At 70.1% G+C, this 110,407-nt stretch carries 99 protein-coding genes and 2 pseudogenes; 58 read left to right on the plus strand and 43 right to left on the minus strand.

Annotated features, from left to right (window positions below):
- Window positions 1-1,215: extracellular catalytic domain type 1 short-chain-length polyhydroxyalkanoate depolymerase (locus AP234_RS17080; protein ID WP_055480777.1), on the plus strand; the 1,215-nt coding region annotated here is incomplete at its 5' end.
- Window positions 1,216-1,423: 208 nt separating this feature from the next.
- Entirely contained in the window at window positions 1,424-2,290 is an 867-nt protein-coding gene (locus tag AP234_RS17085) for a GNAT family N-acetyltransferase (protein ID WP_055480643.1), read from the plus strand.
- Window positions 2,291-2,420: 130 nt separating this feature from the next.
- Here AP234_RS17085 and AP234_RS17090 read toward each other — a convergent pair whose 3' ends face one another.
- The 4 genes from AP234_RS17090 to AP234_RS17105 all read right to left on the minus strand — a co-directional run bounded on the left by AP234_RS17090 (window position 2,421) and on the right by AP234_RS17105 (window position 7,115).
- Window positions 2,421-3,176: a succinate dehydrogenase/fumarate reductase iron-sulfur subunit gene (locus AP234_RS17090; protein WP_055480644.1), complete on the minus strand. Its 756-nt coding sequence runs from the start codon at window positions 3,174-3,176 to the stop codon at window positions 2,421-2,423.
- On the minus strand, window positions 3,176-5,068 hold the full coding sequence (locus tag AP234_RS17095) for a fumarate reductase/succinate dehydrogenase flavoprotein subunit (RefSeq protein ID WP_055480645.1): 1,893 nt from the start codon (window positions 5,066-5,068) through the stop codon (window positions 3,176-3,178). The genes AP234_RS17090 and AP234_RS17095 overlap by 1 nt, the downstream gene beginning before the upstream one ends.
- 10 nt (window positions 5,069-5,078) lie before the next feature.
- Window positions 5,079-5,879 carry a hypothetical protein gene (locus AP234_RS17100; protein ID WP_055480646.1) on the minus strand — a complete coding sequence of 267 codons (801 nt, stop codon included), beginning with the start codon at window positions 5,877-5,879 and terminating at the stop codon, window positions 5,079-5,081.
- A 267-nt stretch (window positions 5,880-6,146) separates the two neighbouring features.
- Entirely contained in the window at window positions 6,147-7,115 is a 969-nt protein-coding gene (locus tag AP234_RS17105) for a LysR substrate-binding domain-containing protein (protein WP_055480647.1), read from the minus strand.
- 231 nt (window positions 7,116-7,346) lie between these two features.
- On the opposite strand from AP234_RS17105, the gene AP234_RS17110 reads away from it, so the two are divergent.
- The 5 genes from AP234_RS17110 to AP234_RS17130 all read left to right on the plus strand — a co-directional run bounded on the left by AP234_RS17110 (window position 7,347) and on the right by AP234_RS17130 (window position 13,235).
- Window positions 7,347-8,132, plus strand: a complete 786-nt coding sequence (locus tag AP234_RS17110) for a succinate dehydrogenase cytochrome b subunit (RefSeq protein WP_083502183.1) — start codon at window positions 7,347-7,349, stop codon at window positions 8,130-8,132.
- Complete coding sequence (locus AP234_RS17115; protein ID WP_235558206.1) at window positions 8,129-10,078, plus strand: fumarate reductase/succinate dehydrogenase flavoprotein subunit; 1,950 nt, start codon at window positions 8,129-8,131, stop codon at window positions 10,076-10,078. Before AP234_RS17110 ends, AP234_RS17115 begins: the two co-directional genes overlap by 4 nt.
- An 11-nt stretch (window positions 10,079-10,089) precedes the next feature.
- Window positions 10,090-10,833: a succinate dehydrogenase/fumarate reductase iron-sulfur subunit gene (locus tag AP234_RS17120; RefSeq protein ID WP_055480649.1), complete on the plus strand. Its 744-nt coding sequence runs from the start codon at window positions 10,090-10,092 to the stop codon at window positions 10,831-10,833.
- Between the two features lie 130 nt (window positions 10,834-10,963).
- Entirely contained in the window at window positions 10,964-11,893 is a 930-nt protein-coding gene (locus AP234_RS17125; protein WP_055480650.1) for a hypothetical protein, read from the plus strand.
- Between the two features lie 424 nt (window positions 11,894-12,317).
- Window positions 12,318-13,235 (plus strand): hypothetical protein, encoded by a 918-nt coding sequence (locus AP234_RS17130; RefSeq protein WP_152990457.1) that lies wholly within the window; start codon window positions 12,318-12,320, stop codon window positions 13,233-13,235.
- Window positions 13,236-13,269: 34 nt separating this feature from the next.
- Here the strand turns inward: AP234_RS17130 and AP234_RS17135 are convergent, their stop codons facing one another.
- The 3 genes and pseudogenes from AP234_RS17135 to AP234_RS17140 all read right to left on the minus strand — a co-directional run bounded on the left by AP234_RS17135 (window position 13,270) and on the right by AP234_RS17140 (window position 14,066).
- On the minus strand, window positions 13,270-13,716 hold the full coding sequence (locus AP234_RS17135; protein ID WP_431998753.1) for a Clp protease N-terminal domain-containing protein: 447 nt from the start codon (window positions 13,714-13,716) through the stop codon (window positions 13,270-13,272).
- Window positions 13,710-13,827 (minus strand): annotated as a pseudogene (locus AP234_RS39560) (Clp protease N-terminal domain-containing protein); the annotation flags it as partial. The pseudogene AP234_RS39560 and the gene AP234_RS17135, both read right to left, overlap by 7 nt.
- A gap of 2 nt (window positions 13,828-13,829) precedes the next feature.
- Window positions 13,830-14,066, minus strand: a complete 237-nt coding sequence (locus tag AP234_RS17140) for a hypothetical protein (protein ID WP_055480653.1) — start codon at window positions 14,064-14,066, stop codon at window positions 13,830-13,832.
- Window positions 14,067-14,211: 145 nt separating this feature from the next.
- Here AP234_RS17140 and AP234_RS17145 point away from each other — a divergent pair, with 145 nt between their 5' ends.
- From AP234_RS17145 to AP234_RS36320, 6 genes are all read left to right on the plus strand, one after another.
- Window positions 14,212-15,939, plus strand: coding sequence for an ABC transporter ATP-binding protein (locus AP234_RS17145; RefSeq protein ID WP_055480654.1), 1,728 nt, complete (start codon window positions 14,212-14,214; stop codon window positions 15,937-15,939).
- A gap of 2 nt (window positions 15,940-15,941) precedes the next feature.
- The gene (locus AP234_RS17150) at window positions 15,942-17,690 is read left to right on the plus strand and encodes an ABC transporter ATP-binding protein (RefSeq protein ID WP_200926555.1); all 1,749 of its coding nucleotides are present in this window, start codon (window positions 15,942-15,944) and stop codon (window positions 17,688-17,690) included.
- Between the two features lie 69 nt (window positions 17,691-17,759).
- Entirely contained in the window at window positions 17,760-18,836 is a 1,077-nt protein-coding gene (locus tag AP234_RS17155) for a questin oxidase family protein (RefSeq protein ID WP_200926556.1), read from the plus strand.
- A gap of 189 nt (window positions 18,837-19,025) precedes the next feature.
- Window positions 19,026-20,042 carry a class A beta-lactamase gene (gene bla / locus AP234_RS17160; RefSeq protein ID WP_055480655.1) on the plus strand — a complete coding sequence of 339 codons (1,017 nt, stop codon included), beginning with the start codon at window positions 19,026-19,028 and terminating at the stop codon, window positions 20,040-20,042.
- Between the two features lie 117 nt (window positions 20,043-20,159).
- The gene (locus AP234_RS17165; protein WP_055480656.1) at window positions 20,160-20,642 is read left to right on the plus strand and encodes a hypothetical protein; all 483 of its coding nucleotides are present in this window, start codon (window positions 20,160-20,162) and stop codon (window positions 20,640-20,642) included.
- Window positions 20,623-20,895, plus strand: coding sequence for a hypothetical protein (locus tag AP234_RS36320; RefSeq protein WP_152990458.1), 273 nt, complete (start codon window positions 20,623-20,625; stop codon window positions 20,893-20,895). Before AP234_RS17165 ends, AP234_RS36320 begins: the two co-directional genes overlap by 20 nt.
- Window positions 20,896-21,090: 195 nt before the next feature.
- Here the strand turns inward: AP234_RS36320 and AP234_RS17170 are convergent, their stop codons facing one another.
- Window positions 21,091-23,160: a S9 family peptidase gene (locus tag AP234_RS17170; RefSeq protein WP_055480657.1), complete on the minus strand. Its 2,070-nt coding sequence runs from the start codon at window positions 23,158-23,160 to the stop codon at window positions 21,091-21,093.
- An 82-nt stretch (window positions 23,161-23,242) separates the two neighbouring features.
- Here AP234_RS17170 and mshB point away from each other — a divergent pair, with 82 nt between their 5' ends.
- From mshB to AP234_RS17190, 4 genes are all read left to right on the plus strand, one after another.
- Complete coding sequence (gene mshB, locus AP234_RS17175) at window positions 23,243-24,151, plus strand: N-acetyl-1-D-myo-inositol-2-amino-2-deoxy-alpha-D-glucopyranoside deacetylase (protein WP_055480658.1); 909 nt, start codon at window positions 23,243-23,245, stop codon at window positions 24,149-24,151.
- An 88-nt stretch (window positions 24,152-24,239) separates the two neighbouring features.
- Window positions 24,240-24,647, plus strand: coding sequence for a DUF6113 family protein (locus AP234_RS17180; protein ID WP_055480659.1), 408 nt, complete (start codon window positions 24,240-24,242; stop codon window positions 24,645-24,647).
- 87 nt (window positions 24,648-24,734) lie between these two features.
- Window positions 24,735-25,289, plus strand: a complete 555-nt coding sequence (locus AP234_RS17185; RefSeq protein ID WP_200926557.1) for a hypothetical protein — start codon at window positions 24,735-24,737, stop codon at window positions 25,287-25,289.
- Complete coding sequence (locus AP234_RS17190; RefSeq protein WP_200926558.1) at window positions 25,247-26,296, plus strand: MBL fold metallo-hydrolase; 1,050 nt, start codon at window positions 25,247-25,249, stop codon at window positions 26,294-26,296. The genes AP234_RS17185 and AP234_RS17190 overlap by 43 nt, the downstream gene beginning before the upstream one ends.
- A gap of 168 nt (window positions 26,297-26,464) precedes the next feature.
- Here the strand turns inward: AP234_RS17190 and AP234_RS17195 are convergent, their stop codons facing one another.
- The 7 genes from AP234_RS17195 to AP234_RS17225 form a co-directional block, all read right to left on the minus strand.
- Window positions 26,465-27,220, minus strand: coding sequence for a hypothetical protein (locus AP234_RS17195; RefSeq protein WP_055480660.1), 756 nt, complete (start codon window positions 27,218-27,220; stop codon window positions 26,465-26,467).
- 70 nt (window positions 27,221-27,290) lie between these two features.
- Window positions 27,291-29,186, minus strand: coding sequence for a sigma factor-like helix-turn-helix DNA-binding protein (locus AP234_RS17200; RefSeq protein WP_055480661.1), 1,896 nt, complete (start codon window positions 29,184-29,186; stop codon window positions 27,291-27,293).
- 133 nt (window positions 29,187-29,319) lie between these two features.
- Complete coding sequence (locus AP234_RS17205) at window positions 29,320-31,380, minus strand: UvrD-helicase domain-containing protein (RefSeq protein WP_055480662.1); 2,061 nt, start codon at window positions 31,378-31,380, stop codon at window positions 29,320-29,322.
- 3 nt (window positions 31,381-31,383) lie between these two features.
- A complete protein-coding gene (locus AP234_RS17210) occupies window positions 31,384-33,348 on the minus strand; it encodes a hypothetical protein (RefSeq protein WP_152990459.1) in 1,965 nt (654 codons plus the stop codon).
- A gap of 147 nt (window positions 33,349-33,495) precedes the next feature.
- Window positions 33,496-34,347, minus strand: coding sequence for a class I SAM-dependent methyltransferase (locus AP234_RS17215; RefSeq protein ID WP_235558207.1), 852 nt, complete (start codon window positions 34,345-34,347; stop codon window positions 33,496-33,498).
- Between the two features lie 106 nt (window positions 34,348-34,453).
- Window positions 34,454-35,554, minus strand: coding sequence for an ABC transporter substrate-binding protein (locus tag AP234_RS17220; protein ID WP_055480664.1), 1,101 nt, complete (start codon window positions 35,552-35,554; stop codon window positions 34,454-34,456).
- A gap of 251 nt (window positions 35,555-35,805) precedes the next feature.
- Window positions 35,806-36,027, minus strand: a complete 222-nt coding sequence (locus AP234_RS17225; protein ID WP_055480665.1) for a hypothetical protein — start codon at window positions 36,025-36,027, stop codon at window positions 35,806-35,808.
- 97 nt (window positions 36,028-36,124) lie between these two features.
- Here AP234_RS17225 and fdxA point away from each other — a divergent pair, with 97 nt between their 5' ends.
- The 10 genes from fdxA to AP234_RS17275 all read left to right on the plus strand — a co-directional run bounded on the left by fdxA (window position 36,125) and on the right by AP234_RS17275 (window position 43,856).
- A complete protein-coding gene (gene fdxA, locus AP234_RS17230) occupies window positions 36,125-36,451 on the plus strand; it encodes a ferredoxin (protein ID WP_055480783.1) in 327 nt (108 codons plus the stop codon).
- Window positions 36,452-36,567: 116 nt separating this feature from the next.
- The gene (gene dapC, locus AP234_RS17235; protein WP_055480666.1) at window positions 36,568-37,647 is read left to right on the plus strand and encodes a succinyldiaminopimelate transaminase; all 1,080 of its coding nucleotides are present in this window, start codon (window positions 36,568-36,570) and stop codon (window positions 37,645-37,647) included.
- A gap of 109 nt (window positions 37,648-37,756) precedes the next feature.
- The gene (locus AP234_RS17240) at window positions 37,757-38,317 is read left to right on the plus strand and encodes a DUF4178 domain-containing protein (protein WP_235558208.1); all 561 of its coding nucleotides are present in this window, start codon (window positions 37,757-37,759) and stop codon (window positions 38,315-38,317) included.
- Between the two features lie 22 nt (window positions 38,318-38,339).
- Window positions 38,340-39,152 (plus strand): hypothetical protein, encoded by an 813-nt coding sequence (locus tag AP234_RS17245; protein ID WP_200926559.1) that lies wholly within the window; start codon window positions 38,340-38,342, stop codon window positions 39,150-39,152.
- 25 nt (window positions 39,153-39,177) lie between these two features.
- Complete coding sequence (gene dapE / locus AP234_RS17250; RefSeq protein WP_055480668.1) at window positions 39,178-40,233, plus strand: succinyl-diaminopimelate desuccinylase; 1,056 nt, start codon at window positions 39,178-39,180, stop codon at window positions 40,231-40,233.
- Between the two features lie 165 nt (window positions 40,234-40,398).
- Window positions 40,399-41,145: a TIGR00730 family Rossman fold protein gene (locus AP234_RS17255; RefSeq protein WP_055480669.1), complete on the plus strand. Its 747-nt coding sequence runs from the start codon at window positions 40,399-40,401 to the stop codon at window positions 41,143-41,145.
- Window positions 41,146-41,154: 9 nt separating this feature from the next.
- Window positions 41,155-41,730 (plus strand): TIGR00730 family Rossman fold protein, encoded by a 576-nt coding sequence (locus AP234_RS17260; protein WP_055480670.1) that lies wholly within the window; start codon window positions 41,155-41,157, stop codon window positions 41,728-41,730.
- A gap of 251 nt (window positions 41,731-41,981) precedes the next feature.
- Window positions 41,982-42,521, plus strand: coding sequence for a hypothetical protein (locus AP234_RS37280; protein WP_055480671.1), 540 nt, complete (start codon window positions 41,982-41,984; stop codon window positions 42,519-42,521).
- 340 nt (window positions 42,522-42,861) lie between these two features.
- Window positions 42,862-43,278 (plus strand): hypothetical protein, encoded by a 417-nt coding sequence (locus AP234_RS17270; RefSeq protein ID WP_152990460.1) that lies wholly within the window; start codon window positions 42,862-42,864, stop codon window positions 43,276-43,278.
- Window positions 43,272-43,856 carry a DNA-3-methyladenine glycosylase I gene (locus tag AP234_RS17275; RefSeq protein WP_083502186.1) on the plus strand — a complete coding sequence of 195 codons (585 nt, stop codon included), beginning with the start codon at window positions 43,272-43,274 and terminating at the stop codon, window positions 43,854-43,856. The genes AP234_RS17270 and AP234_RS17275 overlap by 7 nt, the downstream gene beginning before the upstream one ends.
- Here AP234_RS17275 and AP234_RS17280 read toward each other — a convergent pair.
- Window positions 43,846-44,613: a PaaX family transcriptional regulator C-terminal domain-containing protein gene (locus AP234_RS17280; RefSeq protein WP_055480674.1), complete on the minus strand. Its 768-nt coding sequence runs from the start codon at window positions 44,611-44,613 to the stop codon at window positions 43,846-43,848. The genes AP234_RS17275 and AP234_RS17280 overlap by 11 nt on opposite strands.
- Window positions 44,614-44,804: 191 nt before the next feature.
- Here AP234_RS17280 and AP234_RS35065 point away from each other — a divergent pair, with 191 nt between their 5' ends.
- Both AP234_RS35065 and AP234_RS17285 read left to right on the plus strand, forming a co-directional pair.
- The gene (locus AP234_RS35065) at window positions 44,805-44,972 is read left to right on the plus strand and encodes a DUF3117 domain-containing protein (protein ID WP_083502187.1); all 168 of its coding nucleotides are present in this window, start codon (window positions 44,805-44,807) and stop codon (window positions 44,970-44,972) included.
- 91 nt (window positions 44,973-45,063) lie between these two features.
- Window positions 45,064-46,518 (plus strand): leucyl aminopeptidase, encoded by a 1,455-nt coding sequence (locus tag AP234_RS17285; protein ID WP_055480675.1) that lies wholly within the window; start codon window positions 45,064-45,066, stop codon window positions 46,516-46,518.
- On the opposite strand, the gene AP234_RS17290 is transcribed toward AP234_RS17285, so the two are convergent.
- The gene (locus AP234_RS17290) at window positions 46,519-47,148 is read right to left on the minus strand and encodes an O-methyltransferase (protein ID WP_055480676.1); all 630 of its coding nucleotides are present in this window, start codon (window positions 47,146-47,148) and stop codon (window positions 46,519-46,521) included.
- A gap of 185 nt (window positions 47,149-47,333) precedes the next feature.
- Here AP234_RS17290 and sigE point away from each other — a divergent pair, with 185 nt between their 5' ends.
- The 4 genes from sigE to AP234_RS17310 all read left to right on the plus strand — a co-directional run bounded on the left by sigE (window position 47,334) and on the right by AP234_RS17310 (window position 50,664).
- Complete coding sequence (gene sigE, locus AP234_RS17295; protein ID WP_055480677.1) at window positions 47,334-47,942, plus strand: RNA polymerase sigma factor SigE; 609 nt, start codon at window positions 47,334-47,336, stop codon at window positions 47,940-47,942.
- Window positions 47,939-48,499, plus strand: coding sequence for an anti-sigma factor family protein (locus tag AP234_RS17300; RefSeq protein ID WP_055480678.1), 561 nt, complete (start codon window positions 47,939-47,941; stop codon window positions 48,497-48,499). Before sigE ends, AP234_RS17300 begins: the two co-directional genes overlap by 4 nt.
- 80 nt (window positions 48,500-48,579) lie before the next feature.
- Complete coding sequence (locus AP234_RS17305; RefSeq protein ID WP_055480679.1) at window positions 48,580-50,160, plus strand: trypsin-like peptidase domain-containing protein; 1,581 nt, start codon at window positions 48,580-48,582, stop codon at window positions 50,158-50,160.
- Window positions 50,161-50,313: 153 nt separating this feature from the next.
- The gene (locus tag AP234_RS17310) at window positions 50,314-50,664 is read left to right on the plus strand and encodes a sec-independent translocase (protein ID WP_055480680.1); all 351 of its coding nucleotides are present in this window, start codon (window positions 50,314-50,316) and stop codon (window positions 50,662-50,664) included.
- A 28-nt stretch (window positions 50,665-50,692) separates the two neighbouring features.
- Here AP234_RS17310 and AP234_RS17315 read toward each other — a convergent pair whose 3' ends face one another.
- Window positions 50,693-51,634, minus strand: coding sequence for an EamA family transporter (locus AP234_RS17315; RefSeq protein WP_235558209.1), 942 nt, complete (start codon window positions 51,632-51,634; stop codon window positions 50,693-50,695).
- 286 nt (window positions 51,635-51,920) lie between these two features.
- Here AP234_RS17315 and AP234_RS17320 point away from each other — a divergent pair, with 286 nt between their 5' ends.
- The 3 genes from AP234_RS17320 (at window position 51,921) to AP234_RS17330 (ending at window position 54,829) form a co-directional block, all read left to right on the plus strand.
- Complete coding sequence (locus AP234_RS17320; RefSeq protein WP_055480681.1) at window positions 51,921-53,129, plus strand: magnesium transporter MgtE N-terminal domain-containing protein; 1,209 nt, start codon at window positions 51,921-51,923, stop codon at window positions 53,127-53,129.
- On the plus strand, window positions 53,122-53,616 hold the full coding sequence (locus AP234_RS17325) for a DUF1003 domain-containing protein (protein WP_055480682.1): 495 nt from the start codon (window positions 53,122-53,124) through the stop codon (window positions 53,614-53,616). Before AP234_RS17320 ends, AP234_RS17325 begins: the two co-directional genes overlap by 8 nt.
- Before the next feature lie 70 nt (window positions 53,617-53,686).
- Window positions 53,687-54,829 carry an Mrp/NBP35 family ATP-binding protein gene (locus tag AP234_RS17330; protein ID WP_055480683.1) on the plus strand — a complete coding sequence of 381 codons (1,143 nt, stop codon included), beginning with the start codon at window positions 53,687-53,689 and terminating at the stop codon, window positions 54,827-54,829.
- Between the two features lie 90 nt (window positions 54,830-54,919).
- Here AP234_RS17330 and AP234_RS17335 read toward each other — a convergent pair whose 3' ends face one another.
- The gene (locus AP234_RS17335; RefSeq protein ID WP_200926560.1) at window positions 54,920-55,288 is read right to left on the minus strand and encodes a hypothetical protein; all 369 of its coding nucleotides are present in this window, start codon (window positions 55,286-55,288) and stop codon (window positions 54,920-54,922) included.
- Window positions 55,289-55,588: 300 nt separating this feature from the next.
- Window positions 55,589-56,188, minus strand: a complete 600-nt coding sequence (locus AP234_RS17340; RefSeq protein ID WP_055480684.1) for a biotin transporter BioY — start codon at window positions 56,186-56,188, stop codon at window positions 55,589-55,591.
- A 288-nt stretch (window positions 56,189-56,476) separates the two neighbouring features.
- On the opposite strand from AP234_RS17340, the gene AP234_RS17345 reads away from it, so the two are divergent.
- The 3 genes from AP234_RS17345 (at window position 56,477) to AP234_RS17355 (ending at window position 61,904) form a co-directional block, all read left to right on the plus strand.
- Complete coding sequence (locus tag AP234_RS17345) at window positions 56,477-57,421, plus strand: HpcH/HpaI aldolase/citrate lyase family protein (protein ID WP_055480685.1); 945 nt, start codon at window positions 56,477-56,479, stop codon at window positions 57,419-57,421.
- A 58-nt stretch (window positions 57,422-57,479) separates the two neighbouring features.
- Window positions 57,480-58,421, plus strand: coding sequence for a CPBP family intramembrane glutamic endopeptidase (locus AP234_RS17350; protein WP_055480686.1), 942 nt, complete (start codon window positions 57,480-57,482; stop codon window positions 58,419-58,421).
- Window positions 58,422-59,267: 846 nt separating this feature from the next.
- Window positions 59,268-61,904, plus strand: a complete 2,637-nt coding sequence (locus AP234_RS17355) for a hypothetical protein (RefSeq protein WP_160330459.1) — start codon at window positions 59,268-59,270, stop codon at window positions 61,902-61,904.
- Here AP234_RS17355 and AP234_RS17360 read toward each other — a convergent pair.
- Entirely contained in the window at window positions 61,864-62,322 is a 459-nt protein-coding gene (locus AP234_RS17360; RefSeq protein WP_063842965.1) for an NUDIX domain-containing protein, read from the minus strand. The two genes, AP234_RS17355 and AP234_RS17360, sit on opposite strands and share 41 nt — an antisense overlap.
- 73 nt (window positions 62,323-62,395) lie before the next feature.
- Here AP234_RS17360 and AP234_RS17365 point away from each other — a divergent pair, with 73 nt between their 5' ends.
- Genes AP234_RS17365 through AP234_RS17375 form a run of 3 tightly spaced genes read left to right on the plus strand, consistent with a single transcriptional unit; the run spans window position 62,396 to window position 64,724 of the window.
- A complete protein-coding gene (locus tag AP234_RS17365; RefSeq protein WP_055480688.1) occupies window positions 62,396-63,040 on the plus strand; it encodes a DUF6758 family protein in 645 nt (214 codons plus the stop codon).
- A 28-nt stretch (window positions 63,041-63,068) separates the two neighbouring features.
- Window positions 63,069-63,782 (plus strand): MBL fold metallo-hydrolase, encoded by a 714-nt coding sequence (locus AP234_RS17370; protein ID WP_055480689.1) that lies wholly within the window; start codon window positions 63,069-63,071, stop codon window positions 63,780-63,782.
- Window positions 63,783-63,821: 39 nt separating this feature from the next.
- A complete protein-coding gene (locus AP234_RS17375) occupies window positions 63,822-64,724 on the plus strand; it encodes a RecB family exonuclease (RefSeq protein WP_055480690.1) in 903 nt (300 codons plus the stop codon).
- Window positions 64,725-64,755: 31 nt separating this feature from the next.
- On the opposite strand, the gene AP234_RS17380 is transcribed toward AP234_RS17375, so the two are convergent.
- Both AP234_RS17380 and AP234_RS17385 read right to left on the minus strand, forming a co-directional pair.
- On the minus strand, window positions 64,756-65,640 hold the full coding sequence (locus AP234_RS17380) for an alpha/beta fold hydrolase (protein ID WP_055480691.1): 885 nt from the start codon (window positions 65,638-65,640) through the stop codon (window positions 64,756-64,758).
- 219 nt (window positions 65,641-65,859) lie between these two features.
- Entirely contained in the window at window positions 65,860-67,617 is a 1,758-nt protein-coding gene (locus tag AP234_RS17385) for a DEAD/DEAH box helicase (RefSeq protein WP_200926561.1), read from the minus strand.
- A gap of 439 nt (window positions 67,618-68,056) precedes the next feature.
- Here AP234_RS17385 and AP234_RS17390 point away from each other — a divergent pair, with 439 nt between their 5' ends.
- Window positions 68,057-68,725 carry a ferritin-like fold-containing protein gene (locus tag AP234_RS17390; protein ID WP_055480693.1) on the plus strand — a complete coding sequence of 223 codons (669 nt, stop codon included), beginning with the start codon at window positions 68,057-68,059 and terminating at the stop codon, window positions 68,723-68,725.
- 490 nt (window positions 68,726-69,215) lie between these two features.
- Here AP234_RS17390 and AP234_RS17395 read toward each other — a convergent pair whose 3' ends face one another.
- The 4 genes from AP234_RS17395 to ligD form a co-directional block, all read right to left on the minus strand.
- Window positions 69,216-69,446 (minus strand): DUF3107 domain-containing protein, encoded by a 231-nt coding sequence (locus AP234_RS17395; protein ID WP_055480694.1) that lies wholly within the window; start codon window positions 69,444-69,446, stop codon window positions 69,216-69,218.
- Window positions 69,447-69,643: 197 nt separating this feature from the next.
- Complete coding sequence (locus tag AP234_RS17400; RefSeq protein ID WP_083502188.1) at window positions 69,644-70,264, minus strand: TetR/AcrR family transcriptional regulator; 621 nt, start codon at window positions 70,262-70,264, stop codon at window positions 69,644-69,646.
- 74 nt (window positions 70,265-70,338) lie between these two features.
- Window positions 70,339-70,539: a hypothetical protein gene (locus AP234_RS17405; protein WP_055480695.1), complete on the minus strand. Its 201-nt coding sequence runs from the start codon at window positions 70,537-70,539 to the stop codon at window positions 70,339-70,341.
- A gap of 121 nt (window positions 70,540-70,660) precedes the next feature.
- Complete coding sequence (ligD, locus tag AP234_RS17410; RefSeq protein ID WP_055480696.1) at window positions 70,661-71,542, minus strand: non-homologous end-joining DNA ligase; 882 nt, start codon at window positions 71,540-71,542, stop codon at window positions 70,661-70,663.
- A 159-nt stretch (window positions 71,543-71,701) separates the two neighbouring features.
- On the opposite strand from ligD, the gene AP234_RS17415 reads away from it, so the two are divergent.
- On the plus strand, window positions 71,702-72,637 hold the full coding sequence (locus AP234_RS17415; protein WP_055480697.1) for a Ku protein: 936 nt from the start codon (window positions 71,702-71,704) through the stop codon (window positions 72,635-72,637).
- Between the two features lie 337 nt (window positions 72,638-72,974).
- On the opposite strand, the gene AP234_RS17420 is transcribed toward AP234_RS17415, so the two are convergent.
- The 8 genes from AP234_RS17420 to AP234_RS17455 form a co-directional block, all read right to left on the minus strand.
- Window positions 72,975-73,307 carry a hypothetical protein gene (locus AP234_RS17420; RefSeq protein ID WP_055480698.1) on the minus strand — a complete coding sequence of 111 codons (333 nt, stop codon included), beginning with the start codon at window positions 73,305-73,307 and terminating at the stop codon, window positions 72,975-72,977.
- 953 nt (window positions 73,308-74,260) lie between these two features.
- The gene (locus tag AP234_RS17425; RefSeq protein WP_055480699.1) at window positions 74,261-75,406 is read right to left on the minus strand and encodes a beta-propeller fold lactonase family protein; all 1,146 of its coding nucleotides are present in this window, start codon (window positions 75,404-75,406) and stop codon (window positions 74,261-74,263) included.
- A 732-nt stretch (window positions 75,407-76,138) separates the two neighbouring features.
- On the minus strand, window positions 76,139-76,495 hold the full coding sequence (locus AP234_RS17430; RefSeq protein WP_055480700.1) for a hypothetical protein: 357 nt from the start codon (window positions 76,493-76,495) through the stop codon (window positions 76,139-76,141).
- 290 nt (window positions 76,496-76,785) lie between these two features.
- On the minus strand, window positions 76,786-77,130 hold the full coding sequence (locus AP234_RS17435; protein WP_055480701.1) for a hypothetical protein: 345 nt from the start codon (window positions 77,128-77,130) through the stop codon (window positions 76,786-76,788).
- A 526-nt stretch (window positions 77,131-77,656) separates the two neighbouring features.
- On the minus strand, window positions 77,657-78,295 hold the full coding sequence (locus tag AP234_RS37285) for a hypothetical protein (protein ID WP_055480702.1): 639 nt from the start codon (window positions 78,293-78,295) through the stop codon (window positions 77,657-77,659).
- Window positions 78,296-78,869: 574 nt separating this feature from the next.
- Entirely contained in the window at window positions 78,870-79,361 is a 492-nt protein-coding gene (locus tag AP234_RS17445; RefSeq protein WP_055480703.1) for a hypothetical protein, read from the minus strand.
- Window positions 79,362-80,464: 1,103 nt separating this feature from the next.
- Entirely contained in the window at window positions 80,465-81,112 is a 648-nt protein-coding gene (locus tag AP234_RS38040) for a hypothetical protein (protein ID WP_055480704.1), read from the minus strand.
- 323 nt (window positions 81,113-81,435) lie between these two features.
- The gene (locus tag AP234_RS17455) at window positions 81,436-82,080 is read right to left on the minus strand and encodes a hypothetical protein (protein ID WP_055480705.1); all 645 of its coding nucleotides are present in this window, start codon (window positions 82,078-82,080) and stop codon (window positions 81,436-81,438) included.
- 345 nt (window positions 82,081-82,425) lie between these two features.
- On the opposite strand from AP234_RS17455, the gene AP234_RS17460 reads away from it, so the two are divergent.
- On the plus strand, window positions 82,426-83,337 hold the full coding sequence (locus tag AP234_RS17460) for an alpha/beta fold hydrolase (RefSeq protein WP_055480706.1): 912 nt from the start codon (window positions 82,426-82,428) through the stop codon (window positions 83,335-83,337).
- A gap of 99 nt (window positions 83,338-83,436) precedes the next feature.
- Window positions 83,437-84,615 carry an adenylyltransferase/sulfurtransferase MoeZ gene (gene moeZ, locus AP234_RS17465; protein ID WP_055480707.1) on the plus strand — a complete coding sequence of 393 codons (1,179 nt, stop codon included), beginning with the start codon at window positions 83,437-83,439 and terminating at the stop codon, window positions 84,613-84,615.
- Between the two features lie 65 nt (window positions 84,616-84,680).
- On the opposite strand, the gene AP234_RS17470 is transcribed toward moeZ, so the two are convergent.
- Both AP234_RS17470 and AP234_RS17475 read right to left on the minus strand, forming a co-directional pair.
- On the minus strand, window positions 84,681-85,004 hold the full coding sequence (locus AP234_RS17470) for a winged helix-turn-helix domain-containing protein (RefSeq protein ID WP_055480708.1): 324 nt from the start codon (window positions 85,002-85,004) through the stop codon (window positions 84,681-84,683).
- Window positions 85,004-85,471 (minus strand): hypothetical protein, encoded by a 468-nt coding sequence (locus AP234_RS17475; RefSeq protein WP_055480709.1) that lies wholly within the window; start codon window positions 85,469-85,471, stop codon window positions 85,004-85,006. The genes AP234_RS17470 and AP234_RS17475 overlap by 1 nt, the downstream gene beginning before the upstream one ends.
- A 156-nt stretch (window positions 85,472-85,627) precedes the next feature.
- Here AP234_RS17475 and AP234_RS17480 point away from each other — a divergent pair, with 156 nt between their 5' ends.
- The 7 genes from AP234_RS17480 to AP234_RS17510 all read left to right on the plus strand — a co-directional run bounded on the left by AP234_RS17480 (window position 85,628) and on the right by AP234_RS17510 (window position 93,797).
- The gene (locus tag AP234_RS17480) at window positions 85,628-86,347 is read left to right on the plus strand and encodes a hypothetical protein (RefSeq protein ID WP_055480710.1); all 720 of its coding nucleotides are present in this window, start codon (window positions 85,628-85,630) and stop codon (window positions 86,345-86,347) included.
- Window position 86,348: 1 nt separating this feature from the next.
- Window positions 86,349-87,749: a S8 family serine peptidase gene (locus AP234_RS17485; protein ID WP_083502189.1), complete on the plus strand. Its 1,401-nt coding sequence runs from the start codon at window positions 86,349-86,351 to the stop codon at window positions 87,747-87,749.
- Window positions 87,750-87,758: 9 nt separating this feature from the next.
- Entirely contained in the window at window positions 87,759-88,631 is an 873-nt protein-coding gene (locus tag AP234_RS17490) for a hypothetical protein (protein ID WP_055480711.1), read from the plus strand.
- Between the two features lie 272 nt (window positions 88,632-88,903).
- Complete coding sequence (locus tag AP234_RS17495; RefSeq protein WP_152990463.1) at window positions 88,904-90,052, plus strand: S8 family serine peptidase; 1,149 nt, start codon at window positions 88,904-88,906, stop codon at window positions 90,050-90,052.
- 115 nt (window positions 90,053-90,167) lie between these two features.
- Window positions 90,168-90,539 (plus strand): hypothetical protein, encoded by a 372-nt coding sequence (locus AP234_RS17500; protein WP_055480789.1) that lies wholly within the window; start codon window positions 90,168-90,170, stop codon window positions 90,537-90,539.
- Window positions 90,527-90,850 carry an MGMT family protein gene (locus tag AP234_RS17505; RefSeq protein WP_235558210.1) on the plus strand — a complete coding sequence of 108 codons (324 nt, stop codon included), beginning with the start codon at window positions 90,527-90,529 and terminating at the stop codon, window positions 90,848-90,850. The genes AP234_RS17500 and AP234_RS17505 overlap by 13 nt, the downstream gene beginning before the upstream one ends.
- A 64-nt stretch (window positions 90,851-90,914) precedes the next feature.
- The gene (locus AP234_RS17510; protein ID WP_200926562.1) at window positions 90,915-93,797 is read left to right on the plus strand and encodes a CDP-glycerol glycerophosphotransferase family protein; all 2,883 of its coding nucleotides are present in this window, start codon (window positions 90,915-90,917) and stop codon (window positions 93,795-93,797) included.
- A gap of 9 nt (window positions 93,798-93,806) precedes the next feature.
- Here AP234_RS17510 and AP234_RS17515 read toward each other — a convergent pair whose 3' ends face one another.
- Both AP234_RS17515 and AP234_RS17520 read right to left on the minus strand, forming a co-directional pair.
- Window positions 93,807-95,069: an RNA polymerase sigma factor gene (locus AP234_RS17515; RefSeq protein WP_055480714.1), complete on the minus strand. Its 1,263-nt coding sequence runs from the start codon at window positions 95,067-95,069 to the stop codon at window positions 93,807-93,809.
- A gap of 4 nt (window positions 95,070-95,073) precedes the next feature.
- A complete protein-coding gene (locus tag AP234_RS17520; protein WP_235558222.1) occupies window positions 95,074-95,415 on the minus strand; it encodes a YciI family protein in 342 nt (113 codons plus the stop codon).
- Window positions 95,416-95,653: 238 nt separating this feature from the next.
- Between AP234_RS17520 and AP234_RS17525 the strand changes: the two genes are divergently transcribed.
- From AP234_RS17525 to AP234_RS17540, 4 genes are all read left to right on the plus strand, one after another.
- A complete protein-coding gene (locus AP234_RS17525; protein ID WP_235558211.1) occupies window positions 95,654-96,538 on the plus strand; it encodes a hypothetical protein in 885 nt (294 codons plus the stop codon).
- 68 nt (window positions 96,539-96,606) lie between these two features.
- On the plus strand, window positions 96,607-96,906 hold the full coding sequence (locus AP234_RS17530; protein WP_083502190.1) for a hypothetical protein: 300 nt from the start codon (window positions 96,607-96,609) through the stop codon (window positions 96,904-96,906).
- Window positions 96,907-97,199: 293 nt separating this feature from the next.
- Window positions 97,200-100,550, plus strand: coding sequence for an ATP-dependent helicase (locus AP234_RS17535; protein ID WP_055480716.1), 3,351 nt, complete (start codon window positions 97,200-97,202; stop codon window positions 100,548-100,550).
- 59 nt (window positions 100,551-100,609) lie between these two features.
- Window positions 100,610-103,915, plus strand: a complete 3,306-nt coding sequence (locus tag AP234_RS17540; protein WP_055480792.1) for a UvrD-helicase domain-containing protein — start codon at window positions 100,610-100,612, stop codon at window positions 103,913-103,915.
- Window positions 103,916-104,209: 294 nt separating this feature from the next.
- Here the strand turns inward: AP234_RS17540 and AP234_RS17545 are convergent, their stop codons facing one another.
- On the minus strand, window positions 104,210-105,574 hold the full coding sequence (locus AP234_RS17545) for an FAD-binding oxidoreductase (protein ID WP_235558212.1): 1,365 nt from the start codon (window positions 105,572-105,574) through the stop codon (window positions 104,210-104,212).
- Window positions 105,575-105,637: 63 nt separating this feature from the next.
- On the opposite strand from AP234_RS17545, the gene AP234_RS17550 reads away from it, so the two are divergent.
- Entirely contained in the window at window positions 105,638-106,630 is a 993-nt protein-coding gene (locus tag AP234_RS17550) for a helix-turn-helix transcriptional regulator (protein ID WP_235558213.1), read from the plus strand.
- 9 nt (window positions 106,631-106,639) lie between these two features.
- On the opposite strand, the gene AP234_RS17555 is transcribed toward AP234_RS17550, so the two are convergent.
- The 3 genes and pseudogenes from AP234_RS17555 to AP234_RS38685 all read right to left on the minus strand — a co-directional run.
- Entirely contained in the window at window positions 106,640-108,292 is a 1,653-nt protein-coding gene (locus AP234_RS17555; protein WP_055480718.1) for an IucA/IucC family protein, read from the minus strand.
- Window positions 108,289-110,016 carry an IucA/IucC family protein gene (locus AP234_RS17560; protein WP_063842966.1) on the minus strand — a complete coding sequence of 576 codons (1,728 nt, stop codon included), beginning with the start codon at window positions 110,014-110,016 and terminating at the stop codon, window positions 108,289-108,291. Before AP234_RS17560 ends, AP234_RS17555 begins: the two co-directional genes overlap by 4 nt.
- Window positions 110,013-110,407 (minus strand): annotated as a pseudogene (locus tag AP234_RS38685) (hypothetical protein); the annotation flags it as partial. The gene AP234_RS17560 and the pseudogene AP234_RS38685, both read right to left, overlap by 4 nt.

Below are 110,407 nucleotides of genomic sequence, written 5' to 3' on the forward strand. Positions count from 1 at the left end.
CCGCAGGCGTCGGCGGCGGGCCTGACCGAGGTGACCAACTTCGGCACGAACCCCGGCAACATCCGGATGTACCTGTACGTCCCGAACCAGGTCGCGGCCCGTCCGGGCATCCTGGTGGCGATGCACGGCTGCAACGGCACGGCGTCCGGCTTCTACCAGGGCACCGAGTTCGCGTCGCTGGCCGACCAGTACGGCTTCGTCGTCATCTACCCGCAGGCGAACAAGAGCGCCAACGGCCTGTCGAACTGCTTCGACGTCTGGTCGAACGAGGCCCTGCGCCACGGTGGCGGCAGCGACCCGGTCTCGATCGTCTCCATGGTCGACTACGTCAAGCAGCGCTACAACGGTGACCCCGACCGGGTGTTCGCCACCGGTTTCTCCTCGGGCGCGATGGAGACCAACAACCTGCTGGCCACCTACCCGGACGTCTTCAAGGCCGGCGCGCCGTTCTCCGGCGTGCCCTTCGGCTGTCTCGGGCCTGCGGGGTGCGGTGACAAGACGCCCCAGCAGTGGGGTGATCTGGTGCGCAACGCCTACCCCGGCTACACCGGACCCCGGCCGCGCGTGACGGCCTGGCACGGCACCAACGACAACGTGCTGAACTACAGCATGCTGCAGAAGGAAGTCGACCAGTGGACGAACGTGTGGGGAATCAGCCAGACCCCCACCTCCACCAGCAGCCCGCAGTCCGGCTGGACCCGGCGGGTCTTCGGCTCCGGCCAGGTCGAGGCCTACACCATCAACGGAGCCGGCCACGACCTGCCACACCGCGGGATGGCCATCTACGCCATCCGCTTCTTCGGCCTGGACGGCAGCTCACCCTCCCCATCCCCCACTCCCACGCCCACTCCCACTCCCACACCGACTCCCACTCCCACGCCGACTCCCACGCCGAGCCCGACGCCTCCGGGGCAGGGCTGTGCCGCGACATATCGGACGATCAACAGCTGGCCGGGCGGCTTCCAGGCGGAGGTGACGGTCAGTAACAGCGGATCGGCGGCGATCAACGGCTGGACGGTAGGCATGACCCTGCCCTCCGGCCAGAGCATCACGAACCTGTGGAACGGGATCAACAACGGCACCACCGGCACGGTCAGCGTCCGGAACGCCTCCTACAACGGCACGATCCCCGCCAACGGCACCACCACGTTCGGCTACCTCGCCAACGGCGACGCCACCGCCTCTCCCACCGGCATCAGCTGCTCCAGCGGTTGATCTCCCCAGGCCCGCCGCTCGGGGATCTTCAGTTTCGGGTCCCCGTCGGCGGCCCTGCGATCGCTGGTCGCGCTGACCGGGGACGGGCATTCCCACGACGACCTGCGGCGTCGCCGACCCTCTCGTGCCCCCTTCCCGAATCCGCCGGCACGCCGACCGGCCGGAAATCGGATGCGGACCGCCGGCGTGGTGGTGTGTGATCGGAAGTATGACGATCGTGTTGGGTGAGCCGGAAGTCGACGAGCTCGGCGAGGTCGTGGGCGTGCTGCGGGAGTGGCAGCACGACGGGGCGCCGATGCAACTGCATCCCGGGGACCTGGGGTGGTTCTGGCGGTTCGGCGCGGAGGCGACGGCCGCAGCGGTCCGGACGTGGAGCCGGGACGGACGGATTCTCGCCATCGGGCTGCTGGACCAGCCCGAGCTGTTGCGGCTGACGATCGCGCCGGACGCTCAGCGGAACGAGGAGCTGGCACAGCGACTGGTCGAGGACGTGACCGAGCCGGAGCGCGGCGTGCTGATCGAGGGGAAGGTGAACATCGAAGCACCCATGCATGCACTGGTCCAAGATCTGCTGGCCGAGAACGGCTGGAACACCGACGAGCCGTGGACGCCGCTGCGCCGCGATCTCACAGAGCCGGTGAAGGATCCGGGCGTGCGGATCGAGGTGATCGGGCCGGAGCAGGCGCACGTGCGGGCCGCCGTACAGAGGGCATCGTTCGACGGGTCGACGTTCACGGACGAGCGCTGGCACGCGATGGCGGCAGGACCGCCGTACGCCGGCGCCCGGTGCCTGGTCGCATACGACGACCAGGGCGACGCGGTGGCGGCGGTGACGGTGTGGTCGGCCGGTCCGGGTAAGCCCGGGTTGCTCGAGCCGATGGGCGTGCACCGGGAACATCGCGGTCACGGCCACGGCAGGGCGATCACCCTCGCCGCTGCGGCCGCGCTCCGGGAGCTGGGCTCGTCGAGCGCGATCGTCTGCACCCCGAGCTCCAATGTCGGTGCCGTGGCCACCTACGAGTCGGCCGGCTTCCGGCGACTCCCCGAGGTCCGGGACAGATATCGGGACGCCTGACGGCACTCGCAGATGTACGCGGTGCTGGTCCCACAAGACCGAAAGCCGCCATGCAGGTCGACTGCGTGGCGGCTTTCGCGAGATCACAACCTGGTGCCTCTCGAGGACCAGGCGGTCCATGCGGTGTCGATCAGCTCGAACGCTTGAAGATCTTCGAGCCGAGCCACACCAGCGGGTCGTACTTCCGGTCGACGACGCGCTCCTTCACCGGAATGATCGCGTTGTCGGTGATCTTGATGTGCTCGGGACAGACCTCGGTGCAGCACTTGGTGATGTTGCAGAAGCCGAGCCCGTGCTCCTCCTGGGCGGTCTGCGGGCGGCGGTCCTGCACGTCGTACGGATGCATGTCGAGCTCGGCGATCCGGATGAAGTAGCGAGGACCGGCGAAGGCCTTCTTGTTCTCCTCATGGTCGCGGATCACGTGGCAGACGTTCTGGCACAAGAAGCACTCGATGCACTTGCGGAACTCCTGCGACCGCTGCACGTCGACCTGCTGCATGCGGTACTCGCCCGGCTTGACATCGGCGGGCGGCGTGAACGACGGGATCTCGCGTGCCTTCTCGTAGTTGAACGAGACGTCGCAGACCAGGTCCTTGATGACGGGGAACGTCCGCAGCGGCGTGACGGTGATCGTCTCGTCCTCTTCGAACGTGGACATCCGGGTCATGCAGCCCAGCCGCGGCTTGCCGTTGATCTCCATCGAGCACGAGCCGCACTTGCCCGCCTTGCAGTTCCACCGGACCGCGAGGTCGGGAGCCTGGGTGGCCTGCAGCCGGTGGATGATGTCGAGGACGACCTCGCCCTCGTTCACCTCCACCGTGAAGTCCTCCAGCCGTCCTTCACCGGCCTCGCCGCGCCAGACGCGGAACTTCGCCTTGTATCCCATCACGACTCCTTGACCGCGGCGTCGTACTCCGCCAGCTCGTCCTCGGTGAGGTATTTCTCCAGTTCGGAGCGCTCGAACAGGGAGATGAGGTCACCGCGCATCGACGGCTGCGCCTTCTCCTCCACCAGCACGTTCGAGCCGTCCGGGGCGGCAGAGCACACGAGCAGCTTGCGCCGCCACTCCGCCGACATGGTCGGGAAGTCGTCACGGGTGTGCCCGCCACGGCTCTCCTCGCGCAGCAGCGCGGCCCGGGCCACGCACTCGCTCACCAGCAGCATGTTCCGCAGGTCGATCGCGAGGTGCCAGCCGGGGTTGTAGATCCGGCTGCCCGCCGAGGCGGTGTTGTTCGCCCGCTCCTTGAGCTTCTCGATCGCCTGCAGCGCCTCGTTCATCTCCTCCGCCTTGCGGATGATGCCGACGAGGTCGTTCATCGTGCGCTGCAGCTCGTGATGGACCTCGTACGGATTCTCGCCGCCGGTCCGCTCCAGCGGTTCGAGGGCCTCGGCCTTGGCCTCCTCGACGCCCGACGGGACCGGACGCCTGCTCAGACCGTTCACGTACGCGGCGGCGCCGGCACCCGCCCGGCGGCCGAAGACCAGCAGGTCGGACAGGGAGTTGCCGCCGAGGCGGTTGGAACCGTGCATGCCGCCGGACACCTCGCCTGCGGCGAACAGGCCGGGCACCGAGGCGGCCTGGGTGTCCGCGTCGACCTCCACGCCGCCCATCACGTAGTGGCAGGTCGGGCCGACCTGCATGGGCTCGGCGGTGATGTCGACGTCCGCCAGCTCCTTGAACTGGTGGTACATCGACGGCAGCCGCCGGGTGATCTCCTCAGCCGGCAGCCGGGTGGAGACGTCCAGGAACACACCGCCCTGGGGTGACCCACGCCCGGCCTTCACCTCCGAGTTGATCGCCCGGGCCACCTCGTCACGCGGCAGCAGCTCCGGCGGGCGGCGGTTGTTCGCCTGGTCGGTGTACCAGCGGTCCGCCTCCTCCTCGGTCGGGGCGTAGTGGCTCTTGAACACGTCCGGGACGTAGTCGAACATGAACCGGCGGCCCTCGGAGTTGCGCAGCACGCCGCCGTCGCCGCGTACCGACTCGGTGACCAGGATGCCGCGCACCGACGGCGGCCACACCATGCCGGTCGGGTGGAACTGGATGAACTCCATGTTGATGAGCTTCGCGCCCGCCAGCAGGGCCAGCGCGTGCCCGTCGCCGGTGTACTCCCAGGAGTTCGAGGTGACCACGAACGACTTGCCGATGCCGCCGGTCGCCAGCACCACCGCCGGGGCGTCGAACACGATGAAGTCGCCGGTCTCGCGCCGGTAGCCGAAGGCCCCCGCGATCGCGCCGGTCTCCTCGTCCTTGAGCAGCCGCGTGACCGTGCACTCGGCGAACACCTTGATGTACGCCTCAAAGTCGCCGTGCAGCTTCTCGTCCTCCTGCTGGAGGGCGACGACGCGCTGCTGGAGCGTACGGATCATCTCCAGGCCGGTGCGGTCGCCGACGTGGGCCAGACGCGGGTACTCGTGGCCGCCGAAGTTCCGCTGGCTGATCTTGCCGTCCTTCGTGCGGTCGAACAGCGCGCCCCACGCCTCCAGTTCCCAGACCCGGTCGGGCGCCTCCTTGGCGTGCAGCTCGGCCATCCGCCAGTTGTTCAGGAACTTGCCCCCGCGCATCGTGTCGCGGAAGTGGACCATCCAGTTGTCGTTGGGATTGACGTTGCCCATCGCGGCGGCGGCGCCGCCCTCGGCCATGACCGTGTGGGCCTTGCCGAACAGCGACTTACAGACGATGGCCGTCCGCTTGCCCTGCTGCCGTGCCTCGATCGCCGCGCGGAGCCCGGCTCCACCGGCTCCGATGACGACGACGTCGTATTCGTGACGCTCCACCTTGAGATCCTTAAGCGAACGGGAAGTTGATGATGCCCTTGGCGACCAGCCGCACGTAGAGGTCCGCCAGCATGACCGAGAACAGCGACGCCCAGGCGAACTGCTGGTGCTTGGCGTTGAGCTTCGACACGAGGGTCCAGGCCCGGTAGCGCAGCGGGTGCTTGGAGAAGTGGTTCAGCCGGCCGGCCGTGATGTGGCGGCAGGAGTGGCAGCCGAAGGTGTAGCAGAGGATCAGGATCGCGTTGATCACGAGGATGATCGTGCCGAGGCCCACGTGCCCCCAGTTGCCGTCCTTGTCGCGGAACGCGAGCACCGCGTCGTACGTCAGGATCAGCGCGATGACGGCACCGAAGTAGAAGAAGTAGCGGTGGATGTTCTGGAGGATCAGCGGGAAGCGGGTCTCACCGGTGTACTTCTTGTGCGGCTCGGCCACCCCGCAGGCGGGCGGGGACAGCCAGTACGACCGGTAGTACGCCTTGCGGTAGTAGTAGCACGTCAGCCGGAAACCACCGGGCAGGCCCAGGATCAGGATCCCGGGCGGCAGCGTGTACCAGTCGCCGAACGGCGCGAAGCCGAAGAGGCGGGCCCCCTCAGGACACGAGGTCGCCAGGCAGGGCGACGAGAAGGGGGCGATGTACGATCCGGCGAGATGACTGGTGTCGAAGATCGCCCAAAATCCGTAGATCAGGAATACCAGGAGCCCCGCGAACGTCAGCCCCGGGGCCAGCCACCACCTGTCGGTACGAAGAGTGCGCGTCTTCAGCTGCGCGCGTTGTTTCCTGACCGGGCTCTCGGCCGTTGTCTGGGTCATCGGAGACCTTCCACCTAACTGACTCCGCGCACGCCGGAGTTCTCGCGCCGAACTGCTTGTGGCCGTGCGCGCATTGGTGGAGGAAACATTACGACGGGCGGATCACGAACTGTGAGGAGGGTCACGCTTCCTGTGTGTGATTCCCGTCACTTCCCTTGGCAGTTCGGCTCGGCTCACCTGTGTTTCACGTGTACTCGGACTCTGACGAGGCCGCCTGGTGACGAAAATCACGGCCTCATCGACCCACCCTAGTGACTCCGTCTGGATTCACGAACTCGGCCCGTCTGGTATGAGCGCCTCTATACCCTGCGGCAGGGTGCCGTCCCGGTCCGCCTCGGTCAGGAAGTCCAGCAGGGTGGCGCGGAATGCCTGGGCCGCCCGGGTCGGTTCGACGTCCTTGCGGTTGGCCAGCGCCACGGTCCTGCGCAGCCGGGGGACCAGCGGTGTGCCCACCAGGTTGGGCCTGCCGTCCAGCACCATCGAGGGGACGACCGCGATCCCCAGCCCGGCCTCGACGAACCGCAGCACCGCGTCCATCTCGCCGCCCTCCACCGAGAACCGCGGCTCGAACCCCGCCTGACGGCACGCGGCGAGCGTCGCCTCCCGCACGTCGTATCCCCGCCGGAACATCACCATCGGACGTCCGCGCAGGTCCTGGATGCGCACGTGCGGCTTACGCCGTCCGGTGACCGGCGCGGCCGCAGCGGGGGCCGCCGTGGTGGAGGCGGCCACCACGAGGTTCTCCCGGAGGATCTCCTCGGTGACCAGGGCCGGATCCGTGCTCTGCAGCGGCAGGATGATGAGCGCCAGGTCGAGCTGCCCCCTGGCGAGGTCGCGTACGAGATCGCGTGAGCCGCTCTCCTCGACCAGAAGCTCCACACCCGGATAGCTGCGGTGGAAACGGGCCAGCGCGTCGGCGAGCAGCCCGGCGCACAGGGACGGCGTGGCTCCGAGCCGCACCCGGCCTCTGCGCAGCCCCACGAGCTCCGCTATCTCCCGCCGCGCGGTCTCGGCGTCGGCGAGCATGCGGCGCGCCAGCGGGAGCAGCGCCTCCCCGGCCGCCGTGAGCGTCACGTTGCCCCGGGCCCGGCTGAACAGCGGGGCCCCCAGCTCCGTCTCCAGCACCTTGATCTGCTTGCTCAGCGAAGGCTGCGCCACCCGCATCCGCTCGGCCGCCTGGGTGAAGTGCCGGGTTTCGGCCACGGCCAGGAAATACGCGAGTTGCTGGAGCTGCACTTCTCATAGCGTACGGCTATGGCCGGAGCCGATCCGAGGGAGGGTGCGCAAGGGCCGAAGGTCAGGGACGGCGGGGCCGAAAGTAAGCGCGGGGGTGTGATTTAGCTCGCAACGGGCCAGGTCGTGAACCTCGCCGCAACAGCGCGGGACAGAGGACATAGCCCCCGGCTATCGAAACCAGTCCCACCATGACTTGGACGCGTGGAATGTCCGTTCTTAGCGTGGACAGATATGACTGCGACTGTTGACCACGCGATCGAGCGTGGGCAGGCCACCGCGCCTGTCCCCGTGCCGGCCGCGCCCGCTCCTGTGCCAACGCCCAGGAGACGCTCCGGGTTCCCGGTTCGGTTCCTTTCCTCCACGAACGGCAAAAAGGCCGTCATGGCGGTCACCGGTGCCGTCCTGGTGCTCTTCCTGATCGGTCACATGCTCGGGAACCTGAAGATCTTCCTGGGCGCCGACTCGTTCAACGGCTATGCCGAGTGGCTGCGCACGGCCGGTGAGCCCGCGCTGCCGGGCCGTACGATGCTGACGATCACCGAGATCGTGCTCGTGGTCGCCGTGGTGCTGCACATGTGGTCGGCGGTGTCGCTGGCCCGGCGGGCCGCACGCGCCAGGCCGGTGAAGTACGCCGCGCGGCGCAGGTCGCAGGCGTCCGGTTACGCGACGCACGTGATGCGGTACGGCGGGATCGTCATCGCGCTGTTCGTCGTGTGGCATCTGCTCGACATGACCCTCGGCGTGGTCAATCCCGAGGGCCACGCGGCCACGCCGTACGACCGGATGGTGGCGGGCTTCGCGCCCTCGCGCTGGTGGGTGACCGCTTTCTATGTGATCGCCCTCGTCATGGTCGGCCTGCACCTCAGGCACGGGGTGTGGAGCGCCTTCCAGACGCTCGGGCTGGCGCGCGGCCGGAGCCATCGCCCGCTGCGCGCACTGGCGGGCGTGGTGGCTCTGGTGCTGGTCGTGGGCTTCCTGGCGGCACCCGTCGCGGTGATGATCGGAGTGATCAAGTGAGCGGCATCCTCAGGCGGGCCGGCGAATGGCGTGTCGGCGCACCGATCGCGGACACCAAGGCCCCCGCGGGGCCGATCGAGGAGCGCTGGGACACCCGTAGGTTCGAGGCCAAGCTGGTCAACCCGGCCAACAAGCGCAAGCTGAACGTCATCGTGGTCGGCACCGGCCTGGCCGGGGGCTCGGCGGCGGCGACGCTGGGCGAGCTCGGCTACAACGTCAAGTCGTTCTGCTATCAGGACTCGCCGCGCCGGGCGCACAGCATCGCCGCCCAGGGCGGCATCAACGCGGCCAAGAACTACCGCGGCGACGGCGACTCGGTCTTCCGGCTGTTCTACGACACGGTCAAGGGCGGCGACTTCCGCTCGCGCGAGTCGAACGTCTACCGCCTCGCCCAGGTCAGCGTGAACATCATCGACCAGGCCGTGGCGCAGGGCGTGCCGTTCGCCCGGGAGTACGGCGGGCTGCTCGACACCAGGTCGTTCGGCGGCGCCCAGGTCTCCCGTACGTTCTACGCCCGCGGGCAGACGGGACAGCAGCTCCTGCTCGGCGCCTACCAGGCGCTGGAGCGTCAGGTGGCGGCGGGGACCGTCGAGATGCACACCCGCCACGAGATGCTGGAGCTCATCGTCAGCGGCGGCCGGGCGCGCGGCGTCGTGGTCCGCGACATGGTCACCGGTGAGATCGAGACGCACCTGGCGGACGCGGTGGTGCTCGCCACCGGCGGGTACGGCAACGTGTTCTATCTGTCGACCAACGCCAAGGGCTGCAACACGACGGCGATCTGGCGGGCCCACCGGCGGGGCGCCTACTTCGGCAACCCCTGCTACACCCAGATCCACCCGACCTGCATTCCGGTCAGCGGCGACTACCAGTCGAAGCTGACGCTGATGTCGGAGTCGCTGCGCAACGACGGCCGGGTGTGGGTGCCGCTGCGCAAGGGCGACGATCGGCCGCCGGCGCAGATCCCCGAGGACGAGCGCGATTACTACCTCGAGCGGATTTATCCGTCTTTCGGGAACCTGGTGCCCCGGGACATCGCCAGCCGCGCCGCCAAGAACGTCTGCGACGAGGGCCGCGGCGTCGGACCCGGCGGGCTCGGCGTCTACCTCGACTTCGCCGACGCCATCGCCCGGCTCGGCCGCGAAGCCGTCGAGAAGAAGTACGGCAACCTCTTCGAGATGTACGAGCGCATCACCGGGGAGAATCCGTACGAGGTGCCCATGCGCATCTACCCGGCGGTGCACTACACCATGGGCGGCCTGTGGGTCGACTACGACCTGCAGTCCACCATCCCCGGCCTGTTCGTGATCGGTGAGGCCAACTTCTCCGACCACGGCGCCAACCGGCTCGGCGCGTCGGCGCTCATGCAGGGCCTGGCCGACGGCTACTTCGTGCTGCCGACGACGATCGGCGACTACCTGGCCGGCGCCACCGCGTTCGATCAGGTGGACCAGGACGCGGTCGACGAGGCCGTCGACCGGGTCAAGGAGAAGATCAGCAGGCTGCTCGCCGTGAACGGCACCCGCACCGCCGACTCCTTCCACCGCGAGCTGGGTCGCCTCATGTGGGACCACTGCGGCATGGAGCGCACCGAGGAGTCGCTGCGCAAGGCGCTGGAGCGGATCCCCGAGCTGCGCGAGGAGTTCTGGAACAACGTGAAGGTGCCCGGCGACTCCGAGGGCCTCAACCAGGCGCTGGAGCGGGCCGGCCGGGTCGCCGACTTCTTCGAGCTGGCCGAGCTGATGTGCGTCGACGCGCTGCACCGCAGCGAGTCCTGCGGCGGCCACTTCCGGGCCGAGTCGCAGGACGCCGACGGCGAGGCGCTGCGCGACGACGACAACTTCGCCTACGTCGCGGCGTGGGAGTGGACGCCGGACGGCCCGGTCCTGCACAAGGAAGAGCTCGACTACGAGTACGTCAAGATGACCCAGCGGAGCTACAAGTGAGCGGGCGCGGCATGAACCTGACCTTGAAGATCTGGCGCCAGGACGGCCCGGAGGACCGCGGTCGCATGGTGACCTACCAGGTGGAGGACGTGTCGCCGGACATGTCCTTCCTGGAGATGCTCGACGTACTCAACGAGCGGCTGACCCTGGCCGGCGAGGAGCCCGTCGCCTTCGACCACGACTGCCGCGAGGGGATCTGCGGCATGTGCGGCATGGTCATCAACGGCGTCGCGCACGGTGAGCAGCGCGCCACGACCACCTGCCAGCTCCACATGCGGCACTTCAAGGACGGCGACACCGTCACCATCGAGCCGTGGCGGGCCGCGCCGTTCCCGGTGATCAAGGACCTGGTGGTGGACCGGTCGGCCTTCGACCGGATCATCCAGGCCGGCGGTTTCATCTCCGTCCCGGCCGGCTCGGCGCCCGACGCCCACTCGATCCCGGTGCCCAAGAACGCGGCCGACGCGGCGTTCGACGCCGCCACCTGCATCGGCTGCGGCGCGTGCGTGGCCGCCTGCCCGAACGGCTCGGCCTCCCTGTTCACCGCGGCCAAGATCACCCACCTGGGCCTGCTGCCGCAGGGGCAGCCGGAGCGCGCCTCGCGGGCCAAGGCGATGGTCGAGCAGATGGACGCCGAGGGCTTCGGCGGCTGCACCAACACCGGCGAGTGCACGGCGGTCTGCCCCAAGGGCATTCCGCTCGACGCGATCGCTCAGATGAACGCCGACTATCTGAAGGCGTCGCCGACCTCCTGATCCGGCCTTCCGCGCCCGCGTGAGCCGTACGTCTCCCGGGGATGTGCGGCTCACGCCGTATCGGCGGCGGGTCAGGCGACCGAACATTGATCGGTTGACTCGTTGACCTTCGCTATGGGAATTCATTCCCATGAAACGTTCGACAGGTACGAAGCAGACGCCCGGCATCGTGATGCGCAGGCTGGGCACGGGGACGCTCGCGGTCGGCCTGGCGCTGTCCATGACGATGACCCCGGTCCCGGCCTCGGCGGCGGCGGTGGCGGCGCCCGCGGCGGTGACCGCGAGTGCGACGCTCGCACCGATGAGCCTGGCGGCGCTGGGCCGCCCGGCCTACTACACGTATTCCGGATACGGCGCCGCACAGCATCGTAAGAAGGGCAAGCAGCTCGAGAAGAAGGGATATCGCCCGATCTCCCTCAGCGTGACCGGCTCGCGGTTATCGGCCGTTTGGGTCAAGACGGGCGGCCCCGCGTGGTGGTGCCTCGACGGTCTCACCGCGAAGACGTACGAGAAGCAGCTCAAGAGCCTGCGGAAGAAGGGCTACGCGCCCACGATCATCTCGGCCTCCGGGGGCGGGTACGGCGCGGTGTTCGCTGGCGTCTTCGAGAAGCGGAACATCGGCTGGCAGGCCCAGTGGGGCATGACGGCGGCGAAGTTCAAGCAGGTCGACAAGCAGCAGTCGGCCAAGGGCCTCGCCCTGGTCTCGCTCTCCGCGTACGGCACGGCCTCCGACACCAGGTACGCCGCGATCTGGCACCAGTCGTCGGCGGGCTACGGCTGGGTCACCGGCTACACGTCCGCCAAGCTGGAGAAGATCATCAAGAAGAACGACAAGAAGGGCTACTTCCCCAAGCAGATCGTCGTCGCGCCCGACGGCACCTACTCCGCGATCTTCCACCGGGCGGCCGGGCAGTGGTGGACCCGGTACGGCATGAGCCAGTCACAGCTGAAGAAGCAGCACGACTACTACGGCAAGAAGGGCTTCTACCCGGTCAGCGTCGACGGTGAGCACATCTCTGGCCGGGGGAGCTACTACGCCGCGACCTGGTACAGGTACTGACCCGGCCGTAGGACACAGCCGGGGGCGTAGGCGTCACGGGGGAGCCGGCGTGAGCTGAGGCGATGTACGGCTCACGCCTTCTCCTCATCGCGGGCCGCCATCCGAACACGGCATCGGGCGGTAGCCGTACGGAGCGCCGCTGCCGCTGATCGTCGATCCCGAGGCCGAGCCCAAGATGATCGGCGTGCATTCCGACCGTCCGAGGCCGGCTGCCGGACCGTCATCCGGGTGAGGATGGGCGAGAAACCGCACATTCCCGCGCCGGTCGACTTCATCCTCGACACCTCGGTCTTCCTCGACGCCTGACCGGAGGACGCCCGGGGAAACGCGTCCGAGGTTTTCCACAGAACGGCGTTCGGGCCGGTGCGGGGGTACGGCGGCTGCGAATGTGGGCCTTCCGTTCCCGCCACAGGAAGGCATGCCGATGACCCCCCGAATTTCGCTGTCCATCCCCGCTTCGGTGAGCGCCACGCTGGTGGTGGCCGCGCCGGAGCGACCCCTGTCGGTGGCGGAGACGGCCCGGCTGCGAGACGGCCTGCCGGACGGCGTCGACCTCCGGCTGGCGGAGATCGACGCCCGCGATCCGGCTCTCGCCAGGACCATCTCGCGGCTGAGGTGCCCGCACTGCTCACCCGAGGTGGAGCCGCTCGTGGGGGTGCTCCTGGAGCGCACGGACGGCCACCTCGCCGTCACGTGCGCCGCCGCGTCCGGCTGGCCGCCGGTTCACCTCCGGGCCGTCGCCGAGGTGGTCGACCAGATCATGGAGTTGACCGGCGGCGTGCTCCTCGACACCGGGCGGGCCGCCCTCCTGCCGCCGGAATGGCGGCCGAGGACGGCGACGTCGCCGCAGGCCTTTCCGGTTGTGGATTGGGTCGGCGTCGACGTCTGCCTGGATGACGACGGACGCTATGGCCTGGAGACCACCGGAATGTCCCGCTTCGGGCTGCCTGATCTGCAGGTGGCCGGGCTTCGGGAGCATCACGTCCACGGATGGCTTCACCTGATGTACGGCCTCGCGGGCGTCCTGACGCGAGGGATTCTCAAGGGCGCCGGAGCGTGGCGGGACGGCGTCTACCCGGTGCCGGTGGAGATCTCCGTCTCGACGACGGACACCGCGATCGCCATGGCATCGCCGACACGGTCGGCCGGCTCGGCGAAGTCCAGATCGCGGCGGGAGATCCCGCGAGGTCGAGCGACCGTGCGCCTGCGGCACGACACGTCCGCCGGTCGCCTCCTCGTGCGACCCCCGGCGGATCTCTCCGGTGGCGAGGCCCGCTGGCGGGACCGCACGGCGATGGCGATGTGCGAGGGCGACGATGCCCGCAGAGGGGGCGGGCCGTAAATCTTGGGACTTACGGCGATCATGCCCAATGGAGTCAGGTCAGCCGGGCTCTGAGGGCCGCTCGCAGCGCGGTCAGGTCGATGCCGGCGTCGGTCATGACCCGCACGCCCAGGCCCTCGCCCTCCCGGAGCAGGCCGAGCAGGATGTGACCGTCCCGGATGTCCTTGTGCTTCATCGCGAGCGCCTCGCGCAGCGACAGTTCCAGGACCTTCTTGGCCCGGGAGGTGAAGGGGATGTGGCGTCCGCTGAGCAGCGCCCTGCGCCGGTCCCGGCTGGGCGGACGGTCGAGGGCGCCCGGGCCGAAGGCGGCCTCGACCTTCTCCCGTACGGACGACAGGTCGATGCCGATCGCCTCCAGCGCGTCGGCGTCCAGGTCTCCGGCCGGGGTGCCCAGGAGACGCGTGACCGTGGCGATCGCGTGCCCGTGGTCGAGTCCGTGGTCGTTCAGCACCCGCGCCGACAGCATCTCCGGCTGCCGCATCAGGCCGAGCAGCAGGTGCTCGGTGCCGATGTGGGTGTGGCGCAGGCCCCGGGCCTCCTCCTGGGCGCCCTTGACCACCTGCCGGGCATCCTCAGTGAACCGTTCGAACATCGCTACTCCTTCTCCCGCCTCAGCAGTCCTCGTCCGCCCGCGTACTTCTTGTGCACCGCCTGGCGTGAGACGCCGAGCAACAGCGCGATGTCCTGCCAGGACCATCCCGCTTCGCGTGCGTTCTCCACCTGGAGCGCCTCCAGCCGCTCCACCAGCAGCCGCAGTGCCCGTACGGCACGCAGGCCGACCGCCGGATCTCGGCTTCCGGCGTCCGTGGCCAATTTCGCCGTGTCGCTCATGGTGTCAACCTATGTTGACGCCTATCGGTTGTCAACCAACGTTGACGCCAGCCTTGCGGCGAGTCCTGCTCCGGCGAATCCGGCTCAGGGGCGCCGAGAAAACCATTTGCTCCCCCACCTGCGATCTTGCGAGCCTGGAACGGTCATGCACTCCCTGATCGCCGGCGATCCCGGCACCCCGGATGTCCGCGGCCCCATCGGCTATCTCTGGTGGCTGGCGCGCGGCCAAGCGCGTCTCGTCCTCATCGGAATCGGCTTCGCGGTCGTGTGGTGGCTTGGTCAGGCCCTCGTTCCCGCGGCGCTCGGCAAGGCGATCGACGCGCTGATCGCCAAGGACACCGGGTCGCTCATCCGGTGGTCGGCGGCGGTGTTGGGCCTCGGCGTCGTGCAGGCCGTGACCGGTGCGCTGCGGCATCGCATGGCCGTGTACAACTGGCTTTCGGCCGCCTACCGAACCGTGCAGGTCACCACGCGGCAGGCGACCCGACTGGGCGCCACGCTCCCGAAGCGCCTGTCCACCGGCGAGGTGGTCAGCGTCGGCAACTCCGACATCGCGCACCTCGGCAGTTCGATGGACATCCTGCTGCGAGGCAGTGGCGCGGTCGTCGCCATCGCCACGGTCACGGTGATCCTCATCACCACCTCGCCGGCCCTCGGGGTCGTCGTGCTCGTCGGCGTGCCGCTGGTTACGGTGGCGGTCGGTCCGCTGCTGCGCCCGCTGCATCGACGGCAGAACCGACAGCGTGATCTCCAGGGCGAGCTGGCGACCCGCGCGGCGGACATCGTCGGAGGCCTGCGGGTGCTGCGCGGCATCGGCGGCGAGCAGGTGTTCGCCGCACGCTACCGCGAGGAGTCCCAGCGGGTACGGCATGCGGGCGTCCGGGTCGCCTCGGTCGACTCGATGCTGGCGGGAGCCGAGATCCTGCTGCCGGGCCTGCTCATCGCCTGTGTGACCTGGCTGGCCGCGCGTTTCGCGCTGGACGGCCGGGTCAGCGCCGGCCAGCTCGTGGCCTTCTACGGATACGCGGTGTTCCTCATCGCCCCGATCAGGACGCTCACCGAGGCCGCCGACAAGATCACCAAGGGTCATGTGGCCGCGCGCCGTGTGTGCCGCATCCTGTCGATGGAGCCGGAGATCCAGGACGCCCCGGGCCTCACGGAAACGCTCCATGAGGACCCGCCGGCATCGCCCCGGCCGTCCGATGGCGTGCTGGTCGATGAGGAGTCCGGCGTCGCCGTACGGCCCGGACGGCTCACCGCGCTGGCCGCGGCCGTGCCGGAGGACGCGATCACGATCGTCGACCGGCTCGGCCGGTACGCGCCGGGCGAGGTGACGCTCGGCGGGACGCCGCTCACGGAGCTCCCGGTCGCGCTCGTGCGGCGGCACATCCTGGTGGCCGACAACGAGGCGAGGCTGTTCACCGGGCGGCTGCGCGACGAGCTCGACGTCAGAGGGACGGCCACCGACGAGGAGGTGCGGCAGGCGCTGTACGGCGCGTGCGCCGAGGACATCGTCGAGGCCCTGCCCGAGGGGCTGGACGCCGAGGTGGCGGAGGCCGGACGGGAGTTCTCCGGAGGTCAGCGGCAGCGGCTGCGGCTCGTCCGCGCGCTGCTCGCCGATCCGGAGATCCTCATCCTGGTCGAGCCGACCAGCGCCGTCGATGCGCACACGGAGGCGCGCATCGCCGACCGGCTCGGCAAGGCCCGCGCGGGCCGTACGACACTCGTCTGCACCACCAGCCCGCTCGTCCTCGACCGGGCCGACCACGTCCTGTTCGTCGAGGACGGCGAGGTGAGAGCGGAGGGCGCCCATCGGGAACTGCTCGCCACCTCGCCGCGCTACCGATCCAGCGTGACCCGAGAGGAGAACTGAGCGTGGCACGGGAGATCCTGCCGGTCGCCGACCGGGCCCAGGTGCGTGCCTACGCACGGCGGCTCATGCTGCAGCACCCCCGCGAACTCGTGCTGGCCCTGGGTCTGCACGCGCTCGCGGCGGTGACCGGGCTGGTGACACCGCGGCTGCTGGGCGGACTGGTCCAGGACGTGGCCAACGGCACCGGCGACGTCCGCGTGGACGTGGTGGCGCTCGCCATCGCGGGCTTCGTGATAGCGCAGGCCGTGCTGATCAGGTTCGCGGTCTTCGCCTCGTCCAGGCTCGGCGAGAAGGTGCTGGCCGAGCTGCGTGAGGACTTCGTCGACCAGGTGCTCGGCCTGCCGCTCTCGACCGTGGAGGGAGCCGGGTCCGGCGATCTGATCACCAGGACCTCCCGCGACGTCGACGCCCTGTCCCGCACCGTGCGGCATGCGGTGCCCGAGACGCTCATAGCCGTGGTCACCGGCGCGTTCATCGTCGGCGCCGTCGTCCTGGTCGGCCCGGTGATGGCCCTGCCCGCGCTGATCGCCGTGCCGCTGCTGTGGGGGGTCACCAGGTGGTACCTCAACCGCGCGAGGGACGGTTACCTGCGAGAGAACGCCGCGTACGCGGACATGACGGAGGGACTGGCGGAGACCGTCGACGGCGCGCGCACGATCGAGGCGCTGGGGCTCCAGCGGCGCCGGCATGAGCGGGCCGATCGCGACATCGCCAGGTCGCTCGCGGCGGAGCGCTACACCCTGGGCCTGCGCATGGTCTGGTTCCCCGCGGTCGAGGTCGGCTACGTGGTCCCGGTGGTGTCGACCCTGCTGATCGGCGGGCTGTTCTACATCGAAGGCTGGGTCGATCTGGTGCAGGTGACCACCGCCACGCTGTACGTCCAGCAGCTCATCGATCCGCTCGACCGGTTGCTTTCGTGGGTGGACGAGCTCCAGGTGGGCGGCGCCTCGATGGCGCGGCTCCTGGGCGTGGCCAACGTGCCGGAGGACCGGACGCCCGGGGCGGCCCGGCCCGGTGGGAAGGATCTCACGGCCACCGGTGTGCGGTACGCCTACCGCGAGGACCGCGATGTGCTGCACGGCGTCGATCTGGAGGTGCGCCAGGGTGAACGCCTCGCGATGGTGGGTCCCTCCGGGGCGGGCAAGTCCACGCTCGGCCGCCTGCTCGCGGGCATCCACGCCCCGCGGACCGGGGCGGTCGCGGTCGGCGGCGTCCCGCTCGTGGAGCTGCCGATCGACGAACTCCGGGGTGAGGTCGCGCTCGTCACCCAGGAGCATCACGTGTTCCGCGGCACGGTCCGGGAGAACCTGCTGATCGCCAGGCCGGAGGCCGCGGACGCCGACGTCTGGCGTGCCCTCGCGGCCGTGGCCGCCCGGGAATGGGTCGAGGCCCTCGACGAGGGACTCGACACCCTGGTCGGTTCGGGCGGCCAGACGGTCTCCCCGGCGCAGGCCCAGCAGCTCGCGCTCGCCAGGCTGGTGCTGGCCGACCCGCACACGCTGGTCCTCGACGAGGCGACCTCGCTCATCGATCCTCGTGCCGCCCGGCACCTGGAGCGGTCGCTGGCCGCCGTGCTGGCGGGCCGTACGGTGATCGCCATCGCGCACCGGCTGTACACGGCGCACGACGCCGACCGCGTCGCGGTCGTGGAGGACGGCCGCATCACCGAGCTGGGCTCTCACGACGAACTGGTCGCGGCCGGCGGCCCATACGCCGCCCTCTGGGAGAGCTGGCACGGCACGGCAAAGTAGGGGTCGGGGGAGTTGGACAAATCGGCTATGTCCAACGATGAAAGGAAAAATCGGTCTGTGGAGCGAGGCATGGAGGTCCGCGACCGATTAGCGTTCAAGATTATGGACGACACCGGCATGCTGGAAGAAGCCTACGAAAGGCTGCACCGGACGGGCCCCGAGTTCAGAGGCTGGCTGTCCAACCACGGACCGATGGCGGTCGAATCGATGGTGAGGCGCGGGCACACGGGTGAGATCCACCGCTGGCTCGACACCTACATGGACCGACTGGAAGAGCTGCCGAGCGGCACCTGGCCGATCACCGATGACGATTGGCGCGAGGCGCTGGGCGACGCACGTCGTCTCGGCGACTGGCTGAACTTCTTCGAGACCGAGCTGAAGCGGTGGCCATGGCGTGCCGTGCTGGAGACCTGGTGGCCGAGGCTGCTGCCGGGCATCGCGGCGGGGGCCACGCACGGAGTGATCCGGACCGGGCACGCCGTCCGCGAGTTGCTGAGCCGCGAGGACGAGATGCGACTGGCCGAGCTCGGCCAGGCCCTCGGCTACTGGGCGGCGCGCTGGCAGGGAGTCGCCGGCACGGCGGCGCCCTCCGGCACGGCCGGCCCGGCGAGTGCCCTCGACGGGGTTCCGCGGGTGCAGGACCAGAGTCAGGGCATCAACCACCGGCTCGCGCAACTGGCCGACACCCCCGGATGGACGGAGTCGGTGGCCGGGCTTCGACCGGCGGATGGCGCGGAACAGGCACGTGAACGGCTCATCGAGGTGGCGAACGCGGCCACGTTGCGCTATCTGACGCACGCGCACGGCGAGCCCGTCATGCTGATCCATTCCGCCACCGCGCCGACGGCCGTACTGCGTACGCTGCCCGCGCTGCCGACGACGCTCTGGGGTCCGAGCCTCGACGCCGCCTGGGCGGCGAGCGCCGCGGTCGTCGCCGCGTACGGCCCCGCCGAGCCTGCCGCCAGGGAAGAGCTGCCGGCCGCACCCGAGCGGGAAGAGGCGTTCGACCGTGCCGTACGGCATGGCGACGAGCATGCGATCAAATTCGCCGACACGGCCCTCGACGTCTACGACCGCACCGGTGATGCCGACGCCCTCGCCGGCGTGATCCGCGCGGTCGACTTCATCGAGCCCATGCCCATCTGACCTTATGCGCGCGGAATCGCGGCGGAGGCCGCGCCCCCGGTCAGCGTGGACACCCCGTCGGCACCGCTGATACCGGAGAGAACTGCATTCATAAGTGAACTGATATCGTTACTTTTTCGATACGGATATTAGACATGGACTGACCGCTCTGCTTTGCTGCTCCTCATTGATCGAGGAGGGTGAACAGGCATGCGACAGTCCCGTGCTCGCCGCTTCCCGTCGGCGGCACCCGCGGCCGTGTTGGCGATCTTCATGCTGGCGGGCTGTGCGGCCGGCGGGGCGGACGCCGTGTCCGGCACCGTGCCGCACACCGTGTCCGGCACCGTGCCGGTCGTGAGCCCGCAGGCGGCGGGTGAGCAGTCGGCGGTCGACCGTCCGGCCTCGCCGTCGTACGGCGAGGCCGAGGCGCGGCGGAAGCTGCGGGCGCTGGAGGCGGCCTTCAAGGGACGCATCGGTGCGTACGCCGTCGACACGGCCAGCGGAAAGACCGTCGCCTACCGGTCGGGGGAGCGTTTCCCGCTGCTGTCCACCTTCAAAGCGGTGGCCGCCGCCGCGGTGCTGCACAAGGCGCGCACCTCCGATCCGGGGCTGATGGACAGGGTCGTCCGCTGGAGCCGCGACGACCTCAAGCCGCACTCACCGATCACCGAGAAGCATGTGGGGGACGGGATGACCGTTGCCCGGCTGTGCGAAGCGGCGATCAGGTACAGCGACAACACCGCGAGCAACATGCTGCTGAAGCAGATCGGCGGACCGGCGGGCCTGACCCGGTACTTCCGTACGTTGCAGGATCCGATCTCCCGGCTGGACCGCTGGGAGAGCGAGCTCAACGACTGGAACCCCAAGGAGAGGCGGGACACCACCACCCCCGAGTCCATGGCGCGAAGCCTCCACGCGGTCACGATCGGCGACGCGCTCGACGCCAAGGACCGAGACCGGCTGAACGGCTGGCTGACCGCGAACACGACCGGTGATGCCCGCATCCGGGCCGGCCTGCCCAAGGACTGGACAATCGGCGACAAAACCGGCACCGGCGGCTCGTACGGCACCGCGAACGACATCGCCGTCGTCTGGCCCGCCGAGGCCGCCGCGCCGATCGTGATGGCGATCTACACCAACCGCCGGGCGGCCGACGCCCCCGGCGATGACAAGATCGTCGCCGAGACCGCGGCCATCCTCGTGCGCGGTCTCGGCAGGCTCCCATAGGGATCCACCGGCCAGGCAGGCGTTGCCCGGCGGCGGGGGCGAAATCCCCCGTACGGGGGAGAAGGTCGGCTCCGCGGTGGGAGGTGCGGGCCAGGGCGCGGCGGCAGGATCTCGGGCATGAGCTTGATGAAGTCGTCGACGGCCGCCTGGGCCGGAGCCGGCGCCGTGGTCCCCTACACGGTGATGAAGACATATTGGGCGTTCGGCGGGACCGCGGGCAGGCCCGCCGGTGATCTGGCCGCACACCTGAAGGTGAACGGCGCACCCGAGGCGCTGGTGTGGCTGGAACGGCACGGGCTGGACTTCACCGTCGTGGCGGCGCTGGTCGGGGTGTTGTTGCTGGCGGCGCTGGTCCTGCCGTGGGGAGCGAGACTGCCGCGCTGGAGCCTGCTGGTGCCGGGCTGGACGGGCGCGCTCTTGCTCACGCCCTACGGACTTGCCACCATGGTCGCCGCACCGCTGGGGTTCACGGTCGGCGACGCCACCGGCTGGTCCTGGTGGGTCGGAATCGTCGGTGGCCTGGCATTCGCCGGACTGGGCGCGGCGCTCGGCGTATGCAGCCGGTCCTACGGTCGACGACATGATCGAGCGCGACGATAGGCCCAGGAACCTGGACTTCAGCCCTCTTACGGTCGCGACGCGGCACTCCGGGAGGGGTTCGAGGCCGGGTCGGCGCATCATTCCCCGGCACAAGAACGCCTGCGCCACTCTGCTGGAACGCATCGCGGGCGCCACCTTTCCAGCGGATGGCGGAAGGCCGGATTCTCCCGGTGCGGGATTCACCGTCGCCGGCCCGGTACCGGCCATGAGCGATGCCGAGTTCGCCCACTTCATGGGCCCGCCGCAGCGCTGAGGATCGCGTCGCCGGCTCCATGCACCCGATGAGGCCGGCGACGCCCGTCTTATCGACCTTGACGTTGTTGCTGTGAAATCCGCGTTCGGAGAGCAATAACGTCAAGGTCGAATCGGTCGCGGTCCCCGTGATGGCGATGAGCCGAGGGCCTGGACGGATATATCCGGACAAGTCCGGGGGACCACCCGCCAAAGGTCAGATGCCGAGGGACTTCTTGAGGAAGTCGAGCTGGAGGAGCAGCAGGTTCTCGGCGACGACCTCCTGGGGGGTCATGTGGGTGACGCCCGACAGCGGCAGCACGGTGTGCGGCCGACCGGCCGCGAGCAGCGCCGACGACAGCCGCAGTGTGTGCGCGGCCACGACGTTGTCGTCGGCCAGGCCGTGCACGAGCAGCAGCGGGCGGTCCAGCTTCTCCGCGTCGGCGAGCAGCGAGGACGCCTCGTAGTGTCCCTCGTCCGGATGGCCGAGATAGCGCTCGGTGTAGCAGGTGTCGTACAACCGCCAGTCGGTGACCGGCGCCCCCGCCACGGCGGCGTGGAAGATGTCCGGCCGGCGCAGCACCGCGAGCGCGGCCAGATATCCGCCGAACGACCACCCGCGGATGGCGACCCGCGACAGGTCGAGGTCGTCGGCGTGCTGCGCGGCCACCCCCTGGAGGGCGTCCACCTGGTCGTCGAGCGTGAGCGTGAAGTCGTGCCTGACCTCGCGCTCGAAGGCCGGGCCGCGTCCGGGCGTGCCCCGTCCGTCGGCCACGATGACGGCGAAGCCCTGCTCGGCCCACCACTGGGACTCCAGGAACATCCGCCGCGCGGCGAGCACCCGCTGGGCGTGCGGTCCGCCGTACGGATCCATCAGCACGGGCAGCCGTCCCGACCCCGGCACGTGCCAGGAGGGGAACAGGATCGCGGTGGACAGATCCCGCGAGCCCGCCCGGACGAAGGAGACCCGGGGTTCCAGCGGTGGCCGCTCGGCGACCGACCGGATCGAGCCGCCACCGGAGGGCGCGGTGCCGTCGGGACGGATGACCGTGATCGACGTGCCCTCGCTCTCCAGGCTCTGGCTGGTGACGAGGGTGACGCCGCCGGCGCGGCGGCCGCCGTACACCCCGGACTCCATGGCCACCGGGCTGATCGCACCGCCCGCGTAGGTCCACAGGTGGATCTCGGTGGGTTCCCCGCTCGCCTGGAAGAGCACGGTGTCGCCGTCCACGTCCAGCACCGCCCTGACCTGCAGCGACGGCGGGGTCACCGGATCGGAGCCGATGATCAGGCGGCGGCCGCCGTCGGCGTCGGCCACCCAGACGAGCGATCCGTCGGACAGGCGGGCCGGCACGCCGGAGACGATGTCCACCCAGGCCGGGTCGGTGTCCTCCCGGAGCGGCTCGGTCGCGCCGGTCGCGGGATCGACCGAGAGCAGACGCATGCTGCGCTGGTCACGGGAGAGCGTCACGATCGCCGGTCCGTACGCGTCCCAGATCGCGGTGACCAGATATTCCTGGTCGTACGGCACGGCCACGCGGGAGCCGTCGAGCCCGATCACGAACAGCGAGACCTCGGCGTTGGCCGTCCCCGCCGCGGGGTAGCGCTGGGGCACGGCCGGGCGGTCGGGATTGGCCGGGTCGGCGATGTGCCAGAGCGCGACGGGCGAGTCGTCCACGCGGGCGACCAGCAGCCGGTCCCCCGACGGGGACCACCAGTAGCCCCGCATGCGGTCCATCTCCTCGGCGGCGACGAACTCGGCGAGGCCGTAGGCGACCTCGTCGTGCTCGGGCGTGGCCAGGGCCGTGTCCGTCCCCGTGGCGAGGTCCTGCACGCGCAGGGCGCCGCCGGTGACGTAGGCCACCTTCGTGCCGTCCGGGTCGAGCCGGGGGTCGATGACCGGGCCCGGGGTCTCCAGCCGGCGCGTCACCCCGCTTGAGAGATCGACGAGGTGGAGCTCGCCGGACAGGGCGAAGACGGCCATGCGCACCCGCTGGTCGGTCGAATAGCCGACCACGCCGCCCGCCGACTCCCTGGACCGCTCGCGGCGGGCCCGCTCCTCGGGCGGCAGATCCTCGTCGGCCGCGCCGAGCGAGAGCGGGTCGACGACGAGCCGCTCCGTTCCCGTCGCGATGTCGAACTCCCACAGACACGTCACGGGATCGATGCCGGACTTCGTGCGCAGGAAGATCACCCGATCGCCCTGTGGGGAGATCGTGAAGCCGCGCGGCACCCCGAGGGTGAACCGTCGGGTCCTTGCCTGCAGGCGCGGAAAACTGTCTGTCATAACTCCTCATCCTGCCAGTTCCGCCTCTCCTGAGGATGGTGGCGGATATGCCGGGAAAGGGCACGACTTTAAGCTCGAAGGCATGTTGGATCGCCGTTTGCTGCTCGTGCACGCCCACCCGGACGACGAGACGATCGGAACCGGGGCGACCATGGCCAGATACGCGGCCGAGGGAGCCCACGTGACGCTCGTGACCTGCACCCTCGGAGAGGAGGGCGAGATCATCCCGCCCGAGCTCGCGCACTTCGCCGCCGACCGTGACGACACGCTCGGCAAGCATCGCATCGGCGAGCTCGCCGCCGCGTGCGAGGCGCTGGGCGTCGCCGATCACCGTTTCCTGGGCGGTGCGGGCCGCTGGCGTGACTCCGGCATGATGGGCGTCCCCTCCAACGACGTCCCCGGCTGCTTCTGGCGGGCCGATGTGGACGAGGCGGCCGGTGAGCTGGTCAGGGTGATCCGCGAGGTCCGGCCGCAGGTGGTCGTCACCTACGACGAGAACGGTTTCTACGGGCATCCCGACCACATCCAGGCGCATCGCATCGCCTGGCGTGCCTTCGAGCTGGCGGCCGATCCCGCTCACGCGGAGGGCGGCGAGCCGTGGCGGATCGCCAAGTTCTACTTCACCGCCACTCCGAAGTCGGTCATGAAGCGGGCCGCCGAGGAACTGCGGGAGGCCGACATCGGCTTCACGCCCGAGTCGGTCGACGATCTGCCGTACGGCTGCGCGGACGGCGCGGTCACCACGGAGATCGACGCCAGGCCGTACGTTCCGGCCAAACTCGACGCGATGCGGGCGCACGCCACCCAGATCTCCGTACGCGACCCGTGGTTCGCGCTCTCCAACGGCATCGGCCAGCGGGCCTCCGGCGTCGAGCACTTCATCCTGCGGGCCGGGACCCGTGGCCCCGCCGGGGTCGGCGTGCCGAGGGAGGAGGGCGGCCTGGGCGAGCCGTACGACCGCGAGACCGACCTGTTCGCGGGCATCGGCTAATCTCGCGCCTATGAGGGAGGAGACCCCCGGAGCCTCCGGGGTAGAGCCACAGCGCCTCGGAGGGGTTGAGCCGCAGCGCCTCGGACCCGTGTCGAGGCCGGTGGCCGACGACGCCATGGGGCCGATGGTCGCCGGGGCGGCCTACGGCATGCTCTTCCTCCTGGGCATCGTGCTCGGCGTCGTCGGCGGGTTCCAGCACTCCTGGTACGTCGGCGGGGTGCCCGTCGCCGCCCTCGCCTGGCTGGTGGTCCTGTTCGCGGTGCCGTACGGCATGGGCCGGCTGATGGGCGGCAAGGCGGGGGCGCTCGTGCCCGCGCTCGGCTGGTTCGCGTCGTCGTTCCTGCTGGCCGCCAAGCAGCGGGCCGGCGATCTCGTCATCGCGGGCGACACCTCCGGGTTCTGGTACCTCTACGGCGGGGTCGTGGTCCTGGCGGTGGCGGTGATCGTGACCCGGTCCAGCGGATCCTGGCTGCTGAGGTCGTACGGCAGGGCCTGAAACGAGGCAATGCGCTGCGAAACTGTTATACGACTCTCCGTCATTGGACCGCTTTACTCATGAGTGAAGGACGCGCATGCTGATGACATGCGGCGTGCGCACCGGATCAGACAGGTGGTCAACTACGCCAACCTCTCCACTCCGCTGGGGCTGCTGATCGCCCTGATCGGCGGAGCGAGACTCCGCCGCGGCGAGCGAGGGCTCGTCTACGCGTACGGCTACCGCGTCCCGTTCCCCGTCGCCGGGGCGTTCACGGTCGGCAACGTGGTCATGACCAGGCACGCCGAGGGCTACCTCGCCGGCAGACTCCTCGACCACGAGTCGCGGCACGCCACCCAGTACGCCGCCTGCGTCGGACTGCCCATGCTCGTCCTGTACGTGTCGGCGTCGGCGCTCTCACTCGCCGTCTGCGGTCACCCCGCCTCGTGGAACGTGTTCGAACGGCTGGCCGGTCTGGAAGACGGCGGATATCCGCGGCTGACTCCCCGGTGGCGCCGGTCGAGCGCACGAGCCGGTCAAGAGAAAGAATGGAATCCGTCTGCCGTATCAGGAATATTTCCGCCCGTACGGGGATCATGGAATGCGGAAGGGAGGGGTTCATGTCGCAGACGATCCGCCCTGAGAGCCCGGAGACGCCACTAGTCGAGACACCACCGGTCCCACAGGTTCCCCAGACACCCGAGACCCCCGAGAGCTCCGAGGTTTCGCAGAGCCGGAGTGTTGCACGCCGCCGATGGCCGTCGAGCTTCGCCGACCGCCTGACCACGCCGCTGCCGGGCTTTCGCGAGGTCCTGAGCGTGATGTGGCACGGGGGGTTCCGCACCGACGTCGGTGACGCCGACCAGATTCCCGTACGCCGCAGCGGCCTTCCCCGGGCCGCCGCCACCGACGTGATCGTCACCTGGGTCGGCCACGCCACCTTCATCGTCCAGATCGGCGGGCTCACCGTGCTGACCGACCCCGTCTGGTCCCGCAAGATCCCGGGAGTGCGTCAGCGGCTGACCCCTCCGGGCGTGGCCTGGTCGGACCTGCCGAAGATCGACGCGGTCGTCATCAGCCACAACCACTACGACCACCTCGACGCCGCCACCGTGCGCCGGCTGCCGAAGGACACCGCGATCTTCGTCCCCGCCAAGGTCGCGTCCTGGTTCACCCGCCGGGGATTCCGCAATGTCACCGAGCTCGACTGGTGGGAGTCCGCCGAAATCGGCGGTGTGACGTTCGACTTCGTGCCCGCCCACCACTGGAGCCGCCGCACGCTCTGGGACACCTGCCGCACCCTGTGGGGCGGCTGGGTGCTCGGCTGGGGCGACCGCCGCGTCTACTTCGCGGGCGACACGGCCTACGGCGAGCGGTTCGCCCAGATCGGTGAGCGCTACCCGGGCATCGACCTCGCCTTGATGCCGGTCGGGGCCTACGAGCCGCGCTGGTTCATGAAGGTCACCCATGTCGACCCGGCGCAGGCCGTACAGGCATGTGTCGACGTCGGGGCCCGCCGGATGGCGACCATGCACTGGGGGACGTTCGTGCTCTCGGCCGAGCCGCTCCTCGGGCCGGTGCGTGAGGCGCGGGAGGCCTGGGCGGCGCACGGCCTCGACCCCGACGACCTGTGGGACCTCGCCGTCGGCGAGAGCCGCGTGCTGCGCTGACCTGGCCGCGTGCCGCGCTGACCCGCCGTGTGCTGCGCTGACCCGGCCGCGTGCCGCGCTGAACCGGAGACGGTATGCGCCGGGTCTAGAGCATCGGTCACGTAATGTCACCGGTGTTCGGCGGCTTCGGTCCCTCCACCCACAGGCATCGGTTACCTGACCGGCGTTCTAGATCCTGCCGATGTCGGCCGGGAGGTCGAGGCCGAGGATGTGGTCGAAATGGAGGAACGTCTCGAACCGCGACCCCGGTGGCACCGACTCGTCGTCTCCGAGTTCGGCCAGCAGGCGCAGCGCGAGCGGCGTGTCGAGGTCGTCATCGAGTGCCCGCTGGACGGGCGCCGCCCGGTCCGTGTCGATGGGACGGCTGGGCGACTCGGCCCACTCGGCGACCCGCCGCCGCCACCGTCTGAGCGTCTCGTCCGCCTCGCGAAGGACGGCCCAGGTCAGCTCGATCGGCGGCCGATAGCCGTGCGCCAGGAAGGCGTGCCGTACGGCCACCGGATCGAGTCCGGCGGCGGAGACGTCGGACAGGTACGCGGCGTCCGGCTCCTCGGGGAGGCCGACCCGCCCGGTCAGCGCCCAGCGGCCGGGGGAGCCGTTCCGGGGAGCCGGAGACCCGGCCGGGCCGACGTGGAGGTCGATCCGTACGTCCGCGCCCGCCGGCGCGGGGTGCTCCTGTGGGCGGACGTTGAGCGCGAGGATGTCGTCGCGCGGCGGCTCGACGTCGTGGAAGGCGAGCACGCGCAGCCGCCGCCGCTCGCCCATCCTGCGTACCAGGTCGGCGAGCAGAAGCGGGCGCAGCTCGTCCAGTCGCGCGGGCCGGCCGTCGGCCTCACCCCCGTGGACGTGCATCAGCAGGACCCGTGAAGCAGGCGGGACGATCGGCTCGGTCCGTCCGGTCACCATGTCGTACAGGCGCAGCATGCACCCGAGCCTAGGTCGTGGCCGGCGGACGGTGTTCGCCGGACACCCCTGTGCCGTGGGACCTCGGGGTCTAGGCGGGCGGGAGGAACTGCAGGATCTCCCGGTCGCCGCGCTCGCGCAGCCGGTCGAGCACCTCCTCTCGCGAGGCGCCCTCGGGCAGGCCGATGCGGGCGCCGATCAGCCGCAGCCCCTCCGCCTCGGAGGCGATCGGAGCCGTGTAGCCGATGAGGTAGAGGGCCTGGTTGAGCGGCGGCAGCCCGGCCACGGCGGCGGGCAGGAACCGGGTCAGCAGCTCTCCGCCGTCGGAGACCGTGAGGAAGACGTGGTCGCCCTCTGAGGCGTTGTACTCGGCCAGCACATGCCTGATCGACCCGATGGTCGGCTGGTTGTGCCAGCTTATGATCACCTCGCCGCTCGGCGCCGAGGCGGTGAGCTGCCCGCCGGGGGCCATGCCCAGGTGCGCGGCGAAGCCGGTCGGCAGGGGAGAGCCGGAACCGCGCAGGTGCTCGGCGTTGATGTCGACGCGGTGCCACCAGCGGCCGTCACGGCTGCGGAAGCAGCGGCGGGTCATCGACACGTCGCGTCGCGGATGGTACGGCTCGGCGGTCTCCTGCCCGGCCACCCTGATGTGGCCGCGCTGGGTGCGCTCGAATCCGGGCCCTCCGGCGTACGCCCTTATGGAGCTCTCGCTGACGTCGTAGCGCGAGGTGAGGCTGTCCACGATCGTGTTCACGGATGCCTCGCCGCCGGCCCGCTCGATCTCCCGGTTGATCATCTCCCGGATGCCCAGGTATTCGTCGCCGCCCCAGCGCCGCAGGCCGTACTTGTTGCGGTCGAGGCGCAGGAACCGTTCGTCGGAGCCGAGCTGGCCGCGCACACCGGCCACGCTGTGGTCTCCGCCGATCCGTGCCTGGATCTCCTCGGGCGTGAGCGGGGTGCCCGCCACGGACAGCACCGCCTCGGCGCGGTCGCCCAGGGCGCGCGGCCAGGGCACCACGTGGCCGTCCAGGACCCGCAGGTGCGGTATCGAGGCGAGCCAGCGCTCGGCCATGTCCTCGCGGATGCCGAGCCTGCCGATCATGGCCACGGACTCGCCCAGCGGGTGTGGCCCGTCAGCGAAGAGCTGCCGGGTCTTCTCCCGCAGCTCGTCGGCGCCCCCGGCGACCAGCCAGCCGTCCACCTGCTCATATCCGCTGAGCAGGGTACGGACGACCCGCCAGGCGGGGATGGCCAGCGTGACGAGTTCGGCGCGGTGCCAGGGCACGGCCGCCGCGAGATCGTCAGCGGGCACGGCCGCGCCGAGCCGGTTGCGCAGCCAGGACAGGTGGGCGTTCAGCGGAGCGGCCTCCGGACGGGTCAGCCACTCCATGACGTGGTCGCGCAGGTCGCGTTCGATCTGCCGGATCCGCTCCCGGGTGACCGAGAACCGCTGGGCGAGCTCGTCCAGCGTGGCTCGGTGGTGTGCGGCCTGGCCGGGCTGCTGTTCGGCATGGAGGGAGGAATCGAAGTAGAGCCGGTCCCTGGCGATGGCCAGCTGCCGCTCGTCCAGCCCGGCGAAGATCTCGTCGATGACCTCGGGCATCGGGCGTTCCGGCAGGGCCGGGGGGACCGGGACCCCGGCCGGCGCGGCGTCCTCACCGGGATCGGTGGCCAGCAGCTTGTCGATCACCTCGGTGAAGAGCCGGTGGACGCTCTCGCGGGGGCCGGGCGTCTGCTGACTCTCCTGGGGATCGGTGAACCTGAGCAGCGGAAGGATGTCCCCGAGGATCAGGTGCGCCCAGCAGGCGGTGGTGAGGTCGGCCAGCCGGGACGCCACCTGGGCGGTGCCCACCGCAGCACAGGCGCGATCGAGTGGCAGTGCGTGCCACCAGGCGTCGGGAAGGCCGGGGTCGCTCGCGATCGGCTCCACCTGACTGGGCGCGGTCCAGCGCAACGGGGGCACGATGTCGCTAAGGCTCAGGTTCATGCATGTCCAACAAGGGGAAGGTATCCGCGGATCAGACTAGGGGATCCAGGTCGCGTCATGTGGATCTTCGTGCCGTCGCGGCCGTCCGGATGGCGCCTCACCACGATGAAGATCCGTAGAAACTCCCTGGAGATCATGTGGGCAGGAAGGGACTGGCGCGTCCGCAGTAGGACACATAAAGAAGTTCGCTCGCCCGCGTGCACGCCACGTAGAGCAGCCCCCGTTCTCTCTGCAGATCGTGCGCCCGGGCCGTGGGATCCTCGGTGACCGGGGTCAGCGCTTCCGGCGCTGGCACGATTCCGTCTGCCACGCCTATCACGGCCACCCGCCGGAATTCCAGCCCTTTCATGCCGTGCAGCATCGTCACCTTGACCGTGATGCCCGCGTCGCGCAGTGCCGTACGGGCGGCCCTGACCAGGTCCGCCGTGCGTGCGGCGACGCCGATGTCGGCCGTGGACACGCCTTCCTCCAGCCACGCCGAGACGTGGGAGACGAGCCCGTCGAGCTCGGCCTCCTGGCTCACGTACTCCCGGACCGTCGGGCGCGGACCGTGGCCGGCCGGGCGGAAGCCGTAGAGGTCGGCCTGTCCGCTGACCAGGCCGTCGGCCGGACCACCGCCGCGCAGCCGCACGCCCCACGACAGGATCTCCTGCGGCAGCCGGTAGGAGATCCTGAGGTGGAACCGGCGGGCGGGGATGCCGACGTCGGCCAGCGCCACCCGGGTGTCGAACATCCGCTGATGCGGGTCGCCCACGATGAACAGATCGTTCGGCCGTGCGGGCACCGCCGCCCGCAGCAGCCGCCACTGCGCCGGATGAAGGTCCTGCGCCTCGTCCACCACCACATGCCGGTACGGCTCCCGCCCCGGGGCCTCGTCACCCAGCAGGTCGCCCACCGCCCGGCCGAGCAGCCCCGCCGCGTCGGAGGCGAGCTGGATCAGCGTTCGGCGGCCGGTCTCCCGCAGCCGGCCGACGACATGCCGCACGGCCGTCCACACGACGGCCCGCGCCGCGTGGTCCAGCTCGACGCCACGTCCGGGCCGCGCGGCGGCCTGATATTCCTCCAGCGTGCGCAGGTCCTGGGCGAGGATGACCTGCTCCCACTCGCGGTGCAGGAACGCGGGCCCGAACCGGCCGCCCGCCGCCTCCCGCCACAGCTCGGCGAGGTCGTCGGCGCCGACGATCGTGGGCGGATGTCCCTCCGCCTCCGCGACCACGCGCTGGGCGACGCGGTCGACGTTCCCCACCTCGATCCGGCTGCGCGCCACCTTGTCGTCGAGGATCATGTCGAGCTTCGCCGACAGCTCGGTGGCCAGGCCCTGGGAGAAGGTGACCAGCAGGATCCGGCCGGTGCCCGCCCGGGCGAGATGGGCCGCCCGATGCAGGGCGATGATCGTCTTTCCGGTGCCCGCGCCCCCGGTGACCAGCACCGGCCGGTCGTAGTAGAGCCGGTTGGCATAGGTGTGCTGCGGCGGATGCAGGAAGGTGCACCAGTGCGGCAGCGTGAGCACCCGGTCGAGCGTGTGCCGATCGGGTGTGAACACCGCACGGTGCGGGCTGCGCCGCAGCGCCGACGGCAGGTCGTCCGGGTCGATCGCGAATGCCGGCGACGAACGGCACTCGTCCAGCTCCCGCCAGGCCGCCTCCGTCGAGCCGCCGCGCGCGAGCGCGGAAAGCGGGGCGAACTGGCTCTCCGGCAGCAGCGGCTCCACCGCCATGAGGTGAGACTCGGAGACCATCAGCCGCAGCACCGGCAGCAGTTCGTGGTCGATGCCGAGGTCCAGCAGGTCTTTGTCGCAGTACGCGGAGAACAGTCGCCGCTCCGAGCTCAGCGAGGCCCGCCGCAGCGCCGGCTCGATCCGCTCCAGCGCCTCGGCGTCCCAGGTCTCGACGACGCCGATCGCCGGGTTCACCCCGAATCGGTGGCGCTGGGCGAAGGACCACGCCATGGCGTCCGGCAGCACGGTGACGAGCCAGCGCAGGTCGCCGTGCCGTACGGCGACGCCCCGGTGCTGGTCGGCGAGCCGCAGTGTGGTGACGCGCCGGTCCCGGCCGCCCCTGACCCGTTCCGGGTGCGGTGCGGCCGGGGAGCCCAGCAGAAGCCTGCGCAGGGTGACGATCACGTCCCGGCGCACCGGGTGGGTCAGTGCACCGAGTTCCCGGACGAACTCCGGTGCGATCGCGAGCCGGGGCATCGGCTATCCCAGCAGTTCCAGCAGATCGCGGTCTCCGCGTTCGCGTAGTCGCGCGAGGAGTTCTTCTCTGTCGACCTGTCCGGGGGTGAGCCCGATCCGGGTCGCGATCACGCGCTCGGCCTGCTCCCGGTCACGGCCGGGCGCGGTGTAACCCACCAGGCGCAGCGCCCTCCTCGTCGTCTCTCCGTCGTGCGCCGCCGGCAGGTGCCGTACCCGCAGCATCCCCTCCTCGGAGAGGGTGAGGAAGAGGTGGCCGTCCTCCTCGGCCGAGACCTCCGCCAGGAGCCGCTCCATCGAGCGGAGGACGGGGTGGGCGTGCCAGGCCAGCGAGACGTCCCCGGCTGAGCTCCGCACGACCCGGCTCGCGCCCGGGGTGAGCCCGAGATAGGCGGCGAAGCCGGTGGGCAGCGACACCGCGCCCTCGCTCAGGTGCGCCCCGGTCACGTCGACCCGGAGCCACCACCGGCCGTCCGGCTGGCGGAAGCAGCGCCGGGTGAGCGCGACGTCCTTGAGTCCGGCGGGAAGTCCCGCTGAAGGCCCCACGGGAGGCTCGACAGGCGGCCCGGCCGGGGGCCCGGCTAGGGGCTCGGCAGGAGGGCTTCCGGAGACGTCGTCGGGAACGGCACCGGGGATGCCGTCCGGGGTGTCGTCCGGGATGTCGACGGCCTCCCGATGACCGGCCTGGTCCGGAGGCGCGGACGGCCGGGAGCCGCTCTGGATGCGGATCTGGGGCACGGTCTCCAGCCACTGCTTGGCCACATCCGGGCGGATGCCGAGGGAGGCGACCAGTTCCACGGCCCGGGCGACCGTGGGCGGCGGGTCCGCCTCGGCGATCAGGCGGCGGGTCCGCTCGCGCAGCTCGGCCGGGTCCGCCGCCACCAGCCAGTCGCCGGAGACGCGATAACCGGGCAGCGTGGCGAGCACGAACTGCCACGCAGGCACCTCCAGGAAGCGCAGCTCCCGTCCGTGCCAGTCGGCTACGGCCGCCAGGCGTGCCAGGGGAGCCGCCGTGCCCAGTGCCTCCGCCGTACGGGCCAGGTGTTCGCGGTACGGCTCCGCCACGGGAAGCGTGAGCCACTCGGCCAGCCGGGCCCGGAGGGCCGTCTCCAGGGCGGTGATCACGTCGGGGGAGACGGCCAGCAGCCTGGCCAGGTCTTCGACGGACGACGGATCGCCGGTGAACACCCGGTTCTGCGCCACCATCCAGGTCTGGTCGTCCAGGTCGGTGAAGGCCGCGTCGATCAGGGCCGGGAAGTCGATCAGGGCCGGGGAGCCGATCAGGGCCGGGGAGCCGATCAGGGCCGGGGAGCCGATCGAGCCCGAGGGACCGATCGAGTCAGGGAAGCCCGGAGGATCAGGGAAGCCGGGCGACGGCTCCCCCGGCGCCGAAGCTTCGAGGGCCGGCGGCCGGGGGGCCTGGAGTTCGGGGGCGGGGGAACCCGACGCCGGGGGTTCGATGGCGGCGGGTTCGATGGCAGGGGGCTCGGCGGCACGCGATTCGGCGGCAGCGGATTCGAGAGCGGGGGATCCGAAGGCAGGGGATCCGGGGGCGGGGCGTCGGGCGACGGCCGAAGATCCGGCCGGCGAAAGCGCGGTGGACGGCGAGAGCCGCTCGAACACGGTGGTGAACAGGGCGACCAGCATCGGGCGGGCGTTGATGAACGGCTGGTCGGCCAGCTCCCGGGGGGACAGCGCCAGCAGTCCGGGCCAGGAACCCGTACGGTTCAGCGCGATCGTGACCTGGGGGTCGTCGGCCTCATCCGGATCGAGCACGTACAGCGCGGGCAGGAGGTCTCCCACGGCGGCGGCCGGCCAGTGCTCCATGGCCAGATCGGTGAGCAGCTCGCCGAGCGAGGGCGGATCGTGTACGGCGAGCACATGGGAGAGGGGGAGGCTCCGCCACCAGGCGTCGGGCAGCCCGGGCCGGGCCACGAGAAGGTCGATGCGGGTGGCGTCACTCCAGCGCAACGGTGGCACGAGGTCACTCAGGCAGAAGTTCAAGGCTTTCCCCATCACTCAAGGACCAGAACATAGTCTGGCAAATCCCCCTGTCTTGGTGGCCGTTTCCTCCCTCCGGGCCGTCGACGGCACGATGTCGTGACCCGGCCGCCGAGGTCAGTGCCGTACGGCGGCGATCCGCAGGCGGACGTAATCGGCCAGCCAGCCCGACTCGTGTCGCAGCGCGGGGGCGGCGAGCTCGTTGACCCGCCGGAGCAGCGGCTCGACGGTCGCCGGGGGCACCTTTTCGAGCAGCGAGCCGGCGAACATCCGCACCCAGTCGGCCGCGCCGTTCGGGCAGCCGTCGAGTGGCGTGGGGCAGTCGAAGCACTCCACGACCCTGACGGCGAAGCCGCCCTTCTCCAGACGCGCGGCGTATTCGGCGGGACTGGGGAAGTACCACGGCAGCTCGGGCTCGCGCAGACCGTGTTCCCGCCACGCGGTGAGCATCGCCGAGGTCAGCGTGGCGCAGTTGCCCGCCCCGCCGAACTCGGCCACGAAACGGCCGCCGGGCCGCAGCGCCAGCCGTACGCACTCGATCACCGCGTCCGGGTCGCGGCTCATCCAGTGGAGTGCCGCGTTGGAGAAGACCGCGTCGTACGGCTGGGCCACGGTGAAGTCGTTGGCGTCGCCGACCGTGAAGTCGAGGCCGGGATGCTGCGCTATCGCCGCCTCGATCATGGTGTGCGAGCCGTCGATGCCCAGCACGTGCGCGCCACGGGCGGCGATCTCGGCGGTCAGCACGCCGGTGCCGCAGCCGAGGTCGAGCACACGCTCACCCGGCCGGGGGGCGAGCAGCTCGACGAGTGGCGCCCCCTGGGTCGAGACGTAACCGAAGAAGGAGCCGTCGTCGCCGCGCGTGTGCCACGTCGCCCGCGTCGAGGTGTCCCACCCGGTGCCTCCCGAGGTGCCCCACTCCGTGCTGCTTGAGGCGTTCCCCCCCAGGTGACTCGGGGTTTCGTATCTCAAGGTCGGCTCGCATTCCAAGGTTGCTGTGATAACGGCGCAATTTTACGGCTTCGCCCGCCTCAGCGAGATCCATAGCGGAAACCGCAGACCGTCACAGAAACCGCCGTCAGCCGCCCGCGATCTGGGTCCAGTGGGTTTTGAGATAGGTCCTGGCCTTGTCCTGCTGCGGGATCGTGAGGACCACCGGGGTTCCGGAGACCGCGGGAAGCCTGGCCGCCGCGTCCCGGTCCACGGTCCCGCGCATCTCCATGGCCTCCATTCTGGCCGGCCGGGCGTACGCCTTGAGGAAGAGGTTCTGGCCCTCGTCGGACAGCAGGAACTCCATCCACAGGCGTGCGGCGGCCGGGTGCGGCGCCTCGGCGTTGACGGCCTGGAGGTAGTAGGAGGCGAGCACCTCGCCCCGCGGGATCGTGACCTGCCAGGACTTCTGGTCTCGCGCGGCGGCGGCCGAGTTCATGAAGTCCCAGTCCAGCACGGCCGTCGCCTGTGCCGGACGGGCGAGCATCCCGCCCTTCTTGAGCCGGGAGAAGAGGTCGACCCCGCGCGCGGCGTCCGGCTGCCCCTCGCGCAGTGAGGCGGCCATGACGCCGCTGAAGGCCGACGCCATCCGCCGCGGGTCGCCGGGCAGCGCGACCTGGGCGCCGGGCCGGAGCAGGGCGGCGTAGGAGGCCGGGGCCGGAAGCTTGCGCGGGTCGTAGCCGATCGACATGTAGCCGCCGTACGCAGCGAACCACAGACCCTTGGGGTCCTTCAGCGTGTCCGGGATGTCGGTCCAGCCGCTGACCCGGTACGGCGCGAACCGCTTGGCGTTGGCCACGGCCACGCCGAGACCGAGGTCGAACACGTCGGGCGCGTCCTTGGCGCCGCTCAGCCGGGTGGCCGCGTCGATCTGCTGCTGGCTGCTCGCGTCCGGGAGGGTGCTGACGACCTTGATGCCGTACTTGTCCGAGAAGCGGTCGATGATCTCGCCGTAGCCGACCCAGTTGCGGGCCAGCCCGACGACGGTGAGCGTGCCCTCCTTCTTGGCCGCCTCCACCAGCCGCTCCATCGTGCCGAACCCCTCGCGCAGGCTCGTGGCCCGCGGGTTCACCGGCGGAAGCTTCTGGTCTGCTGGCTGCGGCGCCGAGCACGAGGTCGTCACCGAGGCGGTCACGGAGACGGTCATCGAGGCGAGGATCGCCGCTACGGCGCGGGCGCGAATGGTCACGCTCCGAATATCGGCGAATCGGGGGCGACCCGGCGAGGAGGCACGCGCGGGCGGGTGTCGCCGTTTGCGTGCTGATTACCGGCGCATGCAACCGGGGGATCCGCCGAGGGCGGCCCGAGGGACGCGCCGGTGGCTCCGTCAAGAGATCCGGTGGATCCGCCAAGCGATCAGCGCCGGTTCCCCGAACTCGTCGAGACGGTCTCCGAACACATTCGACACGCTCCCCGAGCTCGCCGAGACGGTCTCCCAACTCATCGAGGCGGGACGACCTTGCCCGCCACCAGCGTCTCCTCCGCGATCTCGACCAGCGTGCCGTCTCGCTTGCGTACGGCGAGCACGCCGTCCTGCCAGGATTCCAACACGCCGACGGCGTCCCGGAAGCCGTTTGGCACACGGCGTCGCAGCGTCACCCGTCGTCCCACGTCATCGGGGCTGACCCGGACCACCAGCCGAGCTCCGAGGCGAGGCTCCACGACAACCACCCCCTCCTGGTTCCGGCGACCGTCGGGCACCGCAATACTAGGTAATAGCAACCGCGGTCGAGCCGTGCGAACCCAGAAGGAGCCCGAGGTGACCTACGTCATCGCGCAGCCTTGCGTGGATGTCCTGGACAAGGCGTGCGTGGAGGAATGCCCCGTCGATTGCATCTACGAGGGCGAGCGCATGCTCTACATTCACCCCGACGAGTGCGTGGACTGCGGGGCTTGCGAACCGGTCTGCCCGGTCGAGGCGATTTTCTACGAGGACGACCTTCCCGACCAGTGGAAGGACTTCTACAAGGCCAACGTCGAGTTCTTCGAGGAGCTGGGGTCGCCCGGCGGCGCCTCGAAGGTCGGCAAAATCAATAAGGATCACCCTGTCGTGTCCGCCCTCCCGCCGCAGGCCGAGGGAGACTGACTCAGGACCGGGCCGGGGCGCACCCGCCCTCGGCCCGGCCGGGTGCCCGCATGCCGCGATCACGCGCGGCCGCGTGCGTCCGCATCGATGAGCACCACACTGACGAGGGGATTTCCTTGATCGCGTTGCCGGACTTCCCATGGGATCGGCTGGTGCCGTACCAGAAACTGGCGCGGGCGCATCCCGACGGGATCGTCGACCTGTCGGTCGGCACCCCGGTGGACCCGGTGCCCCCCGTCATCCGTACGGCACTGGCCGAGGCGGCCGACAGCCCCGGTTATCCCCTGACGTACGGAACCCCGCGGCTGCGTCAGGCGGCCGCGGGGTGGCTGCGCCGCCGACACGGGGTGACCGTCGATCCGGCGGACATCCTCCCGACGATCGGCTCCAAGGAGCTGGTGGCCTGGCTGCCGACGCTGCTCGGCGTGCGTCCCGGCGAACGCGTCGTGTTCCCCGAGCTGGCCTATCCCACCTACGACGTCGGGGCCAGGATCGCCGGGGCCGAGCCGTACGCCTCGGATGGGCTGCTGGCGCTGGGACCCGAGCGCGTGCCGCTTGTGTGGGTCAACTCCCCGTCCAATCCGACGGGCAAGGTGCTGCCCGCCGAGCATCTGCGCAAGGTCGTCGCATGGGCGCGCGAGCGCGGCGCGATCGTGGCCTCCGACGAGTGCTACATCGAGCTGGGCTGGGAGGAACAGCCGATCTCGATCCTCCATCCGGACGTGTGCGGCGGATCGCAGGAGGGCCTGCTGGCGGTCCACTCGCTGTCGAAGCGGTCGAACCTCGCCGGATATCGCGCCGGGTTCGTCGCGGGGGACTCCCGGCTCGTCAAGCGCCTGCTCGAGGTGCGCAAGCACGCCGGCATGATGATGCCCGCGCCGGTCCAGGCCGCGATGGCCGCCGCGCTCGACGACGACCGGCACGCGCTGGAGCAGCGGGAGCGGTACGCCCGGCGCCGGGCCGTGCTGCGCCCGGCGCTTGAGCGGGCGGGCTGGCGGATCGAACATTCGGCGGCCGGGCTCTATCTCTGGGCGACCAACGGCGCCGACTGCTGGGACCAGGTGCGCGCGCTCGCCGAGAAGGGCATCCTGGTGGCGCCGGGCGACTTCTACGGGGACGCCGGTCGCTCTCACATCCGGGTCGCGATCACCGCCACGGACGAGCGGGTCGACACCGCCGTAATGCGGCTCGCATGAGGCTCCAGTAGGATCGCGCGGCATGGCGACAGCGGTCGTGCTCGTGTTGAGCTTTGCCACAATTGTTGTGGTTTTGGGTGCTTTAATCGCGAGTTCGCGACGGGACCGCGTGTCGTCCACGGTCCCCGTGCCCTCGTCGCCGGACGAGTCCGAGGGGGGCGCCGGCGGGGTCTCCGTCGACGATCCCGACTACTTCGATCCCAGGACGATCAGGGTGGGCGACACCGTCTACGTACAGGCCGCGCGGCTGCGGGTCCTCGGCGCGCTGCACCTGGGACGGCAGGGCGACCAGTGGACCGAATACCTGCTGGACGACGGCACGCGGCGCTACCAGCGGCTGTCGGTGAAGGAACGGCCGGGCCCGGCGGAGGGCGTGCCCGGCCATCTGGAGGTCATGCTGTGGACCGAGGTGCCCACCCAGGGCATGGTCCCGGCAAAGCACATGCTGATCGTGGAAGGGGTCGAGTTCTACCCCGTCGACCGCGGCACCGCGTCCTTCCGCTCCGAGGGAGTGACGGGGTTCCCCGATCGCGGCCTGCTCGACTTCGCCGACTACCGGGCCGGCGACGGCCGCCATCTGTCCTTCCATCGCTTCCATGGCGGCCAGTGGACCTCGTCCCACGCCCGCCCGCTGCCCCCCGGCTCGATCTCCGTGGAGCGCCTCCCCTGACGCTGGAGGTAAGTTCTGGAACGTGAGCAGACGCACGTCCCGAACCGCTCTGACCATTGTGGTCATCGTCGCCCTGCTGGGAGGCGGCATCTACTATGGCGTCTATCACCTGCTGAAGAAGGCCCGGCCGTTCGCCCAGGGCGAACACTGCATCATCAAGACCCCGGACGGGACGCTCGACCTCGACGTCGAGCAGACGCAGATCGCCGCCACGATCGCGGCCATCGCGATCCGGCGCGGGCTGTCGGAGCGGGCGCTGCAGATCGCCTACGTGACCGCCATCCAGGAGTCGAAGCTGGCGAACCTGCCGTACGGCGACCGCGACTCGGTCGGCGTGTTCCAGCAGCGGCCGTCCATGGGCTGGGGCACGTCCGCCCAGCTCCAGGATCCCGTCTACGCGACCAGGAAGTTCTTCGCCGCGCTGGAGAAGGTCAAGCGCTATCGGACCCTGCCGCTGCACGACGCGGCCCAGGCCGTACAGCGCTCGGCAGACGGCTCGGCGTACGCCCAGCACGAGCCGGCCGCGAAAATCCTGTCCGCCGCGTTCACCGGCCGGGTGCCCCAGGCGGTGCACTGCTGGTATCCGCCGCCGGACGACTCGGTCGCCCCACAGCCCAAGGCCGCGCGGAAGCAGCTCCTGCGGGAGCTCGGCGACGACTCCTCGCCCAAGCGCGGCTGGGTGATCGCCACCTGGTACGTCGCGCACGCGCAGAAGTACGGCCTGCGGAAGGTGCGCTACGGCGGGGTCACCTGGACGGCGGCCACCGGTCACGACGGCTGGCAGAAGGATGGCAAGGAGGGGGGCAAGGCCGTCGGGGCCGTACAGATCGCCTGACCGCGAGACGCTAGGGTCAGGGGGCATGCGGCTTGACCTTGCACAGGATGTGGGCGCGCTGACGGCGCAACTGGTGGACATCGAGTCAGTGAGCGGCGACGAGAAGGCGCTCGCCGACGCGATTGAGGAGGCCCTGCTCCCCCTGGGCCACCTGACCGTTCGCCGGGTCGGCCAGAACATCGTGGCCCGCACCGACCTCGGGCGCGCCGAGCGGATCGTGATCGCCGGGCATATCGACACCGTTCCGGTGGCCGGCAACCTGCCGAGCCGGGTGGCCGACGGGGTTCTCTACGGCTGCGGCTCCTCTGACATGAAGAGCGGCGTCGCCGTTCAGCTCAAGCTCTGCCTGCTGGAGAACCCGAACCGGGATCTGACCTTCGTCTTCTACGAGTGCGAGGAGATCGAGGCGGAGCGCAGCGGCCTGCTGCGGCTGACCCGCGAGCACCCGGACTGGCTGACCGGCGACTTCGCGGTCGTCATGGAGCCGACCGACGGGCTGATCGAGGGAGGCTGCCAGGGCACGCTGCGGGTCGAGGTCGTGGCCCGCGGCGTCCGGGCGCACAGCGCACGATCGTGGGAGGGCGTCAACGCCATCCACGCGATCAAACCGATCATCGACGTGCTGGACCGCTACGAGCCGCGCCGGCCCGTCGTCGACGGCCTGGAGTATCGCGAGGGACTGAACGCGGTGGCCGTACGCGGCGGGGTCGCGGGCAACGTCATCCCGGACGAGTGCGCGGTGACGGTCAACTACCGGTTCGCCCCGGATCGCACCCTCGATGAGGCATTCGATCACGTCCGCGAGGTGTTCGACGGGTTCGAGGTCCGGCTCACCGACGGCGCCCCCGGCGCCCGTCCCGGGCTGACCCACCCCGTGGCCGCCGCCTTCGCCGCGGCGCTCGGCGGCGTGCCGCGGGCCAAGCTGGGCTGGACCGACGTGGCCCGGTTCTCGGCTCTCGGGATGCCGGCGGTCAACTGCGGGCCGGGCGACCCCAATCTCGCGCACACGAGCGGCGAGCACGTCGGTCTGGCGAAGATCGAGGAGTGCGAGCGCCGCATGGTCGACTGGCTGACCACATGAGACCAGGTCGTAGCAAGACGAAAGCGGCTTTCCTCGCCGGCCATTAGACGGGGAAAGCCGCTTTCGGTCCCGAGCAGCACCCTCGTCTCTTAGACGGCGCCACCTCCGCTCCCGGTTCCGTACGGTTTCAAGATTGTTCGCCTCCGTCGACTAGCGTGGAAAAATATGAATCCCCAACAACCCGAACGCCGCCAGGGGCCGTCACTGGTCCGCGGCGACCTCGTTCCCAAATCCACCTACGACCAGCGCCTGCTCGACCGCAAGGGGCCCACGGGGTGGCTGCATGAGGACCCATGGCGGGTCCTGCGCATCCAGGCGGAGTTCGTCGAGGGGTTCGGCACCCTCGCCGATCTGCCCACGGCGGTGACCGTCTTCGGCTCCGCCCGCGTCGCGCCGGACAGCCCCGACTACGAACTCGGCGTACGGCTCGGCACGGCGCTGGCCCGCGCGGGCTTCGCCGTGATCACCGGGGGCGGTCCCGGCCTCATGGAGGCGGCCAACAAGGGCGCGATGGAGGCCGGCGGCGTCTCCGTCGGACTGGGCATCGAGCTGCCCCACGAGCAGCGCCTCAACGACTACGTCAATCTCGGCGTGGAGTTCCGCTACTTCTTCGTGCGCAAGACGATGTTCACCAAGTACGCCTGCGGGTTCATCGCGCTGCCCGGAGGGTTCGGCACGCTCGACGAGCTGTTCGAGGCGCTTACCCTCGTCCAGACGCACAAGGTCACCTCGTTCCCGGTGGTCTTGATGGGATCGGACTTCTGGGGGCCGCTGCTGGACTGGATCCGCGGCACGCTGATGAAGACCGGCAAGATCTCCCCGGGTGACGTCGATCTCCTCTCGGTGACCGACGATCCCGACGAGGCCGTACGGATCATCACCGAGACGTCCCACCGCAACGGCGATCGTTAGGGCGTCACGGTGTTCGTCTGCGTGTACTGCTCATCCAGCCAGAAGATCGATCGCAGATATCTCGACCTGGCCGCGGACGTGGGGGCGGAGCTGGCCCGGCGTGGACACGGCCTGGTCAGCGGAGGGGCGATCGTCTCCTGCATGGGGGAGGTCGCCAGGGCCGTACGCAAGGGCGGCGGCCACACGGTGGGAGTGATCCCGCAGGCCCTGGTGGACATCGAGATCGCCGACACCGACGCCGACGAGTTGATCGTCACGGCGGACATGCGGGAGCGCAAGGGCGTCATGGACGCCCGAGCCGACGCGTTCCTCGTCCTGCCGGGTGGCATCGGCACGCTGGAGGAGCTGTTCGAGATCTGGACCACCCGCGTGCTCGGCCTCCACGACCGCCCGCTGGTCGTGCTCGACCCGTGGGGCCTCTACGGACCGTTGCGCGACCTCGTCGACGGGATGTACGAGCAGGGGTTCACCCGGCCGAACGTCTTCGACGGGATCTCCTGGGCCACCACCGTCGAGGAGGCGCTCGACCTGCTGCAGCGGCCGGGCCCGAGCCTGCGGCCCACCGGGGAGGAGCTTGGCGAGTAGGTTCATGATTCTTTAGGGGTTAATGTGCGATTTGTCCACTCGTGTGGTTAGTGTAGGCAGCCACCCGCGGAAGCCGCGAAGCGCCCGGGACCTCGCCGCCGTGCGGATCCCCAGGGCGTGACCAGGGAGGTTTCCCCCGAAACGACCGCAGGGAGCTGTTTCACATGCGAGGGCACGTCCGTTCTCAGACGAGCCATGCAGATCACGGCCGGACGGAGATCCTCTCCGGGCCGGCGGACGATTCCACGTCCATGAGCAAGAAGACCCTTGTCATCGCCGCCTCGGCCCTGGTCGCCGTGCTGGCCGCCGGGGGCGTCGGATATTCCGTACTGACCGGGTCCGACGGCGCCGACAAGGGCTCGGTGTCCACCGCACCCGATCAGCCGGGGGCCGATCGGGATTCCGCCGGGCAGGCCGGCGCCGATCAGGCGGGCGGAGATCAGGACGCGGCCGACGAATCCGGCGGTGGGGGCGGTGACCAGGCCGAGGCGCCCGGCGGGGCCGACGACGCGGGCTCCGGCGCCGCGAACGGTTCAGAGGCATCGGGCGGCTCCGGGGCGGGCGCCGACAAGAGCGGCGGTGACGGCGCCGCGAGCAAGCCGGGAGGCGCAACCGGCCAGGACCAGGCGGGCTCCGGCTCCGCCTCCAAGGGTTCCGGTTCGACGAACTCCGGATCGAAGGGCTCCGGTTCGAAGGGTTCCGGTTCGACGGGTTCCGCCGCCGACGGCTCCGACCTGGCGGACGGCCCGGCCGGTACGATTCCCGGAGCATGCGCCAAGAGCGGCTGCTAGGGTCTCTCCCCCCACCCCCCATGCCGTGATCTTGCGAATGCTCGCAGGTCCCCATCGTGAGCAGGCATTTCGCGTTCGTGATCTTGCAGTTTCTCGCACACCTATCCGCTGAACTGCGAAAACGGCTTTCGTGATCTTGCACTCCAGACCCACTGTAAGATCAACTGATGTCTCGGCGCACGTCAGATGGTCTGTGTGCGAGCTTCTGCAAGATCACGAAATGGGTCTGCGCAGGTCACCGAGGCGACTTGCAAGAATTCGCAAGATCACGGGTGGGGTGGGGCGGGGCGGGGTCGGGCTTCACGGCTCGTGTGGATAGGAGTTGTGGCACGATGCGTATGTGCTGGTCGTACTCGCCATCGCCGGAATCGCTGTCGTCGGATGCGTGGTGATGGCCTCCCTCGGACACGGCGGTGAAATGGCGGAGTTCCCCCCTGACGTGCCGCCGCTCGACCTGCCCGATGTCGGCCGGATGACCGCGGCGGACCTGGCCGCGCTGCGGCTTCCGATCAGCATCGTGGGCTACAACACCGAGGCGGTCGACGAGACGCTGCGACGGGTCTCGACCGCGCTCAGCGAGCGTGACACGCGGATCGCCGTGCTGGAGCGGCGCGTGACCGAGTTGACGGCCGGGCGGATACAGGCGCTTCAGGAGGCGCGTGCCGCCCTGCCGTCTCGCATCCGGCGTGAGCCGGACGCCCCGTCCACGGCCGCGGACTGGGAGGACGACCGGGCGGACGCGGAGGAGGCGTGGTGATCCGCTGCGGCTGGGCCGACTCGGCGCCCGACTACGCGGCCTATCACGACGACGAATGGGGCCGCCCGGTCCGCGGGGACGACGGAGTGTACGAACGGCTGACGCTGGAGGCCTTCCAGTCGGGACTGTCGTGGCTGACGATCCTGCGCAAGCGGGAGAACTTCCGGACGGCCTTCGCCGGGTTCTCCATCCCGGCGGTGGCGGAGTTCGACGAGGCGGACGTGACACGGCTGATGGCCGACCCCGGCATCGTGCGCAACCGCGCCAAGATAGACGCGGCCATCGCCAACGCCCGGGTGGCGTCGGAACTGCCCGGAGGGCTGTCCGACCTGGTCTGGCGGTATGCCGAGGAGCCGGGGACGCCGCCGGAAACCCTGGCCGACGTCCCGGCCAGGACACCGGCCTCGACGGCCCTGGCCAAGGAGCTCAGGAGACACGGCTTCCGGTTCGTCGGCCCCACCACGGCTTATGCGCTGATGCAGGCCATCGGCCTGGTGAACGACCACATCGCCGACTGCTGGGTGCGCGCGGAGGTCGGCGGTCTCCGCGGCGACTCGCGTCACCCCGTCACATCTTGAGGTTTCGGTCGACGAAAGCGGCGGCGGCGGGCAGCAGCCGGGTGGCCTCCCGCTCGAAGAAGGCGCGGGCCTCGTCGCCGGGCCAGCCGGACGGCAGCAGCTCGGCGGGCAGTCCGGGATCGCGGAACAGGAAGTTGCGCCAGCCGTGCAGGAGCCGGCTGCGAACCGCGAAGACCCGGTCGTCCGGAGCGTCGTCGGGCAGGGAGCCGACGAGCTCGACCGCGCCGGCCAGCCAGTCCCGGTAGGCCTCGGCGATCCCGTCGAGGTCCCACGCGCGGGCCAGCAGAGTTCGGGGGTCGCCTTCGAACGCCGCCTCGAACCGATGAGCCGGAACGCGCAGCTCGTCGAGCTCCGGCGAGGACCACGGCCCGATCCAGGTCGTCTCCGCCAGCGGCGCGTAACCGAGGAAGGTCAGGTCGGCCCGGAGCCGTTCGCGCCTGGCGCGCTCCCTGATCGGCTCGATCACCAGGACATGCCAACGACCCGACCACGTCGTCCTGCCCATTCGGTAGATCCGCGCGGCGGTCTCGTCGAGGCGGCGCTCGCACTTCGGCGTGGCCGCGTACCCCGGCCCCTGCGGGAGCCGTACGGGGTCGAGCCAGCCCTGGCGCACCATGCGGGAGATCGCGGTACGGACGGCCGGGGCGGCGATGTCGAGCGGTGCGAGCAGGCGTACGAGCGCGGCGACAGAGGCACGGCCACCCCGGTGGCGGAGGTGGTCACCATAGAGATCGAAGAGGGCGGCTCGGGCGTTCATCCCCTCTAGTGTGCGGTCAGAAGCCGTCGGTCACAACGCGGACGAAGCAGCATTGATCCACTGAACGGAGCCGGGGCGTTACCTTTTTGAGCCCGGAGGCGGGATAATAAGACATCACAGAAACGTGAATACGCCGGTTACCCCATGGGTTACCCCACGGGGCGGCCGACAACGCGGGAAGGGATACACGCATGGCGGCGATGAAGCCGCGGACCGGCGACGGTCCGCTGGAGGTCACCAAGGAAGGACGGGGCATCGTCATGCGAGTCCCGCTTGAGGGTGGTGGCCGACTCGTCGTCGAGCTGTCGGCGGACGAGGCCAGCGCCCTCGGCGACGCGCTGAAGAACGTGGTCGGCTGACCCCGAGCCGACTGTAGATTCAGGCCCCGGCGCAGGGGAGTGCAGCGGGATCCCCAAGCGCCGGGGCCGCTCCGTTTGCTGGAGGTTTTACTTGCCCATCGAGACCACGCTCGCCTTCGCCCCGGCCCAGGACGCGGTCGCGGGCCGGGAGCTCGTCGCCGTGCCCTTCGGGACCGATCTCGTGCTCGGCGTCGATGCATCGACGCCGGGAGCGCCGCCTGTCGAGCTGCCGGTGCCCGCGAGCGCGTTGCTCGCCCATTACGAGGCCAAGGGAGAGGCCGGAGAGGTCTTCGAGGTGCCGTTCGCGCTCGGTGACGGCGTCGGCCGTCTCCTGCTGTACGGCACGGGCGACTGCGAGGCCGGCGCCCTGCGCAAGGCGGGAGCGGCCATCGCCAGGAAGGCCAGGGGCCGCGCCTCGCTGGCCGTCGTCGTCCCTCCGAGCGGGGACCTCGCGGCGTTGGCGGAAGGCGCGCTGCTGGCCACCTACACGTTCACGATCGGCAAAGGCGGGACCAGGCCCGTCGGCGAGATCCTGTTCGCCGGTGGGCGGGAGGACGCGCTGCGCCGTGGTGAGACCACCGCACGCGCCACCGCGCTGGCCCGGGACCTCGTCAACACGCCCGCCTCGGTCAAGACCCCGGCCTGGCTCGCCGAGCAGGCGGCGGCGGTGGCCGCCGACGCCGGCCTCGCCGTACGGATCTGGGACGAGACCGAGCTCGGGGCGTTCGGCGGCATCCGCGCGGTCGGGCAGGGATCGGTCAGCCCGCCACGGCTGGTCGAGCTCTCCTACGCGCCCGAGGGCGCGAGGGCTCACGTGGTGCTCGTCGGGAAGGGCATCACCTTCGACACCGGAGGGTTGTCGCTCAAACCCAACGAGGGCATGAAGGCGATGAAGACCGACATGGCGGGCGGCGCCGCCGTGATCGCCGCCATGAGCGCGCTGTCCGCCTTCGCGGCGCCGGTCCGGGTGACCGGGCTGGTCGCCTGCGCCGAGAACGCCATATCGGGATCGGCCCAGCGGCCGAGCGACGTCATCAGGCAGTACGGCGGGCGCACGGTCGAGGTGCTGAACACCGACGCCGAGGGCCGCCTCGTGATGGCGGACGCGCTGGCCTACGCCGACACCGAACTCGACCCCGACGTGGTGATCGACATAGCCACCCTGACCGGTGCGGCCAAGGTGGCACTCGGTCAGCGGGTCGCCGCGCTCTACGCCACCGACGACTCGCTGGCCGGCGAGCTGCTCGCGGCGGCGGAGGCCGGCGGGGAGCGGCTGTGGCGGATGCCCCTCGTGGAGGACTACCGGTCCGCTCTCGACTCCGAGATCGCGGACCTGACGAACGTGGACCGGAAGATGTCCGGCGCGGCGGGATCGATCACCGCGGCGCTGTTCCTGCGCGAGTTCACCGGGGGGCGTCCCTGGGCCCATCTCGACATCGCGGGACCGGCCAGGGCGGCGGCGGACGAAGCCGAGATCACCAAAGGCGGCACCGGCTTCGGTGTGCGTCTGCTCCTTCGCTACCTGACGGCTCGACCGGCGGAGTGATCAGCCGAGCTTGATGGCGGCCAGCAGGCCGTCGCCGAGCGGCAGCAGCAGCGGGCGCAGCCGGTCGTCGTTCCTGACCAGCTTGCCCAGCTCCCGCATCGCGACCGTGTCCGGGTCGCGCCGGGTCGGATCGGCGACCTGGTCGTGCCAGAAGGCGTTGCGGAAGGCGACCACGCCGCCCGCGCGCAGCAGCCGTACCGACTCGGTGAGGTAGTCGATGTACTCCTGCTTGGCGGCGTCGCAGAAGACCAGGTCGTAACCGCCGTCGGCGAGGCGGGGCAGCACGTCGAGCGCGAGACCCCCGATCAGGCGGATGCGGCTGCCGGAGAAACCGGCCTCCGCGAACGCCTGCCGGGCCATCCGCTGGTGTTCCCGTTCCACGTCGACACTGGTCAACGTGCCGTCGGGGCGCATGCCACGCAGCAGCCACAGCCCCGAGACGCCGCAGCCGGTGCCGACCTCCACCACCGAGCGGGCATGGACCGCGGTGGCGAGGAAGCAGAGCGCCGCACCGCATCCGGGCAGGATCGGGTGTGCTCCGACCTCGATGCCACGCCGGCGCGCGGACAGCAGGATGTCGTCCTCGGGAACGAACTCCTCCGCGTACTCCAGGCTGGCCGGTGTCGCCATCGGCCTCTCCCTCCCTGCTTCCTTCTGGGACGCAGCCTAAGGGAGTCGGCCCGGATCGGGAACTCATGCCGCAACGGGGACGTTGCACGCTTTGAACGGTCTTTGTTCAAGGCTGCTCGGCAGAGGGTGCGCAGGAAGGGGCGAAACCAGGCACTATGGCTGTAGCGACAGTCCTGCAGAGAGGAATGCCGGTGGCCGACGACCACGACCACCAGGCGGAGACTTCGGTGTCCGACTGGACGCCTCCCACATGGGAGGAGGTGGTCCGCACGCATTCCGCCAGGGTTTACCGCCTGGCCTACCGTCTGACCGGAAACGTTCATGACGCCGAAGATCTCACCCAGGAGGTCTTCGTCCGCGTGTTCCGATCCCTGTCCAGTTACACGCCGGGAACGTTCGAGGGCTGGCTGCACCGGATCACCACGAACCTCTTCCTCGACATGGCCCGGCGCAGGCAGCGCATCCGTTTCGAGGGGTTGGCGGACGACGCGGCCGAGCGGCTGCACGGTCGGGAGCCCTCGCCGGCGCAGGCCTACCACGACGCGCATCTGGAGCCCGACATCCAGGCCGCACTCGACGCCCTGGCCCCCGAGTTCCGGGCGGCCGTCGTGCTGTGCGACATCGAGGGGCTCTCGTACGAGGAGATCGCCGCGACGCTGGGCGTGAAGCTCGGCACCGTGCGCAGCCGCATCCACCGGGGCCGGGCGCAGCTTCGGGAGGCGCTCGACCACCGGGCGCCCTCGGCCAACAGGAACGATCAAACCCCCCCTTCGTTCAGCAGGGAGGGACAATGAGTCATCTCGGCGAGCGCGTCTCCGCGCTCATCGACGGCGAACTCGGTCACACCGAACGGGAACGCGCGCTGGCGCATCTGACGTTCTGCGCGGACTGCCGCGCCGAGGTCGAGGCGATGAGAGCGCTGAAGAACCGCCTCCGCGCGATGGATCCCCCGGCCATGCCCGCGGATCTCACCATGTCGCTGCTGCGGATGTCGGAGCCGGGTGGCCCGCTGCCGCCGCGGATGCGGCCCTTTCCCGACCATCCCGCCTTCACCGGCGGGGGACTACCGGGAATGCACGGCGTCGCCCCGCTGGACAACCGGCCACGCCGGATCCCCGGCGCGTCCGGACCCGGACGTTCGGGCCGGGCCAGGCGGGCGGGCTACGTCGCGGTGGGAGTGGCCTCCGCCGCCATGGCCATCGGGACGATGTTCATGGTGAACGGGGCGGGCGCCCACCAGCGGCCGGTCCCCGGCGAGGGGTTCGTCAACCCGCCGGTCCAGCACCTCGTGCCGACCGCGAAGATCTCACCGACCCCGTCGCGAAGCGCCACCCCCGGGTTTTCCCGCTGACCGCTACTTCCCGCCGGTGGTTTACCGTTAGACGGTGTTCTCCGGCCGGATGACGTCGTGCGCGAGGAGTGAGTGTCCCGATGACCGATCACACGCGTTCCTCGGACGCGTCGGACCGGCCCGAGTTCCTGCCTCCTCGCCGGTCGGCCGAATACGGCGAGCAGGGCCCGCAGGACGAGCGGGACGAGCGGCAGGACGAGTACGGCGGTTCCTGGACGCCTGGGGAGGCCTGGGGCCGCGGCGGCTACGACGACCCCTACGAGCGCGAAGAGCCGGGCTGGGGGCCGCTGGGCGGTCAGGCGGCCGATCCACCCGGATACCCGCCAGGGAGCCCACAGGGAGGGGCACCGGGAGTTCCGCCGGGCGGTGCGGCCACCGGCCCGATCGGTGATCCGCCGCCCCCGCAGAACGCGTACGGCCTGGGCCCCCAATGGGCGCCGCCGCCGGAGCCGTACAGCGGTCCGGGTCCGTACGGTCCGGGTCCGTACGGACAGCACGGGGCGTACGGCCCGTTCGGGGGCGCGGAGCAGCCCGAGGCGGCCGTACGGCGGCGCGGCCCGAGCGGGGCGGCGTTAGCGCTGCTGGCCGTGGTCATCGCGCTGGTGGCGGGTGGCGTGGCGAGCTGGGGCACGTTCCTGCTGACCCGGCCGTCGTCGGGCATCGATCCCGGTTACACCCTGCCGTCGCCGCGCGGCGCGGCCACCTCACGACCGCCGGAGTCGGTCGCGGGGGTCGCGGCCAGGGTCCTGCCGAGCGTGGTGTCGCTCGAGGTCAAGGGCAACGGAGAGGCGGGCACCGGGTCGGGCTTCGTCATCAAGGGCGGCTACATCGTGACCAACAACCACGTGGTCGCGGTCGCCACCGGGACGGGACAGATCCGCGTCCGCTTCAACGACCACAGGTCCGCCAGCGCCAGGATCGTCGGCCGCGACCCCAACTCGGACATCGCCGTGGTTAAGCCCGACAGCCCTGTCGGCGCCCCGGAGCTGACGCTCGGAAACTCCGACAGCGTCGTCGTGGGCGACCCGGTCATCGCCATCGGCTCACCGCTCGGCCTCAGCGGCACGGTGACCACCGGAATCGTCAGCTCGCTCAACCGGCCGGTCGAGGCGGGCGGATCGACCGGCTCCGACTACGCGCTGATCAACGCGATCCAGACCGACGCGGCGATCAACCCCGGCAACTCCGGCGGCCCACTGGTCAACGCCTCCGGTGAGGTGATCGGGGTCAACTCGGCGATCGCCACCGTGGGGGCGGGCTCGCTGCTGGGCCAGCAGTCGGGCAGCATCGGGCTCGGGTTCGCGATTCCCGCCAACCAGGTGCGCCGGATCGCCCAGGAACTGATCACGACGGGTAAGGCCCGGACCTCGCGGATCGGCATCAGCATCGACCAGAGCTACCAGGGACAGGGTGTCCGCATCGCGAACCAGAGCGGGTCGGTCACGGCCGGGGGCCCGGCCGACAAGGCGGGCCTGCGGCCGGGGGACATCATCCTGGAGGTCGACGGCCAGCCGGTGGGCGGCAGCCGCGAACTCATCGTCACCATCCGGAGCAAGGCACCGGGCGACAGGGTGAGCATCAAGTTCCGGCATGACGGCGAGGAACGGACCGCCATGGTGACGATCGGCTCTGCCCCGGTTCCGACGGTCCAGCCGTCCTGACTTCGGGCCGGGACCGGCTGCGGGCCCGGTCGTTCACGTCTCGGTGGCCCAAGGAGTCCGTACGGCCCAGGCGGTTCCTCCTGGGCGCGAGCACCTGGGGTTCCTCCCTCGATTAGTCTGAGAGCCAGCCGTTGCCGCGGGGAGGAGAACACCGTGTTCGGACTGGGCTGGCCGGAGATGCTGGCGCTCGTGGTGATCGCCCTGCTCGTGTTCGGCCCGGAGAAGCTCCCGCAGGCCGCCGCGCAGGCCGGCCGTACGCTGCGACAGCTCCGCCAGATGGCCAACAACGCCAAGGCCGATTTGCAGACCAACCTGGGGCCGGAGTTCTCCAACTTCGACCCCACCGATCTGAACCCCAAGAACTTCGTACGCAAGCACCTGCTCGACGACCTCGAAAAGGACTGGAACGCCCCGGCCGCGATCGACCGCGACCCGCTGCCGCCGACCGTCAACCCGGAACTGGGCTTCGGCGAGATCCCGCCCTACGACAACGAGGCGACCTGACCGACGCCCTCCGGTGAAAGTGTTCGGCTCAGACCGACTGGCTGAGTGGGACTTCGCCGGTTACGGGCGACAGCCGTACGGTCGCGGTCTGGGCGAGCATCGCGCCGCAGAGCACCACGAGCCCTCCGACTATCTGAGCGGTGCCGAGACGTTCGCCGAGCAGCACCCAGGCGATGAGGGCGCCCGCGATGACCTCGAGCGAGGCGACCGTGGAACCGACGGCGGCCGACAGCCTGCGTACGGCGGTGACGCCGGTGATGTAGGCCGCCACCGTGGCGACCAGGATCATCCAGGCGGCGGCGCCGATCGCGGGCAGCGCGTGGTCGCCCACGACCGCGGTCCGGGTGAAGGCCGACCAGGGGATGTCCCAGGGACGCGAGATGGGCAGCAGGACCACGGCTGCGCCGATCATGCCCCAGCAGATCAGGCCGAGTGGGTCGACGTCATCCCCAAAACCATCGCTCATCAGGAAATATCCGGCGCAGCAGGCTGCCGAGGCGAGGGCGGCCAGCACCCCGATCATGTCCAGCCGCATGCCCTGCCAGACCTCGACCACGACGGCGAGGCCGACGACCGCGATGAGCGCGCCCAGATAGGCCGCCGGCGCCAACCGCACCCGGCGGACGAGGCGCACCCAGACGACGACCAGCACCGGCGAGGTGAACTCGAAGAGCAGCGCCACCCCGACGGGCAGCCTGGTGATCACGAAGAAGAACAGGGTCTGCACCGCGGCGATCGCGATGACGGCGTAGGCCGCGAAGAACGGCAGGCGGTCGCGTGGGATGCGCAGTGCGCGCGGCCGGACGATCGCCAGCACGAGCAGCATGACCAGCCCGGCCCCGGCCATGCGCACCCACACCGCCTCCAGCGGGCTGAGCCCAGCCTCGCCGAGGAACCTCGCCATCGGTCCGGAGAACCCGAAACTGAAGGCCGACACGACCGCGATCGACAGGCTGACAGCCCTCATCATCACCCGCTCTGTAATGACCAATTGTGGGATTTGATCCTGTCATAACGCATGCCGCGCTCGCCAGACGGACAGGCGGTGCCGCCGCACCCATCACTGACGACCCTTGCGTACCCTGGCAAGTGCCCCGGCAGACGAGGTCTGCCCGGACGGCGCGGTGCCAGGTGCGGCGCGGTGCGAGGCGGAGGAGGAGCCCGTAGCCATAGCGGAGCGATGGGTGACGACGACAGCGCGGCGAGGCGCGCCCCGGGCGACGCGACGGGGTGAAGATCGGCGGGAGGGGCACCAGATGGATCGGATCTTCGTGGCCCGGCTGGCGGGACTCGCTGTCTTCGATCCGGCCGGAGACCAGATCGGCCGGATCCGCGACGTCGTGGTCTCGCTGCGCGGGCCGCTCCCGCCCCGGGTGCACGGGTTCGTGGTCGAGGTTCAGCCACGCCGTCGGGTGTTCCTTCCGATCACCAGGATCACCAGCATCGAGGCGGGTGCGGTGATCTTCACGGGCAAGCTCAACATGCGGCGGTTCGAGCAGCGCAGAGCCGAGACGCTCGCCATCGGCGAACTGCTCGACCTGTCCGTGGAGTACAAGGGCGAGCAGGTGACGGTGCAGGACCTCGCGATGGAGCAGCCCCGCCCTTCGGACTGGCAGATCGCGAAGGTCGCCGTACGGCGCGGCACCCGGCGCAGGGGCGAAACCCTCATCGTGGACTGGGACGAGGTCACCGGCTTCGGCGTGGCTCAGAAGGACCAGGGCGCGGCCAACCTCCTCGCCGCGTTCGAGGCGCTGCGCCCGGCCGATCTGGCCAACATGCTGCACGAGCTGCCCGACAAGCGGATGGCCGAGGTGGCCTCGGCGCTCAACGACGACCGGCTCGCCGATGTGCTGGAGGAACTGCCCGATCGAGACCAGGTGATCGTGCTGAGCCGGCTGAACCCCGAGCGGGCCGCCGATGTGCTGGAGGCGATGAGCCCCGACGACGCCACCGACCTGCTGCAGGAGCTGCCGCAGGACCAGGCGGAGGGGCTGCTGCGGCTGATGGTGCCCGAGGAGGCCGCGCCGGTACGGCGGCTGCTGACCTATGCGGAGCACACCGCGGGCGGCATGATGACCACCGAACCGGTGATCCTCCCCCCGACGGCGACGGTCGCCGAGGCGCTCGCCCACATCAGGCAGCAGGAGCAGACGCCCGCCGTCGCCGCCCAGGTGTACGTGACCCGTCCCCCAGGGGAGACCCCGACGGGCCGGTTCCTCGGTGTGGCGCACTTCCAGCGGCTGCTGAGAGAGCCGCCGTCGACCATGCTCGGCAGCGTGATAGACATCACCGTGGACCCGATCAGGCCGGAGTTCACCATCCCCGAGGTGGCCTGTTACCTCGCCACGTACAACCTGGTCGCGGTTCCCGTCGTGGACGAGCACGGGCGGCTGCTGGGCGCGGTGACCGTCGACGATGTGCTGGACCACATGCTGCCGCAGGACTGGCGGGAGAAACATGACTGAACGACTCGACCAGCCACGCGAGTTGGCCGCTATCCGCATCCGGCCCTACTACGACCCCGAGGCGTTCGGACGCCTTTCCGAGCGGATCGCCCGATTCCTGGGGACCGCACGGTTCATCGTCTACATGACGGTGTTCATCGCGGTCTGGCTGCTGTGGAACACCCTTCTGCCGATCAAGTTCGATCCGTACCCGTTCATCTTCCTGACCCTGATGCTCTCGCTCCAGGCGTCGTACGCGGCACCGCTCATCCTGCTGGCGCAGAACCGGCAGGCCGACCGCGACCGGATTCAGTACGAGCAGGACCGGGTGCGGGCCGAGCGCAACCAGGCGGAGATCGAGTACCTCCTCCGCGAGATCGCGGCCCTGCGCCTGGCGCTCGGCGAGGTAGCGACAAGGGACTACATCCGCTCTGAGCTGCAGCATCTCCACGAGGATCTCCGGGAGGGGCTCAGGGAGGATTTCCGGAACGGCGCGGTCAGGCACTGATCCCGCGTGTTCGGGCGCGGATCGGCCGCCCCCATTAGGAAGAATCCGTCCGCCTCCATAGCATGGATTCATGGCACCATCCCCAGAACTGGTCAGGGCTGCGCTCGCAACCGTCATCGATCCTGAGATCCGCCGACCGATCACCGACCTCGGCATGGTCAAGAGCGTCGACATCTCCCCGGACGGGGTGGTGCGCGTCGGCGTCTACCTCACGATCGCCGGCTGTCCGTTGAAGGACACGATCACGCGCGACGTCACCTCGGCCGTCTCCGCCGTGGAGGGCGTGACCCGGGTGCACGTGGACCTGGACGTCATGAGCCCCGAGCAGCGCAAGGAGCTGCAGACCAAACTCCGCGGCGACCGCGGCCCGGAGAAGGAGAATCCCTTCGCCAAGGCGAGCTCGCTGACCCGGGTCTTCGCGGTGGCCAGCGGCAAGGGCGGCGTCGGCAAGTCGTCCGTCACCGTCAACCTCGCAGCGGCCATGGCCTCATCGGGCCTCAAGGTCGGCATCGTGGACGCCGACATCTACGGTCACTCGGTGCCGCGCATGCTCGGCGTCGGCGACCGGCCCACCAAGGTCGAAGACATGATCATGCCGCCGGTCGCGCATGACATCAAGGTGATCTCGGTCGGGATGTTCAAGCCCGAGGGGAACACGCCGGTTGTCTGGCGCGGCCCGATGCTCGACCGGGCGCTCTACCAGTTCCTCACCGACGTCTTCTGGGGCGACCTGGACGTGCTGCTGCTGGACCTGCCGCCCGGCACCGGGGACATCGCGATCTCGGTGGCCCAGCGGATGCCGACGGCGGAGATCCTCGTCGTGACGACCCCGCAGCAGGCCGCCGCCGAGGTGGCAGAGCGGGCCGGGTCGATCGCCGCCCAGACCCACCAGCAGATCGCCGGCGTCATCGAGAACATGGCATGGCTGCCCTGCCCGCACTGCGACGAGCGGATCGCGGTCTTCGGCGAGGGCGGCGGCCAGACCGTGGCCGACGCGCTGACCCGGACGCTCGGCGCCCGTGTGCCGCTGCTCGGCCAGGTGCCGATCGACCTGCGGCTGCGCGAGGGCGGCGACGAGGGCAAGCCGCTCGTCCTGACCGACCCCGACGCGCCGGCGGCGGCCGAACTGCGCCGCATCGCGGCCGAACTCGGCAAGAAGCCGGGCGGCAGCCTCAAGGGCCGCAAGCTCGACCTCTCCCCGATCAAGCACTGATCCACTCACCCTGGAACGGCCGCCGTGACCGTACGGCACAGCGTGACGGCGGCCGGGAGTGAGTGACTTTTTGAAACTGATCGAACGCTGCTATGCGGGGCGGGGCGTGAGCCGTACGACGACGGACTGTGCGGCCCAGCGGTCGATCAGCCCGGCGGCGTCGTGGGCGTTGAGCCGTTCCTTGGCCAGTGCCGCCACCGTCTCCCCGGCCGCCGCCTGGTCGACGACCTCGACGGAGGCGGGGAAACGGACGAGTTCTGCGCCGTTGTCCTTGCTCCGGAGGGTGATCTCGACCTCCGGCGACTCGGTCAACCCGGGAAGGGGCTGCTCCCCGCCGCCGGTCACCACGTAGATCGCCCCTTCGTGCCACATGTGCCAGGCCAGCCGCGGCCCGGACGGGAGTGCGATCCACAGCACGCTCGACTTCTTCGCGCCCTCTTCGATCAGCCCCAGGCTCATGCCCTCAGCCTCTCACGCCGTCTCAAGCAACCCCCCCCCGTGATCTTGCGAATACTCGCAACAAGCATCTTTGACCTGCATGAACAACTTTTGTGATCTTGCAGAAACTCGCAGCTGATGCTGCTGACCTGCGCGAACTCCCTCCGTGATCTTGTAACTGCAAGGTCACGGAGGGAGTTCGCGCAGGTCGAGTCGCTGATCGATATATTTCTGCAAGATCACGAAATGGGAATGGGCAGGTCGGAGGGGATGCGTGCGAGAATTCGCAAGATCACGGCATCTCTCTCTTTTTCCTGGGGATCAGCGGTTGGCGAGCTTCCAGGCCGCGGGGAGCAGGCCGGCGGCCACGGCGATCTTGAGGAGGTCGCCGAGTACGAACTTGCCGGCTCCCTCCACCAGCGCGGTCCCGAGGTCGAGGCCGGTCACCGCCACGAGCACCGGCAGGCCGAAGGCGTAGATGACCAGGTTGCCCAGGACCATCGTGCCGACCGTGCGGGCCACCGTACGGTCGCCGCCGCGCTGTGCGAGCCACCCGACGAGCGACGCCGCTGCGATGAAGCCGAGCACATAGCCGAACGTCGCACCGCCCAGCCCGCTCGCGCCCCCGGCGAACCATGGGACTCCGGCCGCCCCGACCGCCATGTAGAGGAGCATGCTGAGGAATGCGCGGTTCATGCCGAGGGCGGCGCCGACCAGGACCACGGCGAACGTCTGACCGGTCACGGGAACGAGCCCGCCGGGGAGCGGCACGCTGATCTGCGCGGCCAGGCCGGTGAGTCCCGCACCGGCCACGACGAGTACGGCGTCGCGCACGCGTGCGGCGGTGCTGCCGGGAACGGCGGGGATGAGGTCGGACAGCACGGCGGGGCGGACCCCCGCGGTGGCGGTGGCGTTGGCCATCGATCACTCCTAACACGACTGCGCGGTCGTCTCCGCGGCCCGGCCGGTGCCCTTTCCTGGCCCGCACGGCACGGAGACGGCTTCTACCGTTGACCATTCTTGGCCGAGCCGTGGCGGGAGCCGTACGAGCAGAGGACCAAGAACATCTGATGTGATTTGTAGGGATCCGATAGCCGGGGCCGGGCCATACCGGACGCCCGGCCGGAAACACTTGTAGCAGTTCTACCAAGCGTGTGTCAGATCGACCCCGCCGGCCGGAGCCGGGAGGACATCGCTAGCGTGGAGCCCATGCGTGCTCGACGTTCCTGCCTGGCGGTGCCGGGCAGCAATCCCCGCTTCATCGAGAAGTCCCGCGGGCTGGCGACCGACGAGATCTTCCTCGATCTTGAGGACGCGGTCGCGCCCGATGCGAAGGAGGCGGCGCGTAAGAACGTCGTCGGCGCGCTGCGCGAGGGCGGCTGGACCGGCAGGATCGTCGCCGTCCGCGTGAACGACCTGACCACGCGGTGGACCTACCGCGACGTCATCGAGATCGTGGAGGGCGCCGGCGACCGGCTCGACTGCGTGCTGCTGCCGAAGGTCGCCGACGCCTCGCACGTGGTCTGGCTGGACACGCTGCTGAGCCAGATCGAGCGGGCGACCGGGCTGCCCGAGGGCGGCATCGGGATCGAGGCCCAGATCGAGAACGCCGCGGGGCTCGTCAACGTGGACGCCATCGCCGCCGCCTCGCCGCGCCTGGAGGCGCTGGTGTTCGGCCCGGCGGACTTCATGGCCTCGATCGGCATGCGGACGCTGGTCGTCGGCGAGCAGCCGCCGGGGTACGGCGAGGGCGATGCCTACCACTACGTCCTGATGCGGATCCTGATGGCGGCCAGGGCACACGATCTGCAGGCGATCGACGGGCCGTATCTGCAGATCCGCGATCTCGACGGACTGCGCGGGGTGGCCGGCCGATCGGCGGCGCTGGGCTTCGACGGCAAGTGGGTGCTGCATCCCGGCCAGGTGGACGTGGTCAACGAGGTCTTCTCGCCCTCCCAGCGGGATTACGACCACGCGGAGATGATCCTCGAGGCGTACGAGTACCACACGACGGTCGAGAAGCGGGGCGCCGCGATGCTCGGCGACGAGATGATCGACGAGGCGTCCCGCAAGATGGCCCTGGTCGTGGCCGCCAAGGGCAGGGCCGCCGGCCTCGCGCGCACCACCGTCTTCGTCCCGCCCCCGTCCGCGTAGGCGCCGTCACCCCCGCCGCCGGTCGTGAGTGACCCGCCGAGTGGGGTATGAACGGTGGATGCACCCGCCGCCCTACCAGTGGCCGCCGCCCGCTCGCATGCCATGGGCCATGCCGCCCCCGCCGGCCGTGCGGTACGACCAACTGGCCCGCACACCGCTGCACCGCTGGTGGCGGCCGATCCTCGGCACGCTGGCCGGGGTGGGCGGTTTCCTGGTCATCTCGTTCGGGATCGTCATGGCGGCGTGGACGGTCGCGGCCCTGGCGCGCCTCCCCCTCGTGATGAGCGGGGACCGGATGTTCGTCGATCCCCTCCTCGACCTCGGCTTCCATCTCACCGTGATCGCGCTGGCCATTCCGGTGGTGTACGGCGTGGCGTGGGCGATCCAGCGTCGCCCGGCGGGGACGCTCTCGTCGGTCGTCGGCCGGCTTCGCTGGGGCTGGCTGGCCCGCTGCGTGCTCATCGCGGTCGCGGCCGTCGTGCTCGGCCAGCTCGCCGAGGTGGCGACACTGCTGCTCACCGGGGTGGACCCGGCGTACCGCTGGGCCGGCTGGGAGGCGTTCCTGCCCGCGATGGCGGTCATCTTGGTGCTCGTGCCCTTCCAGTCCGCGGCCGAGGAGTACATGTTCCGCGGGTGGGTCATCCAGGCCTTCGGCGCTTATCTGCGCAATCCCTGGCCTGGCATTCTGCTGGGCGCGGGGGCCTTCGCCACCTTGCACGGTTACACCGACTGGGGGATCGCGTACGTCTTCGGGTTCGGGGTGCTGATGGGGTGGCTGGCGATCCTCACCGGTGGGCTGGAGGCGGCCATCGCGCTGCACGCGACGAACAACGTCGCGGCGTTCGGCGTCGTCGCCGCGTCGGGAGATCTGAACAACGCACTCCAACAGGGTGAGCTGCCCTGGCAGTCCGTCGTCGGCACCGTTGTGCAGTTCGCGGTGTACGGCGCCGCGGTCGTAGTAATCGCCCGAAAGAGGGCAATTCAGGCCCTCTCTAGATAAATCTGACCGTGGAGGTCTGGTCGAGGCGACGTTCCCGTGGTGCTCTGGATTGGTGTTCGGGTATCACAGTGATCACGTTCGCCTCGCCTCACCCCCGGTGAAACGGCCCGGCACACCCCCCAGGAGGTACTGAACGTGACCCCGGGCGGCCCCCACGAGCCTGACCGTCCGCCCGCCGAGGGCGACGATCACAGGACGTCACCTCCGGCGGCCGGTGAGCGTCCCCAGGCGCCGCCGACGCTGCATCACGAGCCCCCGGCTCCGTCCCCCTGGGCGTCACCGCCGTTCGCCGCTCCCTTACCGGAGGGCCCGGAGCCGGCGGCGGGTGCGGAACCGTCGCGGTGGCCTCTCGCCGAGACCGAAGAGTTCGAGGGGATCCGCGAGCTGAAGGGGATCTGGGGGTCGGCGGGGAGCCGGGAGCCCGAGGGAATTCAGGGACTCGGAGGCATGCGGGAGCACGGCACGGCCCATGATCCCGGTGGGACGGATCCCGGTGGGACGGACCCGGGTGGGACACAGGACGGCGGATGGCCCGATGGCCTCGAACCGGACGCGTGGGCGCCGCGGCCGAATCCCGCCCGTCCGTCCGGGCACAGGACGGGGCGCAGTCCGTACGCCGCGCCGTACGGCATGGCCCAATCGGGACGGGCTCAGCCGGAGTCGGGCCACGGCCGCACGCCGGACCCGGCGCGCCAAACCGAAACCGGGACCGGGACCGGGGCGCCCGGGAAGAGGCGACGCCTGGTGACGCGGCCGGACAAGTTGGTGGCCTCCGGGCGGAGGCCGCGGGCATCGCAGGGCCGGCCGCCGACGGAGGGCGGGCTCTCGGCGCAGGATCGGCCACCGGTGCGGGACGAGTCGCCGTGGCCGACTCCGCGGACATCACCGTGGGGGAGTGCGGAAGAACCGGAGCGGACGTCCTGGGAGGGCACGGGCGAGGGTCCCGATGACACCGGAGGGTCCGGCGACGAGCCGATCGAGCCGCCCGGCCGCCGAGGCCGTACGGCGCCGCATCCGGTGTGGGGTTCCGGCGGCAGGCCGGGGCCGAGGCGTCGTCCCCTCGTGGTGGCGGCGGTCCTGCTGGTGGCCGCGGCACTCGGCGTGGTGGTGGTCAACCGCGTCGGCGGTCCCGACGGTGCCGGGCTCACGCTGGCGGCGGGGGAGGGCCGTTCCGCCGATGCCGCTTTCACGGCGCCCGGCCTGTCCGGCAGCGGCTCCAGCCAGGTGCTCAACGCCATCGCCTCGGCGGGCTCGACGATCGTGGCGGCGGGCAGCGACACCACGGGCCCCGTCCCGAAGCCGCTGTTCCTCGTCTCCGCCGACGGCGGCGGACACTGGGAGCTGGGCAGGATCACGGGCTTCGAGGGAGGCTCCGCCGGATATGAGCCGGCCGCCGGGGCGGTCGGCCGGTTGGCCGGGGGCGCGGGCCGGTGGCTGGCGGTGGGCACGGACGTTCCGGGCCGGGCGGGCGGGCCGGCCGAGCCGTCCGGTCGCTCGGCCGGTCAGGGCGGCTGGGCGAACCCGGCGGCCGCACGCGGGATGTGGGTCTCCTCAGACGGCAGATCCTGGACGGCCGTGGGCGCCGACCGGCTGACCGAGTTCTGGAGTCAGGACAGGATCACCGATGTGACGCGGACCGCGACCGGCTTCCTCGCCGTCGGGGTCACCGTGCTGAGCGACGGCACGGCCGGCCCGGTGGCCTGGGTGTCGCCCGACGGCACGAGCTGGACCAGGGTGGACGCCGACCGGCTCGGCTCGGGTCGCATGGCGCGGGGGATCCGGGCGGTGGCCGCCAGGGGAGACAGGGTGGTGGCGCTGGCGGAACCGGCCTCGAACGCCGACCGGGGCCCGGTCGTCCTCCACTCGGACGACGGAGGCCGCAGCTGGCGCCGTACGACCGGAGCCCTCCCCGGCGTCCGCCCGGAGCCCGGGACGCTCACCACGACGAAGAAGGGCTTCCTGCTGGTCCCGATCCGGCAGAAGCCGGCGTCCGGGGACGTACGCGCGCACTGCTCGCGCGACGGTGTCCGGTGGAGCCGGTGCGGGAAGATCGGACGGCTGGGCCCGGACGGGACCGGCGTGCGGGGTCTCACCTCGTCCGCCGCCGGAGTCGCCGCCGTCGTCGAGTACGCCTGGGAGAAGTACGCCGTCTACACCAGCACGGACGGACACCGCTGGACCAGGGGTGCGAACCTGGGGGAGATCCCCGGCACGCTGCGCGGGCTGACCATCACCGACGGCGGCCTGCTGGTGGCGAGCGGGGACGAACGCGGCCCGGGCGACGTCGAGAACCTGCCCGTCCTGATCACGGTCCGGAAGGGCGGGGCGGCCAGGCCCGTGCCACTGGGGGAGATCGCCGGGCTCGACCGGACGGTCCGGGAACCGGTGGACATCGCCGCGGCCGGCGGCGTGTTCGTGGCGGTGGGGTCGGCGAACGGCGACGCGGCGATCTGGACGAGCGATGACGGCGGGGCGAGCTGGACGGAGGCCGGCTCCGCCGACCTGCTCGGCGGCCCGGGACGGCAGGCCCTGAGCGGGGTGACACACGGCCCGTACGGCTGGCTGGCGGTCGGCGGCGCCACGACGGATCCGGCGGTGACCCGGCCGCTGCTGGTGACCTCGGCCGACGGCACGACGTGGCGTCCCGGCCCCACGCTCAAGGTCGATCCCGGCCATTTCCTGCTCGCGCCGCGTGTCGTGGCGGCGGGTCAGAAGGGATACGTCCTCGCGGGTGAGGACCACGGCTCGGCCGGAATGGTGCCCGCCCTGTGGTTCAGCCCCGACCTGAAGCGGTTCACCCGCGTGCCGCCCGCGCGGATGCCCGCCGGAGGCGCCGGGGTGCGCATCGCCGACGTCGCCGCCATGTCGTACGGCTTCGTCGCCGTGGGCGGAGCGGGCACGGCCGACCGGGAGGCGGGCGTCGTGTGGGTCTCCCCCGACGGTCTCAACTGGACCTCTCGCGGCAGGGTGCTCCCGCAGGGCGCCCGGTCGGCCGGGCTGCGCCACGTCGTGACCACCGAGTCCGGGGACGTCGTGGTGATCGGCGTCGCCGTCACCGGCGAGGGCCCCCGGCCGTTCTCCGCGCGTGCCGACTCGGCGTCGGCCTCGGCCGCCGTGACCGGCGAGGCGGGCGACGGCGGCATGGAATGGGAGTACGGCAGCCTGCCGGCGGAGGCGGGAGCGACCGTGTTCGACGTCACCGCGACCCGCGGCGGGCTGGTGGCGGTCGGATCGTACGGCCCGGCGGCCGAGGGTGACAGCGCCGCGTGGATCTCCGGGGACGGCCTCGGGTGGACCCGCAGCACGCTCACCTCTGACGGTTCGAGCGGATCGGGCGCCCGGCCGCTCGGCGGACCGGGGGCTCAGTGGCTCGGCACGGTCGCGGTGTCGGGCGAAGCGGTGGTGGCCATCGGCAGATCCCCCGCCAGAACCGGCGATCACCTCACGGTCTGGCGCAGCCGGGTGACCGGGGAGGATCGGTGAGCCCGCCGTCCTCCGCGTGGCCCGGCAGCACGCCCCATTCGGACAGGGCGTCGAGGAGGCCGCTCGTCAGCGGGAGCCGTACGAGATCGGCGCGCTCGCACCAGCGCGCGTCCGCAGCGTCGTCACCGGGAGAGAGCGGGCCCGGCGGATCGGCCGTCGCGACGTAGTCGTGGATCTCGTAGGTGACGCCTCCGGGCCCGGGACGTTCGACGGCGCCCGCCCACCTGTCCACGACGACATCGAGGCCGGTCTCCTCGCGAAGCTCGCGCCGGACCGCCTCGACGTCGGTCTCGCCCGGCTCGACCCGCCCGCCGGGCAGCGACCAGCTGCCCTGCGCCGGTGGGTGGCCGCGGCGGACCAGCAGCAGGCGACCGCTGTCGTCCAGGACGATCGCCCCCACGCATCTGATGAACCGCACATGCCCAAGATTACGACTAGATAACGGGAAAAGCCTTGACGTTGGGCGTGTCTCCGAAGCACCGTGAATACTTGTGAGAACCGCGCCTGCCTGCCCGCGGTGCTTCGGGCCGCTGCACGAACCGAGCGTCTGGTCCAGCGCCTGGCGTTGCGCCGCGCACGGTGACGTGCTGCCGTTGCAGCCTCCCCGGCGCCCGTCCGAGGCCGCGGCCGAGGCCATCCGGCAGGCCGCCCGGGTCCCCGTCTGGATTCCCTGGCCACTGCCCGTGGGCTGGCTGGTCACCGGTTTCGCCGAGGTGGGGGACGAGCGCAGCGGGGTGCGGGCGAGCGTGGTCGCGCTGACCGGCCCGTCGATCACTTCCGGTCCTGCGGACATGCTGGTCATCGCCGAGGAACCCGGGGTGGGGCTCGGAGCCGCCTTCGCCGGACTGCCGGGCCCTGATCCCGGCGTCGGCTTCGACGCCGGTCCGCCGCACGCGAAGATCGATGTACGGGGTCACCCGACGGCCCTGTGGTGTGCCGGCGAAGTGCCGGAGGATCGGGCCGTCTACGTCGGGGAGGCGCTCGGCAACTGGTTGTGGGCGATCGTCTGGCCCGCCGAGGTCGGGTGCTTCGTCGCACTGGCCAACCTGACGCTCCGAGACCTGCGAGACCACGATCAGGCGCTCGATCTGCCGTTCGGCGCCTTCTCACCACGTCTCGACGGCGACACTCTCTGAGGCCGGAACGGTAGTAAGGTTCTGAGCCGTGACAGCGCGCATCGAACGAGTCGTGACCTCGGGCCCGGTGGAGATCGAGGGCGTCGAGCACAAGGTCGAGAACAACACCTGGATCATCGGTGACGACGACGAGGTCATCGTGATCGACCCCGCACGGGACGCGGAGAAGATCCTCGAGAAGGTGGGCGACCGGGAGGTCCTCGCGGTCATCTGCACCCATGGCCTGCCCGACCACGTCGGGGGCGCCATCGAGACGGCCGCCAAGGACGAGGCGGTCGTCGCGGTGCATCCCAAGGACAGGCGCCTGTGGCGGCAGACCTGGGAGGAGACCTGGCCCGACATCGAGATGGAGGACGAGGGCCTGTTCGCCGTCGCCGGTGTCGAGCTCGAGGTCCTGACCACGCCGGGGGTGACCGCCGGAGGCGTGTCGCTCTACTGCGAGGAGCTGGGCGCGGTCTTCACCGGGAAGACGCTGCTCGCCGATGGTCCGGGTAAGCTCGGCGGGGAGTACCCCGCGCTCGCCGACCAGCTCACCGCGATCGGCGAACGGCTGTTCACGCTGCCGCACGAGACGCGTGTGCTGCCCGCGCACGGCGAGGAATGTCTCATCGGTGATCTAGAGCCCCAGTTCGACCAGTGGCTGTCGGGATCGCTCACCGGGGCGGACGAGAGCGAGCCCGAGACGACGCCACTGCTGGACGGCAAGAGCGCGGCCGGCATCAAGCTGAACCTCGACGACTAGCGGAGGCGGCGCGAGGGACAGGGATCGGGCGGATCGGTCATGGAGCAGCTCGGCCTCGACGGAATGCCGCGGCGGCTTTACAGCTGTACGCCGTCGCGGCTGAACTCGTGGCTGGACTGCGCGCGGCGTTATCGCTTCACCTATCTCGACCGGCCGGCGCCGCCCAAGGGGCCGGCCTGGGCGCACAACAGCCTGGGAGCCTCGGTCCACAACGCGCTGGCCGCCTGGTGGCGGGAGCCGTACGAGCGGCGCACCCCGCTCATGGCGGCCATCCTCCTCACGAACGGCTGGATCGGCGAGGGCTTCCGGGACGCCGAGCAGTCGGCGTTATGGCGGGACCGGGCCCGTGACATGGTGTCCGGGTACGCCTCGACCCTCGACCCCTCCGACGAGCCCATCGGCGTCGAACGTGTCGTCGCCACGAGGACGGCCGTCATCGCGGTGTCCGGGCGGGTGGACCGGCTCGACCGCCGGGGTGACGAACTGGTCGTCGTGGACTACAAGACCGGCAGACGCCCGCTGACCACGGAGGACGCCAGGTCCTCGATCGCGCTGGCCGTCTACGCGATCGCCGCGACGCGCATGATGCACCGGACCTGCCGCCGGGTGGAGCTCCATCACGTTCCGACGGGCGCCGTCATCGAGTGGGAGCACACCGACGAGTCGCTGGGCCGCCACCTGCGCCGGGCCGAGGAGATCGCCCAGGAGGCGGCAGCGGCCGACGACGCCTACCGCGCCTGGGCGGGCGGACAGGGCAGGGGCGGTCGCCGGTCGGCGGATCGTGGCGTCGCCGCGGCGAAGACGCCGCCACCCGAGATCGACGAGCTGTTCCCGCCGAGACCCGGACCGCTGTGCTCCTGGTGCGACTTCCGCCGGCACTGCGCCGAGGGGCAGGCCGCGGCGCCGGAGCGTCTCCCCTGGGATGGCCTCGGCGACGAGTGATCCGGTGGCGCTGCCCCCGCCGGCGCTTCCGTCACATGTGCTGCGGCTGGAGCAGACGGCTCTCCGCCATGTTCCAGAACCGGTTGAGCGCCGCCGCCGTTGTCTCGGGGGCCTCCACGGCGGGAGAGTGGACCGCACCCGGGACCACCACGCACTCGGCGTCGAGCCGGTGCGCCATCTCCGCCTGCAGCAGCGGCGGCCAGCCGTCGTCGTGTTCGCCGTACAGGACCAGGACGTCGAGGTCGTGCCCGACCAGTTCGGCCACGCGGTCGGGCGCGTTCAGCACCTCCTCGGCCATCACCTGGAGGCCGAGTGGGTGATTGGCCAGCAGTCGCTTGCGCAGGAAGGACACGATCTCGTCGGAAACCCCTGCCTGGAGCGCCTCGGGTTCGAGCCGGTTGGTCCAGATGTAGTCGATGCCGTACTCGGGCAGTTCGGCCAGCATCACCCGGCCGACCTGCTCCCGTGGACCGATGATGGCCGCCGGGCCCGAGCTCATCAACGTGAGCGAGGCCGGCCGCGTCATGCCCGTCAGAACGGCCTCCCGGGCGACCAGACCGCCGAACGAATGGCCGAGCAGGTGGACCGGGTCTCCCTGTCCCACCGCCGTGGCGATCGCGCCGACGTCGGCTCCCAGGGCCGCACAGGTGTACGCCCGCGGATCATCGAGGCCCTGGGTTTCGTACTGCCCGCGCATGTCGATCGCGATGACCCGGCGTCCCGCCTGGGCGAGCGTCTGCAGGACCGAGATGAAGTCTTCTTTACTCCCGGTGAATCCCGGTACGAGTAAGGCGGGCCAGCGTTCGGCGACACCGCTGACGGGCCGGGCCTCCAGGGCGGCGAACGAGCCGACCGGAGTCTCGATCTGCCGCGTGCTGACGCCCGGGGGGAGAGCCAGGAATCGTGGCGTGCTCACGAGACCTCCTTCCCGTCAGGGAGCCCTTCGGCCGACGGGCCGGCGACCCGTCTCCTGGACCGTCTGCTGCGGACTCGTGCACTCACGTGGCATCACGATACCGAGAGAAGGCCGTACGGGCACCGGCGAAACCCTTTCGGAGGTTACGATCCGGCACCCGTCCATTCCCTGTCCGGCGTTGGGCCGGTCACCCCCGCGGCCGGCCCCTCGCGATGTCCGTCACCTGGTGCGGCGAGTCTGGGATCGGTTCGAACGCCGCCGCTGCTGCTGCTGGTTGATTCGCTCGGTCGCCGCCGAGGGGGCGAGATCGTCGTCGTCGGTCGCCAGGTCGGGAGACTTGAACACCACGACGAACGGGCTGGGCGGGATGATCCGCTCCGGCTCGGGCCGCCGGGCCGCCGGCGGTTCGCCGGTCGCGTCCTCGTCCGCCTCGATGTCGTCTCCCGCGCCGTCGTCATACGCTGCGCTGTCATACGCCGTGTCGTCGGAGGGGTGGGCGTCGTCTGTCGTGCCGCCGACGGCCGCGGGAGCGTCCGCCTCGGGCACGGCGGGGCCGACCTCGGCCAGCGCGTCGCTGAGCGCGGCCGCGTTGGCGCCCCTGCGGCTGCGCCTGCCCGCCGCCGTCTCCACCGTCGCCTCGTCGAGATCGGGCGCCTCCGGCGTGAGCGTGCTCTGCCGCTCCGCCGTGGCGTCCGCCTCCTGCGGGCGCCCGCCGCGGGTGCGGCGACGCTCCCGGGTGCGGGCGGGACGCTCGCGGCGCTCCTCCCGCTCCGTCCGGCCACGCCGGTCCGCCCGGTCCCGCGAGCGCGTACGACCGGTCTCGCCGAGATCCTCGAGGTCCTCCGCCTCGAGTCCGGCACGGGAGCGGCTGGCCCGGGGCAGGACGCCCCTGGTCCCCTCGGGGATGCCGAGATCGGTGTAGAGGTGGGGCGAGCTGGAGTAGGTCTCGACCGGCTCGGGGAAATCCAGCCCGAGCGCGTTGTTGATGACCTTCCAGCGGGTCAGCTCGGTCCACTCGACGAAGGTCACCGCCACGCCGGTGCGTCCGGCCCGGCCGGTACGGCCGATGCGGTGGACGTAGGTCTTCTCGTCCTGGGGACAGTCGTAGTTGACCACGTGGGTGACGTCGTCGATGTCGATGCCGCGTGCGGCGACGTCGGTCGCGACCAGCACGTTGATCTTGCCGTTGCGGAACGCGCGCAGCGCCTGCTCCCGCTGCCCCTGCCCGAGATCGCCGTGCACCGCCGCCACCGCGAAACCCCTGCTGTGCAGCTGCTCGGAGACCATGTCGCAGGCACGCTTCGTCTCGCAGAACACCATCGTCAGCCCGTTGCCGGTGCTCTGGAGCAGCCGGGCAACGATTTCGATCTTGTCCATGCGGTGGGTGCGGTAGACGAACTGCGTCGTCAGCGTGGTGGGCTCGGCCTCCGCCGTGACGTTCCCCGCACGCACGTTGGTGGGGCGGGTGAGATAGCGGCGCGACAGCGCGACGATCTCGCCGGGCATGGTGGCCGAGAACAGCATCGTCTGCCGCTTCTCGGGAACGAGCTTGATGATGCGCTCGATGTCGGGGAGGAAACCGAGGTCGAGCATGCGGTCGGCCTCGTCCAGGACGAGCATGGTCACCTGACCGAGATCGAGGTGCTTCTGCTTGACCAGGTCGAGCAGCCGCCCGGGGGTGCCGACGATGACGTCGACACCGCTCTTGAGCGCCTCGATCTGCGGCTCGTACGCCCGCCCGCCGTACACGGTGAGGATCCGCGAGCCGAGCTTGCCGGAGGCGAGGACCAGGTCCTCGGTCACCTGAAGGGCGAGCTCCCGGGTCGGCACCAGGACCAGACCGCGCGGCTTCTTGCGGTTCTTCCTGGGCTTGCCGACCAACTGGAGCATGGGGACGCCGAAGGCATAGGTCTTGCCGGTGCCGGTCCGCGCCTGGCCGATGACGTCCTGACCCGCGAGGGCCAGGGGGAGCGCCATCTCCTGAATCGGGAATGGTGAAGTTATGCCCTCGGTCTCGAGCGCATCGGCGATCTCCGGGATGACTCCCAGGTCTCGGAACGTCGTTGTCAGCGTCGCCTGCCTAAATCAGTGCGAAGGGCGGCCCTCCGGGACATCCGGCCGGCAGATCGATCCCGGTCCGGGCCCTCGCGGACAGTCGCGCCCTCGTCGTCATCAGCGACCGCGACATCCGATTCTGGGGACTCCGGAACACGGGCCTCAGATCGACACGTGCTCCAGGTCGACACGTGCCCAGGGACGGACACAATGCGGTCGCACCTTCAAGAGACCAGTCTACTCGATACCACAACCCCGAACCGATTTCCGGGTGTTCTCGACCAGAAGTTCCCTCCGTCCGGCGGAGTCGCCGGGCGTCTCGTTCCCCGGGGCGGCGCGGCCCGGCCGTACCCTGACACCTATGACTGATTCCGCTCCCGCTCCCGGGGTCGTCGACCTCCTGGGCATGCTGGCGTACGCCGAGCTCACCGCGTTCCTGCGCATGGCGGAGGATGCCGCGCTACTGGCGCCCAGCCTCACCGACAGGGCGGCGCTCGGCGACCTGGCGGCCATGGAGTACGGCCATTTCCGGAGGCTGCGTGACCGGCTGGCGTCGCTCGGGGCGGATCCGGAGGAGGCGATGGCGCCGTTCGTCGAGGCCATTGACGGCTGGCATGCCCAGACGAAGCCGAAGGACTGGCACGAGGCTCTGGTCAAGGTGTACGTGGGCACCGGCGTCGCCTGGGACTTCTACCGGGAGATCGCGCGGCGGGCCGAACCCGCGATCAGGGGGCTGGTCGACGAGGTGCTGGCGGACAAGGACCGCTCCGAGTTCGCGGTGGAGCGGGTGCGTGCGGCGATCGAAGCGGACCGCCGGTTGAGCGGGCGGCTGGCGTTGTGGGCGCGCCGGATGGTGGGGGAGGCGCTCAGCCAGGGGCAGCGGCTCGCGGCCGCCCGACCCGAGCTCGCCACGCTGCTGGTCGGCGACGGGGAGGGCGAGGACCTGGCGGAGATCGGCCGGCTCTTCGCGCGGCTGACCGAGGAGCACGGCAAGCGGATGGCGGCGATCGGGCTGACCCCCGGTCCCTGAGGGCGACTCTGAGCCCGAGCCCGGTCCCTGAATCTGAGTCCTGAATTTCGGGTTTTTCCGTTTCCGGGGCGATCCATCTCCTCATCGAGCGGCATAACGGCGCCGAACGGTTGTACCGTGCGAGACATGAGGGCCTCGCGCCGCTACGGCAGTTCCTTGACAAGATGTGGGCCGAATCGCTGGACTTCGCGCGCCGTGCTACGGAGAGGAAGCGCGGGGTGTCCGACCATCAGTCGTGGCCGGGACGATCCCCATCTGGGGATCCCGGTCCGTCGCCCACGCGGCTGCCGCTACCGACGCCACTGAGAGGCGGCCGTCCCGGGGAGTCGTGCCGGGAGGGGCCGAGGTCCCGGCGAAGCCCTTCTCGCCGGGCCCTTCGTCTGCGGTCCTCGTGCCGCGGTCCTCGTGCCGCGGTCCTCGTGCCGCGGTTACTCGTGTCCTCCCGAGCTTCGGCTCCCCGGATCCGCGATCCGATGACCGTGCGGAACGGTCAGAGTGTGCCGCCGAAGCCCACCGTGCGCTGCTCGTCCTCGCCGATCTCGACGAACCCGAGTGAGGCCACGGGGACGACGACGCGGCGGCCCTTGGTGTCGGTGAGCGAGAAGATGCCCTTGTCGGAGGCGAGTGCCTTGCGGAGCTCCTCCTCGATCTGCTCGGCCGACAGGTCGGTCTCCACCACGAGCTCACGATGCACCGACTGGACGCCGATCTTGATTTCCATGGGGCTCCCCTTTCGCGCGGGCCGGTCCATACCCATCGTCGTCGCCGGGGGCCGTGGCGCGTTCTGTGATCGCGTCAAGCGAACAGAAACCTTTTCAACCGATCCGAGGCGGCCGGTTCGGGTCGGGGCGGCCGGTTCGGGAAGGTCGCTCCGGGGTGGTCGGGCCGGGGCGGCCGGTTCGGGGCCTTCGATCCGGGTCAGCCGGTGCGTGGGAAGCCGCTGATGCCGCGCCAGGCGAGCCGCGCCATGAGCTGCGTGGCCGCCTCCTTGGGGATCGAACCCTGGCTGCTCAGCCAGTAGCGAGCGCTGACCTCGGCCATGCCGACGAGACCGACGCCCAGCAGGTGCGCCTCATCGCTGGAGCAGCCCGTGTCCTCCTGGATCACCTGGCTGATCGCCTCGGCGCTCTCGCGCAGTGAGCGTTCCATCCGCTGCCGCACCGGTGCGACGTTGCGCAGGTCGGATTCGAAGACCAGCCGGAACGCCTCGCCCTGGCTCGACACGAAGTCGAAGAACGCGCCGATCGCCGCCTGCACCCGCTGCTTGTTGTCCGTCGTGGAGGCGAGCGCCTGACGGCAGCGGGTCACCATGTCGTCGACATGGACGTCCAGCAGGGCCAGATAGAGTTCCAGCTTGCCCGGGAAGTGCTGGTAGAGCACCGGCTTGCTGACCCCGGCCCGCTCGGCGATCTCGTCCATGGCGGCGGCGTGGTAGCCGTTCTCCACGAACACTTCCTGCGCCGCGCTCAGCAACTGGCGACGGCGGGCCATCCGGGGCAGCCGGGTGCCCCGGGGCTTGGCGTCCGGGGTAGCGGTCACGGCAGTCTCCTAGTGAGGATGAGCATCGGGGGCTCGCCGCCCCGGGGCCACATCCTACGCGCCAGTAAAACGGCTCAGCGATAATCCTCGTCCTCGCCGAGGTCAACCGTACGCTCCTGCTCTGCCACATCGGCAGGGTCGGCTTCGAGCGGGACCCGCTTGGGCCAGCCGGTGTCCTCCGGCACCTTCACGAGCCGGTGCTGCTCGACCGCGTCCGCCTCCGGTGCCTCGATCGAGATCTCCCCAATCACCTCATCGGGGTCTACTTCGGACATCTGGCCATCCTCCCGTTCTGAAAGATCCGCTGTGAAACGGCCTGCTGTGAAAGGGGCTGCTCTGAAACGGTCTCGCCATGTCAGGTCCACACTATGGCCCGGTTGCCCACGAAGGCGTGTCCTAAGCGTGCGCGTCCACGAACAGGTCGCCGTGTTCCGCCACCCGGCCGAGTACGTCGGAGGCGGTGAACACGAGGTCCTCCGGGCCCTCGCATTCCTCGACCTCCTCCCACGTCAGCGGAGTGGAGACGGTGGGGAGGCGGTCGGCGCGCAGGGAGTAGGGCGCGACGGTGGTCTTCGCCGGGTTGTTCTGGCTCCAGTCGATGAAGACCTTGCCCGGTCTGGCCTTCCTGGCCATCACGCTGGTGATCCCAGGATCGTGGGACTCCAACTTCCGGGCCAGCGCCTTCGCGTAGTCGGAGGTGCCGAAACCCCGGTCCCACGGCACATAGAGCTGCATGCCCTTCTTCCCGCTGGTTTTGGGGAAGCCGTCCAGGCCGTCGCCCGCCAACGCCTCCCTGAGCAGCATGGCGACCCGGCAGCACTCCACTATGGTGGCCGGCGCGCCGGGGTCGAGGTCGAAGACGAGCGTGTCGGGCGGCAGCGGGCCGCCGTCCGGCGAGACCCGCCACATCGGGACGTGCACTTCCAGCGCGGCCAGGTTGGCGTAATAGACCAGCGTCGGCAGATCGCAGATGACGGCGAACTCGATCTTCTCCCGGTTCTTGGTGCTGCCCGGCACGGGCAGGGTCACGGTACGGACCCAGTCCGGCGTGTGCGCGGGCGCGTTCTTCTCGAAGAAGAACTGGCCGTCGACGCCGTCGGGGAAGCGCTTGACCGTCAACGGACGGTTTCCGATGTGCGGGAGCATGACGTCGGCGATCTTGGTGTAGTAGTCGATGACCTCGGCCTTGGTGAAGCCGGCGTCGGGATAGAGGACCTTGTCCAGATTGGTCAGCACCAACTCCCGGTCCTCGACCCGCACCAGCACCTTCCGCGTCATGCCCGCACAGCACCTCCGCCGGTCTCCCGCCCCGGTGGCGTAGGCCATGTGCGTGGTCCCGCCCCGGGTACGGCTCCCCCCATTGTGGGTACCTGCCCATGAGGTGAGTCTGTTCAATCACGTCTGGCGATATTCGAACTCAGAGACGAGAATGTGGCTATGCGCAGCATCTGGAAGGGCGCCATCTCGTTCGGGTTGGTCACCATCCCCGTGAAGCTGTATTCGGCGACCGAGCAGAAGGACGTCACGTTCCACCAGGTGCACCAGGCGGACGGTGGGCGGATCAAGTACAAGCGGGTCTGCTCCCTCGACGGTGAAGAGGTTCCGTACTCGGAGATAGCCAAGGGATACGAGCTCGCCACGGGTGAGATCGTCGTGCTGACCGAGGACGACTTCGCCGAGCTGCCGCTGACCACGTCCCGCCGGATCGACGTGCTGCAGTTCACCCCCGCCGAGCAGATCGACCCGATCTACTTCGCCAAGTCGTACTACCTGGAGCCCGAGGCCCAGGGGACCAAGCCGTACGTCCTGCTGCGGGACGCGCTGGAACGCTCGGGGCAGGTCGCGGTGGTGAAGGTCACGCTGCGGCAGCGCGAGTCGCTGGCGACCCTGCGCGTGCGCGACGGTGTCTTCGTGCTGGAGACCATGCTCTGGCCGGACGAGGTGCGCGTGGCGGAATTCGCGTTTCTCGAGGAGGACGTGGAGGTCCGCCCCCAGGAGCTGAAGATGGCCGAGTCCCTGATCGAGACGATGGTGGCCGACTTCGACCCCGCAGAGCATCGGGACGCCTACCGCGAGGCGCTGCAGGAGGTCATCGAGGCGAAGGTGGCGGGCAAGGAGATCGTCGCTCCGGAGGCGCCGGCCGAGGGACGCCCGGCCGTGGACCTCATGGCCGCGCTGCGGGCGAGCGTCGAGGCCGCCAAGAAGGAGCGTGAGGGTACGGCGGCGGCCGGAAAGCGCAAGGCGTCGGCCGGGAAGACCCGCGGGAAGACCTCGGAGAAGGCCGCGGAGAAGGTGACGGAGAAGGCTGCGGAGAAGGCTGCGGGCGAGGAGAAGAAGACCCCGGCGAAGGGGAGGACCCGCCGCACGGCCTGACCCACACGCGCCCCCTCCCCGTGATCTTGCAGTTTCTCGCAGGGATGCCCCCTGACCTGCATGAGTCAATCTAGTGATCTTGCAGTTTCTTGCAGGAATGCCGCCCGACGTGCGCGGATGCGTTAGCCGATCTCGCAGTTGGCGGCGCCGCGCATGGGGCGGCTCCGGCGGCCGATGGCTCGCCGGAGCACGGTTCTCAGTGGTTGTGGCGATTTCGGTCGTGACGATGACGTTCCAGCGGATTTCCGGTTGGACGGATCCGCCTGCCGACCCCGGGCCGAGGGCGGCAGCCGCTACCTCGGCCCGGGCTTCGGATGCCATTCCTCAGAGCCGAGGATCAGTCGAAGTCATCGTCGCTGTCGATGTCCACGACCGCGTCCGGACCGGCGAAGATGGTGGCGGCCCGGTTGCTCTTGTGGATGCGGCGCTTGTCCACGTGAGTGGGCCGCCAGTAGTTGAGGTTGGCGTTGTGGTTGCGGAGCTTGTTGCGGTTGCAGTTACGGCCGCGGCAACCGTGGCCCCAGCCCCATCCACAGCCGTTGGTCGCGCTAACGACGGTGGTCGTGGCCGCGGCGGCGGTGGTCGCGGTGGTGGCGGCGAGGGCGAGGGACCCTCCGGCCAGTGCCGTACTGATCGCCAGGCCGGTGATGACGTTTCGGAATTTGGGCATTGCGTTCCTCCTTGCAAGGATGGATCGCCCTGTTAGCGGCACTTCCACCGTTTAGGGGAAATGTATGACGATGGGCTTTTTGTCCCTATCGTCCCGCGATGTCTTGATTGCCGAAGCGTCCGAGGTGCAAACCCGGGCGTGCCATCTTTGATGGGTAGTTGCCGCTTTGGGGCAGCGCATATATAAGCCATTGCCCGCTTATTATCCGCAGGTCGATTCCATGGCGACGACCACGGGTATCACCGCCGGCCTGTCGATACGTTTTCCTTGGCCGGCCGTACGTTTCGAATCACCCTTGCGGGTGTCCCGGGCCGCCGTCACGTCGCGGCCGGGCCGCAGGACCCTCGTGTCTGTCCCTCTGAGCGGCCGGATCCCTCCTGGCGTGCCCTGGTCGGAGCGCCACGCGAGGCCGGCGCCGACGGGCCGAGCGGTACGGCGAGGCGGTGTCTCCGTCCCGCCGTCGCTCGACCGGTGAGGCGACGGGATCGGTTGGACGGCGAATCGAGGCAGGACGATGATGAGGATGAAGAGTGATATTCACGACACGGGTCCGCGTCGCCACTCGAGATGAAGTCGGCCGCGATCAGTGTGGCCGAATTCGGCATGCATTATCGACAAAGCGACAAGTGGAAGACGCCTCGACAACGGAAAAGCCCGGGGATATGCGCTCGCGGGGACTTGTCCATTCGGGGAGTAGCGCTCGATCTCTCCTGGATCTTGTTCGAGTGGACGCGCGGCCGCTTCGGTGTCCCCGGTCCGGCGACCGGAAAAGGGCTCCCGGCGGAAATCGCCGGGAGCCCTGGTCATGCGGCTTGTTCATGCCGGTCGAATCCTCCCGGCCCACCTGTCAGCCGATGGGGCTCATCGCGCTGACAAGGCGGACCTGGAGACGCTGCGGCCGGCTTCCTTTCCAGGTGGTGCTGGACTCGAGAACGTGGTGAACGAGTGAACGATCAGACCTCAGCCTGGCCGATCGCGGCGCGTGTACGCCGTACCGCCTGGGCGGCCGCCGCGGTGCGGATGCCGGCGACGGCCACGCCGGTGGGAGCAACACCGACGGGAACGGTCGTGACGACGGTGTTGGTGGCGGTGTTGATCACCGACACCGTGTTCGACACCTGGTTGGTGACGTAGGCGCGGGTGCCGCCCAAGGTGATCGCGACCCCGATCGGGCCGTTCCCGACGGGGATGGTGGCGATGACGGCGTTGGTGGCCGTGTTGATCACCGACACGTTGTTGGAGTTGCGATTGGCCACGTAGACGCGGGTGCCACCGGGCGTGACCGCCACCCCGAAGGGACCGTCCCCGACGGGGACCGTGGCGACGACGGTGTTGGTCGCGGTGTTGATCACCGACACGTTGTCAGATGTCTGGTTGGTGACGTAGACGCGAGTGCCGCCCGGGGTGACCGCCACATCGGTCGGGTTGTTCCCGACGGGGATGGTGGTGATGACGGCGTTGGTGGCGGTGTTGATCACCGACACCGTGTTCGAGCCCTGGTTGGCCACGTAGGCACGGGTGCCGCCAGGAGTGAAGGCCACTCCCCTGGGACTGCTCCCGACGGGGATGGTGGTGATGACGGCGTTGGTGGCGGTGTTGATCACCGACACGTTGTTCGAGACCAGGTTGGTGACGTAGAGGCGGGTGCCGCCCGGGCTGACCACAGCGTCAGTGGGAGTGTTCCCGACGGGGATGGTCGCGACGACGGCGTTGGTCGTGGTGTTGATCACCGACACCGTGTTCGCGTTCGCGTTGGTGACGTAGACGCGGGTGCCGCCCGGGCTGGCCGCCACACCGGTTGGGCTGGTCCCGACGGGGATGGTGGTGATGACGGTGTTGGTGGCGGTGTTGATCACCGAGACGTTGTTCAAGCCTTGGTTGGCCACGTAGGTGACCTGGCGAATCCCCTGCCGTGCCTGTTGTGCGGTACCGGCGGCCGACGCCGACGGCAGGGCCGCCAGCGGTGCGAGTCCGATGGCTACGGCCGCCGCGGTCAGGGACACGCGGAAGCGGGATCGCCATGCCCGACCGCGGGCCTGGCCCGGGGTTTCGGTGCGGCTGGTTCGCACCGTGTTTCTGAGCCAACGCGTGAGCAGCATTGAGACCTCCTGTCGGAATTGCTGGCCCAGTTCTATGTCCTGTACGGAAGGACGCTGCGGGTCAACTCGCCGACTTGGCCGCTCCTGAGGGATGCCTTGATTTTTGAGTGGCACGTTCGTTGGCTATATCGCGAAACCTCGATCTATCAGGTGGTATATGCGGGGTCGTGCCTCACCCGGCTAGATAAATAGGTCCAGGGTGGCATTTATCATACTTCCGACGTCTGCGAATGAACCGGAAGATATCGCCGTACCGCCGGGATCCACACGGAAATGAAGCCCCGCCCGCCACGGTGATTTCCGGTGTCGCCGTGGAACAGGTGGGCGTCGCCGGTGTGTCCGTTCGTGTCCGTACGTCGCCCGCCGGTCCTGGCCGCGTCGTGGGACGCATGATGGAGAGGAGGCGGGGGAGTGGTCCCGGGAGGTGAAAGGGAGGGGAGCGCGCTCACTGGAGTTCGAGGACGAGCGTGGGGGCCGGGTGGTGCGGAAGAGGAGTGGCGGAGGTCAGACCGAGATCCGGGCGGACTGGCACGGTTCGTGGGGTGATCAGCCGGACTGCCATGAAACCGGACTGCCATGAAAGTCGGCAGGGCTCCGGCGAAACATGTTCGCCGGAGCCCTGGTCTCCTATCTGACGCGGGCTCATGCCCACGATGCGGACGAAGCCTCAGAGAGGCCTAGATAGCGGGTGGCAACCTAGTCGCACCTTTTGCCGGTGACCGCCTCTACCGGTCAGATGAGCGGGCCGCGCCGCTCGTTGTTCCGCTGCCTGAGACGCTGCAGGGCGGTCTGGCGGTTGAAGCTGTCGAAGACGTTGATGCTGTTGTCGTTGTTGCGGTTGCCGCCGTCCGCGAACAGCGCCCTCACGAACTCCCTGCGCAGCCTGTCCCTGGCGAAGCGGCCATCGACAAACCCCCCGTCGACACCGTCGACGAACGCGCCGTCGATGAAACCGTCACCGCCGAAACTGCCTTGGACGACGGCGGCGTTGGCGGCCGTGGCGCTCGTGACGACGCCCAGGCCGACAGCTCCGCCGGCGAGCGCTGCCCCGATCGTCAGACCAGCGATGATGTCACGGTATGTGGGCATCGTGTTTCCTCCTTGAAGGATCAATTGCCCCGAATCGTTGACATTTCCTAGAACATTAGGAAATGTGAAGTGATGACCAGATGTGCGGTCATCTCCTGCATTATTTTGATTTCCTGACTCGCCGAGCGATAAACGAGCATCCGAGCCATTTGGCGACTTATTGCTCCACTATAGATCGTTTAGAGGATATTTGCGTCGAATGTCCGCTTTATCCGAGAAAGTGGAGAATTCGCGGCGCCGTTTCCGCTGCCGGCAGGGTCGCCCGGACGCGTGGCTCCCATCGGAGGAGCTCAGTCCTCCTGGTTCCGCTCCCTCAGACGCTGCGGGACGAACTGCCGATTGAAGCTGTTGATGATGTTGACGGCGTTCTCGTCGACGCGCCTTACGGGTGTCAGGCCGGCCGCCGTGTTCACGTTGAGGTTCCGCAAGAGGATGAGGTCCTCGATGGTGCGGAGGTCGCGGCGGTTGCCGTCCCGCCTGGCGAAGCCGAGGAGCCCGTCGCCGTCGTCGAACTGCCCCTGGACGACGGTGGCGTTGGCCGCGGTGGTGCTTGCGATGGCGCCCAGGGCGACGATCCCGCCGGCGAGCGTGGTGCCGATTGTCAGACCTGTGATGACGTCACGGAATGTGGGCATGGCGTTCCCTCCTTGAAGGATTGATTGCCCAGCGTTCGATATTTCCGCTAACTTTGGAAATGTGAACGCTGGTCTTTTGGGTGCCTTATCGTGCGACATATTGATTGCCTGTCTTGTGAGGGCATAAACGGGCATCTAAGCCGTTTGATGACTTATTGCTCCGGTATGTATAATTTAGAGGATGTACGCCCAGAATGACCGTATTGTCCGAATCGTCATCTTGGCCATGAGGCCCCCTGCCATTCCGGACTGGGGCGGGAGGAGGCCCGGCAGGCCGATTCGGACAAAGGCAAAGGGCTCCGGCGGATGATCCCGCCGGAGCCCTTTTGCGGCGCGGTACCGGAAGCCGAGCCTGTACCGGAGGCGTCTGTCACTTCACCGTACGCCGCTGATCGGGATTCTCCTGCACTTTCGCCGGCGTAGTGAATCCTGCCGGCGCCTCGCGCTGACCATGCCTTCCGCAGCCTTTCGCGCGGGTCCATCCGCGGTCGAGCCCGGAAGCCCACAAGACATCGGTTGGTTGATCTCAGAAGCCGCGGTTGTTGAAGAAGTTGTTGTTATTGTTGTTCCACCAGTTGTTGTTGTTCATCATGTTGTTGTTGTTCCACCAGTTGTTGTTCCACCAGTTGTTGTTCCGGTTCGTCCGGTCCTGGAAGCCGATGGCGACGCCCTTGGCCGCGATGCCGAAGGCGGAGTTGTCGTCGTATCGGTCGTTCCACATGTTCTGGTTCCAGAAGTTCTGGTTGTTCCACCAGTTGTTGTTGTTGGCGAACATGTTGTTGTTGCAGTTGGTGGTGAAGCCGGCGCCGAATGCGCAGTTGTTGTTGCCGCCGCCGCCGAAGCCACCGTTGCCGCCGCCGAAGCCGCCGCCGAAGTTGTTGCCGCCCCAGCACGTCGTCGGCATGATGAAAGTGCCGCCGCCCATGCCCGGGCCGCCGAAACCGCCGCCACCGCCGGTGCCGCCTCCGCCACCGCCGGTGCCGCCCATACTGCCGCCGAAGCCGCCCGTCATGACGCCGCCGCCGCAGCCGCCGAAGTTGCCGAAGCCGCCGCCCTGGGCCGGGATCACGCCCGCGCTGGCCGCGGTGGCGCCCAGGGCGAGGGCGCTACCCGTGATCGCCGTGCTCATCGCCAGCCCAGCGAGGATCTTCTTGAGTTCGGGCATTGCGTGTCCTCCTTGACAGGATTCGATTGCCCTTGATTCGCACGTCATTTCTCCACCTTGTGAAGAGGAGAAATGTTTCAGTAGCCCTGAACGGGCTGTTTTCTGCACTATCGTGATTGCCTTCCGTTGCGGGTAATAAACAGGCGTCTAAGGTGTTTAGCAAGTTATTGCTCCACTTTAGATAACTTGGAGGATAATTGCGCGGAATGTCTGTAGTGTCCCTTTTGTTCTCATGGTCTCGGGGTGGCCGATCGGGCGTGGCGGGAGTCGGCGGGTGCTGAACCCTGAGAACGGCGGTCGTATTTGTGGACCCATGAGCGAGGGCTCCAGCGGAGTGATCCGCTGGAGCCCTTTGCGCTACGCGGTGCGGCAAACGAACGACCGCGTCGATATCGAAGGCGTCTAACAGGACACCATGCGCCGATTTTCGGGATTTTCTTGCGCTCTCGCCGGCGCGATCCAGTCGGCCGGAGCCTCGTTCCGAATCGCAGACGGTCGTACGCTCATCTTTCCGGGGCCGCAGGCCCGAGGTCGATTCCGGCGACGGCCGTCGGCTTCGGATCGGGTGGCCCTATCAGCCGTTGAAACCGGGGAACCGGTGGAAGTTGTTGTTGTTGTTCCACCAGTTGTTGTTGTGGAGCATGTTGTTGTTGTTCCACCACATGTTGTTGTTCCAGTTGTTGTTCCGGTTCGTCCGGTCCTGGAAGCCGATGGCGACGCCCTTGGCCGCGATGCCGAAGGCGGAGTTGTCGTTGAATCGGTCGTTCCACATGTTCTGGTTCCACATGTTCTGGTTGTTCCACCAGTTGTTGTTGTTCCAGAAGTTGTTCTGGTTGTTGTTCCAGAACGGAGTGTTGTTGTTGTTGACGTTGTTGTTGTTCAACGGCGTGAGGATCGCGGTACCACCCACACCGAGGCCGCCGCCGAGGCCGCCGCCCAGGCCGCCGAGGCCGCCGCCCGCCGGAATCGTGGTAGCGCTGGCGGCGGCGGCACCCAGGGCGAGGGCGCCGCCCGTGATCGCGGTGCTCATGGCCAGCCCAGCGAGGATCTTCTTGAGAACGGGCATTGCGTGTCCTCCTTGACAGGATTCGATTGCCCCATAATCTGCATGACATTTCTCGTTATTGCGGAGAAATGTCTCCATGGCCCCCGATCGGACCATCTTCCTGCGCTTTGTTGATTTCCTGGCCAGTCGCGACACAAACGGGGATCTGATGCTTTTGGTCTGCTGTTATCAGTTTATGAACTGTCTTCGACCGTTAATGCCACATATGTGGCGAAATGTCCGATTCAAAGGGTGGGTGGTCCGTAAGCTGTACCGGCGTCATGCGGGCACCGAATGGAGTCGGCGGAGGGCCGTGGGCGATTCTGACGGCGGTTCCGGCGGACGGGATGACAGCGGGTCCCTCTGCCATCCGTGGGCGGCCCCCGGTGGCCCTCCGGTGGCCCCCCGGTGGCCACTGTGCCGTCCTGGGACCGGCCGCCGGAGATTCGGGGGCGGGGGGACGACGCCATGCCTCCCCGAGGCGCTCAGATCTTCCTCAGGGCCGTCCCCGGGCAGCGGGCAACGCGGTGGGGCGGGCCAGGCCGGGCGGTGAAGCGGAGAGCGTGCGGGGGCGTGGAGAACACGAGGACGCGCGGAGACGGAGAAAACGCGGAGGGCAGCGGGACCACGGAGGGTGGGGGAAACGCGGGGCGACCGGCCGGGGGAATGGGGGACATGAAGGCGGCGAAAACGCCGACGCCACGCGTGTCCGTCCCCGGGACGAACACGCGTGGCGTACGTAATCTATTTGGGCGAAGCTCGCCGTCATCGCGGCGAAGCGTATGGAATGCGGGTTCCCGGCCGCGGCGGTGAGGCTCGGCACGGCGGCGCCGGCCTGGGTGCGGTCCTGCGCCGGGCCTTCCCGTACCGGGCCATCCTGTGCTGTGCCTTCCTACGCCGGGCCTTCCCGTACCGGCATATTCGGCGATGGGAGACCGGCACACGGGGGCGAGCAGGCCCCCGCGTGCCGATTCCCACCGGACCGGGATTCATCGAGAGTGCCCGTGTCACGCCTGACGACCACGGATCCGGCGGACACGGGCACGTTCGGCATCTCGTTCGGCTAACAGGACGGCGGACGTTTCACGGTCGCGCGTCCCGGTAGACCGGACCAGCGCGCCACGTCAGTCGACGAGAGGCGCCCCTGCGTCCCCGTCCACCCGCTGAATCTGCGGGCGGCGGTTTTGGAGGTTGGTGTTCCGCACGGACGGGTCGGCCTCGGTCCGCTGGCCCTGCAGCGGCTCGACATCCGAGCGCTGCCGCTGCGCCGGCAGCACGGCCGTGCCCTGGTTGCGGTTCGGGTTGTTCCAGGACTGCATCTGCTCGTACTGGTTGTTGAACGGCAGCGCGTAAGAGTTGGACCACTGCGTGTTCCACGGCATGGCCCCGGAGTGGTTCGCCGACTTCTGGAACGGCGTGAGAACGAGCGTGAAGTCACGCATCAGGAACTGGTCCTGCGTCTCGAGCTGGCGAGTGTGCTGCCACTGCTTGTTCTTGTTCTTGTTGTTGCTCTTGTTCTTGTTCTTGCTCTTGCCCTTCTGGGCCTGGCCCTGCTTGTTGCGGTTCGCGTTGAAGTTCCGGTTCACGTTCACCGGGTAGTAGCGCGCCCGCGGCTTGGGGGGAATGTAACCCCCCATGACGACGCCTGCGTTGGTCGCGACGGTCGCCGAGGCGTTCGCCGCCGTGCTCGTCGCCGCGCTGAGCGCGACGACCGCACCTGTCAGCGCGGTGCTGAGGGCGAGAACGCCACCGACGCTCCTGATCGTGGACATGGGTTTCTTCCTCCTGAAAAAAATGTCTGGCCCGGCGGCCGGCCCTTTCCGACCCGCTCGGATCGGAGAGCGGCCGGAACCGCCGGGAATCCCGCGCCGTGTGCTGCCACGACGGGAAATGGCTGAGTTCGTTGCTCGTCGCCGAGCAGCTGGGCGGCCTGCCCGCCGAGCCTCGGTCGGCATTGGCCGGATGGCCTCGGAGAGCGCCCGTCCTCACCTCGTGAGCACGTTGCCCGGAAGGACACCGCTTCCGGTGAGCACGGGCGCTCGGCCGGTCAGCACCGGCCGGAGACCGAGATCGGCGCGGCCGTCAGGGCGCTATGTCAGCCGGCGGCGACCGGAGCCGCGGCCACGTCGTTGTTCGGCCCATCCACGTCGCCGGCCACCCGCTGCCTCAAGCGCTGGGGAGCCACGTTGTCCGTCCGCACGCGCGGGTCGGCCTCGGTCCGCTGGCCCTGGAGCGGCGCCACGTCGGAGTTCTGCCGCTGCGACGGGAGAACCGCGGAGGTCTGCCTGTCGCGTGGGAAGTTCTGCTGGTTGGTGGTGCCCAGCTGGTGGTTCCACGGCAGTGCCTGCGACTGGCCGTACTGCCAGTTGTACGGCAGAGCACGCGAGTCGCTCTCGGTCTTCTGGAACGGCGTCAGGACGAGAGTGAAGTCACGCAGCAGGAACTGGTGCTGGTTCTGCATCTGGCGCTCGTGCTGCCACTGCTTCGTCTTGTTCTTGTTCTTGCTCTTGTTCTTGTTGTTGTTCTTCGCCTTGGCGCGCTGTCCCTGCTTGTTGCGGTTGCGGTTCCAGTTGTTGTTCCAGTTGCCGTACGGGGCCGGGCCGGGACCGCCGACCCAGCCGCCCATAACGGTGGCCGCGTCAGCGGACGCGGTGGTCACGGCGGCACCCAGGGCGACGGCACCGCTGGTCAGCGCGGCGCTGATCGCGAGGATCCCGACGAGGTTGCTCAGCTTGGGCATTTCATTTCCCCCTTGAAGGATTATTGCCCCGACACTCTGGCATTTCCCAGATGGACTGGAAAATGCTCCTTCTGACGATCCTTGTGGATCATCCCTGCATTGTCTTGATTTCCGCGCCGCGCAAGGGACAAACGGCGATCGGCCGCTTTTGCCTTCCGCTTATCGCTTTATTGACGACGTTGGGCCGCTACCGCTCATTTCGCTCGCAAATGTCATTTATGTCGGATTTGAAATGTCCCAATATGGGCGTTATAACTCTTCTGCCGGGCCGAGGGGACGGTGGCTCCGGCGTCCCGCCGGGCACCCCATAGGGTCGGAGTCGAACAGCGGACCGAAGGAGGATGCGTGGGCGTCGAGCCGATTCCGCACTGGCCCGGCGAGCTGATCGACACCGGTGATCTGCGGATCAACGTGAGGGTGACGCCGGAGGGGCCACCGGAGACGGCGGTCTTCGTGCACGGCCTGGCCGGTTCGGCCACCAACTGGACCGACCTCATGGGGGAACTGTCCGGCGAGGTCAGAGGGGTGGCGGTCGACCTGCCGGGGGCCGGCTACTCGCCCGCGCCGCCCGACGGCGACTACTCGGTCGACGGCCACGCCCGCGCGATCGTACGGCTCGTGGAGCATCTCGGCGGTCCGGTCCACCTGTTCGGCAACTCGATGGGCGGAGCGGTCTCCGTACGCGTCGCCGCGACCCGGCCGGACCTGGTCGGCTCTCTGACGCTGATCTCGCCGGCGCTGCCCGATCTGCTGCCGCGGTACGGCCCGGCCCGCATCGCGATGTCGGCCGCGCCCAGGATCGGGGAACTGGCGGTGCGCTGGCTCGGCGCGCTCCCGCCCGAGCGGCGCGTCCTGGCCTCGCTGGGCATGTGCTACGCCGATCTGTCGATGGTGCACCCGGAGCGGTTCCGCGAGGCGGTGGAGGAACTGCGACGGCGCGACGGCCTGCCCTATTCGGGTGCGGCGGTCGTCGGATGCGCCCGGGCGATCGTCAGGGAGTACTTCCGCTTCGGGCCGGACAACCTGTGGACGCAGGCCGCCCGGATCGCCACGCCCACCCTGCTCGTCTACGGCCTGCGTGACCGGCTCGTGCACGCCCGCATGGCGCACCGGGCGGCCAGGACCTTCCCCGACGCCAGGCTCGTCCTGCTGCCGCGTGCCGGTCACGTGGCGCAGATGGAGTTCCCCGGGGTCGTGGCGAGGGAGGCGCGCCGTCTTCTGGACCAGACCCGTGGCTCCATCCGCCGAACAGCGTGATTGGGGAATGCGGGGGTGCCCCGGTTAAGTTGTGAGAAGAGCTTGTGAGGGCCAAATGGATCCGAGCGCGACCCTCGGCACGAAAACGGGAGTGGAACTGTGTCGTTGCCACCGCTGGTAGAGCCGGCAGCCGAGCTGACCGTCGACGAGGTGCGCCGCTACTCGCGCCACCTGATCATCCCTGATGTGGGCATGGCAGGACAGAAGCGGCTCAAGAACGCCAAGGTGCTGTGCGTGGGCGCGGGTGGCCTCGGCTCTCCCGCGCTGCTGTACCTCGCGGCGGCCGGGGTCGGGACCCTCGGCGTCGTCGACTTCGACGTCGTGGACGAGTCCAACCTGCAGCGGCAGGTCATCCACGGTCAGTCGGACATCGGCCGGCTCAAGGCCGAGTCGGCCGCCGCCACCATCCGCGAGATCAACCCACTGGTCAACGTCGTGATCCACAACGTGGCGCTCACGACCGACAACGTGATGGACATCTTCTCCGGCTACGACCTGATCCTGGACGGGACCGACAACTTCGCCACCCGTTACATGGTCAACGACGCGGCGGTGCTGCTGGGCAAGCCGTACGTCTGGGGGTCGATCTACCGCTTCGACGGTCAGGCCAGCGTGTTCTGGGCCGAGCACGGCCCCTGCTACCGGTGCCTCTACCCCGAGCCGCCGCCGCCCGGCATGGTGCCGAGCTGCGCCGAGGGCGGCGTGCTCGGTGTGCTGTGCGCCTCCATCGGATCCGTCCAGGTCAACGAGGCCATCAAGGTCATCACCGGCGTCGGCGACCCGCTGGTCGGCCGTCTCCTGATCTACGACGCGCTGGAGATGAAGTACCGGGACGTCAAGGTCCGCAAGGACCCCGAGTGCCCGCTGTGCGGCAAGAACCCCTCCATCACGGAGCTCATCGACTACGAGGCGTTCTGCGGCACGCTCTCGGAGGAGGCGCAGCAGGCCGCCGCCGAGTCGACGATCACGGCGGCCGAGCTCAAGGCGATGCTCGATCGGGGCGACGACATCCACCTGATCGACGTTCGCGAGCCGAACGAGTACGAGATCGTCAACATCCCGGGCGCCGTGCTGATCCCCAAGGGCGAGTTCCTGAACGGCTCCGCGCTGGAAGGCCTGCCCCAGAACAAGAAGATCGTCCTGCACTGCAAGTCGGGCGCCCGCTCGGCCGAGGTCCTCGCGGTGCTCAAGAACGCCGGCTTCTCCGACGCCGTCCACGTCGGCGGCGGCGTGCTGAGCTGGATCAAGACCGTCGACCCCAGCCTCCCCACCTACTGACCCGCACACCGTCCGACCGATGGGTACGGCCTTCACCGCGGCGAAGGCCGTACCTTTTCGTGTGATCACGGGGTGCCCGGCGTGCCGGCGGGCGGGAGGACCGTCAGGCCGGCGGGGGAGACGATCTTCTGAAGGTCGCTCACGTAAGTCCTGAACGCCGACCGGCCCGCGTCCGTGAGGCGATACCAGGTTCTCGGCCGCTTGCCGACGTGGCCCTTGCGCACACGCACATATCCGGCGGCCTCGAGTGCGCTGCCGTGCTTGGACAGCACCGAGTCGCTGACGCCGAGCGCGTCCCGTACGAAACCGAACTCGGCCTCCTCCGCGGCGGCCAGCAGCGAGACGATCCGCAGCCGGACCGGCGCGTGAATCACCGGATCGAGATCCATCAAAGACTCGCTTCGAGCTTCCGGGCCATCCGTCGGGCTATCCACCGGGAGATCAGCGGACTGCCCAGAGCGAAGTAGGCGGTGAGCGAGAGGCCTGCGTAGGTGCGGCCGAACGGCACATCCATGCCGCCGAGGAGGAAGACCACCCCCAGGTTGAGGCCGATGCCCACGAAGAGCCAGGGGAGATAGACGGGAAGCATGGCGGACGTCGCCATGCGGCCGCTGAGCGTCATCCGCCGGGTCTTGGCGAACACGGCGACCAGTGCGCCCATTCCCGCGGCGAGCACTATGCCGAGGCCGACGGCGACCGGTTTCGGGATGCCCGGCTCTGTAATGAACTGGACTCCGGTGACGAACAGCCCGATCCCCGCCATGAACCACACGGGTAACCACGGCTGGAAGCGCATCGCCTTCGCCTGGGTCTCGCGGATCGTCGCGAGGTTCCGTGCCGCCTCTTCCAGGTTCACGCCGAGCCCCTCTCCCTATCGCTTTCCATCATGGAAAGTACTTTCTATTTTCCACAGCGTCAAGTACTTTCCGTGATGGTTTGCGGGGATCCAGAACCTTGGGGAGGTTAAGGTCACTGTCGGGGGAATCGTGCCGGGCGGGCGAACGGAGGCGTGGTGGGCGAACGGCGGACCTGGCCTGCCCTGACCATCGCCTCCGCGCTGACGCTCATCTGCGCGATCGTCGCGGCCGTCGCGGCGAACGCCGCCCTGGCCGAGCTCACCCGCGGCCCCAGCCCAGAAGAGGTACGGCAGGCGACGGCGGCCGAGGTCGCGCGGCGCTGGGAGCGCTGGCCGGTGGGCCGGATCTTCCCGGCGACCCTGACGTACAACAGCGAGCAGGGCGGCGTGGAGCGGGCGCGGCGGGTCGGCGTCTCCTCCCGGTACGACTGCCGGACGGCGACCGACGCGCGGCTGCACAAGGCCCTGCGCGCCGCCGGCTGCCGGGCGGTCCTGCGCGCCACCTATCTGGACGCCCTGCAGGGCGTCGTGGTCACCGTGGGCGTCGCCGCGTTTCCCGACGCTCGGTCGGCGGCGGCCGCCGAGCACGCCTTTCCCCGCAGCGGCGGTCCCGTCCCCGGACTGCGTGCCCTCGCCTTCCCCGGGACCGTGAGCGACCGGTTCAGCCAGGCGGGCCGGCAGGCGGCCACGGTACGGCAGGCCGGGCCGTACCTCATGATGACCACGGCAGGTCAGGTGGACGGGCGTCCGGCGCGAGCGGTGGGCAGGCAGCGGCCGGGCGTGTTCTCCTTCACCGACGATCTGGCCGGCCAGATCGCGTCGGCGCTCACCGCACCGGTCGCCCCCGACTGCGCCGCCGAGGAGTGGCGGTGCTGAGATGCTGAAAGGGCAGGCCGCCGGGATCGCACGCGTGGTCGCCACGCTCCTGGCCGTCGCGACGGCCGTACTCGCACCGGCCCTGCTGGCGCCGGGCACCATCCCCGCCCGCGCCGACGACGTACGGCTGAGCCAGCGCGACGTGCTGCGGACGCTGGACGTGGCCGGCGCCTGGACGCTCACGAGGGGCCGGGGCGTGATCGTGGCCGTGCTCGACTCCGGCGTCGACCCCAGCCACCGGGACCTCGCCGGCTCGGTGGTCACCGGCAGGGACTTCACCGTGGGCGCGAACCCCCGCGGCGTCGCGCCGCTGCGCCTGCACGGCACCTACATGGCGTCGCTGATCGCGGGCCACGGACATGGGCCCGGCGGCGGCGACGGCATCATCGGTGTGGCGCCGGAGGCGAAGGTGCTGTCGGTCCGGGTGATCCTGGAGGACGAGGAGCCCGGATTCCGCAAGTTCAACTCCGACCCCCGCTTCGAGGGCGTGGTGGCCAAGGGCATCAGGTACGCCGTCGACCACGGCGCCGACGTCATCAACCTGTCGCTCTCCAAGGATCTGCCCACCCGGGCGGAACGCGCGGCCATCCGCTACGCCATCTCCAAGGGCGTGGTCCTCGTGGCCGCCGCGGGCAACGACGGCGCGGGCAAACGCACCGCGCCGTACTCCTATCCGGCGTCGATCCCCGGGGTGATCTCGGTGGCCGCCGTCACCCCGGCGCTGCACCGCGCGTCGTTCTCCAACCGGAACTCCTCGGTCATGGTGGCCGCGCCCGGGGTGGACATCCTCGGCGCCGGTCCGGGAGACGAATACTGGGTGGGGCGCGGCACCTCCCAGGCCACCGCCCTCGTGTCCGGCGTCGCGGCGCTCATCAAGGCGCGCCACCCCCGGATGGCGCCCGCGCTGGTCGCCCAGGCGCTGACCTCGTCCCCGGCCAGGAAGGGCGCCTACAACACCGGCACCGGCTTCGGCGTCGTCAACGCCCACCGCGCGCTGAACTTCGCCGAGACCCTCTCCCGGCACCGGGTCACCGCCGCGGGACGCGGGGTGCGGGATCCGAACCGCCCGGTCAGCACCGCCACCGGGCGGGCCGACCCCATCGTCGTCGTGCGACGTGACCGGGACGCCATCATGCTCTACAGCGGCATCGCCCTGGCGGGCCTCGGTGGTGTGGGCGTGGGCCTGGCCGCGATCATCGTGCTCGTACGGCGAGCCGGCAGGGCGGGCCGCGACCCGCGGTACGCCGCCGTGCCGTACGGAGAAGACCCGCCGGAATCGGCGGATCCGAGGGAAACGACGGACCTGTTCGGCCGGCGAGATCGGCCGATCCCACCGGGTGAGCCACCGGAAACGGCGAGATCGGCGACGTCACCTCCTTGGCTCCCGGGCCGGCCGACGTAGCATCGGAGTATGCCGCCTGAGCACGACCGGCGCGCGCGGCCCGGTGGTCGGCGAGCGCCCAGACCATCCGCCGGTCGGGCGCGTGCGCGCCCATGGCCGGGGACCAGGCGGCGGGCCGCGGCGGAGCGGGAGGCCAGGGAACGGGCGAGGCTGGCACAGGGTGTCCGGTTCCGTTCGGTCTACCTCGCGATCATGGGGGTCGTCCTGGCCGTCGCCGCGCTGAACGTGCTGCTCGGCTCGATCGGAGTGATCAACGAGAGGCGCTCGCGCCCGCTCACCGAGGCGGAACGGGCGAGGTACGTCGCCCAGGACGTGGCGCGCCGCTGGCATGCCTGGCCGGTCGGAATGGTCTTCCCCGAGGAACTGCAGTACACGGCGCTCGGCCGGGCGCGGCAGTACGCCCACCGGGTGGGCGTGGCGCCCGAGGCGGCCTGCACCGCGGCGCTCGACCCGCAGGTCTCGTCGGTCCTCGGGCGGTACGGCTGCCGCACCGTGCTGCGCGCCACCTACATCGACCAGACGGCCGCCTTCGCCGTGACCGTGGGCGTCGCCGTACTACGCGACGAGGAGGCCGGGAGGCGGGCGGCCACCGAACTCCCGGTGGACGACCGGGTCGGCGTGCGGCCGGTGGCGTTCCCCGGCACGATCACCGACACCTTCGGCCCGGCCCAGCGGCAGTGGACCGGCTGGACCGGGGCCGGGCCGTACATCGTCTTCTCGACCGCGGGGTACGCCGATGGCAGGACCAGGCAATCCGTCCCGCCGGAGGAAGCGCTGAACAGTGAGATGCCGCCGATGGCCCAGTCGATCGCCGGGCGCATCGCGCGCGCCCTCGTCGAGCCTCCCGACGTGCCGCGCTGCACCCGGGGGGACGCGTGCTGAGGCGGTCGGGGACGGGGCCGTTCCCCGGGCGGGCCCCGGGGCGGGAAAGAGGCGGGGCGGTCCGGGCGCCGAGCGGGGGTGCCGCACAGAGAAGGGGCGCCGTGCCGCGGTGGGTGGCGGTGTGGGGGGTGCTGGCGGCCTCAGCGTCCGCCGTAGGACCGCTCGCCGCCGGACCCGCCGCCGCCGACCCGGCACCCGTCGACTCCGTCAGCGTCGATTCCGTACATGCGGATTCCGTACGTGTGGATTCCGTTCGCGTCGACTCTGCCCGCGTGGAATCCGGCCGCGTGACCCCGTTCCGTACGGCCCCGGGCGGCGATGCGCGGCGCTGGGCCGTGGACGCGGTCAACGCCCCCGCCGCCTGGCGGGTCACCAGGGGCTCGGGCGTGACCGTGGCGGTGCTGGGCGCCGACCGTCCGGATGAGAACGTCCCGGAACTGCGGGGCAGGGTCACGCAGGGGCCGGACATGACGGGCCTCGACCGGGCGGACGGGGCGTTCGGCGACGGGCCGACGGGCCGCGCGGGCACCGCCATCGCCTCCCTGATCGCCGGCGGCGGACGCGGCGGCGAGATCTCCGGTGTCGCTCCGGAGGCGAGTGTCCTGGTCATCCCGGTCGTCGAACGGGGGACCGGGCAGCCGTCCGGTGGAGCGTTCGTGGAGCCGGACCCGGGGCCGGGACTGCTCGGCGACACGCCGTTCGCCCGCGGGATCCGGTACGCCGCCAACCAGGGGGCCTCGGTCATCTGCCTCCCGGCCTCGCATTACGGCGTGTCGCGGGCCGAACGCGAAGCCGTCTCCTACGCGCTGTCCCGAGGGGTCGTGCTGGTCGCATCCGTGGGAGACGGCGGCCAATCGGAATACGCCCGGCAGAACGGCACGTCGTACTGGCGCTTTCCGGCGGGCTATCCGGGGGTCGTGGGGGTGGCCGCCGTCGATCGGCAGGGGCGCAAGACCCCGGACAGCAGCGACAACCTGTCGGTGCTGGTCGCCGCGCCCGGGGCCGACGTCCCGGTGGCGGTGCCCGGGGGCGGGCACGGCACCGCGTCGGGGACCGGTGTGGCCGGCGCGATCGTCGCGGGAGCCGCCGCATTGATAAAAGCCAAATATCCCGATATGGCGCCGGAACTGGTGGCCCGGGCCCTGACCTCGACTTCTCGTCCCCATCCGAGTCCCGGTTACGACGACAAAGTGGGATTCGGCGTCGTGGACGCGGCCGCCGCCCTGGCGAAGGCGGGGGAGCTGAGCGGCTATGCCCGTACGGTGCCCGTGCAGGACGGCGCGCATTTCGGCGGTGGCCCGCTTTCCGGGGCGCCCGCACGACCGGGACCCGACCCCGTTAGGCTCTGGGTCTATGGCATCGCCGCGGCCCTCGGGGCCGTCGGTTTCGGTATCGCGGTAAGTGCGCTCGCCCGACGTTGACACGTTCTGAGCGATCACATGTTGGCTGCCATTTGGCCGCGTTTCGGATGCGGTCATCGGCGTGTCCGCGTTTTGTGTTACGGCTCCGGGTCAAGTTTCGCTAATGTCGCGCCTCATGGGTTACGAGCTGCGCGTAGAGCGTGAAGCACCGCTTGCCTACGCCGAACTCGCGAGCGTGCTTTCGGCGGAGGCCGGATTCGAGCTGCGGGGGTCGCAGGAGGCCGGCGAGGTCGTCGCGTTTCATGGCGACTCGGCGCACCATGTCGCGGCATGGTCCGGGCGCCTGTACGGCACGCCCGGATCGGACTGGCAGGTGGCCCAACTCGCCCGGCTCACCGACCTGGTCGGCGCGAGGCTGGTAGGGGAGGACGGCGAGTCGTACGGCATCAGGGACGGCATCGTCGAGCAGGTGAACGGATCATCCGCATACGAGTTCGGTAAACTTGAGGAGATAATCTCCGCCGGGCCGGCCGAGTGGAGCACTTGAGCACCGGGCGCGGCGAACCGTCGCCGTACGCCGAGCGGGTGCTCGACGTGGTCGAGCGGATCCCGCCGGGCAAGGTCATGTCGTACGGCGACATCGCCGAGTACCTCGGTGAGGGTGGTCCCAGGCAGGTCGGCCGCGTGATGTCCGAGTGGGGCGGCGGGGTGCCGTGGTGGCGGGTCGTCCACGCGGACGGCACTCCGGCGCAGGGTTTGGAGGACCGGTGCCTGGCCAGGTGGCGGGAGGAAGGCACTCCCGCGCGCGGGACGCGGGTGGACATGCGTTCGGCCCGATGGGACGGACGGGCCTCCTGACCGGATTACCATTTCTAGAACGCCGGTCTCCGAAGGGTGGTGCCCCCCTATGACACCCGCACGCATGAGCGACGCGGTCGCCGATCGATTGCGGGCTGTCCAGGACCTGTACGACCGAGGAGAGCCCATCGAGGCCCTGGTCGCGCTGGTCCGGGAGGAAGGGCTGACCCGGGCGGAACGGGCCCAGGTCGATCGAGAGGCGATCACCGGGCCGCTGGGGCTCCGGCTCGACGCCGCCGCCAAGCGTGGCGCCGGGCGGCGCCGTCAGGCGATCGACGCCCTGCGGCCGTACCTCGCCGAGGTCGACCCGAAGGTGAAGCGGGATCTCCCGGTCGGCCGGCGGGTGGCCTGTCACCTCGTCGAGACGCGGGATCCCGGAGAGCTCGCGGAAAGCGACGCGCTGGCCAAGCTGGCCGCCGCCGCGGCCGAGCCGTCCCGGCGGGTGCGCAAGGGCCTGCGATGGTACGCGGACCTCCCGGTGGAGGTCGATCAGCAGTCGCTGCTGCGGCTGCGCGCGGCCGACCTCGTGCCGGTCACCCAGATCGACGACATCAGGTGGGAGGGCGGCCGGCTGAGGATCAGCGGCTACGCCTACCTCGCCGGTCTGTCGGTCCGCAGCCGCCGGTTCAACCGCGCCACCGTGGTGCTGCGCGGTCCCGGGTGGCTGCCGCCCGTGACGCTGAAGACGCGGCGCACCCACCGCCCGGAGGCCACCTACGCCGCCAAGGAACCGGGCTGCAACTATGACTGGTCCGGCTTCACCGCCGAGCTGAGCCCGTTCTCGCTGCGCTGGCGTGCCGGGCTGCGCGCCATGGTACGCGGCACGAAACGGCTGCTGCGCCGCCGTCACGTGGTCCAGGACACCACCACCTGGCGGGCCGAGATCGTGATCTGGAGCCGTGCCGCGCGGTCGGCCGGTCTCCTGCGCGGCCCCGCCATCGGCCGCACCGAGCGTCCGGCCGGGCTGCGGGTGCGCCCGCGCTGGTGGGTCCGCCCGGTGTGGACCTCGGACAAGGCACTGCAGGTGGTCCTCCAGCCGACACGGGCCGAGCTCACCGAGGTCCGCCTGGGCGGCGAGATGGTGCACCTCACCGGATTCCTGCCGGGCCGTCCCATCGCCAAGGGCAAGGCCAGGGTGGGCGGGCACCGGATTTCCGCGGACTTCACCCCCGTGGCGGACGGCACCCGGTTCTCGCTGGCCCTCGCCGTACAGACCGTGCTGAACGCGGAGGCGCGGCGGCTGTGGGTCGAGCCCAAGGGCGACCCGGCGGCCACCGTGATGCTGGAGGGCGCCGAGGAGACCCGGCTGCTCGTCGGAGACCGGGAGATCACCGTCCAGAGCGACCGGCGCGACCGCGTCGTCATCTCCGGCCACAAGATCCGCCCAGTGATCACCTCGGCCGAGTGGCGCGAGGAGACGCTCACCCTCACCGGTCACTACCCCGACCCGGACCCCGGACCCCGCGACCTGGTGCTCCGGCATCGCGGCGGGCTGACGATCCGTGTGCCGCTGCTGCGCGAGGGCGACGCGTTCTCGGTGAAGTTCTCACCCGGGGCCATGCCCCGCTTCGGGACGACCGTGCCGCTCGCCGAGGGCAACTGGAGCATCTCCGTCGCGCCTCCCGCCCAGTACGGCAAGGCCATGGTGCCGGCCCGCTTCGATCACGCCGGGCTCGCGGCGCTGGACGAGGAGCCGCGCACGATCGGGGGTCGTGTCTACCGGTTCGTGGCGACCCGCTACGACGTGCCCCTGCTGGTCGCGGCCGAGGAACGGCCCGGCGACGAGCGCAGCGCCGCGGGGGTGTGGGCGCTCAGCCGCACCTTCTATCCGGCCGAGCGGGCCCGTCCGCTGCGGGACGCGACCGTCTACGTCTCCTTCGACGGCCGGTCCTACTCCGACAACCCGCGTGCCATCTACGAGGAGCGCGTGCGGCGCGGGGACGGGGGCGAGCACATCTGGGTCGTCCGGGACGGCGCTTTCGTCCCGCCCGGCTCGCGTGAACTCGGCCTGGGCGACGGCATCGTGCCCACGGTGGTCCGTGAGGGCAGCCGCGAGCACTACGAGGCGCTGGCCCGTGCCCGCTACGTGGTGTCCAACGGCTTCCTGCCGCAGTGGTTCCGTACCCGTGAGGACCAGGTGTGCGTGCAGACCTGGCACGGCACCCCGCTGAAGCACATCGGTCGCGACCAGGCGCACATGAAGCGCGAGCCGAGGCCGCCGGTGTGGCACCGCCAGGCCATCGAGGTACGCGGCTGGGACCTGCTGCTCTCACAGAGCGAGTGGGCCTCGTCGGTGCTGCGTAAGGCCTTCGGCTACGAGGGCGAGATCCTGGAGGCGGGCTACCCGCGCAACGACGTGCTGGTCTCGGCGGACCGGGACGCCATGGCCGCCGAGATCAGGCGGCGGGTCGGTGTGCCGGAGGGCAAGCGTGTGGTCCTCTACGCGCCGACGTTCCGCGACCACGACCGCAGGAACGCGGCGGTCAAGCTGGATCTGGCCGACGCGAAGCGGACCCTCGGGGACGATCACGTCGTGCTCGTACGCGGGCACATGATGCAGGCGTTCCCGCACGTGCACAGCCATGACGGCTTCGCCATTGACGTCACGACATATCCGGATATCGCGGATCTGTTGGTGATCGCGGACGTGCTCGTCACCGATTACTCGTCGGTCATGTTCGACTTCGTGGCCACCGGGCGGCCGGTCGTGCTGTTCACCCCCGATCTGGCCAAGTATCGGTCGACCCGCGGGCTCTACCTCGACCTGGAGTCGCAGCGGCCCGGCCCGCGTCTGGAGACCTCGGACGAGGTGGTGGAGGTGCTGCGCAACATCGACACCGCCACGGCCAAGCTGGCCGACCGCTACGCCTCCTTCGTCCGCACCTACGCCCCCCACGACAACGGCAAGGCGACCGCCCGCGTGGTCGACCACATTTTTACGTCCTGATCGTCTGCTTCAGAGCTCTGGCCGGCTCTCCACCACGGCCAATCGCCGGCGCAGGTGGGCGCGTTCGGGCTCGGTGCCGGCGAGCTCCAGGGCTCGCCGGTAGGCGGCGGCCGCCTCGGTCGCCCTGCCCAAATCGGCCAGCAGGTCCGCGCGTGCCGCGTGAAGAGGGTGATATCCGCGCAGCCGAGGATCGTCGGCGAGTTCGTCGAGGAGCGCCAGCCCGGCCTGCGGACCGTCGCGCATGGCGATCGTGGCCGCGCGGTTCAGCGCCACGATCGGCGACGGCGTCAGCGTGAGCAGGACGTCGTAGAGCGCCACGATCTGCGGCCAGTCGGTGGTGGCGAGGTCGGCGGCCTCGTCGTGCAGGGCGGCGATCGCGGCCTGCACGCCGTACGGACCGGCCGGCCCGCCCGCGAGCGCCTCGTGCACGAGGGTGAGGCCCTCCTCGATCATCGCCTGGTCCCAGCGGCCCCGGTCCTGGTCGGCGAGGAGCACCATCCGGCCGTCGGGCCCGGTACGCGCGTCGCGGCGGGCGTGGATCAGCAGCATCAGCGCGAGCAGCCCGGCGACCTCTCGCTGGGCCGGCAGCAGCCCGCGCAGGATGCGCGCCAGGCGGATGGCCTCTTCGGCGAGATCGAGACGCTGTAGGTCCGGTCCGGAACTGGCGGCGTAACCCTCCGTGAAGATCGAGTAGATGACCTGGAGCACTCCCGCCAGCCGCTCCGGCAACTCGGCCGCATCGGGCACGCGGAACGGAATGCGCGCCTCCCGGATCTTCTTCTTTCCTCGTACGATCCGCTTGGCCATCGTGGCGACCGGGACGAGAAAGGCCCGTGCCACCTCGGGTGTGGTCAGCCCGGCCAGACACCGCAGGCTCAGCGCGATGCGGTCCTCGGCGGGCAGGGCGGGGTGGCCGCAGGTGAAGAACAGCAGGAGCCGTTCGTCGGGCAGGTCGCCCGCCGAGCGCGAGTCCGCCGGCGGAGCGGGTGCGGCCCGCTCCGCCTCCACCTGCAGGATGGCCAGCCGGGCCGCGTAGGTCTGGTCGCGCCGCAGGCGATCGACGGCCTTGCGCCGTGCCGTGGTCATCAGCCACGCCCCCGGCTTCGGGGGGACGCCGTCGACCGGCCAGTGCACCAGCGCGGCCTCGATCGCCTCGGCGGTGACCTCCTCGGCCAGATCGAGGTCGCCGAAGCGGCGCACCAGTGCGGCCAGCAGCCGGCCGCGCTCTTCGCGGAACACCGCCTCCACCGCCGTCGCGGCGCGACCTTCCACGACGTCAGTCCTCGAACGCGGCGATCGGCCGCACCACGACCGAACCGCCGCCGCGCGAGCCGGGACAGCGGGCCGCCCAGTCCAGCGCCGAGTCGAGGTCGGGTACGTCGATCACGTAGTAGCCGCCGAGCACCTCGCGGGTCTCGGCGAACGGACCGTCGGTCGTGATGGTCCGCTGACCGTCCCGGTCGACGCGCACTGTCGTGGCGGTGACCAGATCAGCCAGGGAATGCCCCGTCACGAAGATCCCCGCCTCCTTCACCGTCTTGTCGTAGGCCTGCCAGTCCTCGAAGTCGCATCCCGGGGCATCCTCGGCCGGTTCGGCGGGAGCGTTGATCAAGAGCATGTACTTCACGTCGAGCTTCCTTCTTCGTCGTCCTCGTACGGACGGGATGCCGTACGTCATCACTACGCTCCAGACCCGACGATATGGACACCAGCTAGAAGATTCTTTCTAGAACGACTTCCGCTGCGCCGCGAGCGATGGTCGCGCTCGAAGCCCGCCCGCCGTCACGAGAGTCGTACGGCAGGCAGGCCGGCAATCTGGTGTCACATTGTGTGATTGTGCTATAACGTTTCGTGTCATGCCGTCCCCCCAACATGACACGCTCAACCTGATGTTCCGCAACCGGCCGGAGCTCGCCGTGGAGATGCTGCGCGATCGGCTGGGCGTCGAGGTGCCGGACGGGCTTCCGGTCCAGCTGGTGGGCAACGAGCTCAACGACCGCCCGTCCAAAGACCTGTATCCCGACACCGTGATCACAGTCGGCCCTCGGCACGACCCCAAGCACGCCATCATCGTCGAGATCCAGCAGAAGAAAGACGAGACGAAGCGCAAGCAATTGCCGCGATATGCCGTAGCGCTGTGGCTGCAGCTGTCCTGTCCGATCACCGTGCTGGTCATCTGCCCGGACGCGCGGGTCGCCGCGTGGGCGGCCGAGCCGATCCCTTTCGAGGTGCCGGGCTGCGCGCTGAAGTGCGAGGTGATCGGCCCCGAGCAGATCCCTCCGGTCACCGACCCGGCGGAGGCGGCGGCGCATCCGGAGCTGGCCGCTCTGTCGGTGATGGCCCACGGGGAGGACGCTCCGGTGGTGGAGGCGTTCATGTCCGCGCTGCAACGTCTCCCCGACGAACACGCTCCGCAATATTATGAATACGCATACCGCTTGGCCTCGATGGCTGCCCGACACGTCATGGAGAAGCTCATGGAATCAGCTACCTGGCCGGTCTACAGCCCCTTCGCCCGCAAGCACTACGGCAAAGGCGTCCAAGTCGGCCGGACAGAAGGCCGAGCCGAGGGTGTGCTGACCGTCCTGCAGGTGCGGGGAATTCCCGTCTCCGATGCCGACCGCGACCGGATCACCAGCTGCACTGATCTGAATCGGCTCGACGACTGGATGCGGCGTGCCGTCACCGCCACCTCCACCGCCGACCTGTTCGATGACACACCCGAACGATCCGCCGGATAAGGGTCGTTCCCGTAGGGGAGTCGCGGACCCACCGCCCGCCGGCTGCTCGGCTCATCATGGAGAAGCTCATGGAATCGGCTACCTGGCCGGTCTACAGCCCCTTCGCCCGCAAGCACTACGGCAAAGGCGTCCAAGTCGGCCGGACAGAAGGCCGAGCCGAGGGCCGAGCCGAGGGCCGAGCTGAGGGCCGAGCCGAAGACGTACTGACCGTCCTGCAGGTGCGGGGAATTCCCGTCTCCGACGCCGACCGCGACCGGATCACCAGCTGCACTGATCTGAATCGGCTCGACGACTGGATGCGGCGTGCCGTCACCGCCACCTCCACCGCCGACCTGTTCGATGACACACCCGAACGGTCGGTTGGATAGCCGTGCGTTCGTCGTCGATTGCGTACCAGATGCGGCCACCTGCGGTTGTCACCAAGCGAAAACAGAACGTAACAGACCCGAGATCGGGCGACGGAGTGAACGACCAGGCGTCTCTGCCGCAGTAGAAGAAAGCAGCCCTCAGATAGAGAGAACCCAACCTGGAGAGTCCGGAGGCTTGGTGAGGTCCTCTCGACCGACCACATAGGTCTCATAGGCCGGTGCTGGTCACTCTTTTCCACAGGGCTGGGCGATCGGGCACGATCTGTGCCCGTCATCTGGTGGAATGCTGAGTTGTGAGTGGTCAGAACTACCGCCTGGTGCGCCGGGAAGGCCTGGGGCGGCGCGACGTTCCCGTGCTGGACGAGCATCAGCGCGCCGTCGTCGAGCACGAAAGCGGCCCGCTGCTCGTGCTGGCCGGGCCGGGCACGGGGAAGACCACCACCATAGTGGAGACCGTCGTCGACCGGATCGAGCGGCGCGGTGTCGACCCCGAACGGGTCCTGGTCCTCACTTTCAGCCGGAAGGCCGCCGGTGAGCTGCGCGAACGCATCACGGGACGGATGCGCCGCACCACGAGGACACCGCTCGCCCTCACCTTCCACAGCTACGCCTACGCGTTGCTGCGCCGCGAGGCCGTACTGGCCGACGAGCCGCCGCCGCGGCTGCTGACCGGCCCGGAGCAGCTCCTCGAGGTTCGGCGGCTGCTCCTGGGCGAGTTGGAGGACGGCGCGCGACACTGGCCGGACGACATGCGCGAGCTGCTCAAGACCCGGGGCTTCGCCGAGGAACTGCGCGACTTCCTGTCACGGGCGGCCGAGCGCGGGCTCGACGGTGACGCGCTCGTCGGGCTGGGCAGGGCGCAGGGAAGGGCCGACTGGGCGGCGGCCGGCGAGTTCTTCAAGCGCTATCAGAGCCGCTTCGACATCGACCCGGTGCCCGCCCTCGACTACGCGGAGTCGATCCGGGCCGCCGGGGATCTGCTGGCGGACGGTGAGGTACGGCAGCGCGAACGGGACGCGTACGACGTGGTGCTCGTGGACGAGTACCAGGACACCGATCCCGCGCAGGAGTTCCTGCTCAGCCAGTTGGCGGGCGACGGTCGCGACCTGATCGCGGTGGGGGACCCGGACCAGTCGATCTACGGTTTCCGCGGCGCGGACGTGCGGGGCATCCTGGAGTTCCCGCAGCGGTTCCAGACCCGGGATGGGCGGGACGCGCCGGTCATCGCCCTGCGCGTCTGCCGGCGCAGCGGTCCGGTGCTGCTCGACGCCTCCCGCCGGGTCGCACGTCGGCTGCCCGCCGCCCCCCTGCCGGGCTCCGGCGGAGGCCACCGCGACCTGCTGCCGACCTCGGAGACCACGGGCGGCGAGGTGAAGGTGCTGCTGGCCGACAGCGAGAGCCAGGAGGCCGCGGTGGTGGCAGACACGCTGCGCCGGGCCCATCTGATCGATGGCGTGCCCTGGTCGCGGATGGCCGTGCTCGTACGCAGCACGGCCCGGCAGTTGCCGCTGCTGCGACGTGCGCTCATGACCGCCGGTGTGCCGGTGGCGGTCGCGGGCGACGAACTGCCGATCGTCGCCGAGCCCGGTGTCCGGCCGTTCATCACGCTGCTCAGGGTCGTGGTACGGAGGGAGTCGGCCGACGCCGAGGTCCGCCGGGAGGCGCTCGACGTCGCGACGGCCGAGGAACTGCTGACCGGGCCGCTGGGTGGCACGGACATGATCGGGGTCCGCCGGCTGCGGCGCGCACTGCGCATCGCCGAGAACGAAGCCGTCGCCGGGGAGTCGGACGCCGCGGGCTATGGCGAAGGCGTCGGAAGTGGGCCGGACGCCGCGGGCTATGGCGAAGGTGCCGGAAGTGAACCGGACGCCGTGGCCGCTGACGACGCTGATTCGGGCGTCGGAGCCGGACCGGTCACCGGGCGTGACGTCAGGCCCGGGGTGCCGAGGTCGTCCGACGAACTGCTGGTCGCCGCCCTGTGGGACACCAACGAGCTGATCCACGTAGAGCCGCACGTCGCGGCCCCGGTCGAGCGGGTCGCCCGTCTGCTCAAGCTGGCCTGCGAAGCCGTACGGCAGGGCCGCGGCGCCGAGGAAACGCTGTGGGAGATATGGCAGGCCAGCGGCCTCGCCGAGCGGTGGACCGAGGCCGGGTTGTCCGGCGGGCACCGGGGGGCCCAGGCCGACCGGGACCTGGACGCCGTCGTCGCGCTGTTCGACCATGCCGCCAGGTTCACCGACCGCCTGCCCAAGGCCGGGGTGGCGGTGTTCCTCGACGACCTGGCCTCCCAGGAGATCGCCGGTGACACGCTCGCGGAGTCGGCGCCCGAGGGCGAAGCCGTACGGATCCTCACCGCGCACCGCTCGAAGGGGCTCGAATGGGACGTCGTCGTGGTCGCCGGGGTGCAGGAGGGGATCTGGCCCGACCTGCGCCTGAGGGGATCGCTGCTCGGCATCGACACGCTGGTGGAGCTGACCGCCGGATCGGAGCCGAGCGGACCCCAAGCGGAGGCGGCCACGCTCACGTCCAAGCTGCTCGCCGAGGAGCGGCGGCTGTTCTACGTGGCGGCGACCCGGGCGCGCCGTCGGCTGGTCGTCACGGCCGTCGGCGGTGAGGACACCGAGGAGCGCCCCTCCCGCTTCCTCACAGAACTGCTGCCCGAGGGTGTCGAGAAGGCCACCACGGACGACCGGGCGCGCTGGCTCAGCATGCCCGCGCTCGTGGCGGACCTGCGCTCGGTGGTCTGCGACATCGGCCAGCCGGAGGTGCTGCGCCGCGAGGCGGCGGCACACCTCGCCCGGCTGGCCCGCGCCGGGGTGCCCGGCGCCGCGCCGAGCGAGTGGTACGCGAAGACGGAGCTCTCCGACGACCGGCCGCTCGACTGGCGGAACGGCATCGTCCAGATCTCGCCCTCGGCCGTCGAGACGTTCACGGAGTGCGGGCTGCGCTGGGTGTTGGAGCGAGCGGTCGGCGCGAGCGAGTCGGGCACCAGCCAGCACCTCGGCACGGTCATCCACGCGATAGCCGTACTGGGCACCAAGGACGGCGTGGACCTGCTCGAGCGGCTGAACGACGTCTGGGACAACCTCGACTTCGGCGGGGTGTGGTTCAACCGCAAGCAGCGCAGGGTCGCCGAGCAGATGATCGACCGGTTCGCCCGGTGGCACAAGGGCAACGAGCGCGAGCTGGTCGAGACGGAAAAGGCGTTCTCCGTCATGGTGGCGGACGGCGTGCAGATCACCGGCCGGGTCGACCGGTTGGAGCGGGACGGCGAGGGCCGTGCCGTGATCGTCGACATCAAGACCGGTGGCAGCAAGCCCAGGAACGACGAGATCGACCGGCACCCGCAGCTCGGGGTGTACCAACTCGCCGCGATGCTCGGCGCGTTCGAGCGGCTCAGCGGAGTGGGGGGCGCCTCGCTCCTGCACGTGGGGAAGGCCGCGGGGAGCAAGGGGGACGCGGTCGAACAGGTGCAGCCGCCGCTCGACGGTGATCCCGAGCACAACTGGGCCAGGGATCTGGTCGAGAACGTCGCGACCGGGATGACGCAGACGCGCTTCGTCGCCCAGGTCAACGACGGCTGCCGCACGTGCGCGGTGAAGACCTCCTGCCCGGTCAACGACAACGGAGGCCAGGTGTGCTGACCGAGGCAGTGGGAAACCCGGCGCTCGATCCCGGCGAGCTCGCCCGCCGGCTGGGCATCATGCCGCCCACCTCAGAGCAGGCGGCCGTCATCGAGGCTCCGCTCGAACCCGCCGTGGTCGTGGCGGGGGCGGGGTCGGGCAAGAGCGAGACCATGGCCGGACGCGTCGTCTGGCTGGTCGCGAACGGGCTGGCGAGGCCCGAGCAGATCCTGGGACTCACCTTCACCCGCAAGGCCGCGGCCGAGCTCGCCGACCGGGTGCGCAGGCGCCTGACCGGGCTGGTGGAGGCCGGGCTGGTCGAACCGGAGCTGCTCGACTCGGAGCCCACGGTCTCGACCTACCATGCCTACGCCGCCCGGCTGGTCGCCGATCACGCGCTCCGTGAAGGGCTGGAGCCGACGATGCGCCTGGTCACCCCGGCCGTGGCCTGGCAGATGGCGGCACGGGTCGTCGGGCAGTACGACGGCCCGATGGACAAGGTCGATCTCGGGCCGGTGAGCGTCACCAAGGCCGTCCTGGACCTGGCCGGTGAGATGGCCGAGCACCTGTGCGGCGCCGACGACGTGCGCGAGGTCGGCGGGTGGCTGCGGGAGCGGCTGGCGGGCCTGTCCGGGCGGATCATCAAGGACCAGCGGGCGCCCGTGGAGACCCAGGAGATCCGCGAGCAGTTGCTGCCGATGGTCGAGGCGTACGAACGGCTGAAGCGGAGCCGTGAGGTCATCGACTACGGCGACCAGATGGCCCTGGCGGCGCGGATCGCCACCCGCCACCCCGAGGTGGGGATGTCCGAGCGGGCGCGCTTCGCGGTCGTGCTGCTCGACGAGTACCAGGACACCAGCCACGCCCAGCTCGTACTGCTCCGCGAGCTGTTCCATGGTGGTCACCCGGTGACCGCCGTCGGCGACCCCTGCCAGTCGATCTACGGCTGGCGCGGCGCCTCGTCCGGCAACCTGTCGCGGTTCCCCCGGGACTTCCCGACCGCCGCCGGGGATCCCGCACCCGTGCGGCAGCTCTCCATGAGCTTCCGCAACGGCGAGCACGTGCTCGGCGTCGCCGCCGAGATCCAGCGTCCGCTGCGCGCCGAAGCGCGCCAGGTGCCGGTGCTGGTCCCGGGCGGCAACCGGGTCGGCCGCGGGCGGGTGGTGTGCGCCTTCCACGAGACCGCCGAGGACGAGGCCGCCTGGATCGCCGAACGCGTGGCCGCACTGCTCCGCTGGGAGGGCGCGCCGGACGGCCTGCCCTGGGGTCACGGAGAGCGTGATCCGCGAGGCGAGGTCGTGCAGCCGAAAGACGTCGCGATCCTCGCCCGCAAACGATCGCAGTTTCCGGCGCTGCGCCGGGCCTTGGCGGCGCAGGGCATCCCGGTCGAGGTGGTGGGCCTCGGCGGGCTGCTCACGGTGCCCGAGGTCGCCGACATCGTGGCGACCCTGCGGACGCTGTACGACCCAACGGCCGGTGACGCGCTGGTACGGCTGCTCGCCGGACCGCGCTGGCGGATCGGCCCGGCCGACCTCAAGGTGCTGGGCGACCTCGCCCGAGAGCTCAACCGGGAGATGCGGAGCGGGAAGCAGGCCGAAGACCCGCTGGAGCAGGTCGTCCTCGACCTGGCCGAGGAGCGCGGCAGCCTGATCGACGCCCTCGACGAGCTACCCGAGCTGTTCGACCGGCGGCCCGAGTGGTTGAAGGGGTTCTCACCGGCCGCGCGGGAGCGGCTGCCGCGGCTCGCTCTCGAACTCCGGCTGCTGCGCGCGCACGCCGGGCAGCCGCTGCCCGAACTGATCTCCGAGGTGGAGCGGCGGCTGGGCCTCGACGTGGAGGTCGCGACGCGCGGCGGCGCAGTCGGCGGTCCGCTCGCCGCCCGTGCCGACCTGGACGCGTTCCTCGACGCGGCCGCCCGGTTCGCGGGCGACGCGGAGGATCCGACCCTCGGCGCCTTCCTGGCCTACCTGAAGGCGGCGGAGGCCGAGGAGTTCGGGCTGGAAGCCGGGCGCGTGGGCGACACCAACAGCGTCAAGTTGATGACCGTCCACGCGTCGAAGGGCCTGGAGTGGCCGGTCGTCATCGTGCCCGGGCTGTCGCAGGTCAGGACCCAGAAGGGGGAGATCGCCAGAGGAAGCGTCTTCCCGGCCACACCGGTGACCAATTCGAGATGGACCAAGAACCCGCGCAAGCTGCCCTACCCACTGCGTGGCGACCGGGCGGATCTGCCGGCGCTGGCCGGTCTGGAGAAGGACGTCCTGGCCGACTTCGACCAGCGGTGCCGCGAGCGTGACCTGATGGAGGAGCGGCGGCTCGCCTACGTTGCGGTGACGAGGGCGCACTATCTGCTGGTGGCGTCCGGTTATCGGTGGGGGACCTCGTCCCGGCCGCTGGAGCCGTCCGATTTCCTGATGGAGATCCGCGAAGCGGGCGCCCGGATCGATCTCTGGCACGACAGCGGTGACGACGAAGACGAGCAGAACCCGCTGCTCGCCGAGCCGCCCCGCAAGGAGTGGCCTGTCATCTCCGTGGCCGATGGCGTCGACGACGGCGCCCGCCTGGTGGAAGAGGCACTGGTTGAAGAGGCACTGGTTGAAGAGGCACTGGTGAAAGAGGCTCCGGTCCGGGAAACGGCGCAGGGCGAGGCCGCGGACCTGCGGGCCCGGGGTCTCAGGGAGCGCGATCGGGAGCGGATGCGGTCCTGGGCACGGGACACCGAGCTGCTGCTGAGGGAGCGCGAGACGAACCGGCGGCGGACCGGGACGGTCGTCGAGCTGCCGGCCAGGCTGACGGTGTCGTCGCTGGTGACGCTGGCCGCCGATCCCGCGGCGTTCGCCCGCCAGGTGCGCCGGCCGGTGCCACGCAAACCGGCGCCGCTGGCCCGGCGGGGCACGGCGTTTCATCGCTGGCTCGAGTCGCGCTGGGGTCAGCAGCGCCTGATCGACGACTTCGATCTGCCCGGTGCGGCCGACGAGCCCTCCGATGCCGACATCCAGCTCGCCGAGCTGCAGGCGCGGTTCGAGGAGAGTGAGTGGGCCGGGCGTGAGCCGCTCGACCTGGAGGTGCCGTTCGAGACGATGATCGCCGACCGGCTGCTGCGCGGCCGGATGGACGCGGTCTTCCGGGAGGGAGACGGGTTCGTGGTGGTCGACTGGAAGACCGGCGAGCGGCCGCAGGGCAGGGCGGCCGAGACCGCCTCGGTCCAGCTCGCCGCTTACCGCATGGCCTGGGCCGAGTTGGCGGGGGTGCCGCTGGAGAAGGTCGGCGCGGCGTTCCACTATGTCCGGTCGAATGAGACGACCCGTCCCGTGGACCTGCTCGACGCCGACGGGCTGGCGGCCCTCATCCGGCGGGTGCCCGAGGATAACCGGTCGTCGGCATCGTGAGCGCCTTCTGATCGCCATCCTTTCGAGACTCCCTACATTGCCGATGGTGCGCATCGTGTCTTCGAAGCCACTGAACGTAACGACATTGGAACGAGATAAGTGAGGAGACCGAAAGGCGTACGGCCGGGCGCGGTGGAGGAAAACGGCCTCCGGGGTGGATGGAACCACACCCCGGAGGGAAACAGACCTCACCCGCTCGGGTACGGAAGATCCCGGCGGCGGCGGGCGGTGCCCCGCTCTCGCCGTCTATACGAACGGCCGGACGTCCGGTGATCGCTTTATCCGGGCCCTGGGTCACCCGGCGGGCGGGATGACGTGGTTGGCGCGGAGCAGGCCGTGGGGGTCGTGCCGTGCCCTGATCCTGGTGAGCCGGGCGTAGTCCGCGGGTGCGAAAGCGGAGCGTACCTCGTCCCCGCTGAGTGGGCCGAAGGTGAAGTTGAGTGAGCATCCGACCGCATCGCCGGCCAACGGCGCGAGGGCGTCGCGATGTGTCTCGCGTACCACCTCGTCTTCGCCGGCCTGCACCGGTGACAGAACCGTCACCGCATAGGTGGCGTCCCGGTGGCCGACGGCGTTGGCGGTGCGGGGTTCCCGTGCGAGGGCGCCGCCCAGGTGCCGCAGTCCCACCACGGTCATGACCGGCGCGGAAGGGCCGGCGGCCTTCGTCAGATCGGCCAGGGCCTGCGGTCCGAGGTCGTTCACCAGGAGGTTCCGCGATCGGTAGGCGTGCGGTTCGTCGGGTTCGTCGAAGACCGCGCCGGATTCGGCGTAGGGGAGTTCGCGGAGCGTGTCCCGCAGGATGGGCCCGAGTGAGCGCAGCGGTTCCACCAGGTCGCGCCCGTCCTTGAGCGGGCCGGCATAGGAGATCTGGATCTGGGCGACCTGGCGTCCGCGCAGGGGCTCGGGCAGCATCGGCAGGTCCGGGTACGGCAGGGTCGTGACCGCCGAGGTCATCTCCTCGGGCACGGTGGCGGTCCAGTGGCGCCAGGCGTCCAGCACGTCGGGGGCCTGCTCGACGGCGAAGAACAGGCTGCCGCCATAGATGCGGGCGACCGGGACCAGGTCGATCTCCATGCCGGTGACCACGCCGAAGTTGCCGCCACCGCCCCGTAGTGCCCAGAACAGGTCGGGGTCGGAGCCCGCTGTGACCTGCCGGAGCCGTGCGTCGAGGGTGACCAGGTCGATGCGGCGCACGTGGTCGGCGGCGAAGCCGTACCGACGGGCCAGCAGGCCCACGCCACCGCCCAGCGTGTAGGAGATCGCGCCCACGCCGGGGAAGCTGCCCGACAGCGGTGCCAGGCCGTACGGCGCGGCCGCCTCGATCACCTGACGCCAGGTCGCTCCCGCCTCGACCCATGCGACGCGGGTTCGCGGGTCGACGCGTACGGCGGACATGCGCCGCGTGTTGATCAGCACGCCTTCAGCGGGTGCGGCAAGGCCGTGGCCGCCGGCCTGCACCGCCAGCGGTGAGCGGGTCTCGGCGGCGAACTCGACCGCGGCCTGCACATCGCGGGCCTCGGTCGCGGCCACGATCACCGAGGGCCGGTGCGGATCGAGGAGTTGAAAGCCGAGCCGATGCTCGTCGTATCCCTCGACGCCGGGAACGTACACCGGCCCGCGGGTACGTGCGGCGAGTCGCTTCTGCATCATGGTGTCCATGCGGCCCACGGTAGAAGCCATTGAGGACACAACCTGTCCACAACGACGGCCATTCTTGTGTCCGTGAGCAACGGATCGCCGCGTAAGGACATGCCGGGACGGCTGCTGCGTCTGCTGTCGCTGCTGCAGAGCAGACGCGAATGGTCGGGCGCCGAACTCGCCGACCGGCTCGGCGTCAGCGGCCGTACCATGCGTCGCGACATCGACCGGCTTCGCGCGCTCGACTACCCGGTGGAGAGCACCACCGGCACCGCGGGCGGCTACCGGCTGGCGTCCGGCCGGAACCTGCCGCCGCTGTTGCTGGATGACGAGGAGGCGATCGCGGTCGCCTTCGGACTGGTCACGGCGGCGGCCGGCAGCGTCGCCGGGATCAAGGAAAGCTCGATGCGGGCGTTGGCGAAACTGGAACGGGTCCTGCCGCGCCGGCTGCGTCCCATTCTGTCGGCTCTCGGCGGCACCGCAGTGGCCCTACCGGTGCACGACGCCCCCCGCATCGACCCCGTGGTGCTGGCGGTGCTGGCCTCGTGCTGCCGTGACCGCCAGGTGCTGACCTTCGACTACCTCGACCGCGCCGGTGCGGGCAGTGCGCGCCGCGTCGAGCCGCACCATCTGGTCACCGTTAAGGGCCGGTGGTACCTGATCGCCTACGACCCCGACCGGGCAGACTGGCGCACCTTCCGCGTCGATCGGATCGCGCACCCGCGACCCGCGACCGGCCGCTTCCTCCCGCGTCCGCTGCCCGCACCAGACCCGGCCACCTATCTCACCCGATCGTTCGCCACCGCCGTGTATCGCCACACGGCCCGGCTCGAGGTCGCGCTCGGCGCCGACACGTTGCGGTCCCGGCTCTTCGCTCACATACCGTGCGAGATCGAACCGCAGGGACCGCACGCGTGCGCTGTCCGCCTCAGCGCCGAATCCGCTGAGCTGATCGCCCAGTACGTCGCCGCGATCATGGCGCTGGACGCCTCCGTCGCACTGGTGAACGCCTCGGAGGAGGTCAGGACGCGTCTTCACCGGCTCGGTGAACGGCTCGGTGAACGGCTGCCGGAATGATCCCGTTGATCAGAGATCAGGGCCGACCGGGGTCAGCGGGTTGGCGACGGGGACGTATCCGGCGGCGCGGTCGGCATGCCGTCGCCACCGCACACCGAGGTTGGCCTTGGCGGGCAGCGTCGCGTCGGAGAGCAGCGCCTCGAGCGGGGCCGGCCATCCCTCGTCTTCGGCGTAGCCGGACAGCACCTCCCCGGCCGCCGCCCAGAGGTCACGCAGGACCTGGCGCTCCCGCTCCGGGTCGGCCGCCTCCGCGACGGTGGCGGCGATCTCGGCCAGGTGGTTGACCACGAGGCAGTACGCGACCCGGTTCCAGCCGCGATCGGTGGCGTACGTCAGCGCCTCGGCGACCCGCTCCGGCAGGCCGGACAGGTCGTGGCGGCCCTCGATCAGCTTGGTCCCCTCCAGATCACGGAATATCGCCTGGGCGGGCAGGCCGTCGGCATCGACGCCGACGAGCACGTTCTGCAGATGCGGTTCGAGCACGACGCCGTGGCGGACGAAGGCCTCGAGCGCCGGCAGGGCCACCCGCTCGACATAGGCTCGCCACCAGGTGACCGGGTCGGCCCGGCGGCGCGCCTCGGCCGCCTCGGGCACCCCCCTGTCCCGCACGCCCGCCATGCCGTACGGCGAGGCGGCCAGGGCGGCCGCGAGGATCGGGGTGACCCCGGGCTCACAGACCGGCCAGGGGCCGGACCGGACGATCACTCCGAGCCCTTCGAGGAGCCGGGTGCCGAGGGCCGCCGACCGATATCCGGGTTCGGGCAGCCACCGGGTGCCGGGAAACCGCTCGGCCAGCCGATCGAAGACCGGCCCGAGCCGCCGGGTGAGCTCGACCGCGCCGGCGAGTTCGTACCACGCGTTCTTCCGCACGCAGTTGGTGATCCGTACGTCCAGGCTGAATTTGAGGCAGACCCCCGAGACCGGCTCGTACACGGTCCGCACCGACGAGGTGGGGAAGACCGGGCGTGAGCCGTACCCGAGGTCGACGAGCCGCCCGTCGGCGAGCGGGGCGCGCAGGTCGGGGGCGAGCAGTTCGAGCTGCCACGGGTGTGCGGGCAGCGGCAGATATCCCGGCGGTAAGGAGCCCATCGAGTCGAGCGCAGACACGTCGCCCTGGCCCGCGACGAGGTCGGCGCGGACGCCGAGCAGGCGGAGCGGGAAGCGGGCGTGCGCCTCCGGCGCGTACCGTTCCCATCCCGGGCCGGTCCGCATCTTGGGCGAGGGATGAAACGGGTGTCCGCCCACCAGGGCCTGCTCGGAGGCGAGCCACGGGTCCGCCGGCGGTGTCGCGCGCTCGCGCGCCGCCAGGAGGGCCGCGACGGCCTCCCGGCTGGCGGTCACCTGGGCGGCGAACTCCCCGTTGAAGCCGCCGCCGGATCCTTCGCCGCCCGCCAGCTCCCGTTCGACCAGTTTGATCAGCAGGTCCGAGGTCAGCGGCTCCCATGCCCCGCCGGCCAGTCGTTCGGCCCGGCCGGTGAAGCGCAGCGACATTCCGCCCCGGGCGGGCACGCGTACGCGGGTTCCCGCGATGCTCGCCAGCAGGTACGGCCCGGCGGCCCGGACGCGGGAGCCGCACAGCTCACGGATGCAGCAGCGCAGCAGGGCGCCGAGCGTGATCTCCTCGGCCAGAGCGGAGTGCGGGTCGAGCAGAAGGCCGTTCATCGAAGCCTTTCCGGTGCCCGGCCGTCGGCCTCGCGGGACGGCGCGACGCCGACGCCGGCGGGATTCGGTCTCGGGCGGAGATAGTTGGGGCCGGTCGTGCCGTAGAACTTGTTGACGTCACGCGCACCCGTGCGCTCCTTGGCGACGAGCGTCCCGGCGACGAGCATCGACTTTCCGACGAGCCGCGCGGCGTCGATCGTCCTGGCGCGCAGCAGCGCGGCCATCGGGGCGTCGCCGAACCGTTCGAGTGCGGCCGACAGCGCCTCCCGGACCAGACCGCCGGCCGCCGCGACGTCCGCGAGCGCTCCGTGCACCACGGCCATCGCGGCCAGGTGGAGGGTGATGGTCACGAACACATCGGCCAGGGCGTGCGGGTCATCGGTCAGCATGCGATCGTCGCCGAAGTCCGGCACCTCGAGCCCCGCCGCGCGCAGGAGATCGGGCGAGGCCAGCAGCCCGTCGTTGTCCTTCACCAGCAGCGTCATCGGCCCGCCCCGCAGCAGCAGCGACAAATTCTGCTGATGCGCCTCCAGCGCGACGCCGTACCGCACGAACAGCGTGACGTTCCAATCGAACAGCGCCGTCAGGTAGTCGCGCAGCAGCGCCCTGACGTCACCGCCGTGTAACCGTACGGCGAGATCGTCCAGCACCGTCCGGGAGTGGTGGCCGCTGGAGCCGGGCAACTCCGCGAGCAGGGCCGCCACGGGCACGATCTCACCCTCGGGCAGGCCCCGGACCAGCCAGCCGAGGTGCTCGTGCCCGGCATGGCCGTACGCCTGCTCGTCCGCGAGCGACACCCGCATCCGCGGTTCACGGGCGAGCACCTCCCGCAGCAGCGACTCGGCGAGCGCGCCGTCGCGTAACGTGCCCGGTTTGATCGAGCGGCGGTTGCGCAGGCCGAGGGTGCTCGTCGGGAGCGGCAGCTTGAGGTGGGTCCGGTCGTCGACCTCGACCGTCCGCGTCGACAGCGTCGGCCGGACCGTCAGGTACGGCTCGGGCGCCACGACGATCGGACCGGGTCCGTCCACGGCGGGGGCGTCGGCGAGAGCGGGCGCGGTGAGCGGATGAACGGGGAAGAGCACGTGGGTCCGGGCCATCGCCCCGGGAAGCCCGACGTCCTCGGGGACCGGCCACCACGGGAGAGCGCCGGGATCGACGGTGGCCGTGACGTGATCGCGTGGCACGGCCGCCCAGACCAGCCGGAACTCGGGGGCGAACTCCGGGGCGTGGCCGACCAGATCCTCGGGGGACAGCCCGAGACGGCAGCGGGAGGTGGGGTAGATCGGGTGGTCCACCTCTGCCGCCAGCGTCTCGTAGAAGATCAGCCCGCGGCCGGGGCCTGCGGAGCTGAGCCGGGAGTGCACCCGGCGGCGGTGGCGGTGGTGCAGTTCCAGCGCGGTCAGCGTCTCGCGGCACTCCCGCGCGAAGGCCGCGACCCCGGCGGCGTCGGCCGGGTCGGCCACGGACTCGAGGGTACGCAGGACCTCCGCCAGGCTCGGCCCGCCCCGGGGGTTCTCGTCCGCCGCGAGCGGCGGCACGGGGACGGCGAAGTCCTGGAACGGCGAGCCGGAGGTCAGACGCACCTTTCCGCCGGAGGCGAGCAGCAGGGCGACCCCGTTCTTGTCGCGGGTGAGCCGGGTCGAGATCGTGCCGTAGTCTTCGCGGATCAGGGCGTTGAGCACCCGCGCGGCCAGGTGGCGTTCCCGGCCGGAGACACGGGTCATTCGATCACCCACGGGTGATCGGTGCGGAAGGCGTCGATCGCCGAGTCGACGCGGGTCAGGTCGGGGCCGATCACGCGGACGAGACCCAGGTAGTCGCGATTGGTGTTGACCGGTTCTATCCGCTCGCCGACCGCGCGCAGCGGCCGGTGCCACAGCCGGATGTCGTCCCTGACGAGGGTGGATCCGCCCGGAGCGGGGGAGACGACCGCGGTGGGTGAAGGGACCAGGACGGGCGGAGCCGCGATGATCACGCCCGGCCGGTCGGCGACGATGCTGACCACCGCGCCATGGAGATCCTCGCTGTTGTGGCCCGTGCCGTACGGCACGGCGCCCGGCAGCGGCTCTCCGGCGTGCACGCGCAGGATCTCCTGGTGCAGCGGCGCACCGATCA

This window comes from Sphaerimonospora mesophila, from assembly GCF_001417795.1.
Lineage (GTDB): Bacteria > Actinomycetota > Actinomycetes > Streptosporangiales > Streptosporangiaceae > Sphaerimonospora > Sphaerimonospora mesophila.

Bases quoted from the DNA above. Each gene is read 5' to 3' on its own strand.
- AP234_RS17530 (WP_083502190.1), top strand. From the start codon at position 96,607: ATGGAATCGGCTACCTGGCCGGTCTACAGCCCCTTCGCCCGCAAGCAC.
- AP234_RS17135 (WP_431998753.1), bottom strand. From the start codon at position 13,716: ATGCGGCAGCCGGAGATGCTGTCGGCGCGGGTGCTGAACGACCACGGA.
- AP234_RS17405 (WP_055480695.1), bottom strand. From the start codon at position 70,539: ATGTCCGAAGTAGACCCCGATGAGGTGATTGGGGAGATCTCGATCGAG.
- AP234_RS17110 (WP_083502183.1), top strand. From the start codon at position 7,347: ATGACTGCGACTGTTGACCACGCGATCGAGCGTGGGCAGGCCACCGCG.
- AP234_RS17435 (WP_055480701.1), bottom strand. From the start codon at position 77,130: ATGCCCACATTCCGTGACGTCATCACAGGTCTGACAATCGGCACCACG.
- AP234_RS17200 (WP_055480661.1), bottom strand. From the start codon at position 29,186: ATGAACCTGAGCCTTAGCGACATCGTGCCCCCGTTGCGCTGGACCGCG.
- AP234_RS17560 (WP_063842966.1), bottom strand. From the start codon at position 110,016: ATGACCCGTGTCTCCGGCCGGGAACGCCACCTGGCCGCGCGGGTGCTC.
- AP234_RS17540 (WP_055480792.1), top strand. From the start codon at position 100,610: ATGCCGCCCACCTCAGAGCAGGCGGCCGTCATCGAGGCTCCGCTCGAA.
- AP234_RS17485 (WP_083502189.1), top strand. From the start codon at position 86,349: ATGCTGAAAGGGCAGGCCGCCGGGATCGCACGCGTGGTCGCCACGCTC.
- AP234_RS17085 (WP_055480643.1), top strand. From the start codon at position 1,424: ATGACGATCGTGTTGGGTGAGCCGGAAGTCGACGAGCTCGGCGAGGTC.
- AP234_RS17125 (WP_055480650.1), top strand. From the start codon at position 10,964: ATGAAACGTTCGACAGGTACGAAGCAGACGCCCGGCATCGTGATGCGC.
- AP234_RS17385 (WP_200926561.1), bottom strand. From the start codon at position 67,617: ATGGCGCTCCCCCTGGCCCTCGCGGGTCAGGACGTCATCGGCCAGGCG.
- AP234_RS17395 (WP_055480694.1), bottom strand. From the start codon at position 69,446: ATGGAAATCAAGATCGGCGTCCAGTCGGTGCATCGTGAGCTCGTGGTG.
- AP234_RS17330 (WP_055480683.1), top strand. From the start codon at position 53,687: ATGGCACCATCCCCAGAACTGGTCAGGGCTGCGCTCGCAACCGTCATC.
- AP234_RS17090 (WP_055480644.1), bottom strand. From the start codon at position 3,176: ATGGGATACAAGGCGAAGTTCCGCGTCTGGCGCGGCGAGGCCGGTGAA.
- AP234_RS17185 (WP_200926557.1), top strand. From the start codon at position 24,735: ATGCGGCGTGCGCACCGGATCAGACAGGTGGTCAACTACGCCAACCTC.
- AP234_RS17320 (WP_055480681.1), top strand. From the start codon at position 51,921: ATGGATCGGATCTTCGTGGCCCGGCTGGCGGGACTCGCTGTCTTCGAT.
- mshB (WP_055480658.1), top strand. From the start codon at position 23,243: ATGTTGGATCGCCGTTTGCTGCTCGTGCACGCCCACCCGGACGACGAG.
- AP234_RS17165 (WP_055480656.1), top strand. From the start codon at position 20,160: ATGAGCTTGATGAAGTCGTCGACGGCCGCCTGGGCCGGAGCCGGCGCC.
- AP234_RS17430 (WP_055480700.1), bottom strand. From the start codon at position 76,495: ATGCCCACATACCGTGACATCATCGCTGGTCTGACGATCGGGGCAGCG.
- AP234_RS17120 (WP_055480649.1), top strand. From the start codon at position 10,090: ATGAACCTGACCTTGAAGATCTGGCGCCAGGACGGCCCGGAGGACCGC.
- AP234_RS17140 (WP_055480653.1), bottom strand. From the start codon at position 14,066: ATGAGCGACACGGCGAAATTGGCCACGGACGCCGGAAGCCGAGATCCG.
- AP234_RS17375 (WP_055480690.1), top strand. From the start codon at position 63,822: ATGGAGCAGCTCGGCCTCGACGGAATGCCGCGGCGGCTTTACAGCTGT.
- AP234_RS17130 (WP_152990457.1), top strand. From the start codon at position 12,318: ATGACCCCCCGAATTTCGCTGTCCATCCCCGCTTCGGTGAGCGCCACG.
- AP234_RS17545 (WP_235558212.1), bottom strand. From the start codon at position 105,574: ATGGACACCATGATGCAGAAGCGACTCGCCGCACGTACCCGCGGGCCG.
- AP234_RS17555 (WP_055480718.1), bottom strand. From the start codon at position 108,292: ATGAACGGCCTTCTGCTCGACCCGCACTCCGCTCTGGCCGAGGAGATC.
- AP234_RS17470 (WP_055480708.1), bottom strand. From the start codon at position 85,004: ATGGATCTCGATCCGGTGATTCACGCGCCGGTCCGGCTGCGGATCGTC.
- AP234_RS17425 (WP_055480699.1), bottom strand. From the start codon at position 75,406: ATGCTGCTCACGCGTTGGCTCAGAAACACGGTGCGAACCAGCCGCACC.
- AP234_RS17280 (WP_055480674.1), bottom strand. From the start codon at position 44,613: ATGAACGCCCGAGCCGCCCTCTTCGATCTCTATGGTGACCACCTCCGC.
- AP234_RS17290 (WP_055480676.1), bottom strand. From the start codon at position 47,148: ATGGCGACACCGGCCAGCCTGGAGTACGCGGAGGAGTTCGTTCCCGAG.
- AP234_RS17500 (WP_055480789.1), top strand. From the start codon at position 90,168: ATGGGTTACGAGCTGCGCGTAGAGCGTGAAGCACCGCTTGCCTACGCC.
- bla (WP_055480655.1), top strand. From the start codon at position 19,026: ATGCGACAGTCCCGTGCTCGCCGCTTCCCGTCGGCGGCACCCGCGGCC.
- AP234_RS17490 (WP_055480711.1), top strand. From the start codon at position 87,759: ATGCCGCCTGAGCACGACCGGCGCGCGCGGCCCGGTGGTCGGCGAGCG.
- dapE (WP_055480668.1), top strand. From the start codon at position 39,178: ATGCGGCTTGACCTTGCACAGGATGTGGGCGCGCTGACGGCGCAACTG.
- AP234_RS38040 (WP_055480704.1), bottom strand. From the start codon at position 81,112: ATGTCCACGATCAGGAGCGTCGGTGGCGTTCTCGCCCTCAGCACCGCG.
- AP234_RS17420 (WP_055480698.1), bottom strand. From the start codon at position 73,307: ATGCCCAAATTCCGAAACGTCATCACCGGCCTGGCGATCAGTACGGCA.
- AP234_RS17510 (WP_200926562.1), top strand. From the start codon at position 90,915: ATGAGCGACGCGGTCGCCGATCGATTGCGGGCTGTCCAGGACCTGTAC.
- AP234_RS17155 (WP_200926556.1), top strand. From the start codon at position 17,760: ATGGAGGTCCGCGACCGATTAGCGTTCAAGATTATGGACGACACCGGC.
- AP234_RS17300 (WP_055480678.1), top strand. From the start codon at position 47,939: ATGAGTCATCTCGGCGAGCGCGTCTCCGCGCTCATCGACGGCGAACTC.
- AP234_RS36320 (WP_152990458.1), top strand. From the start codon at position 20,623: ATGATCGAGCGCGACGATAGGCCCAGGAACCTGGACTTCAGCCCTCTT.
- AP234_RS17455 (WP_055480705.1), bottom strand. From the start codon at position 82,080: ATGCCCAAGCTGAGCAACCTCGTCGGGATCCTCGCGATCAGCGCCGCG.
- AP234_RS17525 (WP_235558211.1), top strand. From the start codon at position 95,654: ATGCCGTCCCCCCAACATGACACGCTCAACCTGATGTTCCGCAACCGG.
- AP234_RS17100 (WP_055480646.1), bottom strand. From the start codon at position 5,879: ATGACCCAGACAACGGCCGAGAGCCCGGTCAGGAAACAACGCGCGCAG.
- AP234_RS17255 (WP_055480669.1), top strand. From the start codon at position 40,399: ATGAATCCCCAACAACCCGAACGCCGCCAGGGGCCGTCACTGGTCCGC.
- sigE (WP_055480677.1), top strand. From the start codon at position 47,334: ATGCCGGTGGCCGACGACCACGACCACCAGGCGGAGACTTCGGTGTCC.
- AP234_RS17335 (WP_200926560.1), bottom strand. From the start codon at position 55,288: ATGAGCCTGGGGCTGATCGAAGAGGGCGCGAAGAAGTCGAGCGTGCTG.
- AP234_RS17415 (WP_055480697.1), top strand. From the start codon at position 71,702: ATGCGCAGCATCTGGAAGGGCGCCATCTCGTTCGGGTTGGTCACCATC.
- AP234_RS17520 (WP_235558222.1), bottom strand. From the start codon at position 95,415: ATGCTCTTGATCAACGCTCCCGCCGAACCGGCCGAGGATGCCCCGGGA.
- AP234_RS17445 (WP_055480703.1), bottom strand. From the start codon at position 79,361: ATGCCCGTTCTCAAGAAGATCCTCGCTGGGCTGGCCATGAGCACCGCG.
- ligD (WP_055480696.1), bottom strand. From the start codon at position 71,542: ATGACGCGGAAGGTGCTGGTGCGGGTCGAGGACCGGGAGTTGGTGCTG.
- AP234_RS37280 (WP_055480671.1), top strand. From the start codon at position 41,982: ATGAGCAAGAAGACCCTTGTCATCGCCGCCTCGGCCCTGGTCGCCGTG.
- AP234_RS17315 (WP_235558209.1), bottom strand. From the start codon at position 51,634: ATGATGAGGGCTGTCAGCCTGTCGATCGCGGTCGTGTCGGCCTTCAGT.
- AP234_RS17340 (WP_055480684.1), bottom strand. From the start codon at position 56,188: ATGGCCAACGCCACCGCCACCGCGGGGGTCCGCCCCGCCGTGCTGTCC.
- AP234_RS17390 (WP_055480693.1), top strand. From the start codon at position 68,057: ATGACTGATTCCGCTCCCGCTCCCGGGGTCGTCGACCTCCTGGGCATG.
- AP234_RS17170 (WP_055480657.1), bottom strand. From the start codon at position 23,160: ATGACAGACAGTTTTCCGCGCCTGCAGGCAAGGACCCGACGGTTCACC.
- AP234_RS17325 (WP_055480682.1), top strand. From the start codon at position 53,122: ATGACTGAACGACTCGACCAGCCACGCGAGTTGGCCGCTATCCGCATC.
- AP234_RS17350 (WP_055480686.1), top strand. From the start codon at position 57,480: ATGCACCCGCCGCCCTACCAGTGGCCGCCGCCCGCTCGCATGCCATGG.
- AP234_RS17195 (WP_055480660.1), bottom strand. From the start codon at position 27,220: ATGCTGCGCCTGTACGACATGGTGACCGGACGGACCGAGCCGATCGTC.
- AP234_RS37285 (WP_055480702.1), bottom strand. From the start codon at position 78,295: ATGCCCGAACTCAAGAAGATCCTCGCTGGGCTGGCGATGAGCACGGCG.
- AP234_RS17190 (WP_200926558.1), top strand. From the start codon at position 25,247: ATGTCGCAGACGATCCGCCCTGAGAGCCCGGAGACGCCACTAGTCGAG.
- AP234_RS17345 (WP_055480685.1), top strand. From the start codon at position 56,477: ATGCGTGCTCGACGTTCCTGCCTGGCGGTGCCGGGCAGCAATCCCCGC.
- AP234_RS35065 (WP_083502187.1), top strand. From the start codon at position 44,805: ATGGCGGCGATGAAGCCGCGGACCGGCGACGGTCCGCTGGAGGTCACC.
- AP234_RS17205 (WP_055480662.1), bottom strand. From the start codon at position 31,380: ATGCCCCGGCTCGCGATCGCACCGGAGTTCGTCCGGGAACTCGGTGCA.
- AP234_RS17145 (WP_055480654.1), top strand. From the start codon at position 14,212: ATGCACTCCCTGATCGCCGGCGATCCCGGCACCCCGGATGTCCGCGGC.
- AP234_RS17305 (WP_055480679.1), top strand. From the start codon at position 48,580: ATGACCGATCACACGCGTTCCTCGGACGCGTCGGACCGGCCCGAGTTC.